The sequence below is a fragment of the Thermus sp. FJN-A genome (assembly GCF_054655095.1).
In genome coordinates, this window is sequence record NZ_BAAHSC010000212.1 from 1 (window position 1) to 103505 (window position 103505).

Below are 103505 nucleotides of genomic sequence, written 5' to 3' on the forward strand. Positions count from 1 at the left end.
GGGGGCCGGCACACGGGGTTTTTTTCTGGGTACCGGCCGCAGTTTTACTTTCGGACGACGGATGTGACGGGGGTGGTGGAGTTGCCCCAGGGGGTGGAGATGGTGATGCCTGGGGACAATGTGACGTTTACGGTGGAGCTGATCAAGCCGGTGGCGTTGGAGGAGGGCTTGCGGTTTGCCATTCGTGAGGGTGGGCGGACCGTGGGTGCCGGCGTGGTCACCAAGATCCTGGAGTGAGGTGAGGCATGCCCAAGATCCGCATCAAGCTTCGGGGCTTTGACCACAAGACCCTGGACGCCTCGGCCCAGAAGATCGTGGAGGCCGCCCGGCGCTCCGGGGCCCAGGTGTCGGGCCCCGTACCCCTGCCCACCCGGGTGCGGCGCTTCACCGTGATCCGGGGTCCTTTCAAGCACAAGGACTCCCGGGAGCACTTTGAGCTCCGCACCCACAACCGCCTGGTGGACATCCTGAACCCCAACCGCAAGACCATCGAGAGCCTCATGTCCCTGGATCTGCCCACCGGGGTGGAGATCGAGATCAAGACCGTGGGAGGTGGCAAGTGAAGGGCATCCTGGGCACGAAGGTGGGCATGACCCGGATCTACAAGGACGACCGGGCCATCCCCGTCACCGTGATCCTGGCCGGGCCCTGCCCCGTGGTCCAGCGCCGCACCCCGGAGAAGGACGGGTACACCGCGGTGCAGCTCGGCTTTCTGCCGCAAACCCCTAAGCGGGTGAACCGGCCCATGAAGGGGCACTTCGCCAAGGCGGGGGTGGAGCCGGTGCGCGTCCTGAAGGAACTCCGCGACTTCAACCCCCAGGAGGACGTGGTGACGGTGGGGATCTTCAAGCCGGGGGAGCGGGTGGACGTGACCGGGACCTCCAAGGGCCGGGGCACCGCGGGGGTGATGAAGCGCTGGAACTTCGCGGGCGGTCCCGACTCCCACGGCGCCCACAAGATCCACCGCCACCCGGGTTCCATCGGCAACCGCAAGACCCCGGGCCGGGTCTACAAGGGCAAGAAGATGGCGGGCCGCTACGGGGCCGAGCGGGTCACGGTGATGAACCTCGAGGTGGTGGACGTCATCCCCGAGGAGAACCTCCTTTTGGTGAAGGGCGCGGTACCGGGGCCGAACGGCGGCCTGGTGGTGGTGCGCGAAACCAAGAAGGTGGCGCAGGCCAGGCGGTAAAGGCGGTAAAGGAGGACGTGGTGTACCAGATCCCTGTACTCTCCTCTTCCGGCAGGCGCGAGCTTGCCGCAGAACTCCCCCAGGAGATCAACCCCCACCTGCTTTGGGAGGTGGTGCGCTGGCAGCTGGCCAAGAGGCGCCGGGGTACCGCCAGCACCAAGACCCGGGGCGAGGTGGCCTACTCCAGCCGCAAGATCTACCCCCAGAAGCACACGGGCCGGGCCCGCCACGGGGACATCGGGGCCCCCATCTTCGTGGGGGGCGGTACGGTCTTCGGCCCCAAGCCCCGCGACTACAGCTACACCCTGCCCAAGAAGGCGCGGAAGGCGGGCCTGGCCATGGCCGTGGCCGACCGGGCCCGCGAGGGCAAGCTCCTTCTGGTGGAGGACTTCGCCGGGGTGAACGGGAAGACCAAGGAGTTCCTGGCCTGGGCCAAGGCCGCGGGGCTGGATGGCTCGGAGAGCGTTCTCTTGGTGGCGGAGAGCGAACTCGTCCGCAGGGCCGCCCGCAACCTGCCCTGGGTGGTGACCCTGGCGCCCGAGGGGCTTAACGTCTACGACATCCTGCGCACGGAGCGCCTGGTCATGGACCTGAAGGCTTGGGAGGCCTTCCAGGCCCGCTTGGGAGGTGAGGCGTGAAGACGGCCTTTGACGTGATCCTGGCCCCGGTGCTTTCCGAGAAGGCCTATGCGGGCTTCGCCGAGGGCAAGTACACCTTCTGGGTGCACCCCAAGGCCACCAAGACGGAGATCAAGAACGCGGTGGAGGCCGCCTTCAAGGTGAAGGTGGTGGGGGTTAACACCCTGAGTGTGCGGGGCAAGAAGAAGCGCCTGGGCCGTTACCTGGGCAAGCGCCCCGACCGCAAGAAGGCCATCGTGCAGGTGGCCCCCGGGCAGAAGATCGAGGCCTTGGAGGGCCTCATCTAGACCTCGTCGGGTGGGGAGCCCGGCCCCGATCCGGCAAGGAGGAAAGAGCATGGCAGTCAAGAAGTTCAAACCCTACACCCCGAGCCGCCGCTTCATGACGGTGGCGGACTTCTCCGAGATCACCAAGACCGAGCCGGAGAAGTCCCTGGTCAAGCCCCTGAAGAAGACGGGGGGGCGCAACAACCAGGGCCGCGTCACCGTGCGCTTCCGGGGCGGCGGCCACAAGCGGCTTTACCGCATCGTGGACTTCAAGCGCTGGGACAAGGCGGGCATCCCCGCCAAGGTGGCCGCCATAGAGTACGACCCCAACCGCTCGGCCCGCATCGCCCTCCTGCACTACAAGGACGGGGAGAAGCGCTACATCATCGCCCCCGAGGGGCTTCAGGTGGGGCAGGAGGTGGTGGCGGGGCCCGATGCCCCCATCAACGTGGGTAACGCCCTCCCCTTGCGCTTCATCCCCGTGGGCACCGTGGTGCACGCGGTGGAGCTGGAGCCCAAGAAGGGGGCCAAGCTGGCCCGCTCCGCCGGCACCAGCACCCAGATCCAGGGCCGGGAAGGGGACTACGTGATCCTGCGCCTGCCCTCCGGGGAGCTCAGGAAGGTCCACGGGGAGTGCTACGCCACGGTGGGCGCCGTGGGCAACGCCGACCACAAGAACATCGTTTTGGGCAAGGCGGGCCGCACCCGGTGGCTCGGCCGCAAGCCCCACGTGCGCGGCGCGGCCATGAACCCGGTGGACCACCCCCACGGCGGTGGCGAGGGCCGGGCTCCCAGGGGGCGTCCTCCCGCCTCCCCTTGGGGCTGGCAGACCAAGGGGCTTAAGACCAGGAAGCGGCGCAAGCCCTCCAGCCGCTTCATCGTCGCCCGGCGCAAGAAGTGAGGTGAGCCATGCCGCGTAGCTTGAAGAAGGGCGTGTTTGTAGACGATCACCTCCTGGAGAAGGTGCTGGAGCTCAACGCCAGGGGGGAGAAGCGGCTCATCAAGACCTGGAGCCGCCGTTCCACCATCGTCCCCGAGATGGTGGGCCACACCATCGCGGTTTACAACGGCAAGCAGCACGTGCCCGTCTACATCACCGAGAACATGGTGGGGCACAAGCTGGGGGAGTTCGCGCCCACCCGCACCTACCGGGGGCACGGCAAAGAGGCTAAGGCCACCAAGAAGAAGTAGCCATGGAAGCGAAAGCCATTGCCCGATACGTGCGCATCGCCCCCAGGAAGGTCCGGTTGGTGGTGGACCTGATCCGGGGGAAGAGCCTCGAGGAGGCCCGGGCCATCCTCCGCTACACCCACAAGCGGGGGGCTTACCACGTGGCCAAGGTGCTGGAGTCCGCCGCCGCCAACGCGGTGAACAACCACGACATGCTGGAGGACCGGCTTTTCGTGAAGGCGGCCTTCGTGGACGAGGGGCCCGCCCTCAAGCGGGTGCTTCCTAGGGCCCGGGGCCGGGCGGACATCATCAAGAAGAGGACCAGCCACATCACGGTCGTCTTGGGGGAGAAGCATGGGAAATAAGATCCACCCCATTGGGTTTAGGCTCGGCATCACCCGGGACTGGGAGTCCCGCTGGTACGCGGGCAAGAAGCAGTACCGCCACCTCCTGCAAGAGGACGAGCGGATCCGCGAGACCCTCACCAAGGAGCTCTACCCCGCCGGGCTGGCCCGCATCGACATTGAGCGGGCCGCGGACAACGTGGCCGTCACCGTGCACGTGGCCAAGCCGGGCGTGGTCATCGGCCGGGGCGGGGAGAAGATCAAGGCCCTCCGGGACGCCTTGGCCAAGCTCACCGGGAAGAACGTGGCCCTGAACGTCCAGGAGATCCATAACCCCAACCTCTCCGCGCCCCTGGTGGCCCAGCGGGTGGCGGAGCAGATCGAGCGCCGCTTCGCCGTGCGCCGGGCCATCAAGCAGGCGGTGCAGCGGGTCATGGAGTCCGGGGCCAAGGGGGCCAAGGTGATCGTCTCTGGCCGGATCGGCGGGGCGGAGCAGGCCCGCACGGAGTGGGCCGCGGAAGGGCGGGTGCCCCTCCACACCTTGCGTGCTAACATAGACTACGGCTTTGCCTTGGCCCGCACCACCTACGGGGTGCTGGGGGTCAAGGCGTACGTCTTCCTGGGCGAGGTGATCGGCGGCCAGAAGGCCAAGGCCCGTCCCGAGGCCGCGAGGCCCGAGGAGAAGCCCCGCCGCCGCCGCCCCGCCGTGCGGGTGAAGAAGGAGGAGTAAGGCCATGCTGATGCCCAGGCGCATGAAATACCGGAAGCAGCACCGGGGCCGGATGAGGGGGGCGGCCAAGGGGGGGGACTACGTGGCCTTTGGGGACTTCGGCCTCGTGGCCCTCGAGCCCGCCTGGATCACCTCTCAGCAGATCGAGGCCGCCCGTGTGGCCATGGTGCGCCACTTCCGCCGCGGCGGCAAGATCTTTATCCGCATCTTCCCCGACAAGCCCTACACCAAGAAGCCCCTGGAGGTGCGGATGGGTAAGGGGAAGGGCAACGTGGAGGGGTACGTGGCCGTGGTGAAGCCGGGCCGGGTGATGTTTGAGGTGGCGGGGGTTACCGAGGCCCAGGCCCTCGAGGCCCTGCGCATCGCCGGCCACAAGCTCCCCATCCGGACCAAGATCGTGAGGAGGGACGCCTACGATGAAGCCCAGTGAGATCCGCAAGCTCCCCCCGGCGGAGATCGAGAAGCTCTTGCGGGAGAAGAAGCGGGAGCTCATGGAACTCCGCTTCCAGGCCTCCATCGGCCAGCTTTCCCAGAACCACAGGGTCCGGGAGACCCGGCGCCTCATCGCCCGGCTCCTCACGATCCTGAACGAGAAGAGGAGGGCCAATGCCTAAGAAGGTGCTGACCGGGGTGGTGGTGAGCGACCGGATGCAGAAGACGGTAACGGTCCTGGTGGAGCGCCAGTTCCCCCACCCCCTTTACGGCAAGGTGATCAAGCGCTCCAAGAAGTACCTGGCCCACGACCCCGACGAAAAGTACCAGGTGGGGGACGTGGTGGAGATCGTTGAGGCCCGCCCCATCTCCAAGCGCAAGCGCTGGCGGGTCTTGCGCCTGGTGGAAGGGGGGCGCATGGACCTGGTGGAGAAGTACCTGGTCCGGCGCCAGAACTACCAGAGCCTTTCCAAGCGGGGAGGTAAGGCATGATCCAGCCCCAGACCTACCTGGAGGTGGCCGACAACACCGGGGCCCGCAAGATCATGTGCATCCGGGTGCTCAAAGGCTCCAACGCCAAGTACGCCACCGTGGGGGACGTGATCGTGGCCAGCGTCAAGGAGGCCATCCCCCGGGGGGCGGTAAAGGAGGGGGACGTGGTCAAGGCGGTGGTGGTGCGCACCAAGAAGGAGGTCAAGCGCCCCGACGGCTCCGCCATCCGCTTTGACGACAACGCCGCGGTGATCATCAACAACCAGCTGGAGCCCCGCGGCACCCGCGTCTTCGGCCCCGTGGCAAGGGAGCTCCGCGAGAAGGGCTTCATGAAGATCGTTTCCCTGGCTCCGGAGGTGTTGTGATGCAGGCCAAGGTGCACGTGAAGAAAGGGGACACCGTTTTGGTGGCCTCCGGGAAGTACAAGGGCCGGGTGGGCAAGGTCAAGCAGGTGCTGCCCAAGCGCCAGGCCGTCATCGTGGAGGGGATCAACATCGTGAAGAAGGCGGTGCGGGTGAGCCCTAAGCACCCCCAGGGCGGCTTCGTGGAGCAGGAGGCTCCCCTGCACGCCTCCAAGGTGCGGCCCATCTGCCCCGCCTGCGGCAAGCCCACCCGGGTGCGCAAGAAGGTGCTGGAGGACGGCCGCAAGATCCGGGCCTGCGCCAAGTGCGGCGGCGCCCTGGACGTGGAGGGATGACATGCCTCTAGAGGTTGCCCTGAAGAGGAAATACTACGAGGAGGTCCGGCCCGAGCTCATCCGCCGCTTTGGCTACCAGAACGTCTGGGAGGTGCCCAGGCTCAGCAAGGTGGTGGTGAACCAGGGCCTGGGCGAGGCCAAGGAGGACGCCCGCATCCTGGAGAAGGCCTCCAAGGAACTGGCCCTCATCACGGGGCAAAAGCCCGCCGTAACCCGGGCCAAGAAGTCCATCTCCAACTTCAAGCTCCGCAAGGGGATGCCCATCGGCCTCCGGGTTACCCTGCGGGGCGACCGCATGTGGATCTTCCTGGAGAAGCTCCTCAACGTGGCCCTGCCCCGCATCCGCGACTTCCGGGGGGTGAACCCGAGTAGCTTTGACGGCCGGGGGAACTACAACCTGGGCCTGAGGGAGCAGCTCATCTTCCCCGAGATCACCTACGACATGGCGGACGCCCTGCGGGGCATGGACATCGCGGTGGTGACCACCGCCAGGACCGACGAGGAAGCCAAGGCCCTCTTGGAGCTTCTGGGCTTCCCCTTCCGCAAGTGAGGCGAGCATGGCGAGAAAAGCGCTGATCGAGAAGGCCAAGCGTACCCCCAAGTTTAAGGTGCGGGCCTACACCCGTTGCGTGCGTTGCGGGAGGGCCAGGAGCGTCTACCGCTACTTCGGGCTCTGCCGGCTCTGCCTCAGGGAGCTCGCCCACAAGGGCCAGCTTCCCGGGGTGAAGAAGGCCAGCTGGTAGGCCGTGGCCGGTCGGGGGGGTTCCCTCGAGACCGCATGGTCCAGGAGTGAGCTAAAAGGAGAGAGGAAATGCTGACGGACCCCATTGCCGACATGCTGACCCGGATTCGGAACGCCACCCGGGTCTACAAGGAGAGCACGGAGGTGCCCGCCTCCCGCTTCAAGGAGGAGATCCTCAAGATCCTGGCGCGGGAGGGCTTCATCAAGGGGTACGAGCGGGTGGAGGTGGAGGGCAAGCCCGTGCTGCGCATCCACCTGAAGTACGGGCCCCGGCGCCAGGGCTTGGACCCCCGGCCCGAGCAGGTCATCAACCACATCCGCCGCATCAGCCGCCCGGGGCGGCGGGTGTACGTGGGGGTCAAGGAGATTCCCCGGGTGCGCCGGGGGTTGGGAATCGCCATCCTTTCCACGCCCAAGGGGGTGCTCACCGACCGGGAGGCGAGGCGCCTGGGCGTGGGCGGCGAGCTCATCTGCGAGGTGTGGTGATGTCCAGGATCGGCAAGCTTCCCATTCCCTTGCCCAAGGGGGTCACGGTGGAAGTGGCCCCGGGGCTCGTCAAGGTTAAGGGGCCCAAGGGCGAGCTCTCCGTGCCCGTCTCCCCGGAGATGCGGGTGGTGGTGGAAGGCGGGGTGGTCCGGGTGGAACGGCCCTCGGACGAGCGCCGCCACAAGAGCCTCCACGGCCTCACCCGCACCCTCATCGCCAACGCTGTCAAGGGCGTGGCCGAGGGGTACGTGAAGGAGCTCCTCATCAAGGGCATCGGCTACCGGGCCAGGCTCGCGGGTAGGGCGGTGGAACTCAGCGTGGGCTTCAGCCACCCGGTGGTGGTGGAGCCCCCGGAGGGCATCACCTTCGAGGTGCCCGAGCCCACCAAGATCCGCGTCCTGGGCATTGACAAGCAAAAGGTGGGCCAGGTGGCGGCCAACCTTCGGGCCGTGAAGAAGCCCAGCGCCTACCATGAGAAGGGCATCTACTACGCGGGCGAGCCCGTCCGCCTCAAGCCCGGCAAGGCCGGGGCCAAGAAGTAGGGGGAAGCATGGCACGGCTTACCGCATACGAGCGCCGCAAGTTCCGGGTGCGCAACCGCGTCAAGCGGGCAGGGAGGCTTAGGCTCTCCGTTTTCCGGAGCCTCAACCACATCTACGCCCAGATCATCGACGACGAGAAGGGCGAGACCTTGGTGGCGGAGTCCAGCCTGGCCCTGAAGCTTAAGGGCAACAAGACCGAGGTGGCCCGGCAGGTGGGGCGGGCCTTGGCGGAGAAGGCTTTGGCCAAGGGCATCAAGAAGGTGGCCTTTGACCGCGGACCCTACAAGTACCACGGCCGGGTAAAAGCCCTGGCGGAGGGCGCCCGGGAGGGGGGGCTGGAGTTCTAGGCCCTGGCGGGGTTAGAAGGAGGGAGCATGCCCGAGACCGATTTTGAGGAGAAGATGATCCTGGTGCGGCGCACCGCCAAAACCTACCAGGGCGGCCGCCGCTTCCGCTTCGGCGCCTTGGTGGTGGTGGGGGACCGGCAGGGCCGGGTGGGCCTGGGCCTGGGCAAGGCCAAGGAGGTCCCCCTGGCGGTGCAGAAGGCGGGGTACTACGCCCGCCGCAACATGGTGGAGGTGCCCCTGCAGGGCGGCACCATCCCCCACGAGATTGAGGTGGAGTACGGGGCTTCCAAGATCCTCCTTAAGCCCGCGGCCCCGGGCACCGGGGTGATCGCGGGGGCGGTGCCCCGGGCCATTTTGGAGCTCGCCGGGGTTACCGACATCCTCACCAAGGAGCTGGGAAGCCGTAACCCCATCAACATCGCCTACGCCACCATGGAAGCCCTGCGGCAGCTTCAGACCAAGGAGGACGTGAAGCGCCTCCGGAAGGGCGGGGAGGAGTGATGGCGAGGCTGAAGGTCAAGCTGGTGAAGAGCCCCATCGGCTATCCCAAGGACCAGAAGGCGGCCCTGAAGGCCTTGGGTCTGACCAAGCTGCAGAAGGAGAGGGTCCTCGAGGACACCCCCGCCGTGCGCGGGAACGTGCGGAAGGTGGCCCACCTTCTCCAGGTGGAGGTGTTGGAATGAAGCTTACCGACCTTAAGCCCAACCCCGGGGCCAACAAGAAGCGCAAGCGGGTGGGGCGGGGCCCCGGCTCCGGCCACGGCAAGACCGCCACCCGGGGCCACAAGGGCCAGAAGTCCCGCTCCGGCGGCCTCAAGGACCCCCGCCGCTTTGAGGGGGGGCGTTCCACCACCCTGATGCGCCTGCCCAAGCGGGGCATGCAGGGCCAGGTGCCCGGGGAGATCAAGCGCCCCCGGTACCAGGGGGTGAACCTCAAGGACCTCGCCCGCTTTGAAGGGGAGGTGACCCCTGAGGTCCTGGTGCGGGCGGGGATCCTGAAGAAGGGCTACCGGCTCAAGGTGCTGGGCGAAGGGGAGGCCAAGGCCCTTAAGGTGGTGGCCCACGCCTTCTCCAAAAGCGCCCTGGAGAAGCTGAAGGCCGCAGGCGGCGAAGCCGTCTTGCTGGAGGCCTAAGATGCTGAAGGCCTTCCGGAGCGCCCTAGCCATCCCCGAGCTTCGCCAGCGCGTCCTCTTCACCCTGCTGGTGCTGGCCGCCTACCGCCTGGGGGCCTTCATCCCCACCCCCGGGGTGGACCTGGACAAGATCCAGGAGTTCTTGCGCACCACCCAGGGCGGGGTTTTCGGCATCATCAACCTCTTTTCCGGGGGCAACTTCGAGCGCTTTTCCATCTTCGCCCTGGGGATCATGCCTTACATCACCGCGGCCATCATCATGCAGCTCCTGGTGAACGTGGTCCCGGCCCTGGAGAAGCTCTCCAAGGAGGGGGAGGAGGGCCGCCGCATCATCAACCAGTACACCCGCATTGGCGGCATCGCTCTGGGGGCCTTCCAGGGCTTCTTCCTGGCCACGGCCTTTTTGGGGGCGGAAGGGGGGCGGTTCCTCCTGCCCGGGTGGGCCCCGGGCCCCTTCTTCTGGCTGGTGGTGGTGGTCACCCAGGTGGCGGGCATCGCCCTCCTCCTCTGGATGGCGGAGCGCATCACCGAGTACGGGATCGGCAACGGCACCAGCATGATCATCTTCGCGGGGATCGTGGTGGACTGGCTGCCCCAGCTCCTGCGCACCGCCGGCCTCATCCGTACGGGGGAGGTCAACCTGGTGGCCTTCCTCTTCTTCCTGGCCTTCATCGTCTTGGCCTTCGCCGGCATGGCCGCGGTGCAGCAGGCGGAACGCCGCATTCCCGTGCAGTACGCCCGCAAGGTGGTGGGCCGAAGGGTCTACGGGGGGCAGGCCACCTACATCCCCATCAAGCTGAACGCCGCCGGGGTGATCCCCATCGTCTTCGCCGCCGCCATTCTGCAGATCCCCATCTTCCTCACGGCCCCCTTCCAGGACAACCCGGTGCTCCAGGCCATCGCCAACTTCTTTAACCCCACGCGCCTTTCCGGCCTCCTCATTGAGGTGGTGCTCATCGTCCTCTTCACCTACGTCTACACCGCGGTGCAGTTCGACCCCAAGCGCATCGCCGAGTCCTTGCGGGAGTACGGGGGGTTCATCCCCGGCATCCGCCCCGGGGAGCCCACGGTGAAGTTCCTGGAGCACATCGTCTCCCGCCTCACCCTCTGGGGGGCCCTCTTCCTGGGCCTGGTGGCCGCCCTTCCCCAGATCATCCAGAACCTCACCGGGGTGAAGAGCATCGCCTTCTCGGGGATCGGCCTCCTGATCGTGGTGGGGGTGGCCCTGGACACCCTTAGGCAGATCGAGAGCCAGCTCATGCTGCGGAACTACGAGGGGTTCCTTTCCAAGGGCCGCATCCGCGGCCGCACGCGCTAGGAGGGGAGATGGGGGAAGCGGTGATCTTCTTGGGGCCGCCGGGGGCGGGGAAGGGCACCCAGGCGGCGAGGCTTGCGGGGGAGCTGGGCTTCAAGAAGCTTTCCACCGGGGACATCCTCCGGGACCACGTGGCCCGGGGCACGCCCTTGGGCCAAGAGGTGAAGCCCATCATGGACCGGGGGGACCTGGTGCCGGATGCCCTCATCCTGGCCCTCATCCGGGAGGAGCTTGCCGACCGGGTCATCTTTGACGGCTTTCCCCGCACCCTGCCCCAGGCGGAGGCCCTGGACCGCCTCCTGGAGGAGACGGGCACAAGGCTTCTCGGCGTGGTCCTGGTGGAGGTCCCCGAGGAGGAACTCCTCCGGCGGATGCTCCGGCGGGCCGAGGTGGAGGGCCGCTCCGACGACAACGAGGAGACCATAAGGCGGCGCCTGGAGGTCTACCGGGAGAAGACCGAGCCCTTGGTGCGGTATTATGAGAAAACGGGCGCCCTGAAGCGGGTGGACGGGCTGGGCACGCCCGATGAGGTCTACGCCCGCATCCGGGCCGCCTTGGGAATCTGATGGCCATCAAGCTGAAAAGCCCCTGGGAGATTGAGCGCATGCGGGAGGCGGGAGCCCTCCTCACCGAGGTGGTGGAGGAGGTGGGCCGCCACGTGGCCCCGGGCATCACCACCAAGGAGCTGGACCGGATCGCCCACGAGGCCATCCGGCGCCGCAAGGCCAGGCCGGCCTTCCTCGGGCTCTACGGCTTCCCCGCCACCTTGTGCACCTCGGTGAACGAGGTGGTGGTCCACGGCATCCCCTCGGAGGAACCCCTAAAGGAGGGGGATATCCTCTCCGTGGACGTGGGCCTTTTCTACGGGGGCTTCGCCGCGGACATGGCCCGCACCTTTCCCGTGGGCCGGGTCTCCCCCGAGGCGGAAAGGCTCATCCGGGACACGGAGGCGGCCTTCTGGGAGGGGATGAGGTACCTCCGCCCCGGTTTCCGCATCGGGGACGTGGCCCATGCGGTGCAGACCTTCTTGGAAAGCCGGGGCTACGGGGTGGTGCGGGAGTTTGTGGGGCACGGGGTGGGGCGCGAGATCCACGAGGACCCCCAGCTTCCCAACTTCGGCAAGCCGGGAACCGGGCCCAAGATCCGCCCGGGCATGACCCTGGCCCTCGAGCCCATGGTCACCTTGCGCCCGGCCCCTGTGGTAATATTGGAAGATGGCTGGACGGCGAGCGCCGGGCAAGGCAACCTCGCCGCCCACTACGAGAACACCGTCTTGGTGACGGAGGAGGGCCCGGAGCTTCTCACCGGGGTTCCCCTGGTGCGGGCGCGGTAGGAGGGGTATGGCGAAGGAGAAGGACACCATTCGGGCGGAAGGCGTGGTCACCGAGGCTTTGCCCAACACCACGTTTCGGGTGAAGCTGGACTCGGGGCCGGAGATCCTGGCCTATATCTCGGGCAAGATGCGCATGCACTACATCCGCATCCTTCCCGGGGACCGGGTGGTGGTGGAGATTACCCCCTACGACCCCACGCGGGGCCGCATCGTCTACAGGAAGTAGGAGGCGAGATGAAGGTACGGGCTTCGGTCAAGAAGATGTGCGAGAAGTGCAAGGTGGTGCGCCGGCACGGCCGGGTCTACGTGATCTGCGAGAACCCCAAGCACAAGCAGCGCCAGGGCTGAGCTAAGGAGGAACCGTGGCAAGGATTGCAGGCGTGGAGATTCCCAGGAACAAGCGGGTGGACGTGGCCCTCACCTACATCTACGGGGTGGGGCCGGCCCGGGCCAAGGAGGCCTTGGAGAAGACGGGGATCAACCCCGCCACCCGGGTGAAGGACCTCACCGAGGCCGAGGTGGTGCGCCTCCGCGAGTACGTGGAGAACGCCTGGAAGCTGGAGGGGGAGCTTAGGGCCGAGGTGGCCGCCAACATCAAGCGCCTCATGGACATCGGTTGCTACCGGGGCCTGAGGCACCGCCGGGGCCTGCCGGTGCGCGGCCAGCGCACCCGCACCAACGCCCGTACCCGCAAAGGCCCCCGCAAGACCGTGGCGGGCAAGAAGAAGGCCCCCAGGAAGTAAGGCCGGGCCAGCAGATACTCCGAGAGGGAGAGTATGGCCAGAAAAACCACGAAGAAGAAGGTCAAACGGCAGGTGGCAAGCGGGAAGGCGTACATCCACGCCTCCTACAACAACACCATCGTCACCATCACCGACCCGGACGGCAACCCCATCACCTGGTCCTCGGGCGGGGTCATCGGCTACAAGGGGAGCCGCAAGGGCACGCCCTACGCGGCCCAGCTTGCGGCCATGGACGCCGCCAAGAAGGCCATGGCCTACGGCATGCAGAGCGTGGACGTGGTGGTCCGGGGCACCGGGGCGGGCCGGGAGCAGGCCATAAGGGCGCTCCAGGCCTCGGGCCTCCAGGTGAAGTCCATCGTGGACGACACCCCCGTACCCCACAACGGCTGCCGGCCAAAGAAGAAGTTCCGCAAGGCTTCGTAAGGAGTAAGAGAAGATGGGTCGCTACATTGGTCCAGTCTGCCGCCTTTGCCGCCGGGAAGGAGTCAAGCTCTACCTGAAGGGGGAGCGGTGCTACAGCCCCAAGTGCGCCATGGAGCGCCGCCCCTACCCCCCGGGCCAGCACGGCCAGCGCCGGGCGCGCCGCCCTTCCGACTACGCGGTGCGCCTTCGCGAGAAGCAGAAGCTCCGCCGCATCTACGGCATCTCGGAAACGCAGTTCCGCAACCTCTTTGAGGAGGCCAGCCGCAAGAAGGGGGTCACGGGCACCGTTTTCCTGGGCCTCCTGGAGTCGCGGTTGGACAACGTGGTCTACCGCCTGGGCTTCGCCCAAAGCCGCCGCCAGGCCCGGCAGATGGTGCGCCACGGCCACATCACCGTGAACGGCCGCCGGGTGGACCTGCCCGCCTACCGGGTGAAGCCCGGGGACGAGATCGCCATCGCGGAGAGGAGCAAGAACCTGGCCTTTATAAGGGAGAACCTCGAGGCCATGAAGGGCCGCAAGGTGGGTCCCTGGCTCTCCCTGGACGTGGAGGGGATGAAGGGCAAATTCCTGCGCCTGCCTGACCGGGAGGACCTGGCCCTGCCCGTGAACGAGCAGCTGGTGATTGAGTTCTACTCCAGGTAGTTCCTGGCCGGTAAGGAGGCCTATGTTAGAGAGCAAGCTAAAAGCCCCGGTCTTTACGGTCCGCACCCAGGGGCGGGAGTACGGGGAGTTTGTCCTGGAGCCCCTGGAGCGGGGATTCGGCGTCACCTTGGGCAACCCCTTGCGGCGGATCCTCCTTTCCTCCATTCCCGGGACCGCGGTCACCAGCGTCTACATTGAGGACGTGCTCCACGAGTTCTCCACCATTCCCGGGGTCAAGGAGGACGTGGTGGAGATCGTCTTGAACCTCAAGGAGCTGGTGGTGCGCTTCCTGGACCCCAAGATGCAGACCACCACCCTGGTTCTCCGGGCGGAAGGCCCTAAGGTGGTGCGGGCGGCGGACTTCACCCCCTCCGCCGACGTGGAGATCCTGAACCCCGACCTCCCCATCGCCACCCTGGAGGAAGGGGGGAAGCTCTACATGGAGGTCCGGGTGGACCGGGGCGTGGGGTATGTGCCCGCGGAGCGCCACGGCATCAAGGACCGCATCAACTCCATCCCCGTGGACGCCATCTTCTCCCCCGTGCGCCGGGTGGCCTTCCAGGTGGAGGACACCCGCCTGGGCCAGCGCACCGACCTGGACAAGCTCACCCTCCGGGTCTGGACGGACGGGTCGGTGACGCCCCTGGAGGCCTTGAACCAGGCGGTGGAGATCCTCAAGGAGCACCTCTCCTACTTCGCCAACCCCCAGACCGCAGCCTTGCCCCCCACCGAGCCCGCCCCGGAGCGGGTGGAGAAGGAGGAGGACCTGGACCTGCCCCTGGAGGAGCTCGGGCTTTCCACCCGCGTGCTCCACAGCCTCAAGGAGGAGGGCATAGAGTCGGTGCGGGCTCTTCTGGCCCTCAACCTCAAGGACCTCAAGAACATCCCCGGCATCGGGGAGAGGAGCCTGGAGGAGATCCGCGAGGCCCTGGCCAAGCGGGGCTTCGCCCTAAAGGAGTGAGACCATGCGCCACCTGAAGTCTGGAAGGAAGCTGAACCGCCACTCTTCCCACCGCCTGGCCCTGTACCGCAACCAGGCCAAGAGCCTCCTGGCCCACGGGCGCATCACCACCACCTTGCCCAAGGCCAAGGCCATCACCGGCTTCGTGGACCACCTCATCCACCTGGCCAAGCGGGGGGATCTGCACGCCCGCCGCCTGGTGCTCCGGGACCTGCAGGACGTGAAGCTGGTGCGGAAGCTCTTTGACGAGATCGCCCCCAGGTACCAAAGCCGCCAGGGCGGCTACACCCGGGTGCTCAAGCTGGCGGAGCGCCGCCGGGGCGACGGGGCGCCCTTGGCCCTGGTGGAACTGGTGGAGTGAGGCCACCCCATGCCGGCCTAAGCCGGCGCGGGGTGGCGTCAAGCTCCCTCCTGGCCCCTTTCTTCCCCCTGGCGGCCTAGGAGCCTGAGGACCTGGTCCTCCAGCTCCCCGATGTAGGCGGCCAGGGTGTTGCCGTGCTTTTCCAGGGTTTCCCCGAGGCGGGCCTCGAGGGCCCGGATCTCCTCCTTCTCCGCCTCCGCCAGGCGGGCGAGCTCCGCCTCCAGGTAGCGCCTTAGCTCCGTGTAGCGGCTTTGCTCCGCATCCTCGGCCAGCTTCTTGTAGTGGAGGAGCTCCCGGGCGTAGCGCTTCACCTCCAGGAGGGCCGCGGTCTCCAGGCCGATGGTGAAGATCAGGTAGAGGAGGGAAACCACGCCCAGGGCCACCACCAGCACCAGGCCCAAGGGGGCTTCCACCCGGGTGAGGCCCAGGGAGAGGGGGGTGGGCTTGGTGATCTCCCCCCAGTTGAGCCAGGCGAAGAGGGAGAGGAGGAGGAGGACGAGGAGGGCAAAAAGGGTGCGTGCGCTCATAGGCTAGCCTCCATAGGACACCTTCGCGGATTATACTCTCTCCCCATGGGCTACCTGTACCTGCTCCTGGCGGCCTTCCTCTGGGGGCTCATCGGACCCGTGAGCCGGCTTGCCTTCCAAGAGGGGCTTCCCCCCCTCCAGGTGGCCTTCCTCCGCGCCCTCACCGCCTGGGCCTTCTTTGCCTTGCACGCCTTCCTCCTGCGCCAGGTGCGGGTGGAGGGGCGGGACCTCCCCGCCCTCTTCCTCTTCGGTTTGGTGGGGGTTTCCCTCTTCTACGGGGCCTACCAGCTCGCCGTGGGTTACGGGGGGGCGGCCCTGGCCTCGGTGCTCCTGTACACCGCCCCGGCCTGGGTGGCCCTCCTCTCCTTCCTGGTCCTCAAGGAGCCCCTGGACCGCCTGGGCCTCCTCTCCGTGGCCCTGACCCTTCTGGGGGTGGGGCTCATGGGGCTGGGCGGGGGGAGCGAGGTGCAGGCGGGGCCTTTGGCCCTTTTCTTCGGCCTTCTCTCCGGCTTTACCTACGCCCTCTACTACATCTTCGGCAAGCTCTACCTGCCCCGCTACGCCACCCCCACCCTCTTCCTCTACGCTTTGCCCGTGGGCGCTTTGGGGCTTTGGCCCTTCGTGGACTTCGCCCCCTTAAGCCCGGGGGCCCTTCCCGCCCTCCTCTTCCTGGGGAGCTTTTCCACGTATGGGGCGTACCTGGCCTACTATGCGGGGCTTAGGCGCCTGTCCGCCACCCGGGCCAGCGTCATCGCCACCCTGGAACCCGTGGTGGCCAACCTCTTCGCCTTTCTCCTTTTCCGGGAGGTCCTTTCCCCTTTGGGCTACCTGGGGGCCTCCCTCGTGCTCTTGGCGGTGCTCCTCCGCGTGCGGCGCTAAGTGCCAACCCTTTATCATCTCAACATGGCGGCTCCACTTCGGATCCAGCTGACCCCTGAGGAGGACCGGCTCCTGCTAGAGCTTTCCCTGGACCCAAAGACCCACAAGAAGACCCGCCTATGGGCCATGATGGTTCGCCTGGCGGCCGAGGGCTGGACCGCCCCAAGGATCGCCCAACACTTCCACAAGGACCGCACCACCGTCTATCTGGTCCTAAAGCGCTTCCTGAAGCACGGCCTCCAGGGCCTCGCCTACCGCAACCCCCCGGGAGCCCCCAGGAAGTTCACCCCCGAGATGGCCACCTTCGTGGAGGAAAGGCTGGCGGAGGACCGGGTCTGGACCGCCCCGCAGCTTGCGGAGGCCCTAGCCGAGCGCTTTGGGGTCCGCCTGGCCCCCAAGGTGGTCTCCCGGCACCTCAAGGCCATGGGGTATGTGTGGAAACGGACGCGGTACGTGCCCACGGGGAAGCCCGGGAAGGAAGAGGTCCAGGCCTTCGCGCGGGAGGAAGAGGAGGCCAAAAGGGGGCTCAGGAGGGGGTGATGGAGGTGGGATACCTTGATGAGAGCGGGTTCTCCCTGGCCCTTCCTCCCCTCTACGCCTGGTGCCGGAGGAGGGAGGCCAAGGCGGTGCCGCGGGGGTGGGGCTCCCTGGGCCGGGTGAACGTGGTGGGGCATCTGGTGCGGGGCCGGGAGGGGGAGCGGCTGTACTTTGCCCTTTTGGAGGGGCCGGTGCGGTCGGAGGTGGTGCGGGGGTATCTGGATCGGGTGGCCGAGGGTTTGGCCAAGCCTCTGAAGGTTTTCCTGGACAACGCGCCTTTTCACCGGTCCCGAGAGGTGGAGGGGAGGAAGGGAGGGTGGCGGGAGCGGGGGCTTATGGTGGCCCACCTGCCCCGGTACAGCCCCCACCTGAACCCTATGGAGAGCATCTGGCGGCGGGTGAAGGGTTTTCTGATGCCCCGGCGGCACTACGGAAGCCTTGAAGAGCTCAAAGAAGCGGTCATACAGGCCCTAAAAGCCCTCGGGGGTGTGGAGTTGAAAATCTTGGGGGAGGGCACTTAGCCGCCCCTTAGCGCAAGAGGGCCTCGAGGTAGGGCCGCCAGTCCTCGGGGATCTCCTTCAGATCGGAAAGAAAAAGGGGCGCCCTGGGCGCCCGGGGAGGCTTCAGGAGGCGCATCCCCGCCTCCTCGGGGGTGCGGTCCCCCTTCTTGAGGTTGCAGGGGCGGCAGGCGGCCACCAGGTTCTCCCAGGTGCTCTGGCCCCCGCGGCTTTTGGGGAGCACGTGGTCCACCGTGAGATCCCCTCCCTGCCTGCCGCAGTACTGGCAGGTATAGCGGTCGCGCCTGAGGACGTTGCGCCGGTTTAGGGGCACGCGGCTTGGCCCCCGCCGCACCAGGCGCTTCAGGCGGATCACGCTGGGCACGGGGATCTTGGTGGAAGGGGTGTGCAGGTAGCGGCCGCTTTCCGAGAGCATCTCGGCCCCCCCGGAGAGCACCAGGAGCACGCTCCGCTTGATGCTGGCCAGGCCCAGCACCTCGTAGGCGGCGTTCAGCACCAAGACCCTGGGGGCATCCAGGTCCAGGGCTTTTAAGGCGGCAGGGCCCACGCCTCCAGGATAACAAAGCCTTTCCCCTGGAGCTGTGCTATGCTTAGGGCAACGACGGGTTTGGAGGCCCCTATGATGAACCGCTTTCCCAAAGCCCTTTCCCTCCTCCTGGGGTTAGGCTTGGCCTTGGCCCAGCCCGCCCTGGAGCGGGCCGAGGCCCTGCTGAAGGCCGGGGAGTATGCGCAGGCGGCCCTGGCTTACGAGGAGGCCCTGGCCCAGGACTACGGCCGGTTTGAGGCCCACCTGGGCCTGGGGGTGGCCCTTTTCCGCCTGGGCCGCCTCGAGGAGGCCCGCTTCGCCTTTGACCAGATGACCCGGGTCTTCCCCGACCGCTACGAGGGCCACTTCAACCTAGGGCAGGTCTACCTCCGCCTGGGCCAGGCCAAGGAGGCGGCGGAGGCCTTCGCCAGGGCCGTGGAGCTCCGGCCCACCGAGGAGGCCTACCTGGGCTGGGCCAGCGCCTTAACCCAGGCGGGTCAGGCCAAGGAGGCGGCGGCGGCCCTGAAGCGGGGGTGGAGGCCCGAACGCAGCCCCGCCTACCACCTGGCCCAGGCCCAAGCCCTCTACGCTTCCGGGGCCCGGGCGGAGGCGGTGCCCATCCTCTACACCCTCCTCAACCGGGCCCCGCAGGTGGCCGAGGGCTGGGACCTCCTGGCCCGGATCCTGGCGGAAGAGGGGCTAAAGGAGCGGGCCTTGCGGGAGCTGGACCGGGGCCTTAAGAGCGTGGAGGGAAAGGCCAGGGCCCGGCTTCTCCTGCGCAAGGCCCTCCTTTCCTCCCGCCCGGAGCCCCTTCTCCAGGAGGCCTACGCCCAAGACCCCACCCTCTGGGAGGCCGCCTTCCTCCTGGGGCAGGCCCGGATGGCGGCGGGGGACGCCAAGGGAGCCCTCCCTTACCTGCTCGCCGCCTACCGCACAAGCCCCGAGCCCCAGGTGGCCCTGGGCCTGGCCGGGGCCTACCTCCAGCTCAAGGACTTCCCGAACGCCTACCGCTACGCCGACGAGGCGGGGCCGCCCGGGGGCTTCCTCAAAGCCCAGGCCGCCTACGCCCTGGGCCGGAAGGCGGAGGCCCTGGGGCTCTTGGAGGGCCTCGCCTCCTCCCAGGCCCAGGCCCTGCGGGGGGCGATCCTTCTGGAGCTCGGCCGGTACGAGGAGGCCCAGGGCGTCCTCCGCCCCCTCTACGAGGCGGAGCGCGATCCCCAGGTGGGGGTGAACCTGGCCGCGGCCCTGGTTTCCCTGAGGCGCTTCGGGGACGCGGAGCTGGTCTTGCGGGAGGTGTTGGGGCGCGCGCCCAAACAGGCCGCCGCCTGGTACAACCTGGCCCTGGCCCTTAAGGGTTTGGGCCGGGAGGCGGAGGCGGAGCGGGCCCTGGGCCAAGCCGCGGCCTTGGGCTCTCAGGAAGCCCGGGCCCTCCTTCGGAGGTAGGATGCGCTGGCTCAAGGAAAACTGGCTGGACTTCCTCATCTTCCTCCTCATCGCCCTGGTGGCCGCGGGCATCGTCCTCTACCTGACGGGCATTAACCCCTTCGCCCGCAGGCCGCAGGCCCTTTCCCTGCCCGAGGCTCCGCCCCCGGCGGCGGCCACCCCTGCCCCCCCTCGGCCCGCGCCCGAGCCGGCAAAAATCCCCGAGCCCGTGGTCACGGTCATGCCCTTGCCCCAGGCCCCGGAGGAGTCCAAGCCCGCCCCGCAGGTGGAAGCCCCCTCGGAGAAGCCCCCCGCGCCCAGGCCCCAAGCATCCATGCCCCAACCCCCCGCCTCCCCCGCCGGGGCCTTCCGGGTGGTGGTGGGCGCCTTCGCCAACCCCGAGAACGCCCTAAGGCTCCGGCAGGAACTGGAAGGTAAGGGCTACCCCGCCCGCCTGGAACCCGCGGGCAGCCTGACCCGGGTGGTGGTGGGCCCCTACGCCTCCGAGGCTCAGGCCCGCAGGGTGGCCCAAGCCCTTGCCCCCTACGGGGCCCGGGTCTACCAAGGCCAGGGGGCGCCGCCCCCGGCGGAGGGGGCCGTTTACCTGCAGGTGGGCGCCTTCCAGAAGGAGGAAAACGCTCTGGCCCTGGCGGGAAAGCTCCGGGAGATGGGGTTGCCCGTGGTCCTGGTGAAGGACGGGGTCTTCCGGGTCCGGGTGGGCCCGGTGGCGGAAGGGGAGAAGGAGGCGGTGAGGGCCAAGGTGGAAGCTTTGGGCCTTCAGGCCCTGGAGGTGCGATGAAGGTTCCCAGTGCCGCCATCAGTCGTTTGGTCACCTACCTGCGCATCCTGGAAGAGCTGGAGGCCAGAGGAGTTCACCGCACCAGCTCCGAGCAGCTGGCGGAGGAAGCCCAGGTAACCGCCTTCCAGGTGCGTAAGGACCTCTCCTACTTTGGCTCTTACGGCACCCGGGGGGTGGGGTACACCGTCCCCGTCCTGAAGCGGGAGCTCCGCCACATCCTGGGGCTCAACCGCAAGTGGGGGCTTTGCATCGTGGGCATGGGCCGTCTGGGAAGCGCCCTGGCCGACTACCCCGGGTTTGGGGAGAGCTTTGAACTCCGGGGTTTTTTTGACGTGGACCCGGAGAAGGTGGGCCGCCCGGTGCGGGGCGGGGTCATTGAGCCCGTGGACCTCCTGCCCCAACGGGTGCCGGGGCGCATAGAGATCGCCCTTCTCACCGTGCCCCGGGAGGCGGCCCAGGAGGCGGCGGACCTTTTGGTGGCCGCGGGGATCAAGGGCATCCTCAACTTCGCCCCCACGGTGCTGGAGGCGCCCAAGGAGGTGGCGGTGGAAAACGTGGACTTCCTGGCTGGACTGGCCCGGCTCTCCTTCGCTATACTGAATCCCAAGTGGAGAGAGGAGATGATGGGGTGATTATGATGAAAAGTTTGCGTTTGCTCGCAGGCTTAGCGTTAGCCCTGGCACTTTCTGCCTGCTCGGACGTCTTTTTACGGCAACCTTACCAGGTCCTTTTGGATCCTCCCCAACTGGGCTACGAGGCAGACGAACAGGGTAGAGTCGTGGTGGTGGGCAACAACGCCTATGTGCAGGTGGCCCCAGGGGCGCCGGGTGGCTACTTGGAGCGCTACGTGTACGTGGTGGTGGATAACTCAGGAAATGAGATCTTCACGGGAGCTTCCTTGGGGAGCGGCTTTGTCGCCGTGGAGATTCCTCCGGGGCGCGAGGAGAGGGAGGGACAGATCCTCTATGTGAGCAAGCAGTCCCAGCCCTTCCGCTTTAGCCTAGACGGTACGGTGGCGAGGGAACATTTGAACCAAGGGGCTCCCCTTAACTGGCGAGCCCGGGTGACCTGGTACGCCAAAACCCTTAACGGAAACGAGGTTTCCTGGGAGCAGGAATACCAGATCAAGTATCCGCTGAAATGAAGGTGCTGGGGGTGAGGTAATGAAGCGCAGTTTTTCTCGGCCCGTTCTCCTGCTAGGGGTGTTGGCCCTCCTTGCGGCCTGCACCGGGCAGTCACCTAGTGGCCCGAGTGGCGGAATGGTCACCGTGGGTATTGCCAAGCCCCAAGCTGGTGCGGTTACCAACGACCTTCGTGTGGAGGTGAGGGTTTCTGCGTCGGGGATAACGGTTTCTGAGGTGACCCTTTCCTATGACGGTCCGCGGAGCGGCTCTATTCCCTTAAGACCCTCCGGGGGGGTTTGGGTTGGGCAGCTTCCCGAAACGCTCCCTTCGGGTACCTATACGCTGAGGGCGAGGGTGAGGGAAGGCTCCAAGGAAACGGACCCGGTGCCCTTCGTTTTGGACCGGGAGCCCCCCCAGGTAACCCTTTTGTCCCCCACAGCTCTTGTAACCCTGGGGGAGAATGCGCTTCCCCTAAAGGTCAGAGCCCAGGACAACGTGGGTGTCAGAGAGGTACAGCTCTATGCGGGAACGGAGCTCCTGAACCTCCAACCTGTGAAAGAAGGGGACGACTACACCTTTACTCTGAATCCCGCCGATCTTCCCACCGGAATCTTTCTCCTTCGAGTAGTGGTCACCGACTTGGCGGGTAACCAAAAGGAGGTTTCCCTATCGGTCAACAAAGATCGGACGCCGCCCACGGTGGTGTGGCTGGATCCGAAGGAGGGGGCCCAGGTTTCTGGGACGGTGCCCTTGGAGGTGGAGGCCACGGACAACGTGGGCGTGGCCAAGGTGGAGTTCTTTGCGGGGTCCACGAAGGTTGGGGAGGCTACTGCGGCGCCCTTCACCTTCAACTGGAACACCCTGGGCTACCCGGATGGTTCGGTGACGCTTAAGGCCCGTGCGGTGGACGGGGCGGGGAACGCTGCGGAGGCCACCCTCACGGTGACGGTGGCGAACCAAGTTGCTTCTGCCTTTGTGATCACCACGCCTGCTGAGGGGGATGAGGTGGGGCCTAGAGCTGATCGGTCCATTGTGACGATCACCGTGGGGATTAACGGTACGCTTCCGCCAGGGGTCAGCGTGACGCGGGTGGAGATTTACATCAACGGCCAGTACCAAGGGGACGCGACTTCGAATACGGCGGGGGATGGGTCTCAGATCTACATCTACACCTGGGACACCACCCAATCCTCCCCGGGTCACGACCCCACTTTGTCGGGGGACCGGGTAATCACGGCTAGGGTTTACTACAGCGGTGGGGACACCTGGACGAATGGTGTTCGGGTCTCCTACCTGCCTTAGCGGCGGGTAGCGTGCGCTCTGGCCCCGGGGAAGCCCCGGGGCCTTTGCTTATACTGGGGGGCGTGACGGCGCTTCAGGCCCCCCTTGCCCGCTTTGAGGAGGCCCTCTCCCAGCTGGTCCAGTCCGACGTCCTCTTCATCCGCCTGATCCACCAGGACCTGGTGACGGCAGGGGGCAAGCGCATCCGCCCCCGGCTCGTCTTCCTGGCCTCGAGGGCCCTGGGGGGGGCACCCTTTGAGCTGGAGCTCGCCTTGGCGGTGGAGCTCCTCCACTCCGCCACCCTCCTCCACGACGACCTCATCGACGATGCCGAGACCAGGCGGGGCAAGGAGGCGGCCTTCCGCAAGTACGGGAACGCCGTCTCCGTGCTTTCCGGGGACTTTCTCCTCTCCCGGCTCCTCCACGTGATCGCCAAGACGGGGCGCATGGAGCTGGTGGAGCGCTTCGCCCAGGTGGCCAAGACCCTCTCGGAGGGGGAGGTGCTGCAGTTTCAGGTGGCGGCCCTGGAGGACTACTCCCTGGAGAACTACGAGCGCATCATCACCGCCAAGACCGCAGTCCTCATGGAGCTCGCCGCGGAGGGGCCCGCCCTCTTGAAGGGCGAACCCGAGGAGGTGCGCCAGGCCCTTTCCCGGTTTGGCCTCCTCTACGGCCAAGCCTTCCAGATGCGGGACGACTACCTGGACCTCATGGGAAGCCCGGAGGCCTTGGGCAAGCCCGTGGGGGGGGACGTGCGGGAGGGCAAGGCCACCCTCATCACCCTTCTCCTCATGGAGCGCTTTCCCGAGGTGCGGGAGATCCTCCGCCGCAAGGGGCGGGAGCCCGGGGACCTGGAGCACCTCCGCGCCCTGGCCCAGGAGAGCGGGGTGGCGGCCGAGGTGGAGGGGCGCATCCGGGAGCGGGCCCTGCGGGCGGCGGAGGCCCTAAAGCCCCTTCCCGCCTCGCCCTACAAGGAGGCCCTGGAGGCCTTGGCCCTGAAGGAGGCCGGGCGGCTTTCCTGAGGGCCCTTCGTCCCCACCGGGCGGGGTATAATCCCCCTCGGTGATGCTATGGCCATTCCCGCCTACCGGCCCCCGGAGGACCCCGGCCTCTGGGAGGCTTTCCTGGAGCGGTTGGAGAAGACCCTGAAGGTGGCCCAGGTCCACCCCACCACGGTGGAGTACCTGGCCCACCCCAAGCGCCTGGTGACGGTCTCCTTGCCCGTGGTGATGGACGACGGCAAGGTGCGGGTCTTCCAGGGCTACCGGGTGGTGCACGACATCGCCCGGGGGCCCGCCAAGGGGGGGGTTCGCCTCCACCCCAGGGTCACCCTGGGGCAGACGGCGGGCCTGGCGGCCTGGATGACCCTGAAGGCCGCGGTCTACGACCTCCCCTTCGGCGGGGCGGCGGGGGGGATCGCCGCCGATCCCAAGGGGCTCTCCCCCCGGGAGCTGGAGCGCCTGGTGCGGCGCTACACCGCGGAGCTGGTGAACCTCATCGGCCCGGACATAGACATCCTGGGCCCCGACCTGGGCACCGACCAGCAGGTGATGGCCTGGATCATGGACACCTATTCCATGACCGTGGGCTCCACCGTGCCCGGGGTGGTCACGGGCAAGCCCCATGCCCTGGGGGGGACGGAGGGCCGGGACGACGCCGCAGGCCTTGGGGTGGCCCTGGTCCTGAAGGAGCTGGCCCGGCGGCGGGGCCTGCCCCTGGAGGGGGCTAAGGTGGCGGTGCAGGGCTTCGGGCAGGTGGGGGGGAGCTTCGCCCTCCATGCGGCGAGGATGGGCCTGAAGGTGGTGGCGGTGTCCACGGGCCGGGGGGCCATCTTCCAGGAGGAGGGGCTTCCCGTGCCGGAGATCCTGGCCCGGTACGAGGCCACCGGGGAGCTCCCCCGCTACGACCTTCCCTCGGAGGAGCTTTTTACCCTCCCCGTGGACTACCTGGTCCTGGCGGCCCTCGAGGGCGCCTTGGACGGGGAGGGCGCCAAGGGGGTGCGGGCTAGGGCGGTCCTGGAGGCCGCCAACTTCGGCCTCACCCTCGAGGCGGAGGCCTACCTCCTGGGCCGGGGGGTTTTGGTGGTCCCCGACCTCCTCACGGGCGGGGGCGGGCTTCTCGCGAGCTATCTGGAGTGGGTCCAAGACCTTAACATGTTCTTCTGGAGCGAGGAGGAGGTACGGCAAAGCTTCACCAAAAGCGTGGCCAAGGCGGTGGCCGAGGTGTGGGAAAGGGCAGAAGCCCTTTCCACCGACCTCCGCACCGGGGCCTTGGCCCTGGCCCTGGAGCGGGTCAACGAGGCCACCCGGCTTCGCGGCGTCTACCCTTGATCAAGGAGTGCCTATGAAGAGCGAACCCCTTTCCTACCTGGGCAAGGACGGCGGCCCCTGGGAGATCTTCACCGAGCAGGTGGACCGGGTGGTCCCCTACCTGGGGCGGTACGCCCCCCTGGCGGAGAGCCTCAAGCGGCCCAAGCGCATCCTCATCGTGGACGTGCCCATCCACCTGGACGACGGCACCGTGGCCCACTTTGAGGGCTACCGGGTCCACCACAACACCGCCCGCGGCCCCGCCAAGGGCGGCGTGCGCTACCACCCCGAGGTGACCCTCTCCGAGGTCATGGCCCTGGCGGCCTGGATGACCATCAAGAACGCCGCCGTGGGCCTGCCCTACGGCGGGGGCAAGGGGGGCATCCGGGTGGACCCCAAAAAGCTCTCCGTGCGGGAGCTGGAGCGGCTCACCCGCCGCTACACCTCGGAGATCGGCATCCTCCTGGGTCCGGACCGGGACATCCCCGCCCCCGACGTGAACACCGGGGAGCGGGAGATGGCCTGGATGATGGACACCTTCTCCATGAACGTGGGCCGCACCGCGCCCGGGGTGGTCACGGGCAAACCCATCGCCTTGGGGGGGTCTTTGGGCCGGAGGGACGCCACGGGACGGGGGGTTTTCGTCACCGCGGCGGCGGCCGCGGAGAAGATCGGCCTCCCCATAGAGGGCAGCCGGGTGACCCTGCAGGGTTTCGGCAACGTGGGAAGCGCCGCCGCCCGGGCCTTCCACGACCACGGGGCCCGCATCATCGCGGTGCAGGACCACACCGGCACCATCTACCACGAGGCGGGCATTGACCCCTACGACCTGGGGCGGCACGTGGCGGAGTTCGGCGGGGTGCGGGGCTACCCCAAGGCGGAGCCCCTGCCGAACCCCGACTTCTGGGCGGTGCCCACGGACTTCCTCATCCCCGCGGCCTTGGAGAAGCAGATCACCGAGCAGAACGCCTGGCGCATCCGGGCCCGGATCATCGCCGAGGGGGCCAACGGCCCCACCACCCCCGCCGCCGACGACATCCTCCTGGAGAAGGGGGTCTTGGTGGTGCCCGACGTGGTGGCCAACGCCGGGGGCGTGACCGTGAGCTACTTTGAGTGGGTCCAGGACTTCAACTCCTACTTCTGGACGGAGGAGGAGATCAACGCCCGCCTGGAGCGGGTGCTCCGCAACGCCTTTGAGGCGGTGTGGCAGGTGAGCCAGGAGAAGAAGATCCCCTTGCGCACCGCCGCCTATGTGGTGGCGGCCACCCGGGTCCTCGAGGCCCGGGCCCTCCGGGGCCTCTACCCCTGATCTTCCGCCCCGCCTGGCCTCCCTGTTTCCCGGTAGGCTATCCTTGTGGACTGGCCCCGCTTCGGCCGCGTGACCCTAAAGCCTTTCACCGCGGGGCTTTCCGAGGCGGAGTGGAAAGGCCTCTACGAGACCTTCCGCGACCCCGAGGTGGCGGAGTGGAACGGCACGAGCCCCCTGCGCTCGCCCTTTTGGCTCTTCAAGCGCTTTGTCCTGGCGGAGATGCGCCGCCAGGACCGCCTGGCCTTCGCCATCCTGGACGAGAAGGGGGAGTATTTGGGCACGGTGGAGCTTTACGACCTCACCCCCGAGGAGGCCACCTTGGGCATCCTCATCGGGCGGAAGGACCGGTGGGGAATGGGCTACGGCACGGAGGCGGTGCGGGCCGCCTTGGGCTACGCCTTCCGGGAGCTCGGGCTGAAACGGGTGAAGCTCCGCACCTTCGCCCACAACCTTAGGGCGCGGCGGGCCTTTCAAAAGGCGGGTTTCCGCGAGGTGGGCCTGGGCCCTGGCCCACAGGGAAAGGAGGACGTGTACATGGAGGTGTCCCGTGAGGATTTTGGCCCCCAGGCTTAGGGACGAGGTTTGGGCCCTCCTCCCGGAGGGGGTGGAGGTGCGCTTCCTGGACGAGGCCTGGCCCAAAGCGGTGGACTTCTTCCTCCCCCCCTTTGGACAGGAGGACCTGGTGCGGCGCGTCTTCCAGGCGGTGGAGGTCCGGGTGGTCCAGACCCTCTCCGCGGGGGTGGACTGGATCCTGCCCCTCATCCCTGAGGGGGTGGTCCTTTGCGATGGCTCCGGCATCCACGATGCCCCCGTGGCCGAGTGGGTGGTGATGGCCCTGCTTGCCCTCTGGAAGGACCTTCCCGGCTTCCTGGAAGCCCAAAAGGAGGGGCGCTGGGCCCCGAAGAGGCTTTCCGACCTGGAGGGCAAGGTGGTCCTCCTCCTGGGCTACGGGTCCATCGGAAGGGCGGTGGAGGCCCGGCTTAAGGCCTTCGGGGTGGAGGTGCTCCCCGTGGCCAAGCACGCCCGCCCCGGGGTCTACACCCCCCAGGACCTGCCCCACCTCCTGCCCCGGGCGGACGCGGTGGTGGTCCTCCTCCCCCTCACCCCCGAGACCCGGGGCCTGGTGGACCGGGGCTTCCTCGCCCGCATGAAGGAGGGGGCCTTGCTCCTGAACGCGGGCCGGGGGCCGGTGGTGGACCTCGAGGCCCTGCGGGAGGCCTTGGGGATGGGGCGGGTCCGGGCCTTTTTGGACGTCACCGACCCCGAGCCCCTGCCGGAAGACCACCCCCTTTGGCGGGCCCCTGGGGTCCTCATCACCCCCCATGTGGCTGGCCTTTCCGAGGGCTTCCACCGCCGGGCGGCCCGCTTCTTGGGGGAACAGGTGGGGCGCTACCTCCGGGGAGAGCCCCTCTTGAACGTGGTACGGGAGGGGTATTAAGGCCACCCCCTGCTGGCCCAAGCCAGCATGGGGGCCCCAGCAAAAGGGTCTGGTGGGAATTTTTGGTGGCCCCGGGGCGGACGGAACAGGAAAAAGCATAGAAGTACCCCGCCAAGAGGGCCCCCCAAAGGGCATGTCCAGGGAGGTGGGGGGAAGAACACGTGCGGCGAAAGGGAGGCGCGGGCACTTGGCCACCCTCGCGGAAAAGATGCTACCCTGGAGGAGGATGCGGCGCGTTGGACTACCCGAGGACGTGGCCGAGGCTTTGGAGCGCTTTCGCCATGCCCGGGGCCGGGGCTGGCGCAAGGCGCTCTTCCACCTCTTGGTGCAGGAGGAGCGGAAAGCCCTGGTCCAGTTGGTAGAGGAGCTTAGGGCCACGGCCGCTTCCCAGGGGCTTACCGAAGAAGAGGTGGCCCGCCGCCTGGACCGGTGAGGGTGGTTCTGGACACCAACGTCTTGGTGGCAGCCCTCCTGACCCAAGGGACAGCCGCCCAGGTCGTGGACCTTTGGTTGACCGGTCGGTACACCCTCCTCACTGCCGAGATCCAATTGCGAGAGCTTCGGCGGGTGCTGCGGGATAAGTTTCCCGAGCTGCCCCGGGCCAAGGTGGGTAGGCTCGTCAACCTGTTGCGCCGCCAGGCGGAGGTGGTGGCCCGTCCCAGGCGTCCCGGTCTTTCTCCAGACCCCGATGACGACCTCCTCTTGGGCGTGGCTTTGGCGGGGAGGGCGGACTGCTTGGTGACCGGGGACAAGAGCCACCTCCTTTCCCTTAGGGTCAGGGGGCTACGGATTCTTCCGGTCCGGTCCTTCTTGCAGGAGGTGATCTGATGGAGGTCCTCCTCCACGGCGACCTGCGCCGTTTTGGGGAGCGTCTCCAGGTGGCGGCCAAGACCCCCAGGGAAGCCCTGGAAAAGCTTGGCATTCCCTTGGAGGAGGTCTGGCTTTTGGCGGTGGGGGAAAGGGTGGTGGGCCTGGACGAGGAGGTGGAGGGCCCCCTGGAGGTCTACCCGCCCATCGCCGGTGGTATACTGGAAGTCCTGCCCTAAAGGCAGGGGGCGCGAAAGGGGGGGAGCCGCCCGACGCCCACCCCGCGTAGAAAGGAGAAGGGATGCAGAAGAAGGAACTCCTCTCTACGCCCGTGGTCCCCATCGACATCAAGGCCTTTGACGCCGGGCCCATCCTCGAGGCCATGGGCAAGACCGCCTTCCAGGCCAGGAACCTCCACCGGGCGGCGGAGATCTACCTGAAGATGCTGGAGGACGAGGCCGCCGTCATCCTCACCCTGGCGGGGAGCCTGGTGTCCGCGGGGCAGGGCCTCATCATCCACGACCTCATCAGGAAGGGCCTGGTGGACGTCATCGTGGCCACGGGGGCCAACATCGTGGACCAGGACTTCTTTGAGGCCCTGGGCCACCGCCACTACCAGGGGGATCCCAAGGCGGACGACGAAACCTTAAGGCGCCTTTGGATTGACCGCATCTACGACACCTACATTGACGAGGAGGAACTCCGCCACACCGACTACACCATCGCCGAGATCGCCGAGGGCCTGGAGCCCCGCCCCTACTCCAGCCGGGAGTTCATCTGGCACATGGGCCGCTACCTGGCGGAGCGGGGCCTGGGGGAGAAGAGCATCGTGCGGGCCGCCTACGAGGAAGGGGTGCCCATCTTCGTCCCCGCCTTCTCCGACTCCTCCGCGGGGTTTGGCCTGGTCTACCACCAGGTGAAAAACCCGAAGGCCCACGTGACCATAGACTCCGTGGCCGACTTCCGCGAACTCACCGAGATCAAGCTGAAGGCGGGCACCACCGGGCTCGTGATGCTGGGGGGCGGGGTGCCCAAGAACTTCGCCCAGGACATCGTGGTGGCCGCCGAGGTCTTGGGCCACCAGGTGGAGATGCACAAGTACGCCATCCAGATCACCGTGGCGGACGAAAGGGACGGGGGGCTTTCCGGCTCCACCCTCTCCGAGGCCCAGAGCTGGGGCAAGGTGGACGCGGCCCTCTCCCAGATGGTCTTCGCCGAGGCCACCCTGGCCTTTCCCCTCCTCGCCTCCTACGTCTGGCACCGGGCCCCCATGCGGGCCAAGCGCCGCTACGCCGACCTCTTCCCCGCCAGGGTTCCCGCCTAGCGCCTGGACCAAGCCCCGGGTCTTTTGGTAAACTCCCGGCAAATGCCGGACGAGCTAAGGGCTTACCTGAAGGAGCGCTTTGGCGTCTCGGGGCCCCTTTCCCCTGGGCGCTTTGAGGCGGAGCTGGCCAAGAGGGTGGGGAGTCCCTCCAAGCGGGAGCCCCTCCTCAAGGCCTGGCGGGCCTACCTCTCGGGCGGCGGGAGGGAGGCGGTGCGAAGTTTTTACCGGGAGGTGCTCAAGGTGCCCAAGGGGGAGGCCCTGGTCTACGGGATGCACCTGCCCTTTTTGGAGTTCTACGCCAAGGAAGTGCCCGGCCGGGTGGAGGGGAGGGTCTTGGAGGTGGGGGCCTTCACCGGGGCCCTGGTGGGCTATTTGCAAAGGAAGCGGCCCGAGCTCGCCTGGCACGCCCTGGACGGGGTGGAGGAGGCGGTGGAGCTGGGGAAAAAGCGGGTGCCCGAGGTGGTCTGGCACCTGGCCTGGGCGGAGGAGGCCGCGCTTCCCCCCTTTGACACCCTGCTTCTCCTTTCCGTCTTTCCCGAGGGGTTCGTGGACCAGGGGCTGGAGAGCCGCTTGGGGCCGGAGGCTTTTTGGAAACGTTTTTCCTTTTTTGACCGCCTTCCCCTCTTCGCCCACCTCCTCAGGCCTGGGGGGCTCCTCGTCTACGGCCACGGCCCCTTCCTGGGCAAGAGCCCCGAGGGGGTGGAGGAGGGGCTTAGGCGGCTCGGGTTCCAGGAGGTGGAGCGGGTAGGGGAAGGGGAGTACTTCCTGGTCCTCGCCCGCAGGCCCGAGGTCCTGGCCCTGGAGGGGGCCTGGTGGGAGGAGGCGCTTCCGGAGGAAGAGGCGGCCCCCCCGGTCCCGGCCTTGGTCCAGGGGCCGGATCTGGCCGAGGTGCGGGAGCTTCTTGAGGGGGGAAGGTATGCGGAGGTGCTCTCCCGCCTGCCGGAAGGGGTGGAAGGGGAGGCGGCCTACCTGAGGGGGCGGGCCCTCTTCGCCCTCTCCCGCTACGCGGAGGCGGAGGAGTGCTTGCGGCGGGCCCTCCTGGAGGAGGCCGAGGACCTGCGCGCCCTGGTCCTGGTGGAGCTGGGCCAGTACGAGAAGGCCAAGGCCCGCCTCGAGGCCCTGGCGGGAAGGGGCGGGCGCTACCGCCTCTACCTGGGCCGGGTTTACCTGAGCCTGGGGCGCTACGCGGACGCCCTGAGGCAGTTCGTGGAGTCCGGGCTTCCCGAGGCCGAACTCCACGTGCGGGAGGCCTTGGAGCGCATCACCGAGCGCATGCGCCGCTTCGCCCGGGAGGGGGAGTGGGCGGAGGTGAGCCGCCGGGCGGAGTTCGTGGAGGACCTCTCCCCCGGCCTCCTCACCCGGGAGATGCTCCGGCTTGGCCTCCGGGCCGCCTTGCTCCAGGGGCTCTTCGCCCGGGCGGAGCGTTATGCCCGGCGGCTTGCCGACCTGGACGAGGCCGAGGGCTTCTTGGGCCTGGCCCTCACCGCCCTCAGGGTGCGCTCCCCCTCCGACCTGCGGGGCCTGGAGGACCTGAAGCCGGTGGAGCCTTACCTCACCGAGGCCCTGGCCCGGGCGGAGATCCCCGAGGCCCTCCTCCTTTTGGGGATGCTCCGGGAGCGGGAGGGGCGCCATTGGGAGGCTCTCAGGCTTCTGGAGGGGGCGGCCAGGCACGGGGAGGGGGAGGTGGCGGGCCTCGCCTTCCACCACCTGGCGGAGGTGAAGCGGGCCCTTAGGCGGCCCTTGAAGGAGGTCCTGGGCGACCACAAGCGGGCCCACGCCCTTAGGGCCTACCCCGCCCCCTACCTCTTCCGCCTGGCCCAGGAGGCCTTGGCAGGGGGCGAGGAGGTCCTGGCGCGGGAGCTCCTCTCCCGGGCCCGGGACGCGGGGCTTGCCGAGGTGGCGGCGGGGAACGAGGAGGACCTCTTGGGGCTCCTCTCCCTCCTGGAGAGGCTGGAGGGCCCCTGGGCCGCCTTCAACGTCCTTTACCAGGCCTTGAGCCGCACCGCGAGGCCACCCCTTGCCCTCCTCTCCCTGGCCTACCGCCTCTCCCGCTCCTTCCGGGAGAGCCCCGAGGCCGAGGCGGTGCGGGGGCAGTACCTGGCCGCCCTCTACGCTGGGGGGCAGGTGGAGGAGGCGGAGCGGCTTCTTCTGGAGGAGCTTAAGGCCCATCCCCAGGCCCTGGAGGTCCTCTTTGACCTGGCGGAGCACCACGAGGCCAGGGGCGACTGGCGCCAGGCGGCGGAGTACTGGCAGAAGGCCTTGGAGGTGGCCCTTTACCGGCAGAAGGACCTGGAGCTGGCCCGGGAGGTCCTCCGCAACCTCCTCTTCCTGCGCCCTCACGACGAGAGCCTCTCCCTCTACCTGGAGGAGCTCAAGGCGGTGGGGCGGGGCCTTGCCGCCCTGGGGGAGGAGCCCAAGGCCCTTCCCGAGGGGGGAGAGGAGCTTTTGGAGGAGGCCCTGCCCCGGTTCCACGGGGAGCACCTCCTGGTGGTGGGGGGGCACACCCAGCTCCGGAGCCGCCTGGTGCCCTTCCTGGAGGCCCGGGGGCTCAAGGTGGACTGGTTTGATGCGGACAGCGCCGGGGTGGGCAAGGAGGCCCTGAGGCGCATCCAGAACCGCCTGGAGAAGGCCCACGGCCTCATGATCGTCTCCAGCTACGTGGGCCATGACCTCTCCGAGCCCGTGCGCCTCGAGGCCGAGCGCCTGGGCGTGCCCGTCCACGTGATCCCCGGCCGCGCCCGGGGGGCCACGGGGTTTCTCCGGGCCCTCAAGGCCTTCGCCCCCGAGCTCTTCAAGAAGGCCCTCAAGGGGGTACAGTAAAGCCTATGGGTGCTTTGCCCGGTGAGCCCAAGAGCGAGGCGCTAAGGCTCGGGTACTCTCCTTGCCCCAACGACACCTTCATCTTCTACGCCCTCACCCACGGCCGGGTGCCAAGCCCCCTCCCCGTGGAGGCGGTCTTGGAGGACGTGGAGACTCTGAACCGCTGGGCTTTGGAGGGGAGGCTTCCCCTCACCAAGCTCTCCTACGCCGCTTACGGGCGGGTCCGGGAAGGTTACGTGGCCCTGCGAAGCGGGGGAGCCCTGGGGCGGGGGGTGGGGCCTTTGCTGGTGGCCAGGCGGTCCCTGAGGAGCCTGGAGGGGGCGCGGGTGGCCGTACCCGGGCGAAACACCACCGCCTTCCTGCTCCTCTCCCTCTACGGGCGGGGCTTCCAACCGGTGGAGGTGCGCTACGACCAGATCCTGCCCCTGGTGGCGCGGGGGGAGGTGGAGGCCGGGCTCATCATCCACGAAAGCCGCTTCACCTATCCCCAGTACGGCCTGGTGAAGGTGCTGGACCTGGGGGAGTGGTGGGAGGAGGCCACGGGCCTGCCCCTCCCCCTGGGGGCCATCCTGGCCCGGCGGGACCTGGGGGAGGCCCTCATCCGGGAACTGGACCGGGCGGTGCGGATGAGCCTGGAGTACGCCCTGGCCCACCCCGAGGAAACCTTCCCCTACCTGAAGGCCCACGCCCAGGAGCTCTCCGAGGAGGTGATCTGGGCCCACGTGCGCACCTACGTGAACGCTTTCAGCCTGGACGTGGGGGAGGAGGGGGAGGAGGCGGTGCGGAGGCTCTTCGCCCTGGCCGAGGCCGAGGGGCTTCTTCCCCCCTTCCAAGGGCCCCTCTTTTTGTAAACTCGGGGCATGTTCCAGGAGTTGCCCCTCGAGGCCCGGCGGGAGGTGGCCCGGGTCTTCCAGCCCTTGCGGGTGCGGCGGGGGGCCGTCCTCTACGCCCTCGAGGACCGGGTGGACGGGGTGTACCTGGTGCGGGAGGGCCTCCTTTGGCTGGAGGGGCCGGGGGGTGGGGAGGGGGATCCCGCCACCTTGGGCGTGGTGGGCCCGGGAGGGCTTCTGGGGGAGGAGGCCCTGGTGGGGGAGAGGCGGCGCACCTCGGGGGCCAGCGCCCTCACCTACGCCGAGCTCCTCTTCGCCCCCCAGGAGGCCCTGGGGGACCTCAGGGGGCGCTTCCCCGAGGTGGAGCGCTTCCTGCTCCGGGCCCTTTACGCCCGGCTCAAGGCCGCGGAGGAGCGGCTTTGGGAGACCCGCCACCTCTCCGTGGGCCAGCGCCTGGCCCGCCTAATCCTGAGGCTTTCCCCCCAGGGGGAGGTGGCCCTTTCCCACCTGGACCTGGCCCGGATGGTGGGGGCCACCCGGGAGACGGTGACCAAGCTCTTGGGGGAGTGGGCCCTTATGGGGGTGGTGGACCTGGGGTACCGCCGGCTGGAGGTGCGGGACCGGGAGGCCCTTGTGCGGCTGACGGAGGCCCTTTAGGCTTGAGGGCATGGAAGCCACGGTCCTGGCCCGCCTCCTGGGCCTGCCCCAGGGGGAGGAGGCCCTGAGGGAGCGCCTGGGCCGGAAGGGCCACCCCGGCCTCCTGCCCGCCTGGGCCGCCTACCTGAAGCGCCTGGGGGCCCCCGAGGGGGCCTTGGCCGCCCTGTCCCGCCTTTCCCGGGGGGCGGTGGTGACGGGCCAGCAGGCGGGGCTCTTGGGAGGGCCCGCCCTCACCTTCTACAAGGCCAAGACCGCCTTGGACCTGGCCTCGGGCGCGGAGGCCGCCGCGGTCTTCTGGGTGGCCTCCCAGGACCACGACGTGGAGGAGGTGCGCCACCTCCACCTCCTGGTGGAGGAAGAGGTGCGCACCCTGTCCCTCCCCTTGCCCCCCCTGCCCGCGGGGCGCATCCCCTTGGCCCCTTATCGGGGCGATCTTTTGGCCTTCCTGGGCCCTTGGGCCCAGGACCCGCGGGTGGCCCAGGCCCTGGAGGCCAAGACCCTCTCCGAGTTCTTCGCCCGGATCCTCCTGGCCTTCCTGGGGGCGTGGGGCCTCCTGCCCTTTGACCCCATGGCGGAGGAGCTTGCTCCCTTGTTCCTGGAGGCCCTGGAGCGGGAGCTGGAAGACCCCTTGGCCAGCGCCCAGGCCATCAACCAGGAGGCGGAGCGCATCCAGGCCCTGGGGGGGAAGCCCCCCCTCAGGCGCAAGCCCGGGGCCACCAACCTCTTCCTGGAGACCGACGCCAGGCGGCTTCTCTTCTACGAGAAGGGGGCTTTCACCGACGGGGTGCGCCGGTACAGCAAGAAGGAGCTGGAAGAGCTCCTCCGCATAGACCCTTCCCGCCTCACCCCCGCCGCGGGCCTCAGGCCCGTCTTCCAGGACCTGGTCTTGCCCACGGCGGGCTTCGTGGTGGGGCCCAACGAGTTCCGTTACGTGGCCGAGCTCTCCCGGGTCTACGCCCTCTACCGCCTTCCCATGCCCGCCCTCTTCCTGCGCCTGCGGGCGGTGGTCCTCGAGCCCCCCGTGGCCCGCATCCTGGGGAAGTACCGCCTGGACCCCTGGGCCTTCGTGGAGCGGGGGGAGGCGGCCTTCCTGGAGGGGGTCCGGGAGGTGTTGGAGGGGTTTAGGGAGGTGGAGGAGGCGCTAAAGCACCTCCTGGGCCAGGTGGAGGCCCTGGCGGCCAAGGCCCGGTCCCTGGAGCCCACCTTGGACAAGCCCTTCCGCCGGTACCGGGCCCGGCTTCAGGGAGAGGGGGAGCGGCTTTGGCACAAACTCCTCCGGGCCCGCCTGGGCCGGGATGCGGTCCTCCTGCACCACCTGGAGCGCCTCAAGCGCCATCTCCTGCCCCTGGGCCTACCCCAGGAGCGGGTCTACCCCTTCGCCATGTACGCCCTGCGCCACCCGGAGGCCCTAGCGCGGCTTCAGCAGGCCCCGGCCCAGGGAAAGGCCACCTTGGTCCTGGGCTAGGTGCTAGGATTGGGGCGAAGGGTATGGGGCGGGGGTTGAAGCTTATCTCCCTTTTGGCCTTAAGCTTGGCCTTTGGGCCGGGCCTGGGCCAGGAAAAGGACCTTCTCCTCAGGGTCCTCCTCAAGGAGGTGCCCGCGGGAGAGGAGGTGCGCCTCCTCCTCCCCACGGGGGAGGTGCGCGCCCGGGGTGCAGGGGAGGGGGTGCTGGTGGAGGGCCGCCCGTACCCCTTCCTGGACCTGCCCGGGCCCTACTTCGGCGTGGACGGGCGGCTTTACCGGGGAGGGGTACGCCTCCTGCCCCAGGGGGGCAGGCTTTTGCTGGTGAACCTGGTCCTCCTGGAGGACTACCTCCTCGGGGTCCTGCCCGCAGAGATGCCGGAGGGTTTCCCCCCGGAGGCCCTCAAGGCCCAGGCGGTGGTGGCCCGCACCTTCGCCGTGAACCGCCTGAACCCCAAGGCCCCTTACGACCTGTGCGCCAGCGAACTCTGCCAGGTCTACCTGGGCCTTTCCGTGGAGACGGGAAGGCACCGGGAGGCCGTGGCCGCCACCCGGGGCCAGGTGCTGAGCTACGGGGGGCGGGCCATCTCCGCCCTCTACCACGCGGACTCGGGCGGCATGACCGCGGGGAGCGAGGAGGTTTTCCAAAGGCCCTTGCCCTACCTGCGCCCCCGGCCCGACCCCTACGCCCGGGGGCCCAAGAGCCAGTGGCGCCTCCGCCTCACCCTCGAGGCCGCGGCCAAGGCCCTGCGGAGCCAGGGCTACACCCCCAGGGGGGAGGAGCCGCCGGAGGTCCTGGAGCGGAGCCCCTCGGGGCGGGTGTGGCGCCTGCGGGTCCTGGGGGTGGAGGTCTTTGGCCCCGAGGCCCAGCGCCTGGTGCGCCTCATGGGCCTGCCCTCGGCCTTGGTGGAGTTTTCCGGCTGGGAGGCGGTGGGCCGGGGGGCCGGGCACGGGGTGGGGCTATCCCAATGGGGGGCGAGGGGGATGGCCGAGGCGGGGTTCGGCTACCGGGAGGTCCTCGGCCACTACTTCCCCGGCACCTTCCTCTCCGAGTTGCTCCTGGGCGGCCTCCCCGGGGCCGGGGTGGCCTGGGCTCCTTCCCCTTCGGGCCTTGGCTTCTGAAGGGGATCCGGGCCGGGTAGGGGGCTTGCCGTGCTGATCCCCACCCCCATCGGACCCCTGTGGCTGGAGGTAACCCCTAAGGGCGTGCGGCTTCTGGAGCCCGCCCTCTTTCCCCGGGGGAGGGAGGCGGAGGGAGGGCTGGCCCAGAGGGTGCGGGAGCGGGTGCTGGCCTACTTCGCCGGGGAGCGGCCCGACTTCCTGGACATTCCCCTGGACTACACCGGGCTCACCCCCGCCCGCGTGGCCCTCTACCAGAGGGTGCGCCAGATCCCCTTCGGGCGTACGGAAAGCTACGGGGCCTTGGCCCGGGAGCTGGGCCTCTCCCCTCGGGCCGTGGGGGCGGGGATGCGCACCTGCCCCTTCTTCCTCTTGGTGCCCGCCCACCGGGTGATCCACGCCGATGGGCGGCTCGGGGGCTTCGCCGGGCAGGAAGGGCTCAAGCGCTGGCTGTTGGCCTTTGAAGGAGCCCTTTAGACCTCTACCCACACGGCCAGGGAAAAGGGCGGGAGAAGGGGCCCTTGGAGGCGCCCCCCGGTGGGCGTGCAGAGGGCTCCGGAGACGAGGTCCACCGCCTGGGCTCCCCGGGGCAGGGCCCCGTGCAGGGGGAAGTCTTGCAGGAAGGGCTCGGGGCTGGCGTTCACCACCACCAGGTAGGGGCCCCGGGTGAAGGCCAGGTGCCCGTCCACCGCGTAGATGCGCCGGTAGGGGGCGGTGCGGAGGAGGGGATGCTCCCGGCGCAGGCGGCTAAACTGGCGGACCGCTTCCAGGATCTCCCGCTTCCAGCGGGCCTCGTCCCACACCATCCCGGCCCGGTTTTCCGGGTCGTGGCCTCCCTCCATGCCGATCTCCTCCCCGTAGTAGACCGTGGGGTTTCCGGGGAGGAGGAAGAGGAGGGAAAGGGCAAGCCTCGCCCGCTCCGCGCTCCCCCGCATGAGGGTCAGGAGGCGAGGGGTGTCGTGGGAGGTGAGGAGGTTCATCTGGGCCCGCACCACCTCCTCTCGGTAGCGGCCAAAGAGGTTCTCCAACCGGTGGCTGAAGGCCAGGGCCTGGAGGGGCTCTATCCAGCCCAGGCCCGAGCGGGCGGCCAGCTCCCGGTCCAGGGACTCCCCGCCCACGAAGCCCAGGATGGCCCGGCTCAAGGGGTAGTTCATGGTGGCGTCAAACATGTCCCCCTGGAGCCAGGCGTCCCCCTCTTCCCAGATCTCGCCCACGAGGTAGGCCTCGGGGTTGGCCCCCTTCACCCGGCGGCGGAAGGCCCGCCAGAACTCCGGGTCTTGGATCTCGTTGGGCACGTCCAAGCGCCAGCCGTCGGCCCCAAAGCGGATCCAGTGCTCCGCCACCTCCAAGAGGTACTCCCGCACCGCCGGGGTTTCCACCTTGAGCTTGGGGAGCTCCGGGTTGCCCCACCAGGCCTCGTAGTTGGGATGGGGGGCGTAGGCGTTCAGGGGGAAGCCCTTCACGTGGTACCAGTCCCGGTAGGGGCTTCGCGCCCCGTTTTCCAGGAGGTGCTGGAAGGCGAAGAAGCCCCGGCCCGTGTGGTTGAAGACCCCGTCCAGGATGACCCTTATCCCGTGGGCGTGGGCCACCTCGAGGAGGTGGCGAAGGGCGGCGTTGCCCCCCAGGACCGGATCTGCCTGGAAATAGTCTACAGTGTGGTAGCGGTGGTTGGCGGTGGAGAGGAAGATGGGGTTCAGGTAAAGGGCCTCCACCCCCAGGGCCTTCAGGTAGGGGACCTTCTCCGCCACGCCCCACAGGGTCCCCCCCTTGAAGCCCCGGGGGGTCGGGGGGGCATCCCAGGGTTCAAAGGGGCCGCTGGGGGCGGGCTTACCCGGGGGGCCTGCCCGGAAGAAGCGGTCGGGGAAGATCTGGTAGAAGAAGGCGCCCTCGTACCAGGCCATGGGCCCAAGTGTACCACGGGCGCAATGTGCCTAGATCATAAAAATCCTTGCCCTCCAGGGGCCCCCTCGGGTATCCTTCCGGGGTGAGGGGTATGCGGGGCCGCCTCTTCGTCATGACCGGGGCCAGCGGGGTGGGGAAGGGCACGGTGCGGGCCAAGGTCTTGGAGCGCACCCGCCTCTTCTACTCCATCTCCATGACCACCCGCCCCCCCCGCCCCGGGGAGCGGGACGGGGTGGACTACTACTTCGTGGACCGCCCCACCTTCGAGGCCCTCCTGCACCAGGACGGCTTTCTGGAACACGCGGAGTACGTGGGCCACCTCTACGGCACCCCCCGGCTTCCCGTGGAGCGGGCCTTGGAGCGGGGGGAGGACGTCCTCTTGGAGATCGAGGTCCAGGGGGCCTTGCAGGTGAAGGCCAGGGAACCGGAGGCCATCCTCATCTTCCTCCTGCCCCCCTCCCTCTCCGAGCTCAAGCGCCGCCTGGTCTACCGGGGCAAGGACAGCCCGGAGAAGATAGAAAGGCGGCTTCAGCAGGCGGAGTGGGAGATCCAGAACGCCCACCGCTTTGACTACGTGGTGGTGAACGACGTCCTGGAGGAGGCGGTGGCGGACTTCCTGGCCATCCTCACCGCGGAAAGAAGGCGCGCCCCCAGGATGGCCCCCGCCCTGGAGCGGGCCCTCAAGCGGGACCCGGACTTGGAAGAGGAGCTGGAGGCGATTTTGCGGAGGAACTATGGCGGAACCGGGAATTGACAAGCTCTTTGGCATGGTGGACTCCAAGTACCGGCTCACGGTGGTGGTGGCCAAAAGGGCGCAGCAGCTTTTGCGCCACCGCTTCAAGAACACCGTGTTGGAGCCGGAGGAAAGGCCCAAGATGCGGACCCTGGAAGGGCTTTACGACGACCCCAACGCCGTCACTTGGGCCATGAAGGAGCTCCTTTCGGGGAGGCTCGTCTTCGGGGAGAACCTGGTGCCGGAGGACCGCCTCCAGAAGGAGATGGAGAAGCTCTACCCGGTGGCGGAAGAGGAGGCCTAGGTGGCCCGGGTTCTGGTGGGGGTGACGGGCGGGGTGGCGGCCGTCAAGGCCCCCCACCTCCTCCGCCTGCTCCGGGCCCAGGGCCACGAGGTTCGGGTGCTGGCCACCCCCAGGGCCCTGGCCTTCGTCACCCCCCTCGCCCTGGCGGTGGCCGCCGGGGGGGAGGTGGCCACGGAGGAGGCCTGGTTCCGCCCCGACGGCCGGGCCCTCCACATTGAGCTGGCCCGCTGGGCGGACGTGGTCCTGGTGGCCCCGGCCACCGCGGACGCCATGGCCAAGGCCGCCTTGGGCTTGGCCGAGGACCTCCTCTCCGCCACCCTTTTGGCCGGGGCGAAGCGGGTGGCCTGGGCCCCCGCCATGAACGAGGCCATGTGGCTTGCTCCCCAGACCCAGGAGCACGCAAGGCGGCTCAAGGCCCTGGGCCACGCCCTCCTCGGCCCCGCCCACGGTCCCCTGGCCGCGGTGGGGGAGGGGGAGGGGTGGGGGAGGATGCTGGAGCCCGAGGAGCTGGTGGAACGCCTCGAGGCCCTCCTCACCCCCAAGGACCTGGAGGGCCTGAGGCTCCTGGTGTCCGCCGGGCCCACCCGGGAGTACCTGGACCCGGTGCGCTTCCTCTCCAACCCCTCCTCGGGGCGGATGGGCTACGCGGTGGCCGAGGCCGCCAGGGACCGGGGGGCGGAGGTGGTCCTGGTCTCTGGCCCCACCGCCTTGCCCGCCCCTTGGGGGGTGGAGGTGGTGCGGGTGGAAAGCGCCCTGGAGATGCGCCAGGCCATCCTGGAGCGCTACCCCTGGGCGGAGGCGGTGGTCATGGCGGCGGCGGTGGCCGACTACCGCCCGGCGGAGGTCGCGGCGGAGAAGGAGCCCAAGGTGGCCGAGGAGAAGGTCCTCCGCCTGGTGCCCAACCCCGATATCCTCCAGGAGCTGGGAGAGCGGAAGGAGCAGAAGGTCCTGGTGGGCTTCGCCATGGAGACGGCGGAGGGGCTGGAGCGGGCCCGGGGGAAGCTCGTGCGCAAGAACCTGGACCTCATCGTCCTCAACTGGGTGAACCGGGAGGGGGTGGGCTTCGGCAGCCCGGAGAACGAGGTGGTCCTCCTCCTCCGGGATGGGCGGGTGGAGGAGCTCCCCCGCATGCCCAAGCGCCGGGTGGCGGACCGTATACTGGACTGGGTCAGGGAATTCTGGAAGGCTTGAGGGGGGTTTATGCGGAGCAAAGCGGAGCGGCACCGCGCCATTCAGGAGATCGTGAGCCGCGAGGAGATCGGCACCCAGAAGGAGCTGGTGGAGCGCCTGCGGCAACTGGGGTTTGACGTGACCCAGGCCACGGTGAGCCGGGACATCGCCGAGCTCAGGCTCGCCCGGGTGTCCCTGGGCAAGGGGCGGCACAAGTACGCCCTGCCCTCCATGGAACTCCCCGAGGACGTCTACGAGGAGCTCAAGCGGCAGTTTGGCCTCTTCGTGAAGGACGTGGACCGGGGGGGCAACGTCCTGGTGGTGAAGACCTCCGAGGGGCACGCCTCCGGCATCGCCCTCCTCATGGACCGCCTCAAGCGGGACGAGATCGTGGGCACCTTGGCGGGGGAGGACACCATCCTGGTGGTGGCCCGCAGCGAGGCGGGGGCGAGGGCCTTGGAGGAGGAGTTTGGCGAGCTCCTCGTCTTGGGCCGGATGCAGAAGCGGGGGCCCCAGGTGCCCTCCTAATCCCACCCCCTGCCGACTGGCATTGGCATGGGGGCCCCGGCGATACCACCCCGTGCTGACAGAGGCCAAGCACAGGAGCCCCGGTAGCAGGGTCCGGCGGGGATTTCCGGGCCCAGCAGGGCCGGGAAGGGCATGAGGCCGTGATTGAGCTATTTCTGAAGGCTTTCCTCACCCTCTTTGTGGTCATGGACCCGGTGGGGCTGGTGCCGGTGTTTTTGGCCCTGGCCGGGGACCGCCCGCCCCGCAAGCAGGACCAGATCGCCCGCAAGGCGGTGCTGGTGGCCGGGGGGGTTCTGGTCTCCTTCTTTTTCTTCGGCCGGGGGCTTTTGGGGTACCTGGGCATCAGCCTCGAGGCCCTGCGCATCGCGGGGGGCATCCTCCTCTTCCGCATCGCCACCGAGATGGTCTTCGCCCACCACGAGCGGGAAACGGAGGAGGAGAAGGACGAGGCCCTAAGGCGGGCCGACATCTCCGTCTTCCCCCTGGCCATCCCCCTCATCGCCGGCCCTGGGGCCTTGGCCAGCGTGCTCATCCTGGGAGGGGAGGCCCGGGGGGTACCCTTCGGGTGGGCGGTGGTCCTCCTCACCACCTTCCTGGTCCTCCTCCTGGCCTACCTCTTCCTGCGGGCGGCGCTTTCCGTGCGCCGGGCCCTGGGGCGCACGGGGGTGAACGTGGTCACCCGGGTCCTGGGCCTTTTGCTGGCGGCCTTGGCGGTGCAGTACGTGGCCGATGGGGTTAGGGGCCTCCTTTAGCCCGGTACATGCGCCGGTCGGCCTCCCGCAAAAGCGCTTCCAGGTCGGCAAGCTGTTCCCCTGACGGGAAAGCACCCCCCTCCACGGCAAGCCCTCCGGCCGCCACGCCGTAGGGGAGGCTTTGCTGAAGGCGGGCGATGAGGGCGGGGATTTCCTCCGGAAGGAGCCCGGGGTGCAGGCTCACGAACTCGTCCCCCCCCACGCGGAAGGCCAGGTCGCGGCGGCGGGAAAGGCTTCTGAGGGCCTGGGCCAGGCTCTTCAGGGCCCGGTCCCCGGCGGCGTGGCCCTCCCGGTCGTTCAAGGCTTTCAGGCCGTTGAGGTCCCAGTAGATGAGGGCCAGGGGTTCGCCCCGGCTACGGGCCTCCTGCAGGATGAGGGGGAAGGCCTCCTCCAGGGCCCGGCGGTTGAGGAGGCCGGTGAGAGGGTCGGTGCGGGCCGCCTCCTGCAGGGACTGCCGCTCCTTTAGGGCCTTGAGGAGGAGGGCGGCCTCGAGGGCGAAGGCCTGGGCCAGCTCCAGGGAGAGGGGGGTGAAGGCCTCGGGATTGGAGAAGTTGTCCAGGTTCATGGCCGCCAGCACCTCCCCTTCCAGCACGATGGGCAGGCCCAGGGTGGCCCGGATCTCCGTCAGCCGGCCGTGCTCGAAGAAGGCCGGCCGGGCCTCCACCGTGGTAAGGCTGGAAAGCTGCTGCACCTCCGCCCCCTTCAGCACGCGGGGGCGGCCCTTTAGCCAGTTGTCCACCCCCAGGCCGTACCAGGAGAGCTCCTCCTCCAAGGAGGTGCGGGCTCCCAGCAAGCGTGCGTTAAAGCCCTCCTGGGCCACCAGGTAGAAGAACCCCCCTTCCCGGAGGAGGATGCTCCCCGCCTCGGCCCCCGGGACCACGGCCACCGCCTCCCGGATGAGGTCCTGGAGGAGCCCCTCCGGCTCCTCGTGCTGCAAAAGTCCCTTGAGCACCGCCAGGAGACTGGCGTAGGCCTGGGCGCGCACCAGGAGGTCGCTCACCTCCAGGAGGAGCAGGTAGGTGCCCTCCGGGGAGGGGATGGGCACCACCCGGTAGGCCTTGCCGCCCGCTTGGAGAAGCTCCCCCTGGGGCAGGGGCAGGCCCTGGGCCAGGCGGTTTCGCACCACCTCCCCTTCGCGGTCGCTTTCCCGTAAGGGAAACGCTTTGCAGAGGAAGACGGGGTAAGGGGCTTCCAGGAGGTTCATCCTTGGCCCTCCGCCTGGCCCAGGAGGAGGCGGGCGTGGGCGAGGGCGGCCTCCGTGTACTGGCCGGAGAGGAGACGGGCGAGCTCCCGCACCCGCTCCTCCCCCTCCAGGGCCTCCACCCGGACCTCCTGGCCCTCCTTGCGCACCCGCAGGTGGCGCTGGGCCCGGGCGGCGATCTGGGGCAGGTGGGTGACCACCAGCACCTGGCGCCCTTCCGCCAGCCGGGAAAGGCGCTCCGCCACCTTCCAGGCCGTCTCCCCGCCTATTCCGGTGTCCATCTCGTCGAAGGCCACGGTGGGCGCCTCGGCCCCGGTGAGCAGGGCCAGGGCCAGGGCCACGCGGGAAAGCTCCCCCCCGCTGGCCGCGCTCAAAGGCGCGGGGGGAAGGTGGGGGTTGGCGGAGAAGCGGAAGGCCACCTCTTCCAGGCCGAAGGGCCCCGGTTCCGGGAGGGGCTTGAGGTCCACCCGGAAGCGGGCCTTGGGAAAGCCGAGCTCGGCGAGTTCCCGCTCCATGCCCGCCCTAAGCTCCCGGGCCGCCTTCTCCCGGGCCTCCCTCAGGGCCTCCCCGGCGAGGAGGAGGGCCTCCTTGGCCTCATCCAGCCCCCGCGCCACCTCCTCCAGCCGGGCCTCCCCTCCCTCCAGGGCGGAAAGCTCCCTCCGGGCCCTTTCCGCGTGGGCCAGCACGTCCTCCAGGGTGGGGCCGTACTTGCGCTTGAGGCGCTCCAGGAGGGAAAGGCGGGCCTCGAGGGCGGCCAGGCGCTCGGGATCCCCCTCCAGGCCCTCCAGGTAGTCCCCAAGCTCTCGGGCCACGGCCTGGGCCCCGTGGAGGGCGGCCTCCAGGTCCTGGGCCAGGGCTTCCAGGGTCCGGTCAAACCGTCCCCCGGCCCGAAGCTCCCTCAAGGCGGCCTCCAAGGGGGCCAAGGCCCCTTCCTCCAGGAGGCCGTAGGCCCGGCCCGCCCGCTCCCTTAGGGCCTCCAGGTGGCGGAGCTTCCGGGACGCTTCCAAAAGCTCCTCGTCCTCCCCGGGGCGGGGCCTGGCCTCGGCGATCTCCTTGAGCTGGAAGCGCAGGAGGTCTTCCCGCTCGGCCTTGGCCCTTAAGGCCTCCTCCAGGGCCTCCTTCTCCCGCCTCAGGGCCTGGTGGCGGGCGTAGGCTTCCTGGTAGCGGGCGAGGAGCCCGGGGGGGAGGAGGGCGTCCAAAAGCTCCCGCTGGCGCCTGGGGGAGAGGAGGGCGAGGGCGCCGTGCTGGGCGTGGAGGGAGAGCCATCTTTCCGCCTCCTCCTGGAGCTCCTTCAGGCTCACCACCTCCCCGTCTATGCGGGGGGTGGAGCGGCTCCCCACCCGGCGGGAGAGGACCCGCTCCCCCTCTCCTTCGAAGAAGGCGGTCACCAGGAGGCTATCCCCATAGGGGCCCAAAAACCCTTCCGCCTTTCCCCCCAGGAGGAGGGAGAGGGCGTCCACCAGAAGGCTCTTTCCCGCCCCCGTCTCCCCGGTGAGCACGTTGAGCCCGGGGGCAAGCTCCAAAGCGGCTTCCCGGATGACGGCAAGGTTTTGCACCTCGAGGCGGCGGAGCATCTAGGGCATGGGGTGGGCCAAGGCGAGCCTCCTCACCTCCTCCCTGAGGCCTTCCGAGGGGCCTTCCGTGAGGGCCCGGTCCATGAGCTCGGCGATGAGGGGCATCTCCTCGGGGGTGAAGCCCCGCGTGGTGATGGCCGGGGTGCCCACGCGGATGCCGGAGGTGACCCGGGGGGGCTTGGGGTCAAAGGGGATGGCGTTCTTGTTCACCGTGATCCCCACCGCGTCCAGCCTCTCCTCCGCCTCCTTGCCCGTGAGCCCCTTGGGGCGGAGGTCCACGAGGAAGAGGTGGTTGTCCGTCCCCCCGGTGACGATGCGGTAGCCCCGGCTTGCGAGTTCCGCCGCCAGGCGCTTGGCGTTTTCCACCACCAGGCGGCTATACTCCTTGAACTCGGGCTGCAGGGCCTCGAAGAAGGCCACCGCCTTCCCGGCGATCACGTGCTCCAAGGGCCCTCCCTGGATCCCGGGGAAGATGAGCTTGTCTATCTTCTTGCCGAGCTCGAGGTCGTTGGCGAGGATGAGCCCCCCCCTCGGGCCCCTTAGGGTCTTGTGGGTGGTGCTGGTGACCACGTGGGCGAAGGGCACGGGGTTCGGGTGGAGCCCCGCGGCCACGAGCCCGGCGAAGTGGGCCATGTCCACCACCAAAAAGGCCCCCACCTCGTCCGCGATCTCCCGGAGGGCCTTGAAGTCCCAGAAGCGGGGGTAGGCGCTGGCCCCGGCCACGATCACCTTGGGGCGGTGCTCGAGGGCGAGGCGGCGCACCTCCTCCAGGTCTATGAGCTCCGTGTCGGGGCGCACCCCGTAGGAGACCACCTTGTAGAGTTTCCCGGAGAAGTTCACCCGGGAGCCGTGGGTGAGGTGGCCCCCGGCCGCCAGGTCCATGCCCATCAGGGTGTCCCCCGGTTCCATGAGGGCCATGTAGACCGCCATGTTGGCCTGGGAGCCGGAGTGGGGCTGGACGTTGGCCCAGGCGGCCCCGAAGAGGGCCTTGGCCCGCTCTATGGCCAAGGACTCCACCTGGTCAATCACCTCGCACCCCCCGTAGTAGCGGGCCCCGGGGTACCCTTCCGCGTACTTGTTGGTGAGGACGCTCCCCACCGCCTCCCGCACCTGCTCCGAGACGAAGTTCTCGCTGGCGATGAGCTCCAGGCCCTCCCGCTGGCGCTTCTCTTCCAGGGCGATGAGCCTGAAGAGGGCCTCATCCCTTAGGCTAGTCCTGACCATGGGACGATTATAGGCCCTCGGCCGGGGTCCTGGGGGCGGGCCGCCTTCCCCTTGGTAAGCTAGGGCCATGAAAGGGAATGCCTTCACCATTCTGAAGTGGGGCGCCATCCTGACCCTGGCTATTCTCCTCCTGGCCACCCTCCTCATCAACTTCACCACCAGCCGCGACCTGCCGGAGCTGGTCCGGGTGCAGGTGGAGCGGTACGCGGTGTGCAGCTACTGGTTCTTTGGCTGGCACCTGGCCTCCACGGGGGCTTTTGCCCTGGTCTTTCTGGCGGTGGGGTTTGCCCTGGGCCTGGGGGTGGGGCTTTTCCTGCGGTGGGCGAAGGCCCAGAGGGGCTAGAGGATTTCCAGGGCGAGCTTTTCGCCTTCCTCGGGCACCCCGGCCGGGTAACGTCCGTTGAAGCAGGCGAGGCAAACGGGCCCCCCGATGGCCCGCCTCACCCCCTCCTCCGAGAGGAAGGCCAGGGTGTCGGCCCCGATGTAGGCCCGGATCTCCTCCACGCTCTTCTCCGCGGCGATGAGCTCCTTGCGGGCGGCGGTGTCTATGCCGTAGTAGCAGGGGAAGCGGATGGGGGGGCTACTGACGCGGAAGTGGACCTCTTTGGCCCCCGCCTCCTTCAGCATCCCCACGATGCGGCGGCTGGTGGTGCCCCGGACGATGGAGTCGTCCACCAGGACCACCCGCTTCCCCCGCACCGCCCCCGTGGGGGAGAGCTTGAGCCTTGTCTTCAGGTCGCGGAGCTCCTGGGTGGGCTGGATGAAGGTGCGCCCGGCGTAGGGGTTTTTGTAGAGCCCCAGCTCCAGGGGGAGGCCGCTGGCCCGGGCATAGCCCACCGCCGCCCCGAACCCCGAGTCCGGCACCGGCACCACCATGTCCGCCTCCGCCGGGGCCTCCCGGAAGAGCTCCATGCCCATGCGCACCCGGGCCTCGTAGGCCTCCGTGCCGTCCAGGAGGCTGTCGGGCCGGGCGAAGTAGATCCACTCAAAGGCGCAAGGGGTGGGGTCCGGGGGAAGGACCTGGAGGCTTTGGAGCTCCCCCTCTTCCACCCACACCACTTCCCCGGGGCGCACGTCCCGGAGGTACTCGGCCCCCAGGAGGGCCAAGGCCGGGGGCTCGGAGGCGAAGGCGTACCCCCAGGGGGCCTTCCCGATGGCGAGGGGCCTGACCCCGTGGGGGTCGCGGAGGGCCAGGAGGGTCTTGCGGTCCATGAGGAGGATGGAGTACCCCCCCTCTAGGGCCTTCATGGCCTCGGCGGCGGCCTGGGGGAGGGGGAGGTGGCCCAGGCGGGCCAGGAGGAGGAGCATGACCTCGGTGTCCGAGGTGCTCTGGAAGGTGGCTCCCTCCCGAAGAAGCCGGTCGCGCAGGGGTTTGGCGTTGGTGAAGTTGCCGTTGTGGGCGATGGCCAAGACCCCGTGGGCGGTGCGGGCGGTGAGGGGTTGGGCGTTTATGCGCAGGTTGGAGCCCGTGGTGGAGTAACGGGTGTGGGCGATCCCCAGGCGGGCTTCCGGGAGGCGGAGCTTCCCGAGGCGCTCCTCGGTGAAGACCTGGTTCACCAGGCCCAAATCCTTTTCCACCAGGAACTCCCTCCCGTCCGTGACGGCGATGCCCGCCGCCTCCTGGCCCCTATGCTGCAGGGCTAGGAGGCCCAGGTGCAAAAGCCCCGCCACATCCAGGGGAGCCTCGCTCCAGATCCCGAGGACGCCGCATTCCTCCTGGGGCTTATCCATCCAAGACCTCCCGCAAGGGGCGTTGCCAGGTGGCCTTGAGCCCGGCCACCCCCCACTCTAGCACCCCCTCCGGGGTCAGGACCGTGAGGGTATTCCCTCCCGTCTCCCCCAGGATGCGGTAGGGGAGGGCCTTTTCCTCCAGGCGGAGGGTGGCCTCCTGCAGGCGCTCCTTGGCCACGGTGAAGAGGATCCGGCTCGGGGCCTCGCCGAAGAGGGCCTCGAGGCCCCGCTCCCGCACCTCCACCGTGGCCCCCACCCCGTAGGGGAAGGTCATCTCGGCGAGGGCCACCAGTAGGCCCCCTTCCGCCACGTCGTGGGCGGTTTCCGTGAGCCCTAAGGCGATGAGCCCCCGGATGGCCTCCTGCACCGCCTTCTCCCGCCCGAGGTCCAGCCTTGGGGGGTGGCCGAACTCCTCCCCCGTGAGGAGGTAGAGCACCTCGCTCGCCCCCAGGCTTCCCCTTTCCTCCCCCAGGAGGACGATGACCTCCCCCGGGCGCCTAAAGCCCATCTCCGCCCGCCTCCTCACGTCCAAGACCCCCACCACCCCCACCATGGCCGTGGGGGGGATGCGCCTTCCCCCGCTTTCGTTGTAGAGGGAGACGTTCCCGGAGACCACGGGGATCCCTAAGGCCTCGCTCGCCTCCTTAAGCCCTGCGATGGTCTCCTGGAGTTCATGGTAGCCCTCGGGGGTCTCGGGGCTTCCCAGGTTGAGGCCGTCGGTGTAGGCGAGGGGCTTGGCCCCCACCACGCTTACGTTCCGGGAGGCCTCCGCCAGGGCGTGCATGGCCCCCAGGCGGGGGTGGAGGCGGCTATACCGGGGGTTTTGGTCCACCTTGGCGGCGATGCCTAAGTGGGTGCCCTTGACCCAGAGGATGGCGGCGTCCCCTTTGCCGGGGAGGAGGGCGGTGCGGGTCCCCACCTGGTGGTCGTAGCGCTCGTAGACGGCCTCCCGGCTCGCCAGGTTGGGGGAGGCGAGGAGCCTCTTCAGGACCTCCTGGGGGTCCGCCTCTAGGGGAGGGACGGGCCTTTCCCTAAGCCTCCGCACCTCGGGGTCCTCCCGCCCAAGGCGCACGTAGGTGGGGGCCTCGGCCAGGGCCCCCGTGGGCACCTCCGCCACCACCTCCTTCCGGTAAAGCACGCGGAACACGGGTTCGGGGATGGTCCGGGCCACGGGAACGCAGTCCAGGCCCCACCTGCGGAAGACCGCCTCCAGCTCCTCCTCCTTCCCCTCCCTGGGCACCAGGACCATGCGCTCCTGGCTTTCCGAGAGGAGGAGTTCCTCCGGGGTCATCCCCGCCTCCCGGGTGGGGACCCGGTCCAGGTCCAGCTCCACCCCGAGGCCCGACTTGTGGGCGAGCTCCGAGAGGCTGGAGGTGAGCCCCGCCGCCCCCATGTCCTGGACCCCTTCCACCAGGTCCTTCTCTATGGCCTCGAGGGTGGCCTCCAGGAGGAGCTTCCCCAAAAAGGGGTCCCCCACCTGCACCGCCGGGCGGTCCTCCTCCTTCTCCTCCTTAAGCTCCCGGCTGGCGAAGGCCGCACCGCCCACCCCGTCCCGGCCCGTCTTGGCCCCGGCGTAGTAGATGGGGCGGCCCAGGGAGGCCCGGCTCCGCCGCAGGTGCTCCTCCCTTAGGAGGCCGAGGCACATGGCGTTCACCAGGGGGTTTTCCCGGTAGCCCTCGTGGAAGTAGAGGTCGCCCCCCACCGTGGGCACCCCGATGGCGTTGCCGTAGAAGGCGATGCCCGCCACCACCCCCTTGAAGAGGTAGCGGCTCCGCCCCTCGGGGGGCCCGAAGCGCAGGGAGTCCAGGAGGGCGATGGGCCTCGCCCCCATGCTCAGGATGTCCCGGAGGATCCCCCCCACCCCGGTGGCCGCCCCCTGGAAGGGCTCCACCGCCGAGGGGTGGTTGTGGCTCTCTATCTTGAAAGCCACGGCCCATCCCTCGCCGATGCGCACCACGCCCGCGTTTTCCCCAGGGCCCTGGAGGACGGCCTCTCCCTCCTTGGGGAGCTCCTTGAGGAGGGGGCGGGAGTTCTTGTAGGCGCAGTGCTCGCTCCACATCACCTTGAAGAGGAGGAGCTCTACCCGGTTGGGCTCCCGCCCGAGCCGCCGCACCATCTCCCGGTACTCCTCCTCGGGGATGCCGATTTCCTTGGCGAGGGCTTCCATCACGTGAGGAGGGAGAGGAGCTCGCGGTGGTCCTTCACCTTGGCCGTGGGCTTCACCTCCCCGTTCACCTCCCGGTGGCCCACGTACTGCACGGCAAAGGGGTAGCCCGTGGCGAAGGCCCCCTTGATGTCCGTCTGGGGCAGGTCGCCCACGTGCAGGGCCTCCTCGGGGGCCACTCCCAAGGCCTCGAGGGCCACCCGGAAGGCCTCGGGCCTGGGCTTCACGTACCCCGTCTCATCGGAAAAGCTGTAGGCCTGGAAGACGTCCAGGCCCTGCCGCTTGAGGTGCTCCCGGAGGAGGCGGCCCGGGGTCATGCCCGTGTCGGAAACGATGGCCAAGGGATATTTCCTGGCGAGGGCCTTCAGGGCCTCCACCCCGGGGAGGGGCTCCAGGTCCACCAGGAGGGAGGTCTCCTCCAGGCGCCTCGCGGTGAGGGCGATGAGCCCCGGGTCGTGGGGGGCGCCCAGGAGGGCGAAGATCCGGACCACCCGGTCGTAGACGGGCAGGTGCTCCCCCGCCTTCCACGCTTCCTCAAAGGCCAGGGTCGCCTGGCGGTAGGCCTCCCGCACCTCCTCCTCCGAGGCCGGGTGCCCGGCCTCGGAGAGGGCATCCAGGAGGATCTCGTACCGCGCGGGCATGACCCTTTCCAAAAACGCTTGGCCCTCGGTGAAGAGGGTGCCCCAAAAGTCAAAGGTAATGGCCTTGGGTTTCACCGCGCCACCTCCTCCACGAGCCCCAGAAAGAGGGGCAGTCCATCCGTGCTCCCTAACACCTCGTCCACGGCCCTTTCGGGGTGGGGCATCATCCCCAGGACGTTCCCCTTCTCGTTCACGATCCCGGCGATGTCGTTCAGGCTCCCGTTGGGGTTGTAGTCCGCCTCTTCCCCTAGGGGCGCGTAGCGGAAGACCACAAGCCCCTCCCCCTCCAGCCTGGCCAGGGTTTCGGCATCCGCGTAGTACCGCCCCTCCGCGTGGGCGATGGGCAGGCGCAGGACCTGGCCTTTCCGGTAAAGCCGGGTGAAGGGGAGGTCGGTCCTTTCCACCCGCACCCCCACCTCCTTGCAGGTGAAGTGGAGGTTGAGGTTGGCGAGAAGCGCCCCCGGAAGGAGCCCCGCCTCGGTGAGGATCTGGAAACCGTTGCAGACCCCAAGGACCGGCCTCCCCTCCCTGGCGAAGCGGGCCACCTCCGCCATCACCGGGCTCTTGGCGGCGAGGGCCCCCGCCCTCAGGTAGTCTCCGTAGCTGAACCCCCCGGGCAGAAAGACCCCATCAAAGCCCCGGAGGTCCCTTTCCGTGTGCCAGACGTACTCCGCCCGGATCCCCGCCTTCTCCAAGGCGAAGCGGGCATCCTCATCGCAGTTGGAGCCGGGGAAGCGGACGATGGCCCACCTCATGGGAGCTCCTTCAGGGCCTCCAGGGCGTAAACCTCCATCACCGGGTTGGCCAGGAGGGCGCCCATGGCCTTGGCCTTTTCCTCCGCCTCCAGGAGGTTTTCCGCCTGGAACACCACCTCCAGGACCTTCCCCACCCGCACCGCCTCCACCGGGTGGCCCAGGTCCTTGAGCACCCCCTCCACCGCCCGGCCCTGGGGGTCCAGGATGCCCTCCTTCAGCTCAATGAGCAGCGTGGCCTGGTATCTCGGCATAAGCTAAGCCTTTTCCGGTTCCGCCAAAACCCGCCGGAGCACCTCCTGGTAGGCCTCCTCCACGCCCCCCAGGTCCTTGCGGAAGCGGTCCTTGTCCATGGGTTCGCCCGTCTTTTGGTCCCAAAGGCGCATGGTGTCGGGGCTGATCTCGTCGGCGAGGAGGATCTCCCCGTCCCTTTGGCCGAACTCCAGCTTGAAGTCCACGAGGTCCAGGCCCCGGGGAGCGAAGAAGGCCCGGAGGAGTTCGCCCACCTTGAGGGTGGTGGCCTTCACCGCTCCAAGCTCCGCCTCCTCCGCAAGCCCCAAGGCCAGGATGGCGTTCTCGCAGATGAGGGGGTCCCCCAGGGCATCGCTTTTGAGGGAGAACTCCAAGAGGGGCATCTTCAGCGGTGTCCCCTCCTCCAGGCCGTAGCGCTTGGCGAAGCTCCCCGCGGCCCTAAAGCGGAGGATGACCTCCAAGGGAAGGATCTCCACCCGCCGCACCAGCATCTCCCGGTCGGAGATCTCCTCCAGGAAGTGGGTCCTCACCCCGTGGCCCTCCAGGTAGCGGAAGAGGGCCGCCGAGACCTTGTTGTTGACCACCCCCTTGCCGGGGATCACCCCCCGTTTTTGCGCGTTGAAGGCGGTGGCCTCGTCCTTGAAGTAGACCCTAAGGGTATCCGGTCCTGCCGGGTAAAGCACCTTGGCCTTGCCTTCGTAGAGCTTCTCCATGCCTCTCCCTGTGGGCCTGAGGGCCCGTTACCTTCATTGTAGCGGCAGGAGGCGAAGCCGCGTTTTCTCGGGTCCGATCACCGCTAGGGCTCCCCGTTCCAGAGCCTCGGAGAAACGCCTTAAGACCTCCAGCACTGGGGGTAGGGCCTCGGGGGGTTCCGTGTAGGGGAGGCGGGGGAGGATCACGCTGGGCCCGTCCTCTCCTGTGAGGGAGAGGAGGTGGCCGAAGTCTAGGTCGGCGGTGAGGATGGTGTAGCCCTGCTCCCTGGCCCAGGCGAAGAGTACCTCGTCGGGGGCGTTAGCCGGGCCCACGTCGCGCCACCATATGGCTTCGTACCCCGAGGCCTCGAGCGCTTCCCGCCAGCGCGGCGAGAGGTTCATGTCCACCAGGATCTTCACAGGCTTAGGGCGTGCTCTTCCTCCTCTAGCCTCCAAGCGGCGTAGGCGAGGGCTTCCCGAATGTCCTCGAGGGTAAGCTCGGGGTAGTCCCGGAGGAGGTCCTCGGGGCGTTCTCCGTGGGCCAGCCGCCGGAGCAGGGCCGCCACCGTGAGGCGAAGCCCCCGGATGGTGGCTTTACCGCCGAAGAGGCGAGGATCGTGGGTGATCCGGCTAAACCGGGGCATGCCCTCATTCTAAGTACCCCGCTCCGGCTTGCGCCAGAGCGTGGGCCCCAAAAGGCTTCTGGCCAGGAGACCCCATGTTGCAAGGTCAAGGTGCGGGCGCTTAAAGCCCGAAGCGGGCGTAGATGGCGTCCACGTGCCTAAGGAAGGGCTTGGGGTCAAAGAGGGCCTTTAGGGCCTCCCCCTTGATGGGGTTCTCGGGGTCCTCCTCCAGGAGCTCCAGGAAGCTCCGCTCCTCTTCCCAGCTCCTCATGGCGTTTCGCTGGACGATGGCGTAGGCCCGGTCCCGGGAGAGGCCCCTTTGGATGAGGGCGTTCAGGACCTGCTGGGAGTAGACGAGGCCCCGGGTGAGGTCCAGGTTCTTCTGAAGGTTTTTCTCGTAGACCTCGAGGCCCTCCAGGATGCCCCGGAGGCGCCTTAGGGCGTAGTGGGCCAGAGTGGTGGCGTCGGGGAGGACGACCCTTTCCACGGAGGAGTGGGAGATGTCCCGCTCGTGCCAGAGGGCGATGTTCTCCAGGGCGGGCTGGAGGTAACCCCGGAGGAGCCGCGCCACCCCCGTGAGGTTCTCCAGGCCCACGGGGTTTTTCTTGTGGGGCATGGAGGAGCTTCCCGTCTGCCCCTCGCGGAAGGGCTCTTGGGCCTCGAGGACCTCCGTGCGCTGCAGGTGCCTTAGCTCCACCGCCACCCGCTCCATATTCCCCCCCAGGATGGCGAGGGCCGCCATGACCTCCGCATGCCGGTCCCGGGGGACCACCTGGGTGGAGACGGGTTCGGGCCTGAGGCCAAGCCTTTGGGCCACGTGGGCCTCCACCCCGGGGGGCACGTGGGCGTAGTTGCCCACCGAGCCCGAGAGCATGGCGACCCCGATGGTTTCCCGGGCCCGCCTAAGCCGTTCTTCGTCCCGCTGGAAGGCGGCGTAGAAGGAGAGGAAGCGGAGGCCGAAGCCCGTGGGCTCCGCGTGGACCCCGTGGGTGCGGGCGATGGCGGGGGTGTGCTTGTACCGGAGGGCGAGGGCCCGTAGGGCCTCCTCCACCCCTTTGAGCTCCTCCAGGATCAGGCCCAAGGCCTCCACCAGGAGGGCGTTTTGCGCGGTGTCCACCACGTCGGAACTGGTGAGGCCCAGGTGCAGGTAGCGCCCCACCTCCTCGTCCTCCGTCCACTCCACCAGGGCCCGGGTGAAGGCCACCAGGTCGTGGCGGGTGGTTTCCTCCAGCTCGGCGACCCTCCGGGCGAAGGCCTCGTCCAGGGGCTTGGCCTCCAGCTTGGCGAGAAGCCTCGCGGCAAGGCCCTCCGGCACTTCCCCTAAGGCCTCCCAGGCCTCGAGGGCGTAGGCCTCCACCCGGGCCCACATGCGGTAGCGGCTTTCCTCCGACCAGAGGGCTGCCATCTCGGGGGTTTGGTAGCGGGCGATCACGCCCTTTAGGGTACCAGGGAAGGGGCAGGGGCGCGAAGGAAGGGGGTTATACTGAGGGGTGGTTTTGCCCCTTCCGGGGGCGGCAGACCATGAAGACCCTGGGCGAGATCTGGAGCATCCTGGCCTGGCACAAGCTGGAGCTCCAGGCGCGCTTCGGCGTGCGGGAGCTGGCCATCTTCGGTTCCTACGCCCGAGGGGAGGCCACCCCCGTAAGCGACGTGGACCTTTTGGTAGCGCTGGAACGCCCCCTAGGGTGGGAGATCGTGGATCTGCGCGATTACCTGGAGGCCTTGCTGGGGCTTCCGGTGGACCTGCTGACCGCAGGAGCCTTGCGGCGCAAGCCGCACCTGTGGCAGGTGGTCCAAGAAGACCTGGTCCATGTCTAGGCGTGATGCTCGCCTCCTCCTCCAGGATATGCTGGAAAGCCTTGCAAAGATTGAGCGGTACACCGCCGGGCTAACCTTTGAGCTCTTCGCCCGGGAGGAACATAGCCTCACCCGGGCAGGGTGAGGACGAAGGCTCCCCGGTACCCCTCCCCCTCCCGTTCCAGGCGGAGGAGGAGGTCGGCCCGGAAGAGGCCGTCCTGCCGGTTCCCGATCCGGGGCATCCCCCGCTCCCGGTAGGGGGGGAGGGCGTAGGCCTGGCGCTGCACCTCCTCGGGGAAGAAGAGCTGGGTGGCGAAGACCCGCCCCGCCGCCTCCACCCGGAGGTGCAGGTGGGGGGTGCGGCTTGGGTACCATCCGGGGAAGAGGGTGAGGAAGGCCACCCTCCCCTCCCGGTCCGTGAGCTCCCATCCCCGGCAGAAGGTCCCGGGGGCGTTCACCCCGGAGTAGCGGCCCAGGGCGTCCGTGTGCCAGAGGTCCACCCGCGCTCCCACCACCTCCCGGCAGGCCCGGTCCTGGACCTTGAGGGCGAGGCGGAGGTCCACCCCCGGAAGGCCCTCCCGCAGGTCCGCGCGCCGGGGTACCTCCCTGAGGTAGTAGGGGCCTTGGGTGAGGGGAGGGGTAGGAGAACAGGCCTGGGCGCGGGCCAGGGGTAAGGCCAGGAAAAGCCCAAGGATTTCCCTGCGTTTCATCGCCGCCTCAAGAGGAGCTCCACTTCCAGCCGGATGCGGTTCTCCACGCTGAGGACGATGGGCACCCGGGGCTGGACCAGATGGAACTTCTCGAAGGGGAACTCGGTCCTCAGGGCCACCTGCACCTCCTGGCCCTTGAACTCCGCCTCCCCCTCCCACACCACCTCCTCCGTGACGTCCCGGATGGTGAGGTCGCCCACCACCTGGATGGCCGCCTTGCCGCTTTGGGGGAGGGGGTTGGGCAGGCCCCGCACCTCCTTGGGGCGGAAGGTGGCGGTGGGGAAGCGGCCGGTTTCTAGGGTGTTCTGGCGCAGGTAGTTGTCCCGCCGGGCCTGGTCGCTCCTTAGCTCCCTCAGGTCCACCACGAACTCCCCGCTCACCCGGCCTCCCTGAAAGGCCACCCGCCCCCGCACCGCCTTGGTGATGCCCACCGCGTCCCCTAGGCCCACGTTCAAGAGCTGTTCCCGCACCCGGTAGCGGGCCTCTCCCGCCACCACCTCCAGGGTTTGGGCCCAAGCGGGGGCGAGAACCAAGAGGAGCCAGGCAAACCGCCTCACGCCGTCACCTCCTTTAGCGCTACGGAAAGCGTAGCAGGGCCAGGTTAGAGGCAGGTTAAAAGGCGGGGGCTTAGACTTGAGCTATGGTCCGGGCCGTGTTCTTTGATGTGGGCAACACCCTGATCCTGGCGAGCCCCCGCTTCTGGCTCCTCCCCTTTTTGGAAGCGCGGGGGTTGAAGCCCTTGAAGGACCCGAGGAGCGCAGCCCTTGCCGCCTTCCGCTTTTACGAGGAAAACCACCTCCAGGCCCGGGACCTGGAGACGGCCCTGGGGCTCTGGCGGGAGTTCCACCGGAGGCTCTTCGTGGGGATGGGCCTCGAGGCCCACGCGGAGGCCCTTTCCCGGGAGCTGGTGGCGGGCTGGAAGGACCCCCGCTTCTGGCCCGTGACCCCCGGGGCCCAGGCCACCCTGGAGGCCTTAAGAGCCCGGGGCTACCTCTTGGCGGTGGTCTCCAACTGGGACGCCACCCTGCCGGAGATCCTGGAAGCGGTGGGCCTAAGGCGCTATTTCCACCACCTCTCCGTGAGCGCCCTCGCCGGCTACGCCAAGCCCGACCCCAGGCTCTTCCAGGAGGCCCTTAGGGCCCTAAGCCTGGCCCCGGAGGAGGCGGTGCACGTGGGGGATGCGGAGGCGGACATCCTGGGCGCCCAGGCCGCGGGGATCAGGCCCCTCCTCTTTGACCCCCTGGGGGAGAGCCCTGAGGCCCTCCACCGCCTGGAGGGGGTGCTAGACTACCTGCCATGAGCGTGCGGGAGGCCATCTGGGGGGAGAAAAGGGAGGCCATAGAGCAAAGCCTAAGGGAGGTGGACGAGGACCTCTTCCGCTACATCCGCGACTTCGCCTACGAGGAGGTCCTGGCCCGCCCCGGGCTGGACCTGAAGACCAGGGAGCTTCTCGCCATCACCGCCCTAATCGCCCTGGGAAGCCCCAAGGAGCTCGCCACCCACCTGGAGGGCGCCTTGAGGGTGGGGGCCACGGAACGGGAGGTGCGGGAGGCCATCCTGCAGTCCGCCCTCTTCCTGGGCTTCCCCCGGGCCCTGGCGGCCATGAAGCTCTTCCACAAGGTGCTAAAAGGCCGTGGTGCTCCTCACGCGGGGGAAGGATAGGGAGCTTTTAGGGCGGCTTGCCGCCTTGGGGGTGGAGGCGGCGGAGGTGGCCCTCTTGGAGCAGGTGGACCTTCCGGGGCTAGGGGAGCTCCCCCGGAGGCTTCTGGAGCCTTGGGACTACGTGGCCGTGACCTCCAAGGAGGGGGCAAAGCGCCTCCTTTGGGCCTGGGAGCGGGCGGGCAAGCCTCCCCTAAAGGTGGCGGCGGTGGGGGAGGGGACGGCGGAGGTCCTAAGGGCGGGGGGGCTTGCCCCGGCCTTCGTGCCCCCAAGGGCCACGGCCCAGGACCTGGCCCGGGGCTTCCCCCGGGCGGAACGGGTCCTCTTCGTGGCCGGGGACCTGGCGGGGCGGGACCTGGAGGAGGGCCTCCGGGCCCGTGGGGTAAGGGTGGAGCGCCAAGAGGTCTACGCCACCCGGGAGCGGGCCCTTTCCCCGGAGGAGCGGGGCCTTTTGGAGCGGGCCCAGGTGGTGGCCTTCTTCAGCCCGAGCGGGGTGCGGGCCTTCGCCCGCCACACGGAAAGGCGCCCCAGGGCCGCCGCCATCGGCCCGAGCACCGCCCAGGAGGCGAGGCGGCTTGGCTTCCCCGTGGTGGAGGCGGAAAACCCGGGCCTCGAGGGGCTGTGGCAGGCCCTGCGCAAGGCCCTGGGCTATAATGCCTCCTAAGGTTGGCCCTGGCCTGGCAAAGCCCGGTCTATCTGGAGCGGAGGAGGCTCTTGGACCTCCTGCCCGAGGCGGTGGGCTTTGCCGTCTGGCTCCAGGCCCCCGCGGGCTTCGGCAAGAGCGTTCTGGCGGGGCAGCTGGCCGCACGGCTTTCCTGGCGCACCCTCTGGGCGAGCGCCCTTTTGGGGGAGCCCAGGGCCCTTCTGGCCCGCGCCCTGGGCCTTCCCGAGCAGGCCCCCTGGGGGGTGGTGCTGGAGGCCCTGGGGGCCGAGCCCACCCTGGTGGTCCTGGAGGACCTCAAGGGGGACGAGGCCTTGAGCCCCCTGCTTAGGACGCTTCCCTGCCTTTTGGTGCTGGCGAGCCGCGGGCCCCTCCCGTACCCCGAGCTGGCGGGCCTTCTCGCCAGGGGCCAGCTCGTGCACCTGCAGGCCCAGGACCTGGTCTTTACCCGGGAGGAGGCCCGGGCCCTCTTCGGGGACCGGGGGGACTGGGAGGCGGCGTACGCGGCCACGGGGGGGTGGCCCCTCCCCCTCTTCCTCTCCGCCTTCACCGGGGAGCCCCCGGAGGCCATGGCCCTCCTCCAGGGGCTCCGGGAAAGCCTGAGCCCGGAGGAGTTCCGGGAGGGCCTCCTCCTCGCCGCCCTTCCCCTCCTCCCCAAGGCCCACGCCCTCCCCGCCACCGAGGCCCTCTTCCAAAAGGGCCTCCTCCGCCGCCTTCCCGAGGGCTACGCCCTCCACGCCCTCCTCCGGGAGATGGCCCTGAAGATCCTCCTTCCCGAGGTGCAGGAGGCGGTGCGGGGGGCGGAGGAGCGGCTTCCCCCGGAGGCGCTGGCCGAGGCCTACTGGGGGGCGGGGCTTTATGGGGAGCTCCTTGCCCTTTTGGAAAGGCCCCTCCAGCTCAAGCTCCCCGCGGAAAGGCTGGTGGCGTGGGAGGGCCTCCTGCGCCGAGGGGGCCCCAGGGCCCGGCTCCGCCTGGGGGAGGCCCTCCTGCAGTGCGGAAGACGGGAGGGCTTCGCCCTGCTGGAGCCCTTGGCCCAAGGGGAAGACCCTACCTTGGCCCTCCTGGCCTCGGGGCACCTGGCCTACTACCTGGCGGAACCCCTCCTGGGCAAGGACCTCTCCCGGGCCCAGGCCTTCTTGGAGCGGGGGCTTGCCCTCCTGGACCGGGTGGGGCCGGAGCTCGCCGGGCGCTTCCTCAACGATGCCGCCCGGGTGCCCTACGAGGAGGGGCGGGTGGAGGAGAGCCTTGGGCTTTTGGAGGAGGCCTTGCGGCGCCTTCCCCCGGGGAGCCCCTACCGCATCGCCCCCCTCACCAACCTGGCCTTCCTGCGCTTTGAGCTTCACGGGGAGCTCCTGGCGCGCATCGCCTCCTTGGAGGAGGCGGTGCGGAACCTGGACTACACCTACGATAACCTCCCCGGCCACCTCCGCGACCTGGGGCGGCTTTACCTTCTCTTGGGGGAGGAAGAGCGCGCCCGGGACGCCTTCCAAAAGGCGGCCGCGGCCCCGGGGAGCCCCTTGGCCGCCCTCGAGGCCCGCCTCTTCCTGGCCTACCTGGACGGGGACCAGGAGGCCCTCGCCCGCCTTCTGGCCCAGGCGGAGCTCTGGGAGAGCCCCCCCCTGGTGGAGCGGGGGAGGAGCTTCCTGGCCCAGCTTTCCCAGGACCCCGGGGTCCTGGCGGGGCTCGGGGGGTTCTTCCCCAGCCTCACCCGGGCCCTCCTCCTCCAGGACCCCGCCCTCCTTCCCCCCCCGCCTAAGGAGCGGGAGGAGAGGCTTTACTGGCATGCGGCCCGCTTCCGCCTCCTGGGGAAGGAGGAGGACTTGCGGGCCATCCTCACCCTCACCGACGCCAAGGAGCGGGTCCTTCCGGGGCTTCTCCCCTTAGGGCTCCTCCCGAGAGGGCGCCCCGAGCTCGCCCGGGCCTATCCCCTGGCGGAGGTGCTGCGGAGTGGCTGGAAGGAGGCCGTGGCCCTGCGCCTTCCCGAGATCCCACCCCTTAAGGTCCAGGTCCTGGGCCGCTTCCGGGTGGAGACCCCCCTGGGGGAGGCGGCCCTAAAGGGGAAGGCCCGGGAGGTCTTCGCCCTCCTCCTCCTCAGGGTGGGCCGGGAGGAGGCGGCCTTCGCCCTCTGGCCCGACCTCCCCGAGGGGGCCGCCCTCAACAACTTTTACGTCTGGATTGCCCGGCTCAGGAGGCTCCTGGAGCCCTGGGGGGTGCCCACCTACCTCTTGGAGGAGGGGCTTGGCCGGGTGGAGGCCGACCTCTTCGCCCTGGAGAGGGCCCTGGCCGAAGGGGAGGCGGATCAGGCCCTTGCCCTCTACCAAGAGCCCCTCTTTCCCGGCCTGGACCACCCCCTCGTGGACCGCAAGCGGGAGGAGGTCTTCCACCGGGTGCGGGCCCTCTTCCTGAGGCGGGGTGAGCCCCGCTTCTTGGAGCGCCTCTTGGAGCTTGACCCCCTGGACGAGGAGGCCCTCGTCCTCCTGGTGGAAAGGTGCCTGGAGAAGGGGCAGAAGGCCAGGGCGAGGAGGCTCCTCGAGGCCTACCGCCAGCGGCTCTGGGAGGAGCTTAAGGAGAAGCCGGGCCCAGAGCTTCAGGCCCTCTTCCGCCGGGTTTGACACCACCCCATGCGGGCTTGCGCCCGCATGGGGGCCCCGGAGGGTATGAGCCGCTTGGCCCGGCGTAGGGGGCAAGGGTATTGGGGGGATGGCCAGAGGGGCCGGGAGACCGCCATCCGCCACCGGGGGGTGGCTCCGGAGCCCGAGGGCGGGCCCTGGCCCAAGGCCAGGTTCCCCAGGCCCTGGGAGCGGGCCTAAGGGTAGCCGAGGCGGGGCGGGAAGGGTGGGTTATACTGGGACCTAGCCTATGGCCCTGCCCCTTTATCTGGTGGGCCTCTCCCACAAGACCGCCCCCCTCGAGGTGCGGGAGCGGGTGGCCTTGGACCCGGTGGTGGCCCTACCCGCCGCCCTTTCCGCCCTGGGCAAGGGGGTGGTCCTCTCCACCTGCAACCGCACGGAGATCTACGGGGTGGGGAACCCCGAGAAGGCCAAGGCGCTTCTCCTCGCCCGGGGGGTGGAGCCCCGGCACCTCTACGTGAGGGAGGGGCCGGAGGCCCTGCGCCACCTCTTCCGGGTGGCGGCCGGGCTGGACTCCCTGGTGGTGGGGGAGGCCCAGATCCTAGGCCAGGTGCGGGAGGCCCTCTTCTTGGCCCGGGAGCGGGGAGCCACGGAAAGCCTCCTGGAGAAGGCCTTCCAGTCGGCCATCGCCCTGGGCAAAAGGGCGCGGAGCGAGACGGCCATCGGCATGGGGGCGGTGAGCGTGGCCTACGCCGCCTTGGACCTGGCCCTGGCGGTCTATGGGGACCTCACGGGGCTCGCTGTGGCCGTGCTGGGGGCGGGGGAGATGGCGGAGCTTTTCCTCACCCACCTGAAGGGCCACGGGGTGGGGCGGGTCCTGGTGGTGAACCGCACGGAGGAGAGGGCCAGGGCCCTGGCGGAGCGCTTCGGCGGCGAGGCCTTTGGCCTTCACGCGCTTCCCCAGGTTCTCCGCCAGGCGGATTTGGTGGTGGCCTCGGCGGCCGCCCCCCACTACCTGGTGGGCCCCGAGGACCTGCCCCGGCGGGCCAAGCCCCTTTTCCTCATAGACATCGCCCTTCCCCGGAACATCCATCCCCGGGTGGCCAAGCTCCCCCACGCCTACCTCTACAACCTGGACGACCTGGAAAAGGTGGTGGAGAAGAACCTCCAAGCCCGCCAGGGGGAGGTGCCCAAGGTGGAGGCCCTGATTGAGAGGGCCCTGGGGGACTACCTGGAGTGGTACGCGGGCCACCGGGTGCGGGAGGCCATAAGGGCCCTGGAGGAGCGGTTCTTCCGGGAGGTGGCCCAGGAACTCCCCCAGGCCGACCCCCTCACCTGGCACAAGGAGGCGGGCCGCCGGGCCCATCCCTGGATCCTGGCCCTGAAGGCCCGAAGCCAGCGTCTTTTCCTGGGGCCTCCCTGCCCGGAGGAGTGCCCGCTTCTCCTCTTCCGCCCGCCCCGGCCATGACCTTTCCTTCCCTCCTGGCCCTGGCAGGGGTGCTCCTCCTGGCCCTGGGGCTCTTTTGGCCTCGAGGCCTGGCCTTGGGCGCCCTCTTCTACCTGGGGGCCGCCTTAAGCGATGCCCTGGGCAAGGGGTTCTTCGCCGGTCCCGCCCAGCCCGCCCTGGTGCTTGGGGGGCTTCTCGCCCTGCGGGGGGAGGCCCTCTTCCTGCGGCCGAGGCTTTCCCCCTTGCGCCGCTACTTGGTCCTCCTGGCCCTCCTCTTGGGCCTCTTCGCCCTTAAGGCCCTGCCCCACGAGGTGGGTAACCTGCCCTTCCTCCTCACCCTGGTGCACGCGGGGGCCTTCCTGGTGGCCTACCTGGCCCTGGCGGTGGGGGTGGGGGCGGGCACCATGTGCGCCCTCCAGGACCTGCGCCTTCGGGCCGCCCCGGAGAAGGCGCTTGCCTTCGCGCCCCTTTGGAGCCTCAGGCGGTTGGAACAGGGTTACCTCCGGGTGGGGTATCTGGCCACCACCTTGGGCCTGGGAAGCGGCATGGCCTGGGCCTGGGGCTACTTCGGAAGCCCCCTCGCCTTGGACCCCAAGGAGGTTTCCGTCCTCCTGGCCTGGCTCCTCCTCACCCTCTACTTCCTCCTGGAGGAGCGGCTTCGCGGCTACCCCCGCATGGGGCTTCTCCTCCTGGCCTACGCCCTGCTCCTCTTCGCCTTCCTGGGGGCGCCCTTCCTGGGCTCGCGGCACCCATCGAGGCTGGGGTTTTAGATATGTAAGGCTAGACTTGACAGATTATAAAGCAGCAGTTACAATCCTTCACGAGGTGGGGGATGTGGAGCCCGTGGTGGGACCCCGAGGCGGGGAAGAGGCGGCATGAGGCCCTCCTTCAGGAGGCGGAGCGGGAGCGGCTCCTCAGGTCCCTTCGCGCCCCTTGGCGCCTGAGGCTGGCCCGGGCGCTTCTACGGTGGGCCCTGAGGCTTGCCCCGGAGGCCAAGGGGGAGCTTAAGGAGGTCTTCCATGGAGGATAGGCGGCGCATCCTGGAGATGGTCCGGGAAGGGGTCCTGACCCCGGAGGAGGCCCTGGAGCTTTTGGCGGTGCTGGAGGAGCGGGACTCCCCCCGTGGGGAGGGGTCTTTCCCCGAGGCCTCCGAGGCTTCCCGGGGCTTTCGGGTTCAGGTGGAGGCCTTGGGGGCGAGCCTCGAGGTGGTGGGGGTGGCGGGGCTAGGGGGGCTAGAGGCGGAGGGCGGCGCGCTGGTCCAGGAAGGGGAGGTCCCGGTCTACCGGGTTGCCCGGGGCGAGGGGCGGCTTCGGGTGCCCGAGGGGGCCGAGGTGGTGCTTTCGGCCAAGGGGAGCCACGTGGCCCTCGCGGGGGTGGCCCTCAAGGGAAGGGCCCTGGGGGCCAACCTGGAGGGGGAAGGGCTTTTGGGTCTGGACCTGGCCCTCGCGGGGGGCAACCTGAGGGCGAGCCTCCTCCTCAAGGAGGGGACGCACCGCTTGGAGGTGCAGGCGGGAAACGCCACCCTCCGCTTTCTGCCGGGTTCCGACCTGGAGGTGGAGGCCCAGGCCCTCCTGGGGAGCCTGGAGGTGACGGGCCCCTGGCACCAGGCCGCCCCGCGCTGGTCCTTAGGGGAGGGAAAGGCCAAGCTAAGGGCCAAGGTGGCCATGGGCCACCTGGAGCTGGAGGCGGGAGACCACCCCATGCTGGCCCCCGGTAAGAGGCGGGGCCAGTAGAGCGAAGAGGAGGTACGATATGGAGGAAAAACGGCGCATACTGGAGATGGTGCGTTCGGGGGAGGTGGGGGTGGAGGAGGCCTTGGCCCTCCTCGAGGCGGTGGAAGGGCCCAGGCCCCCCGCCAAGGCCAGGCTCCTCCGGGTGCAGATCCACGCCCAGGACGAGGGCAAGCCCGTGCGGGTGAACGTGAACCTGCCCCTGGCCCTGGCGGAGCTTCTGGAGGCCTTCTTGCCGCAAGAGGCCAAGCTGGCCCTGGCGGGCCGGGGGGTGGCCCTGGGGGACCTCCTGCGCCTGGTGCGGGAGGGGGTGCCCGAGGGGAAGCTCGTGGAGATTGAGGCGGAGGAGGAAGGCCACCCGGTGCAGATCCTAGTGGAGGTGGTGTGATCCCCTTGCGCCCCCGGCTCCTCTACCTCCGGTTGCGGGGGCCTTTTCCCCTGCCCCTCTTCCTTGCCCTTCCCCTCTTGGCGTGGGAGTGGGCCCTTCTCCTTTTCCTCTTCCTCCTCAAGACCCGGGCCCTCCTGCGGGGAGGCCCCCCCTGGCGGGTGCCCCTTGGGGCGGTCTTCGCCTTAAGGGGGCTTCCACCCCTGGTCCTCGTGCGGGTGGAAAGGGAAGGGGTGGGGGTCACGGTGGGACTATGGTGATGAGGCCCGTTCCCGTGCGTTGCCCGGCCTGCGAAGGCCCCTTGGCGGTGAAGGCCCTCTTCTGCCCCGCCTGCGGCACCGAGGTGCACGGGCGCTTCGCCCTGAACGAGTTCGCCCTCCTTCCCCGGGAGCACCTGGACTTCCTGAGGCTCTTCGTGAAGGCCCGGGGGAACCTGAAGGAGGTGGAGAGGGTCCTGGGGGTTTCCTACCCCACGGTGCGGGCCCGGCTGGACGCCCTCCTGAAGGCCCTGGGCTACGAGGGGGAAGAGGCGGGGGAGGAGCGGCTCCAGGTGCTGGAGGCCTTGAGGCGGGGGGAGATCAGCGTGGAGGAGGCGGTGGCCCGCTTGCGGGAAGGGAGAAGCTGAAGGCGGTGCCCTGGCCCACCTCGCTCTCCACCCAGACCTCCCCCCCGTGGGCCTCCAGGATGGCCTTGACGATGGCGAGGCCGAGGCCCGACCCCCCCTTCTCCCGGTCCCGGGCCTTGTCCACCCGGTAGAAGCGCTCAAAGAGGTGGGGAAGGTGCTCCTTGGGGATGCCCTCCCCGTCGTCCTCCACCCGCACCACCGCCTTCTCCCCCAGGTCAAAGGCCCTAAGCCACACGTGCCGGGCCCCGGCCTTGATGGCGTTGGAGACCAGGTTGGCCATGACCTGGTGTAGCCGGTCCGGGTCCCCCCGCAGGTACAGCCCCTCGGGGGCCTCCACCCGGATCTCCCCCTCGAAGCTCTTGGCGAACTCCTCCCGGACCTCCTCCAGAAGGTCTAGGACCCGCACCGGCACGGGCTCAATGCGCCAGGTGCCGCTTTGGGAAAGCTCCATGAGGTCGGAGACCAGCTTGCCCATCCGCTCCGCCTCCCGCTTCACGATGGCCAGGCTTTCCCTCTGGGCCTCCGTGAGGGGGGTGCGCCGGAGGAGGTAGCCCACGTGGCCCAGGATGGCGGTGACGGGGGTCCTGAGCTCGTGGGAGGCGTCCTGGAGGAAGCGGGTCTGGGCCTCAAAGGCCTTTTGCATGCGGGAGAGCATCCCGTTAAGGGCCCGCACCAAGGCGGCCACCTCGTCCCTCCCCTCGGGTTCGGGGAGGGGCTCGGGACGCTCGGGCATGGCCTCGGCCCGCTGGGCCAGCCACTCCAAGGGTTCCAAGGCCCGGGCCACGAGGCTTCTGGCCAGGAGGATGGAGAGGAGGAGGACCAGGAGGGCCGTGCCCGTGTAGATGCGGGCGAACTGGTTCAAGGTGGCCTCGAGGCCCTCCACCGGACGGCCCACCAGGAGGAGCCCCCTCCACACCGTGCCCGCCAGGTTCACCTCCACCCGGCGGGCGTAGACCAGAAGGCGCAAGGGAGGGCCTTCCCGGGGGAGCTCCGCATAGGCCCAGACCTCGCCCCGCGTGAGGAGATCGCGGTAGTCCGCCTCCTTGAGGAGGAGACGCTGGCTTCCTAGGGCCGGGCTCTTCTGCAGGCTGATGCCCCCCTCCTTGGCCAGGAGGGCCGGGTCCTCCTCGGGGACCAGTTGGAGCTCGGCGTAGAGGCTGGCGGGAAGCCCGGCCTCCAGGAGGGCCTGCCCCCCCAGGTTGAGGAGGCGCACCACCTGGTTGCTGGCCTCCTGCAGCTCCAGGCGCAGGTTGCGGTAGAGGAAGTTCCTCAGGAGGCCCTCGAGGGCCAGCCCCAGGACCAGCAGGGTCACCAGGAGGAGGCCCGCGGTGAGGAGGGTGATGCGGGAGCGCAGGGTCACGGGCTAAGGGGGTCAGTCCTCGCGGAGGACGTAGCCCACCCCCCGCACCGTGTGGATCAGGCGCCTTTCCCCCGCGGCCTCCAGCTTCTTGCGCAGGTAGCCGATGTACACGTCCACCACGTTGCTCCCGCCCTGGTAGCCGGGCCAGACCTTCTCCTCTATCTCGTAGCGGCTGAAGACCTTGCCGGGGTTCTTGGCCAGGAGCTCCAAAAGCTCAAACTCCTTGTTGGAAAGCTCTATGCGCCGGCCGCTCCGGAAGACCTCCCGCCCCTCCAGGTTGATGATGAGGTCCGCCACCCGGATCTCCCCGGTGATGGCGGGGCTCACCCGCCTGAGGTGGGCCCGCACCCGGGCCAGGAGCTCCTCGATGGAGAAGGGCTTCACCAGGTAATCGTCCGCCCCCGCGTCCAGGCCCTCCACCTTGTCCTCCACGCGGTCCTTGGCGGTGAGGATCAGGATGGGCACGTTGGAGGTCTTGCGGATGCGCTTCGCCACCTCAATCCCGTCCATGACGGGAAGCATCAGGTCCAGGATGACCAGGTTGGGGTTCACCTCCCGGAAGCGGGAAAGCCCCGTGATGCCGTCGTGGGCCACCTCGGTGCGGTAACCTTCCGCCTGGAGCTCCAGCTCGATAAAGCGGGCGATGTCCTTCTCGTCCTCCACGATCAGGATTAGGGGGGGTTCCATGCTTCCCAGGATACCCACTTTCTCATGAGAAAGCTAGGTGTAGAGGCTGAGGACCGCCAGGTACATAAAGGCGCTCCCCAAGAGCACCAAAAGGTGCCATAGCCCGTGGAAGCCCACCCGCTTTGGCCAGGGGTTGGGGCGCTGGCGCCAGTACACCAAGGCCCCCAGGGTGTAGAAGGCCCCCGAGGTGGCCAGGAGGAGGGAGGTGGAAAGGGGGAGGGAGAGCCGGGGCAAAAAGAGCACGGAGAGCCAACCCAGGCCCAGATAGGCCAGGGTGTAGAGCCAGCGCGGGGCTCGGAGGAAGAAGAGGCGGAAGGCCACCCCCAGGAGGGCCAGGCCCCAGACCAGGGCCAAGGCGAAGGGCTGGAACCCCCCGCGGAGCCCTTCCGCCAGGAAAGGGGTGTAGCTCCCGGCGATGAAGAGGAAGATGGCGGCGTGGTCCAGGCGCCTAAGCCAGGCCAGGGCGCGCCCTTCCACCTTAAGGGCGTGGTAGAGGGCGCTCGCCCCGAACATCAGGGCCATGGTGAGGCCGAAGAGCATAAGCGCTCCCCAGGCCTCCCTCGGGGCCAGGGAGAGCAAGAGGAGGCTTCCCCAAAAGGCTAAGGGGACGCCGATGGCGTGGCTCAGGGCGTTGAAGGGCTCGCGGACCATGCCCAAGCCTACCCGATGCCCAAGCGCTTTTCAATCTCCGCCACCTTCCGCACGGTGCGCAGGAGGGCATCGGGGTTGAGGCTTAAGGAGTCTATCCCCTTTTCCACCAGGAAGGCGGCGAACTCCGGGTAGTCCGAGGGGGCCTGGCCGCAGATGCCCACCTTCCGCCCCTTGGCGTGGGCCTTTTGGATGAGGAGGGCGCAGAGGGCCTTCACGGTTTCGCGCCGTTCGTCAAAGAGGTGGGCCACCCGCTCCGAGTCCCGGTCCAGGCCCAAGGCCAGCTGGGTGAGGTCGTTGGAGCCGATGGAGAAGCCGTCAAAGAGCTCGGCGAAGGCCTCCGCTTCCAGGACGTTGGAGGGGATTTCCGCCATCACGTAGACCTGGAGCCCGTCCTCGCCCCGCCTGAGGCCGCCCTCGGCCATGGCCTCTAGGACCCTTTGCCCCTCCTCCGGGGTGCGGCAGAAGGGGACCATGACCATCAGGTTCTTGAGGCCCATCTCCTCCCGCACCCGCTTCACCGCGGCCACCTCCAGGAGAAAGCCCTCCTTGTAATCCGGGTGGTAATAGCGGCTTGCCCCCCGCCACCCCAGCATGGGGTTCTCCTCCTTCGGCTCAAAGAGGTGCCCCCCGAGGAGGCGGGCGTACTCGTTGGTCTTGAAGTCGGAGAAGCGGAGGAGGACGGGCCTGGGGTAAAAGGCGGCGGCGATGAGGCCGATGCCCTGGGAAAGGCGCTCCACGAAGTAGGCCCTTTTGTCCGGGTAAGCCTCGGTGAGCTCCGCCACCTGGCGCTGGACCTCCTTGGGCAGGCTTTCAAAGCGCGTGAGGGCCAGGGGGTGGATCCGCACGTGGCTGGCGAAGACGAACTCCATGCGCAAAAGCCCCACCCCGTCCGTGGGCAGGAGGCTGGCCCTTAAGGCCTCGTCCGGGGTGCCCACGTTCACCAGGATCTGGGTGCGCGTCTTCGGCAGGGCCTCGGGGCGGATCTCCTCCACCTCGTAGGCCAAGGCTCCCCGGTAGACCCGGCCCACCTCCCCCTCGGCGCAGGAAACCGTGACCGCCTCTCCATCGGGGATGAGCCGGGTGGCCCCCACCGCCCCCACCACCGCGGGCACCCCCAGCTCCCGGGCCACGATGGCCGCGTGGGAGGTGCGTCCCCCCCGTTCCGTGACGATGGCCGCCGCCTTCTTCATGATGGGCTCCCAGTCGGGGTTGGTGGTCTCCGTGACCAGCACCTCTCCCTCCTGGAAGCGGTCCATCTCCTTGGGGTCCCGGAGGACGCGGGCCTTGCCTGTGGCGATGGCCTCCCCCACCGCCAGGCCCTCGGCCAGGACCTCCCCCCTTTGGAGGAGGCGGTAGACCCGGAGAAGGGGGGTCTTTTGCGCGTGGACGGTCTCGGGCCGGGCCTGGAGGACGAAGAGCTCCCCCGTGGGGCCGTCCTTGGCCCACTCGATGTCCATGGGGGTGGGGGTTCCCCGCTTTCCGGTGTAGTGCGCCTCTATCTTGAGGGACCAGTCCGCGAGGAGGAGCGCCTCCTCGTCCGCCAGGGCGAACTGGTTCCGGAGGTAAGGGGGTGTGGGGCGGTTCTTCAGGCGGCCCTCCCTGGGGTCATAGGCCAGGGTGAGCTCCTTGCTCCCCAGGCGCTTGTGGACCAGGGCCTTGTACCCCTGCTTCAGGGTCTCCTTGTGCACGTAGTAGCCGTCCGGCCCCACCCGGCCCTGGACGATGTTCTCGCCGAGCCCCCAGATGGCGGTGATGTACACGAAGCCCCGGTGGCCGGTATCGGGGTCCAGGGTGAAGATGACCCCGCTGGAGGCGGTGTCCGCCCGGACCATGCGTTGCACGCCCACGCTGAGGGCCACCCTCAGGTGGTCAAAGCCCATGTGGGCCCGGTAGCTGATGGCCCGTGCCGTGAAGAGGCTCGCCATGGCCCGCTTCACGTGGTGGAGGAGGTCCTCCTCCCCCTGCACGTAGAGGTAGCTTTCCTGCTGCCCGGCGAAGCTGGCGGTGGGGAGGTCCTCGGCGGTGGCGCTACTCCGCACGGCCACGGGGATGGCCTCCTCTCCCGCTTCCTGGGAAAGCCTGCGGTAGGCCTCTAGGATTTCCTCCCGCAGGTCTTGGGGGTATTCGCCTTTCAGGATCAGGTTGCGCAGGCGGCGGCTTGCCCCCTGGAGGGCCTTGGGGTCGTCCGGGTCTAGCCCCTTTAGCTCCTGGGCGATGGCCTCCTTCAGGCCGTTGGACGCCAGGAAGTACCAGTAGGCCTCGCTGGTCACGGCGAACCCCCCGGGCACCTTGACCCCCAAGGGGGAAAGCTCCCGGATCATCTCCCCCAGGGAGGCGTTCTTTCCCCCCACCAGGGGCACGTCCTCCAGGCCAACCTCGTGGAAAAAGCGCACCCACTTCACGGCACCCCTCCTTTCCTCAAGACCTCCCGGAGCACGCCTTCCGCCGTCTCCCCCTCGTAGACGGCCTCCTCCGTGAGGAAGAGGCGGTGGGGGAGGGCGAGGAAGGCGGCGTCTCTAAGCTCCTTCCAGTCCACCAAGGGCTTGCCCCGGAGGTAGGCCAGGGCCCGGGCGAGGGCGAGCCAGGCCTTGGCCCCCCGGGGGGAGAGGCCCATCCTCAGGCGCTTGTCCTCCCCCGTGAGGAAGGCCACGTGGGTGATCACCTCCAGGGCCTCCTTGGCCACCCGCACCTCCCGCACCTCCCCTTGGGCCGCCAGGAAGTCCACCTCTCCTGGCTCCGGCACCCGGGGCTCTTCCGTGAGGATCCTGAGCCACACCTCCCGCCTTGGGGAACGGAAGGGGATCCGGGCGGTGAAGCGGTCCAGCTGGGCCTCCGGGAGGGGGTAGGTGCCCTCCAGCTCCAGGGGGTTCTGCGTGGCCACCACGAAGAAGGGTTCGGGGAGGGGATAGCGCACCCCCCCGGCGGTCACCGCCCGCTCCTGCATGGCCTCCAGAAGGGCCGACTGCACCTTGGGGGGAGCCCGGTTGATCTCGTCTGCCAGCACCACCTGGGCGAAAATGGGGCCCTTGACGAACTCAAAGCGGCCCTCCCTGTAGACTTCGCTCCCCGTGAGGTCCTGGGGCAGGAGGTCCGGGGTGAACTGGATGCGCTTGTAGCTGAGGCCGCTTCCCTTGGCGAAGCTTTCCGCCAGCAGGGTCTTGCCCAGGCCCGGCACCCCCTCCAAGAGGGCGTGCCCCCGGGCTAGGGCGGTGGCCAGGAGGGCCTCGATGACCTCCTCCTGGCCAAAGAGGGCTTGGCCCAGGGCCTCCTTTAAGCGGGAAAGGGCCTCCGCCATGGTCCTGGCCTAGGCTTCCTCGGCCCTCCCTTGCACGATCTTCTGGGCCAGGTGGGGGGGGACCTCCTGGTAGTGGCTGAACTCCAGGGTGTAGGCCCCGGCCCCTCCGGTGAGACCGGGGAGGGCCTTGTAGTACTCCAGCACCTCCGCCAGGGGGACCTCGGCCCGCACCGCGGCCAGGGCGCCTTCCTGCTCCATGCCCAGGATGCGCCCCCGCCGGGCCTGCAGGTCCGAGAGGATATCCCCCACCCGCTCCTGGGGCGCCACCACCTTGATTTGGTAGATGGGCTCCAGGAGGACAGGGCTCGCCTCGGCCATCACCTTCTTGAAGGCGAGGCTCGCGGCGATCTGGAAGGCGAGGTCGGAGGAGTCCACCTCGTGGTAGGAGCCGTTATAGACGATGGCCTTGAAGCCCATCACCGGGTAGCCCGCCAGGACCCCCTTCTTGGCCGCCTCCAGGATGCCCTCCTCGATGGCCTCCTGGTACTTGCTGGGGATGACCCCGCCGGTGATGCGCCACTCAAAGCTGTACTCGGGGGCGGGCTCGAGGCGGAGCCACACGTCCCCGTACTGGCCGTGGCCCCCGGTCTGCTTCTTGTACTTGCCCTGCCCCTCGGCCACCCTGCGGATGGTCTCCCGGTAGGGCACCTTGGGCACGCTGAAGTCCACCTCCACCCCGTAGCCGGAGAGGCGCTCTTTGGCGGTGGTGAGGTGAAGCTCCCCGTGGCCCCAGAGGAGGAACTCCCCGGTTTCCTCCTGGCGCTCCAGCCTGAGGCTTGGGTCCTCCTCCAAAAGCTTACGCAGGGCCTCGCCCAGCTTGGCCTCGTCCGTCTTCCCCTTGGGGCGGATGGCCACGGGCACGTTGGGTTCGGGGAGGCGGGCGAAGGGAACCTCCTCGCTCTCGGGCCTTTCCCCCTGCCAGAGGACCATGCCCCGGTGCAGGTTCTCCGCCTTGGGGAGGCCCAGGATGAAGCCTCCCTCCGCCTCCTCCACCTCCAGGAGGTCCTTCCCCATGGGCACGTAGAGGTGGGGGAGGCGCACCTGGCCCCCCTCGCTCTGGAGGGCATCCCCCGGCCGCAGCCGCCCCCGGTAGAGGCGCACGTAGGCCACCTGGCCCATGAAGGGGTCCACCTGGACCTTGAAGACCTTGGCCAGGGCGGGGCCCTCCCCGAAGCGCTCCCCGGGGGAGGGGAGGGCTTCCAGGACGAGGTCCAAGAGGGGTAGGACGCCGATCCCCTCCGTGCCCGAGGCCAGGGCCACGGGGTAGAGGAGGCCCCTCCGCACCGCCTCGTGGAAGGCCCTCTCCAGGGCCTCCCCCGTGACCTCCTCCCCCTCCAGGTACTTCTCCAGGAGGCTCTCGTCCGTCTCCACGATGGCCTCGAGGACCTCCTGGCGGAAGCGGTCCGCCCGTTCCCTCTCCCCGGGAGGCAGGGGCACCTCCACCTCGCTCCCGTTCTGGTAGCGGTAGGCCTTGCCGTGGAAGACGTCCACGAGCCCCACCCACTTCCCCCCCTCGTAGAGGGGAAGGTCTATGGGCAGGATGGGGCCCAGGGTGCTCCGCAGGTCCTCCAGAAGGGCGTAGTAGTCCCCGCCCTTGTCCAGCTTGGTGACCACCACCATGCGGGCAAGCCCCAGGCGTTCGGCCACGGTCCAGGCCCTTTCCGTCCCCACCTGGACCCCGCTTTCCGCGGAGACCGCCACCAAGGCGGCGTCCGCGGCCTCCAAGGCGCCCCGGATCTCCCCCACGAAGTCCCCGTACCCGGGGGCATCCAGGAGGAAGATGCGGTGCTCCCGGTAGCGCAGGGGGGCCACCCCGGTGCGCACCGTGGTTCGGTGGAGCTTGGCCTCGGGGGTGTAGTCCGTGGTGGTGGTGCCGTCCTCCACCCGGCCCATCCGCTCCTTGGCCCCCGTTTTGTAGAGAAGCGCTTCCGTCAGGGTGGTCTTGCCGCTGCCCGCGTGCCCTACCAGGGCGATGGTTCGGATCATGGTCCCTCCTTCTTGGTGCCCATAGTATAGGGCCAAGGAGGGGGCGATTGTCCCAAATGCTCTACGTGCCGAGAGGGATTCTGGAAGAAACCCGCGCCCACCTCTTGCGGGAGGCTCCCCGGGAGGGGGTGGGCCTTTGGGCGGGGAGGCGGGAGGTGGAGCGGGTCTTTCCCCTGCCCAACGTCCACCCCAACCCCCTCACGGGCTACCTGGCCGAGCCCGTGGCCTTGCTCCGGGCCTTGAAGGAGATGGAGCGGGAGGGGGTCCAGCTCCTGGCCATCTACCACTCCCATCCCCAAGGCCCCGCCTACCCGAGCCCCACGGACATCCTGGAGGCCCGCTGGCGGGTGCCCTACGTCATCTTCGGCACGGACGGCTTCCGCGCCTTTCTCCTCCCGGAGGGGCAAGAGGTGGGGGTGGCGGTGCTTTAGCCCCCGTAGAACCAGCCCGTGTCCCACATGACCAGGGGCTTGGCCTCCTGGCGCACCCCGGCCTCCACCACCTCGGCCACCACCAGGCTGTGATCCCCCCCCTGGTACACGTGGCGCACCTCGGCCTCCAGCCAGTAGGGAAGCTCCGTGAGGAGGGGCAGGCCGAAGGTGGGGGAGGGCTCAAAGGGGTGGCCGTTTAGGGTGTTCCCCTCCCGCTGGGTGGGCTTGAAGAAGTCCTGGGCGATGGCCTTCTGGTCCTGGGCCAGGGTCATGAGGGCGAGTTTGCCCGTGCGCCCGATGAGCTCGTGGAGGCGGCTGTCCCGCTTCACCCCCAGGGCGATGAGGGGCGGGGTGAAGGAGGCCTGGGTAACCCAGTTCACGGTGCCCGCGGCGTAGTCCTCGCCGTCCTTGGCGGTGAGGAGGTAAAGGCCGTAGGTGAAGCTCCGCAGGACTTTCTTCTTGGCCTCGAGGTCCATGCCCCCATTTTACTTGGGCACCCGCCGTACTGGGGGCGTGCGGGCCCTGCCGGACGGGTAGCGCGGCCAGCGGGGGCCTAGTCGTTTAAGAGGGCCTCCAGGAGGGCCTGGTGGATCCTCCCGTTGCTGGCCACGATGTAGCGGTGGCCCAGGCGGTAGGGCCTCCCTTCCAGGTCGGTGACCCGCCCCCCCGCCTCCTCCACCAGGAGCCAGCCCGCGGCCACGTCCCAGGGGTTGAGCTTCACCTCCCAAAACCCCTCCAGCCTTCCCGCGGCCACGTAGGCCAGATCCAAGGCGGCGGCCCCGGGGCGGCGCACCAAAAGGCCCCGCCGCAGGGCCCGCCCGAAGTAGGTGAGGTTTTCCGGGTCCTGGGCCACGTCGTAGGGGAAGCCCGTGGCCAGGAGGCTTCCCAAAAGCTCCCTTCGCTCCGTCACCCGGATGGGCCTTCCGTTCCGGTAGGCTCCCTCCCCCCGCACCGCGTAGAAGGCCTCGCCGCGGCTCGTGTCCATCACCACCCCCACCCGGACCTCCCCCTCCACCTCCAGGGCCAGGGAAACCCCGTAAAAGGGGAAGCCGTGGGCGTAGTTCACCGTGCCGTCCAGGGGGTCCACGATGAAGCGTACCTCCTTGCCGCCCTCGCTCCCGCCCTCCTCCCCCAGGAAGCCCGCCTCGGGGAAACGGGCGAGGAGGAACTCCTTAAGGGCTTCCTCGGACTCCTTGTCCGCCTGGGTGACCAGGTCGGTGGGGCCGGACTTGGTCCCCTGGGTGAAGCCCTTCTCCAGGTAGTAGGTGTGGATGCCCTGGGCCAGGTGGGCGGCTTCCAGCATGGCCTCGAGGTAGGGGAAAAAGGGATGGCGCTTGCCGATCACGCCCCCATCATACGTCCTGGTTCCACGCTTCCAGGCGGGCGAAGAGGGCCTTGAGCCTGGCCTCGCTCTTCACCCCAGGGGCCTCCTCCACCCCGCTCGCCAGGTCTATGGCGTAGGGCTTTAAGGCCAGGACCTCCTCCACGTTTTCCGGGGTGATGCCCCCGGAGAGGATCACCCTCCGGCCCGTGGCCAGGAGGGGCTTGGCCCAGGCCCTGGGGTAGCCCTCCCCGCTTCCCGGGCGCCTGCTGTCCAGGAGGAGGGCCTGGGCGGGGTAGTCGGCCCACTCGGGCCGGGCGGGGCCTTCCAAGGCAAAGGCCTTGACCACGGGAAAGAAGCGCCCCACGGCCTCGGCCCACTCGGGGGGCTCCCCGCCGTGGAGCTGGGCCACCTGGAGCCGGGCCCGCTCCATGAGGCGGAGGACCTCCTCCGGCCCGTGGTCACGGAAGACCCCCACCCGCACCACCATGGGGCCTAGGGCCTGGGAGATGGCCCGGGCGGCCTCCGGGTCCACCCGCCTCCGGGAGCCCGGGGCGAGGACGAAGCCCAGGGCATGGGCCCCCAGGGCCTCGGCCAGGAGGGCGTCCTGGAGGCGGGTGATGCCGCAGATTTTGACCCGTACCCGGCCCATGGACTCCCTAGCCGCACTTGGAGTAGCCGCAGGCTTGGCACTTCCAGCACCCTTCCTCCCGCACCAGGGTCTTTTCCCCGCACACCGGGCAGGGGCTCGCCCCCGCCAGGGCCAGGCCGCCCCCGGAGAGGGCGGGGAGGGGGGCCTCTTCCGGGGCATCGCCCTTGACCCCCTTCAGCCCCTGGGGGATGGTCTCCAGGGCCACGGCGATGAGGTCCGCCTTGCTGGAGACGAGCCTGCCCTGGTAGGTGCCGTAGAGCCCCCCGTTGATGCCCCGGAGCGTGCGCACGATGGCCTCCGGGGGCACCCCGTACTGCAGGGCGATGGACACCACGCGGCCCAGGGCCTCGGAGTCGGCGTTGGCCTCGTCCCCCGCCTTGCCCGAGGTGAGGATGACCTCCACCGGTTGGCCCTCCAGGACGTTCACCGTGACCAGGAAGCTCCGTTTTTGCCCCTCCGGGGTGAGGAGCTTCACCATGTCGGTGAAGCCCAGAAGGCGGCCCGGGCGCTCGTAGACGGGGCCTTGGGGTGGCCCCTTGGGCTCCTCTTTTGCCGCGGCCACGGGCGGGGCCTCCTCCGTTTCTACCTGCGGAAGGGGGGCCTCCGCCTTCTCCTCCTTCTTCACCGTGAGCACCTGGAACTCCCGGCTGCCGTCCCGGTAGACGGTGATCCCCTTGCACCCGGTGCGGTAGGCCTCGAGGTAGGCGGCCTCCACGTCCGCCACCGTGGCCTCGTGGGGCAGGTTGATGGTGTTATGGGAGATGAGGCCGTTGACCACGTAGCGGTGGACTTCCTCCACCTCAATGTCGTACATCTCCACCTCTCCCACCTCTTCCACCTCCACGACCCGGTGGGCCAGGAGGTCTGTGGGCCAGCCCAGACGGTCGGCGGTGGTGTTGTAGACCACCTGTACACCCCTGTGGCGCACGGACTTGAGGTTTGAGTATCCGGGGTGGGCGGTGCCCACGCGGGTGGCGGCGAGGGCTTCCTCAGGGATGAAAACCTTGTAGCGGACAGCCACCTCGGCCCGCTTGTGGGCTTCTATGGGCTCGAGGAGCTCCCGGAGAGGTCCGGAAACGGCCACGGAATAGGCGTGGTAGGTTTCCCTGGAGGCGACGACCTTTTTTCGCCCTTGGTAGACCTTGGGCAGGCCGAAGCTGCGGGCAAGCTCGGCCGCCTCGTAGGCCAGGCGCTGGCTCCTCCCCTCGTAGACCACAAGGCCCATGTTAGGGTGCACGTAGCCGTCCAGGGTGAGGCCACGGAGGAAGGCCAGCTTTTCCCCCGGGCTTCCCCGAAGGATCTGGGGAGGCACCCGCTTGTGCGCCGCCCCCTTGCTGATGAGGGCTTCCACCAAGCGAACCAGGCGGCGGGAGGTGAGGTAGAGGTTCCTCACCCCCGTGCGCTTATCCACCGTGCACTTGGGTTCCACCCCGAAAAGCCTTCCCACCACTTCCCGGAAGATCCGCTCCACCTCGGGGTCCTTGGTGGCGATGCCCACGAAGCCTGTGGCCTCCACCGTGGACCCGTCGGCGGCGAGCATCCCCAAAAAGAGGGCGAGGTCCTCGGACATCCTTTCGGGCAAGGGGAGGTCGCGGGCGTTTGTCCTCAAAGGAAGGTTCGCGGTCTCGGGGATAGGGAGCCCGCCCTCCCCGTGGGAGGGGACGAGCTTTCCTAGGACCACATCCCCGGGCTTGAGCTCCCGCATGAGCCGCCAGCCCTCCGGGGTGAGAAGGCGGTGGCTTTCCCAAGCACCCAAAAGCTCGGCCCCATTGTCCAGCCGGACCCTGACTCCCCGCTTCCTCCCCGCGTAGTAGTGGGCGGTGATCCGGTAACCCTCGGCGGTGTAGAGCCCTTCTACCGGGACGAATGTGTTCTCAGGGTGCGGCGGGGCAATCTCCTCAATAGGGATAAGGCCCTTAGAAGTGGGGATCAGGGTGCCCTTGGCGATGCACTTGGACAGGGAGTTCCCCGCGTACCCCTCCGCGTCAAAAGCCCGCTGCACCACCCCCTGCATGCGCACGTGGTCCAGGGGGTGGATGTCGTGGGCGCAGAGGAAGACCTTCCGGATCGCTTCGGGGATGAAGGAGAGGTTCTGCACGGAGCCGTGGCCGTCCTTCTGGATCTCGGCGATGACCTTCTCCCAGTCCCACTTGCCCTCCTTCTCGTAGCCCTTGGCGGGCGGGTAGGCCTCCATGAGCTCCACGAAGAGGGGGTGGAGGAGGGGCTTGTACTCCCCGCCGATCCTGCGCCAGACGAAGGGGCTAAAGACGGGCTCAATCCCCGAGGACACCCCCATGAGCATGCTGGTGGTCCCCGTGGGGGCCACGGTGAGGAGGGCCACGTTGCGCCGGGGGCGGATCCCGAGGCTCTGGAAGTACTCCTCGTGCTCCTGGTAGAGGGGGAAGACGCCCCGCTCCTTTGCCAGGGCTTCCGAGGCCTTCAGGGCCTCCTCCCGCATGGCGGAGATGACCTCGTAGACCTTGGCCCTCGCCTCCTCGGAGTCGTAGGGGAGGCCCAGCTTGATGAGCATGTCGGCGAGGCCCATGACCCCGAGACCAAGCCTCCTGAGCTTCTTCGCCGCCATCTCGTTGTCGGGCAGGGCGAACTGGTTCACGTCCAGGACGTTGTCCAGGAAGCGGATGGCGGTGTGGACGTCCCGGCGGAACTCATCCATCCGGAACTTCCCCTCCTCCACGTAGGCGGCCAGGTTCAGGGCCCCGAGGTCGCAGGGCTCGCCCACGGTGAGGGGTATTTCCCCACAGTTGTGGGCCACCAAGCCGTTAGCGATGAGGCTGTGGGTCAGGGGCTCGGTGAGGTCGTAGACCGGGCTCTCGCCCGCAGGCTCCACGCTCGTCACGGTTGCTACGAAGGCCTTGGCATAGCTTCCCCGGGGCCGGTCCTTGAGGAAGGTTAGGAGCTTGGTCTGCTTCTCCTCCTGGAGGAACCCAATCTGCTCGGCAAAGTGGTCCCGATTTTGCCCTCCTAGGATGAGCTCGTACTGGGGGGCCGTGGCGTAGGCCTTAAGCCCACCTTGGCCATCGGGCAGGGCCTTGCTTCCCGCCTCGCGGCGCTTGTAGATCTTCCCGTAGATGCCCAAGTTGAGGAGGAGGAGCTGGACGTCTTGGAGAAGCCTCAGGCTCGACGAGGCTAAACGGACGGTGGCGTCCTTCTTCTGGGGATTGACTTGCACCGAGCCATCGGCGCTGAAGAGCCCCTGGAGGAAGCCCACTACCGCCTCTCGGGGGGCACGAAAGAGGCTTTCCGGCACCCGCTTTTCCGTAGCCTTCGCAGCCCGCACCCCGAGGGCCTGGAAGAACTCCACGGGGATGCGGTTGAAGTGGAGGTGGTAGGTGTTAGAGGGGGTTACCTGGAGGGTGCCGGGACCGAACCAGTCTCGGAGGAGGTCGGGAAGCCAACCGATGGTGGCGAAGTCCTGCCGGGAGAAGTAGAAGCCTACGCCGTCCTCCCTTAAGTAGCCGTCGCCCACCAGCCATCCCAAGGCTACCCCGAGTTCCCGGCTCCAACGGGTGGGGAGGTTGCTGTACCGGGCCCGCACGTCGGCCCGGCCATGGGGCCCGCGACTCCCCGCGGTAGCTACCCGCTCATGGACTACGGCGAGGGCTTGGGCGGGTAGGCGCTCCTCCTTGGGGAAGAGCCCTTCGCCGCTTTGCACCAGGATTTTGTCACCCGGCCTTAAGCTCCCAGCTTCCCGGTAACCCTCGGGGGTGAGGAGGAGGTGGTCGGGGGTGAGGGTCACCTCGAGGCCCTCCTGGGTGTGTAAGCGGACCACAGGCTTGACGCCAGTGAAGAAAGCTCGGGCTGCCCTCCGTACCCCAGTACCCTGGGTAGGTAGGGGAACTCCCACGCCCCCAAGGGGTGCCCGGGTATCTGTGACTAGGTAAAAGCTTTCTCCCATGCGGGCCAATTCTTCAATGGGCACAAGCCCGTGCTCGGTGGGGATCCTCGTGGACCCTACGAAGCAGGGGTTGGTGGACCGGATCTGGTAGTGCTCTCCAAGCCCCTTAAGGGCCGAAAGCGCGTTGATCCGGTCCACGAAGATGAGCCCCGGCTCCCCCGTGGCCCAGGCGTGCCAGGCGATCTCGTGCCAGAGCCAGCGGGCGGGCACCTTCCCCCCGTAGAGGGGGATGGCCTTGGCCCCGTCCTCCCTTTCGGGGAGGTGGGGCACCTTTCCCGTGTAGGGGCCTTCCAGGGGGTGGGGGTAGTACTTCCCCGGCACCTCAATGGGGGTCACGGGCCAGAGCTCGTCCTTCTCCACGGCCTCCAGGAAGCGGTCCGTGGCCAGGACGGAGATGTTGAAGGTGGAGATGTCCCCTTCCGCCTTCTCCCGGTCCAGGTCCTTGGCGGTGAGGAAGTCCAAGAGGTCGGGGTGTTCTATGGAGAGGGTGGCCATCCCAGCCCCACGGCGCGTACCGCCTTGGCGCACCACCCTAAGGACGCTGGCGTAGACGTAGCGCAAGATGGCCACAGGACCCGCCTCCTCGGCGCCCCAGGCCACCCATTCCAGGAAGTTGTCAAAGATTTCAAAGAGAAAACTCACGGGCCCCGAGCTCGTGCCGCCGCTTCCCCGGATGGGGGCGCCCTCGGGCCTTAGGAGGGAGAAGTCCACGTGGGGCTTAAGGCCCTTCCGGGCCAGGTCCGCCGCCTCCTTGGCGGCCTCTATGATCCCCCCCATGTCGTCGGGGACCAGGATGCGGTCCGCAGGGGGCTCCTTGGCCGTCTGGACTCCGTGGGCCTCGGCCAGGGCCTCCATCTCCGGGGACACCTCCCCGTAGACCACCCGGGCGAAGTTCTTGAGGGCGATCTCCTCCTTGGGGCCTTCGGGGTTGATGGGGGGGCGCATGAGGCCCCGGATGAAGTCCCCCGCATCGGGGTGGTCCGCGGAGAGGTAGGCCACGCCCCGCACGGGCCTCCGCGTGCGGGTGCCCTTGGAGCGGTAGGGGTCCAGGTTCACCCCGTTGCCGCCCCCCACCTTGGTGACCAGGGCGAGCTTCTTGGCCACCTCCATGATGCCGGCGAAGCTTTCCGGGGGGTTCTCCGTGGCCCCCTGGACGAAGCAGTTGAGGAGGTTGCCGTGGGCCGTGCCCGCCCCCGCTAGGATCCGCCCCCCGGGGGAGAAGCGCTTCTCGCTCATGAGCTCAAAAAACTTCTCCTCCCAAAGGGCCCTTTCCTCAGGGCGCTCGGGCTTGGCCACCTCCCGGGCCACGCGGCGGAACATCCCCAGGATGTCCCCGTCCCCGGGCTGGAGGTACTGGCGCTTGGCGATGGCCTGGGCGTGCTCGTCAAAGGCGGGTGAGGCTATCCGGGAATGGTGCTCCATAAATCCTCCTATACTTCCGGGCAGAAACCCTAGCCCCGCGAGGCGTTTCCCCCACATCTTGGGGCAGGCACCCGTGATGCTACTACCTATAGGGCTTTCACCGCAAGTGGGGAAAAGCACACTCTGCCCGGCCGCGTTGACGAAGCCCCCTTAGGCTACCAGAATGAAAAGGATGCGCGTGGCCTTTCGCACCCTGGGGTGCAAGGTGAACCAGGTGGAGACCGAGGCCCTCTTGGGCTTCCTGAAGGCCCTGGAGCCCGAGGTGGCGCCGGTGGAGGCGGGGGAGGCGGACCTGGTGGTGATCAACTCCTGCGCGGTCACCACCACCGCGGAGGCCGATACCCGCAAGGAGGTGCGCCGGGCCAGGCGCCATAACCCCCACGCCTTCATCGTGGTCACGGGGTGCTACGCGGAGCTCGCCCCCGAGGCCCTGAGGGAGCTGGGGGCGGATGCCGTGGTGCCCAACTCCAGGAAGGCCGAGCTGCCCCGGGTGATCCTGGAGCGCTTCGGCCTCCCCGCAGACCCCATCACCACCCCGCCCAACGAGTTCTGGGGGGCCGGGGAAAGAGGGCTTCTGAACAGCCGGGTTCGGGCCTTCCTGAAGGTGCAGGACGGTTGCCAGGCGGGGTGCGCCTACTGCATCATCCCGAGGCTTAGGGGAAAGGAGCGCCACCGGGACTACCGCGATGCCTTGGCCGAGGCCGAGGCCCTGCTCCGCATGGGCATCCGGGAGATCGTCCTCACCGGGGTGCGGCTTGGGAGCTACCGGGGGCATCCCCGGGGGCTTGCGGGGCTCGTGGAGGACCTCCACCACCTGGGGGCCAAGGTGCGGCTTTCCTCCATGGAGCCCGAGGACACGGGGGAGGACCTCCTTAGGGTGATCGGCCGCTACGCCCCCGAGGTCAGGCCCCACCTCCACCTTTCCTTGCAGACGGGCTCGGACCGGCTCCTCAAGCTCATGGGCCGCCGCTACGATAAGGCCTACTACCGCGACCTGGTGCAGAGGGCCCACGACCTCATCCCCGGCTTTGCCCTCACCACCGACGTCATCGCCGGCCTGCCCACGGAGACCGAGGAGGAGCACCAGGAGACCCTGGCCTTCCTGGAGGAGCTCAGGCCCACCCGGGTCCACGCCTTCACCTACACCCCGAGGCCCAAGACCCGGGCGGCCTCCATGCCCCAGGTTCCCGTGGAGGTGCGCAAGCGCCGCACCAAGGAGCTCATCGCCTTGGCCCAGTCCCTGGCGGAAGCCCGCATCCGGCCCAAGCTGGGGGGGCAGGTGGAGGTTTTGGTGGAGCGGGTACAAGGAGGTCTGGCCATGGGCCATACCCCGGACTACTACGAGGCCAGGCTTTGGGGCCAGGCCCGGCCGGGGGAGACGGTCCTGGCCCGGGTGGAGGGGGTGGAGGGGTACACCCTCTTGGGCCAGGTGCTGGGGGTTAAGGAGGCGGCTACCCCGCTTCTGGAGCTTCCCCTAGGGTAGACTTTTCCCATGGACTGCGTCTTCTGCCGCATCGTCCGAGGGGAGCTCCCCTCCCGGAAGGTGTACGAGGACGAGGCCTTCGTGGCCTTTCACGACATAAGGCCCAAGGCGCCCGTGCACGTCCTGGTGGTGCCCAAGGAGCACGTGGAGAAGCTCTCCGACTACCCCGACACCGAGGAAGGGGAGAGGAAGCTCGGGGCCCTCTTCCGCACCGCCAACCGGGTGGCGCGGCTTTTGCGGCTTCCGGGGTACAAGCTCCAAGTCCACGTGGGGGAGGAGGGCGGGCAGGAGGTCTTCCACGTGCACGTGCACGTCATGGGGCGCCCCTCTTAAGGGCGAAGCGGTCCAGGACCCGGCCCTCTGGGCTCAGGGCATAGCCCACAAGCCCATCCTCCCCCACTTCCAGGAAAAGGGCGTGGTGGGCCACGGCCAGGGCCTGGCTTGCGGCGAGGGGGGGCTTGGTGGGGTAGAGGCCCGCCCCTCCCCCGCCCAGGACCAGGTGGGTGGTGGTCCCCACCTGGAGGCGCTCGTAGTGGTGGTCGTGCCCGGCTAGGACCAAGGGTACCCGGAAGCGCCGAAGGAGGGGCTCCAGGAGGCTTCGCAAGCCCGGGCTCCCCCCGTGGAGCCCCGAGGAGTAAAGGGGGCGGTGGAGGAGGAGGGCCTTAAGGGGGGCGGTGGAGCTTTGCAGGGCCTCCTCCAGCCAGGCCCTCTGGGCCCTGAGGTCGCCTTCCGTGTAGAGGACGAAGACCTCGAGGCTCCCCAGGCGGACCCGGTAATAGGGCCTCTCCAGGCCGAAGCGCCGAAGCTGCTCGGGGAGGTTCGGGGCGTCGTGGTTGCCGAAGGCGGGGTAGACGGGAACCCGGGGGAGGTCTTGCAGAAACCGCTCCACCACCTGGCCCCGGGGGTAGAAGTTGTCCCCCACGGTCAGCAAGGCGGTGAGGGGATCCTGGGCGTGCTCCTTCCGGAGCAAGGCCGCTACCTGGGCCCGGGCCGGGGTGTCCTGCCCCCAGTCCCCCAGGACGGCCAGCCGCGCCGCCTGGGCCAAGCCGAGGAAGAGCAGGAGGAAAAGGAGGGCGCGCATGGCGGGCCCTACCGGGGGGTGAGGAGGGGCGGGGCCATGGGCGGGAGGGAAACAGCCCCTCAGGCCTCCGCGGCCCCGTGGGGTTTGAGGCTGGCCTCCTCCACCCCTGCCTTCTCCACCACCTCCTCCGCCACCAGGATGGGGGCCCCTGCCCTTAGGGCCAGGGCCATGGCGTCGGAGGGGCGGGCGTCCACCTCCAGCTCAATCCCCCGGTGCTCCAGGATGAGGCGGGCGTAAAAGGTGCCGTCCTTTAGGTCGGTGATCTCCACCCGCTTCAGCTTTCCCTGGAGCATGTCCATTACCGAAAGCAGGAGGTCCGGGGTGAGGGGGCGGGGGGGCTTCTCCCCTTGCAGGGCCACCACGATGTGGTGGGCCTCGAGGGGGCCGATCACGATGGGGAGAAGCTTGTCGTTCTCCGTCCTGAGCAGGACCACCACGCTCCCGTTCTGGGGGTCCACGCCCAGGGTCTCAATCTTGGCGCTCAGCATACTTTGAGTATAGACTGGGCGGCGTGAGGACCTACCCTGTGGAAATCGCCGGGGTGCGCCGCGAGCTCCCCATCGTCCAGGTGGGGCCGGACGTGGCCGTGGCCCTGCTGAACCTCCTGGGGGACACCGAGCTCACCGAGGCCGCCGCGGAGGAGCTGGCCAAGCGCCTCCCCCCCGAGGTGGAGACCCTGGTCACCCCCGAGGTCAAGGCCGTGCCCCTGGCCCACGCCCTCTCCCGCATCACCGGGAGGCCCTACGTGGTGGCCCGGAAGACGGAGAAGCCCTACATGATCAACCCGGTGAGCCGCCAGGTGCTCTCCATCACCACGGGCAAGCCCCAGCTCCTGGTGCTGGACGGGGCGGACATCCCCCTCATCCGGGGCAAGCGGGTGGCCATCGTGGACGACGTGGTGTCCACGGGTTCCACGCTTTCCGGCCTCAGGGAGCTTATTGAGAGCGTGGGAGGGCAGGTGGTGGCGGTCCTGGCGGTTTTCACCGAGGGCACACCCCGCCAGGACGTGGTGGCCTTGGGCCACCTGCCCCTCTTCAAGCCGGAGTAGGAGGTCGTATGGAGACCTATCCCATCACCATCGGCGGCGTCACCCGCCACGTGCCCCTCATCGAGCCCCTCCCGGGGCGGCGGATTCCCCTGGTGGAGTTCCTGGGGGACCCAGAGCTGGTGCGGGCGGCGGCCAAGGCCTTGCGGCCCCTGGTGCCCGAGGGTACGGAGGTGCTCTTCACCACGGAGACGAGCCCCATTCCCCTCACCCACGTGCTGGCGGAGGAGATGGGCCTGCCTTACGTGGTGGCCAGGAGGCGGCGCCGCCCCTACATGGAGGACCCCATCATCCAGGAGGTCCAGACCCTGACCCTGGGGGTGGGGGAGGTGCTCTGGTTGGACCGGCGCTTCGCCGAGAAGCTTCTGAACCAGAAGGTGGCCTTGGTTTCCGATGTGGTCTCCAGCGGGGAGACCATGAAGGCCATGGAGAAGATGGTCCTTAGGGCCGGGGGCAAGGTGGTGGGACGGCTGGCGGCCTTCCGGCAGGGCACCCCTTCCCTGGACGTGCGCACCGTGGCCGAGTTGCCCGTGCTCTAGGGGTGGGGTAGTCCCGTTCCCGGCACGTACGTTTCCGCCCGGAGGCCGAGCCTCCGGGCGGCTTCCACGTTTTCCGGGTCGTCGTCCAGGTAGAGGGTTTCCCCGGGGGTGAGCCCTAAGCCTTCCAGGGCCAGGAGGAAAGCCCTGGGGTCGGGTTTGGCCACCCCCAGGGCGCAGGAGGCGAAGAAGCCGTCCACGTAAAGGTCCAGGCCGTGGTGGGCCAGGCTTTCCCGGAGGCTTGGCAGGGTGTTGGAGAGGACGCCTATCTTAAGCCCCCGGGCCTTCAGGTTCCGAAGGAGGGCTTCCGCCCCGGGGGCCCGGCGCAGGAAGTGGTAATAGCGCAAGGGGCGAAGCCGGTTTTCGGGCACGCGGAGTTCCCGGGACACCTTTTGCACCAGCCCCTGCCAGAAAACGGCCTCCTCCTCCAGGCTTCGCACCCGCAAGGTGCGGACGGCTTCGTGGATCTCGTGCACCACCTGGGTCAGGACGGCCAAGGCTTTGTCCAGGCCGGCCCCGTGGACGGCCAACTCCAGGGCCTTCTTGTAAAGGGCCTCCTCGTCCAGGAGGAGAAGAACCCCGTCCCGATCCAGGAGCGCTCCCCGCATGCCCCCAAGTGTAGCACCCCGGGGCTCTGACCCAGGGGTCACCTGACCCGGCGAACCCCCTTCTCCGTGGCCAGGTGGCCCACGGGCACGTCCCAGGGGTCGTGGGGGAGGCGGGGGAGAAGCAGGACCTCCGGCACCACCCCCACGCTTTCCGCCCGCACCGAGGCCAGGAAGCGGTCGTAGAACCCCTTGCCGTGGCCCAGGCGGTAGCCCTCGAGGTCAAAGGCCAGGCCCGGCACCACCACCAGGTCCAAGACCGCGGGGTCCACGGGCCCTGTGGTGGGCTCCAGGAGGCCAAAGGGCCCGGGGGCCAGGGGGCCTAGGGGGTGCACGGAGAGCCCCGTCCCCGCCACCTTCGGCAGGTAGTAACGGGCCGGGTGGCGTTCTGGGAGGGCCATGAGGTCCAGCTCGTGGGGCAGGGGGTGGTAGAGGAGGATGTCCCGGAAGCCGCCCGCCCCAAGCCAAGGCACCAGGGCCTCCAGCACCTGGCGGGAGAGGGCCATCCGGTCCAGGGTCCGCCAGAGGCTTAAGGCATGGCGGCGCAGGGTGGGCTTGTCCACGGGGGGAGGGTACCACCCCGGCCTCTTGACACTCAAGGGAAGTGAGTGTCAAAATGCCCTACCAGGAGGGTTAGGGTATGCCGGTCTACGTCTACAAGGGCCTGGAAACGGGGAACTACTACGAGTTCGAGCAGGGCTTCCACGACGAGCCCCTGAAGACCCACCCCGAGACCGGGGAGCCCCTGAAGCGGGTGATCACCCCGCCGGCCATCATCTTCAAGGGGTCGGGGTGGCACGTGAAGGACTACGCCAAGAAGGACTCCGGTTCCAAATCCGAAGGCGGGGAGTCCAAGGAGTAGCCTAAGTGCCCCGCTCTGGCGAAGGCTAGAGGGGGGCCCCATGGTTGCCCTTCCGGCCCGAAGCCCAGGTTTCGGGCCCTTATACTTTTTTCATGCTGAACCTGGCCGCGTTGGCGCTGGTCTTGGTGGGGGTGGGGCTCCTCTTCACCCCCAAGAGGCGGTACGGGCCTTCCCTCCTCGGGCTTGGGGCCCTGCTCCTGGTGCTGGCCAACAGCTTTCTGGTGGTGCCCGCCGGGCACGTGGGGGTGGTCTTCAACGTCCTGCGGGGGGTGCAGGAGCGCCCCCTCCCCGAGGGGGTGCACTTCGTGGTGCCGGGGCTCCAGCAGGTGGTCCTCTACGATGCCCGGGTCAAGGAGGTGACCCTCTCCGCCCCCCACGAGGGGGAGCGCAAGGCGGACACCTCCATCCGCGCCCGCTCCAAGGAGGGGTTGGAGATCGGGGTGGACGTGACCGTCCAGTACCGCATCCTCAAGGACCGGGCTCCGAAGCTCCATCAGGAGGTGGGGCCGGCCTTCCTGGAGACCCTGATCGTCCCCCAAGTGCGCTCCAAGGTGCGGGACGCCGTGGGGCAGTACAACGCCGCGGAGCTCATCAGTACCCAGCGCACCGCCTTGGAGACCTCGGTGAGCCAGGGCCTCGAGGAGGTCCTGCGCCAGTACCACATCGAGCTGGTCTCCGTCCTCCTGCGGGAGATCCGCATCCCGGAGGCCGTGGCCAAGGTCATCGAGGAGAAGCAGACCGCGGAGCAGCAGGTGCAGATTGAGATCAACCGCCGGAAGCAGGCGGAGATCGCCGCCCAAAGGCGGGTCATCGAGGCCCAGGGGGAGCGGGACGCCGCCATCCTCCGGGCCGAGGGGGAGGCCAAGGCCATAGAGCTCAGGGGCCGGGCCCTGAAGAACGCCCCCGAGGTGGTCCAGCTCACCTTTGCCGAGAAGCTGGCCCCCGGGGTGCAGACGGTCTTCGTGCCCAGCACCGGGAACTTCCTCCTGGACCTGAGGGGCCTGCAGCAGGGGCGCTAGGGCAGAACCCGGTCCCCGGGGGAGACCTCCAGGAGGCCTTCCCGCACCTCCAACACTCCCCGGTAGGCGGTGCCGGGGGCGTAGGTCTCCCCCGGCTTGAGGTGGGCCACCTTGAGCACCCGGCCCTCCCCGTCCAGGAAGGCCACCAGCACGGGAAAACGGTAGCCTAGGGTGCTGAAGGGGTTATCGGTGGCCTCGGGGAACAGGTAGAGGAGGGCCTCCACCTCCTCCTTCCGCACCCCCAGGCCCCGGCTCCAGGCCTCAGGGGTGCGGGCCAGGCGGGCCTGGAGGGGGCGGGGACCCTCCCGGGTCTCCACCACCACCCGCTGTGGGGGCGGGGGGGCCTGGAACCTTCTCGCGGCCAGGAGGTAGCCCATGAAGGAGAAGACGGAAAGCACCACCAGAAGGGCGAAGGCCGCTAGGGGGAAGAGGGGGTTGCGCTCCACGGTCTGGGCCAGAACTTCAAGGCCTCCCCCCCCACCCGGGCCCCGGGGGCGAGGCCGCGCCGCCGGAACCAGCCTTGGTTGACCTCCAGGGCCCCCTGGTAGACCACCCCCGGGTAGTAGACGGGGCAGGGGTCGGCCTTGCAGGGGTCCATGTCCAGGATGCGCAGGATGACCCCCTGGCGGTCAAAGAAGGCGATGGAAAGGGGGATGAGGGTGTTCTTCATCCAGAAGCCCCCCGCGGTGGGGGCGGGGAAGAGGAAGACCATGCCCTCGCCCTCCGCCAGGCGGCCCCGGAACATGAGCCCCTGGGCCTGGCGCTCCGGGGTGTCCGCCACCTCCACCCGGAGGAGGTGGCGCTTGCCGCCCCCCTCCACGTAGAGGGTGCTCTTGGGGAAGGTGAGGCCCTGGGCCAGGGCGAGGGAAAACGCCACCAGGAGGGCCAGGGCCACGGGCGCGCGGGGCATAGGGCCATTATGGCAGAAGGGGCAGGAGGTGGGCCCGGATGGCCGCCTGCACCTCGGCCACCCCCTGTGTGGCGTCCACCACCCGGAAGCGTTCGGGCTCGGCCTCGGCGAGCCTCAGGTACCCCTCCCGCACCCGCCGGAAGAAGGGAAGGCCAAGCCTTTCCAGGCGGTCTTTTTCCCTCACCCGCAAAAGGGCCTCCTCCGGGGGCAGGTCCAGGAGAAAGGTGAGGTGGGGCCTGAGGCCCAAGGTGACGGGGGAGGCCACCTCCAAAAGCCAGGGAAGGGGGAGGCCCCGGCCGTACCCCTGGTAGGCGAGGCTGGAGTCCAGGTAGCGGTCGGAGACCACCCACTTTCCCCCTTCCAGGGCGGGGAGGATGACCCGCCGCACGTGCTCCGCCCGGTCGGCGCTGAAGAGGAGGTACTCCGCCTCCGGGGAGAGGTCTTCCGCCAGGAGGAGCCCCCGGACGAAGGCGATTCCCCCGCCGGGCTCCCGGGTGAGGCGCACGGGAACCCCCCTTTCCTCCAGGAAGCGGGCGAGGAGGCGGGCCTGGGTGGACTTGCCGGAGCCGTCCAGGCCCTCGAGGGTCAGGAAGAGTCCGCCCATGTCCTCAAAGCCCCGTGGGATGGTCCAGGAAGACCCAGGGCAGGCCGAAGCGGGCCTCCAGGTGCCGGGCCAGGGCCTTCACCCCGAAGACCTCGGTGTCGTAGTGGCCGGCGTAAATCACGTTCAAGCCCCGTTCGAAGGCCTCGTGGAAGGCGCTGTGCTTGGGCTCCCCGGTGATGAAGAGGTCGGCCTCCACCACGCTCACCATCCCCGCCGCCCCCCCGGAGACGATCACCACGGTCTCCACCTGGTCGGCCCCGCCCTGGTGCACCAAGGGGGTCATCCCCGTGAGCTGGCCCAGCATGTCCGCCACCCGGACCAGGGGGGTGGGAAGGGGAAAGCGCCCCTTGACCCCCACATCGTAGGGCTCCAGGTGGGTGAGCCCCAGGGCCCGGGCCAGCTCGTGGTTGTTGCCCACCTCCTCGTGGGCGTCCAGGGGCAGGTGGGCGGCATAGAGGCTGATGTCCCCTTGGAAGAGGAGCTCCAGGCGCCTCTTGTGATGGCCCACGATGGGGAAGGGTTTCCCCCAGAAGAGGCCGTGGTGGACCAGGAGGAAGTCCACCCCCTCCTCCAGGGCCCGCCGGAAGATGGCCTCCCCCGCGTCCACCGCCGCCCCCACCTTGCTTACCCTTTGCTTTCCCTCCACCTGGAGGCCGTTCAGGGAGGGGTCCTGGGGGAAGTCCTTTAGGCGCAGGTAGGCGTCCAGGTAGCGCACCAACTCGTCCCGGTCCATGGGGCCTAGCTTACCCAACCCGCTTCGGCAGGGCCAGGGCCGGTGGCGGATGACCGGTCAGTATTATGGGGGCATGGAACCCGAAGTCCTGGGAAAGCTCCGCTTCCTGTCCGACCTTACCCCGGGCCCTGGGGGCCTCCCCCTTTTCCTCCTCACCGAGATCGTGGCGGAAGACCCTCCCCGGTACCGCTCCCGGCTCGCCCTCTACGACGGGGCCCTGCGCTTCCTCACCCAGGAGGAGGCCAAGAAGCCCCGCTACGCCCACCCCTACGTCTACTTCCTGCGCAAGGTGGGGGAGGTCCAGGAGCTCTTCCGGCTGGACCTCAGGGGGGGCGAGGCGGAGAGGCTCACGGAGACGGCGGGGGTCCTGGACTACGCCCTGGGCCCCAGGGGGGAGGTGGCCTTCCTGGCCCTCAAGGAGGCGCCCAAGCCGGGAAGCCCCCGTACCTTTGCGGGCTGGCCCTTCAAGTACGACGGGCGGGGCCTCCTTCCCGAGGGCAACCTGGCCCTGTACCTCTGGGCCGAGGGGGAGAAGCGCCTCCTCCTGGAGCGCTACCCCGCCCCCAGGGAGATGGTCTACGCCCCCGAAGGGCTTTACCTGGTGATGGCGGAGGACCTCCGGGCCCAGGCGGAGTGGCGGGACACCCTCTACCTTCTCCAGGGGGGTTCCCTGGAAAGGGTCTACGGGGGGGTGGGCCCCATCCTGGCCCTGGAGTGGAGCCCGGAGGGCCTCTTCTTCCTGGGCCACGCCTTTGAGCGGGGCGGGGGCACCGAGGCCCGGCTCTACCATCTGAGGGCGGGGGAGGCCCGGGTGCTCCTGGAGGGGAGCCTGCACAACTCGGTGAACGCCGACTTGCGTTACGGGGCCCACACCCAGGGGCCCAAGTGGGGTGGGGACGGGGTCTATGTGGTGCGCACGGAGGCGGGGGTGGCGCGGCTTTACCGGGTGGGGCTAGACGGGGAGGCCGAGGCCCTCCCCGCCGGGGGGAGCGTCCTCTCCTTCGCCCTCACGGAGAAGGGGCTTTTCCTCCTCACCGAGGGGTTCACCCATCCGGCCCGCCTCGAGGGGCCCCTGGGCACCTATGACCCCAACGCGGGCCTCCTCTCCTTCTCCGAGCCCATCCCCACCGCCTGGGCGAGCCCCGAGGGGCACCAGGTGCCGGGCTGGGTCCTCCTCCCGGAAGGGGAAGGCCCCCACCCCGTGATCCTCTACATCCACGGGGGGCCCCACACCGCCTTCGGCCAGGCCCCCCTCCTGGAACTGCAGCTCTTCCGCCAGGCGGGCTACGCGGTGGCCTTCGCCAACCCGCGGGGTTCCACGGGCTACGGCCAGGACTTCGCCCTCTTGGAGGGAACGTGGGGGGAGCGGGACGAGCGGGACCTCCTGGGCTTTTTGGACCACGTCCTGGCCAACTTCCCCCTGGACCCTGGCCGGGTGGGGGTGGCGGGGGGCAGCTACGGGGGGTACATGGTGAACTGGCTCACCGCCCGCCACCCCGAGCGCTTCCGGGCCGCGGTCACGGACCGCAGCATCTGCAACTGGTTCAGCTTCTTTGGGGCCAGCGACATCGGCCCCCGCTTCGCCTTCCTGGAGCTCTTTGCCCGGCCTTGGGAAAGGCCCGAGGTCCTGTGGGAGAAAAGCCCCCTGCGCCACGTGCACCGGGTGCGGACCCCCACCCTGGTGGTCCACGCGGAGCAGGACCACCGTTGCCCCATAGACCAGGGGGAGACCTGGTACACCGCCCTCCTCCACCTGGGGGTGAAGACCCGCTTTTTCCGGGTCCCGGAGGAGGGGCACGAGCTTTCCCGCTCCGGCCGGCCCGACCGCCGCATGGCTCGGCTGAGGGCGTACCTGGACTGGTGGCGGGAAAACCTCTAAGGGCCCGCCCCTTGGTGCCGGCGCATCAGGCCCCCGGGGATTCCTCCGCGCGGGGGCCCATGCCGGCGCAAGCTGGCATGGGGTGGCTTCAGGCCTGGTTCTCCGCCACCGGCTCGGGGATGGGGCCGAAGGTCTCCTCGTAGCGGGCCACGTTCTCCGCCAGGCTCCGCAGGAGGGCCTTGGCGTGGTGGGGGCTGGTGATGATCCGGCTCACCACCATAGCCCCTCCCTGGGGCTGGAGGAGGGCGAAGTCCAGGATGAACTCGTTCTTGGTGTGGGCGATGAGGGCCAGGTTGGTGTAGCGCCCCAGGGCCACGTCCTTATCGATCTGGATGTCCAGCTTCAGCTCGTTCATGAAAGGGCCTCCTCTAGTTTGGGCAGGGCCTTCTTCAGGGCCAGGCGGACCCGGCCCAGGCTCCTCACCCCGTCCAGGAGGAGGAGCAGGTGGTGGCCGGGCAAGGGCACCAGGAGAAAGGCCCCCTCGGGGTACTCTACCATGACCTCCTCCACCCGCTCCTGGGCCAGGGTCTGGGCCAGGGCCTTGGCCGTGCCCAGAACCGTGGCCGCCCGGGCGGAGAGGAGGCTGGCCTCGGGCGCCTCCGCTTCCCGCACCTCCTCCACCACGAAGCCGTCCTCGCTGAGCAGGGCGGCCACCCGTACCCCTTTGGTGGCCTTGAGTTCCTTGAGGGCTTCCTCCACCATGCCTCCTTATACCAGGGCTAGAGGTTTTGCACCCGAAGGGCGATGCGGGAGAGTTCCTGGCCGATGGCCTTGCGGTCCATCCCCCGCTCGATGACCGCCCCCAGGATGTAGCCCCCCACGCACAGGGCCAGGACTTCCTGGTTCTCCGTGGCCAGGGTGAAGCGGCGCACCTCCCCGGAAAGGGCCGCCGCCAGGGGGGCCATGTGGCGCGCCAGGGAGGCCAGCTCCGCCGCCAGGACCTCCGCCGGGGGGGTACCCCGGCCCAGGGCCTCTATGACCAGACCATCCAGCCCCGTGAGCACGGCCCGCCTGACCCCCAGGGGGGCCAGGCTTTCTAGGTAAGCCATCCCGCCACCTCCGCAAGCCCTTCCATGGTCTTGGCCGACTGCAGGCGCGCTTGGCCCAGGTTGCCCTCTGGGGCCATGAGGAGGAGGAGGAAGAGGTCTTCCCGGGGTTTGGGCCTTGGGGTGGCGCGCACCATGCACGCATAGCCTACCACGGGGTGGCCCGCCACCAGGAGTTCCTGCACCCTGGGGGTGCCCAGGCTTCCCGCGTAGGCCGCCTTGGCCTGGCGCAGGAGGGCGGCGTGCTCCGCCACCGCGGCCTCGAGGTCCACCCGCCTGCGCCGTACCCCCTCCACCAGAAGCCCGTCCAGGGTGCCGATGGCGGCGGCGAAGGCCCCTTCCACCCGGTCCAGAAGCCCCTCTAGGAGATCCTCCATGCTGCGCCTTCCTGCCATGGTTTCCTTGCCCGGGAGGTCATACCCTTTTGCGCTGCCTCCGGAAGTCCCCACCGGGCCCCCCATGCTGGCATGGGGTGGCCTTAGACGGGCTTTCTCCCCTCCAGCGCCCGGCCCAGGGTCACCTCGTCCACGTACTCCAGGCTACCCCCCACGGGCAGGCCGTAGGCCAGGCGGGTGGCCGGGACGCCCCGGCGCTTGAGCTCTTCCGCCAGGTACAAGGCGGTGGCCTCCCCCTCCACGGTCATGGAGGTGGCCAGGACCACCTCCCTCACCTGGGAAAGCCTGGGCCAAAGGGTCTCCAGGTTGAGCTCCTTTGGCCCCACCCCCTCCAGGGGGTTCAGGGCCCCGCCCAGCACGTGGTAAAGCCCGTGGAACTCCCCGCTCCGCTCCAGGGCGAAGAGGTCGGAGACGCTCTCCACCACCGCCAAAACCGAGCGGTCGCGGCCCTCGTCCTGGCAGATGGCGCAGGCTTCCCCCTCCGCCAGGTTGCCGCAGGTGCGGCAGACCCCGAGGCCCTTCAGGCCCTCGAGGGCCTCGGCCAGGTCCCTGGCCTCCTCCCGGTGGAAGGCCAGGTGCAGGGCCAGCTTCTGGGCGGTCTTGGGGCCGATTCCCGGCAGGCGGGAGAGGGCCCGGGTGAGCTTCAGGAGGCTTTCGGGGTACTTCATGCCCTCCCCGGGTCAGAAAAGCTTCCCCAGCATCTGCCCCACGCCCCCCAGCTCCCGGCTCATCTCCTTTTCCGAGAGCTCGTGGGCCTTCCTTTGGGCGTCCTGGATGGCCACCAGGAGGAGGTCTTCCAGGCCTTCTGGATCCTCGGCGAAGGCCTTCAGGGCCTCGGGCTTGAGGCGCACCCCCAGGATCTTGCCGTGGCCGTTGGCCTCCACCTCCACCAGGCCCTGGGCGGTGCCCACCACGGTCATGGCCTCCAGCCTCTCCTGGACCTCGGCGGCCTTCTTCTGGGCCTTCTGCGCTTCCTTCAAGAGCCTTTGCAGGTTCATGCTCCCTCCCCTACCATCCTACCCGCAGGGCCCGGGGCGGGCCTAGGGTCCGTGGGAAAGGGGCGGGGCCTTGGGCCCCGCCCCTCCTGCAAGGCCCCTCAATAGGGCTCGCCCTCCAGCACCTTCCGCTCCTGGTCCACGGGGACCAGGACCAGCTCAATGTGGTAGTGGGGCTCGTTCACCCCGGGGTGGGCTCCCGAGGGGATGAGGTTCACGTGGTCAATGCGGGTGACCCCCAGGGCCCTCAGGGTCTGGGTGCCGATGTCCACGTACTTCTGGCTCTCGTTGAGCTTCTTGAGGGGGACCATGAAGACCACCTTCACCAGGTTCCCCGCCTTGTCGTAGGCCAGGAAGGGCCCCTCGGGGAGCTTGGAGGGGTCCACGTAGAGGGTGCCGAGGCCGGGGATGAAGTTCGGGAGCGCCCCCTTCAGGGCCTCGCTCACGTTCACGTAGGGGGCCGGGGGCGGGGCCTTGCGCACCTGGAGCATCTGGGCCAGGCCCAGGCCGAGGACCACCGCCAAAGAGACCATCACAAGCGTTTTCGCCTTCCTCATACGCCTACCTCCTTAGGAGCCCTCTTGGGGCTCCACCCTACCCTACGGCCTGGACCCCGGGGTTGGATGCGGCCCAGGCTACGCCCCGTCCCGGGACGTCCCCCTGCCCGGGCCCATCGCCCCCGAAACCGAAAGGGGAGGCGGTGCGTATGGTAGGGTAGGGGCGATGGGCCCCGAGCTGCCGACCGAGGCCTTGTCCGACGAAGCCCTCCTGGCTTTGGTGGCGCGAGGCGACGAGGAGGCCTTTCGCACCCTCTTCCGCCGCTATGCGGGGAGTTTCCTGGCCTTGGCCCGGCGGATGGGCTTGGACGGGGCAACAGGAGAGGATGTGGTGCAGGAGGCGATGATAAGGGTTTGGGAAAAGGCCAAGGAGTTTGACCCGCGGCGCGGGAGCGCCCGGGCCTTTCTCCTCACCCTGGGGCACCACGCGGCAGTGGACGAGGTGCGAAGGCGTGCCGCGAGGCCCGTTCCCCTGGAGCCCGACCCCGAAGAGGAGGAGGCCTTTGACCTCCCGGGGCCCGGGCTGGACGAGGAGGCCCACCTGGACCGCGCCCGGCTTCATAGGGCCCTGAAGGCCCTCTCCCCGGAGGAGCGCCGGGTGCTGGAGACGCTTTACTACCGGGGCTACACCCACCAGGAGGCGGCGAGGCTTCTCGGCCTTCCCCTGGGCACCCTGAAGACCTGGGCCAGGAAGGCCCTCTTGAAGCTCAAGGAGGTGCTCCGTGAGCCCTGAGGAGGTCCGGGAACTCCTCCCCCTTTACGCCCTAGGGGCCCTCACCCCCGAGGAGCGCCGGAGGGTGGAGGAGGCCCTCAAGCGTTACCCAGAGCTTTGGCCCGAGGCTAAGGCCCTCTTGGAGACCGCCTCGGAGCTTGCCGCCGGGCTTCCTCCCGAGCCCCTACCCGAGGGCCTCGAGGCCAGGGTCCTCCGCCGGATCCGGAGGGTTCGCCCCTCCTGGGGCCGCCCCCTCCTTGCAGCCGCGGCGGCCCTCCTCTTGGTGGTCCTGGGCTACGGGGCCTACTTCGGCCTCTCCTGGACCTTGAGCCTAGGGGCGCCCGCCACCCGGGTCTACGCCCTGGTGGGCCCCCAAGGGGGGGTGGTGGGGCATGCGGTGGTGCGCCAGGACGGGCGGGCCCTGGTGGTCCTGGGGGCCCTGCCCCCCCAAGGGCGGGTTTACCAAGCCTGGGGATTGGGGAAGGGCGATCCCGTGCCCTTGCCCACCTTCCGCCTCCCCCTTAAGGTGGTGCGCTTGCCCGAGGGGGCCCAGGCCCTGGCGGTCTCCCTCGAGCCCCCGGGGGGAAGCCAAAGGCCCACGGAGATCCTAGGCTTGCCCAAGCTCTAGGGCAGGTAGGGCTTCAGGGCTTCCTGGGCCTCTTGGGGGAGGAGCGCCCGCTCCAGGGCCCGGTCGTTGGCCACGAAGGGAGGGCGGAGAAGGGGGTCTTGGAACGCTAGGCGGGCCTGGCGCACCAGGACGCGGTGCCCCGCCTCCACCCCCAGGATGGCCCCCGCCAGACGCAAGGCTTCGCCTTCTAAAAAGGGCAAAGCCCCTAGGTAGGCGCCTACGAAGGCCTCCTCCAGGGTTTCCAGGAGGCGGAGAAGGGGGATGGGGCTTTGGAACACCTCGGGCAACCGGAACCTAAGGGTGGGCCTCCGGCCTAGGGCTTCCCGAAGGCGGCGCACGTGCTCTTCTTCCTGGGCTAAGGCGGCCTCGAGGTAGGCCCCCCAAGGCCCCTGGAGAGGGCGGGCGGCCACCGCCCGGCGGTAGACCTCCCGGGCCAGCTCCTCCGCGGCGAGGGCCAGGCCTAGGATCTCCTCCTGGGAAGGGGTCCCCTTAACCCTGGGGAGCGCGGCGACGCCCCCAAGGACCAGGAGGGACAGAAACCTCCTGCGCGCGGCGTCCATCCATCACCTCCTCTTGCCTTGCGAAGGCCCGCAAAAAGGCATCCACGATCCTCGGGTCAAACTGCCCCCCAGCCTCCCTGGCGATCACCTTCAGGGCTTCCTCGTGGGAGAGGGCCCTGCGGTAGGGGCGGTGGCTGGTTAGGGCATCGTAGGTGTCCACCACGGCGAAGATCCGGGCTAGGAGGGGGATTTCTGAGCCCTTGAGGCCTTCCGGGTATCCCAGGCCGTCGTAGCGCTCGTGGTGGTAGCGCACCACCGTCCGGGCGCCCTGAAGGGCGGGAAGCCCTTCCAGAATCCGGTCCCCGATGAGGGGGTGGGTACGCATGAGGGCCATCTCCTCCTCTGTGAGGGGTCCAGGTTTGCGGAGGATGGCTTCGGGAATGCCGATCTTCCCCAGGTCGTGGAGGAGGGCCCCGCGGCGGAGGTCCTCCAAGGCCTCGCCCCGAAGCCCTAGGGCCCGGCCCAGCCTAAGGGCGTAGAGGGTTACCCGCTCCGAGTGCCCTTCCGTTTCCTGGTCCTTGGCCTCGAGGGTTCGGGCCAAGGCCAGAAGAAGGTGCGCGTAGCTTGTTCGCAGGTCCTTTTCGGCCCGCAGGTAGGTGCCCCGGAGGAGGAGGAAAAGGACCCCGCCCAGGGCCAGGCCCAGGAGCATGACCCCAGCCTGGACCGGTCTTAGGAGGGCCCACTCCGGAGAGAGGTCGCGGACCAGATGGACGAACCCTCCGGGAACCGCCATCCACACCTCGAGGGCCATCCCCTCTTCCCGGGTCCAGGCCCCCTTCCGGGCCCGGGCCATGGCCGCCCGTTCCTCGGGGGTGGCTCCGCCCCCTTCCCGGTCCCGGGCATAGGAAAGGGCTACGGTGCCGTCTTCCCGGAAGAAGGTGGCCTCTTGGATGTGGTAAAGGTCCAGGTGGAGCCGTACGAAGGCGTAAAGCCGGTCGGGGTCCCAGCTTCCCCCGTAGGGGTTGGGGGCGTGCAGGGCGTGGGGGGAAAGGAACTGGGGAAAGACCTGGTTGAGGTGGAGGACCACCGCCTCCTCGGTGGTCCGGGCCGTGGAGAGGACCAGGTAGCGGTGGAGGAGGAGGTTAAGCCCCCCTGCCAGGGTCAACATCCCGGCCAGGGTGGTGAGGCCAAGGCCTAGGAGGAAACGCCGGTAGGGCCCGATTGCGCCCATGCCCTCACCTCCTCAAGGGGTAGCCGGTCGGCCCCGTTTTTCCCGTAATGGGCCCGGGCGATGCGCAGGTCTTCGCCGATGAGGAACTCGGCGGGCATCCGAAAGAGCTCCCCGTCCGTGGACCCGTGGGGAATACCTAGGCGGAGGCCCTCGAGGTAATAGGGAAGGGCCTTTGGGTCCAATAGCCCCCACAGGGAGTTGCGGGTGCGGTAGAGGGCGTGCACCCGATCGTCCGGGTCGGCCAGGATGGGGAAGGGGGGATGCTGCCGCCCCACCCGCGTTCTTAGGGTTTCTAGGGAGGAGCCGAAGATCCCCACCACTTCCACCCCCAGGGCCCGAAGCTCGGGGTAGAGGGCTTTAAGCTCGTGCACCCGGCGGTTGCAAAAAGGGCATCCCCCGTGGCGGAAGAAGGCCAAGAGGGTTTTTTGGCCCCGCCTCTCCCCCAGGCTAAAAATCCTGCCGTCCAGGGCCTCCAGGGTAAAGGGGGGGGCGGGGTCCCCCGGGCGGAGAGCGGGCCCAGGACGGAAGGCCTCCCCCAGAAGTCCCAGGGCCTCCAGGGCCCGCACCCGGGGCACGAAGGCGCCCCAGGGGTAAAGTCCCCGGACTGCGGCTAGGGCGAGGGGCGTGCCGGTGGCGAAAAGGCCTAGGAAGCGCAGCTCCTCCGGCTCCAGGGACAAAAGCCGGCCGCCCGCAGGGCCCAGGTCCTCCGGGACGGCGAAGCGGGCCAGGGGGTCCATGGGGGGGCCCGGGGGATGGGCGTGGGCTTCTATCTCCTCCAGGAGGCGGCCTAAGCGGGGACCCAAGGGGGGAAGGTCCAGGGGGCGGAAGCTGAAGGAGGTGGGGCGGTCCCAGAAGGGGCTTAAGGCCACGAGGAAGCGGAGCCGCTGCGCCTCCTCCCCCCCGGGCAGGGCAGAGAGGCGGGCGCCTTGGGCGAGCGCCCCGGCGAGGGCCTGAGGCCCAAGGGCCTCGAGGACCCGCCCCACCCGGGGTACCAGGGGCCCGCCCAAAGCGACAAGCCTTCCCTCGGCAAGCTCCAGGGTGAGGCCGAGCCCCGGGGCAAAGTGCAGGGTAAGCCGGCCGGCATGCCGGTGGCGGGCGAAAAAGGAGAGGAGCTCCCTCGGCGTGGTTTCCCGAGTCCGAGTCAAGGTCCGGACCATCCTGTCCTTCTGTACGCAGAGGGGGAAGGTTCCGGATGAGGAAATCCAACCCCACCCCTTCTGCCGTAAGGAAGGGTGAGGGGGAGACCCCTCACCCTTGAAGGAGGTGGTTATGGAGCGGATTCTGGCGCGCAGGCAGTTCATGCGGGTGCTCACGGCCACCGGACTCTCCGCGGCCTTCGCGGGAAGCCTCCTGGACCGGGCCTTGGCGGCCCACGGGGGGCCTTCGGACGCGGACATCCTCCAGCTTGCCCTCACGGCGGAGTACCTGGCGGCGGACGCCTATACCCGGAGCCTCTTCGGGGGCTTCCAGGGCCTGGTGAAGGACTACCTCGAGGCCGCCCTGGCCCAGGAGGAGGCCCACGTGAAGGCCCTGCGGGACACCTTGAGCGCCCTCGGGGTGAGGCCGGTGGAGAAGCCCAGCTTCGCCTACCCCGTGGAGTTCCTCCCCCGGAACCAGATCGCCATCCTGAGGCTTTTGAACGCCCTGGAGGACGCCTTCGTGGGGGCCTACCTCGGGGCCCTGCCCCTCATCCAGAGCAAGGACGTCCTCAAGGCCGCCGGGGCCATCCTGGGGAACGAGGCGGCCCACCGGGCCACGGTGCGGGCCTCGCGGATCCTCCTCGGGGACCAGGAGCTCCCCGGGCCCCGCTCCCCCGCGGACCGGGCCTTTGAGGTGGCCATCACCCCGGAGGAGGCGCAGAAGGCGGTCTCGGGCTTCATCCGGAAGTGAGCCTGCTTGGGAGAGGCCCCGGGGGAGGCCCCGGGGCCTTCGCCACATCCAAACCCGGGGGTTGGGCCGTAGGGAAGGACGAGGGGGAAGAACCCAAGCCCCTCGAGGGAGGTTAGGTATGCGCAAGACGGTTTTGGAGGCGCGCTTGAGCCGCAGGGAGGCCCTGAGGCGGGCCGGGGCCCTGGGGGCGGGGGCGGTTTTGGGCGGGGCGGTCACCGCCTGCACCACCACCGCCCAGACCCCCAACCTGGACGTGGCTGTCCTCAACTTCGCCCTGAACCTGGAGTACCTGGAGGGCCTCTTCTACCTGGCGGCCACCGGCCGGATCAATGAGCTCAACCAGGTGGGAGGAAGCGCCCAGATCGTCCTTCCCCCGGGCTTTGACGGCACGAGCCCGGTTCCGGGGCTTACGGGGGACCTCCTGGCCCTGGCCAACGAGATCGCCGACGACGAGAAGGCCCACGTCCTCTTCCTCCGCCAGGCCCTGGGCAGCCAGGCGGTGAACCGGCCCGTCATTGACCTCTACAACTCCTTCAACGCCATCAGGAGCGGCTTCAACCCCTTCAACGACCCCATCTCCTTCTTCGTGGGGGCCTTTGTCTTTGAGGACGTGGGGGTCACCGCCTACAACGGGGCCGCGCCCCTCATCACCGACAAGCAGAACGTCCTGGCCCCTGCGGCGGGGATCCTGGCCACGGAGGCCTACCACGCCGGGGCCATCCGCCGCTACCTCATTGAGGTCCGCAACCAGCCCGTCCCGGGCACGGGCCTCACGGTGGAGCAGCTGGCCAACGCCATCAGCAACGCCCGGAACACCCTGGCGGGCGGCGGCGACCAGGGCCTCACCGTGATGGGCACCCCCAACAACGTGGCTGCGGACCAAAACGGCGTGGCCTTCAGCCGCACCACGGACGGGGTCCTGAAGATCGTTTACCTCAACGCCCAGAAGCAGCCTGGCGGCTTCTTCCCTCAGGGCCTGAACGGGCAGATCAAGTAGCCCTTCCGGCCTTGGGCCCCCCGGCCGGGGGGCCCTTTATACTTGGGCCATGGGGGAGACCGAACGGGAGATCGTGGAGGAGCTGGGCTTCGGGATGGTGCCCAACGCCTTCGCCTGGGCCCGCGAGGTGCCGGAGGTCCAGACCGCCCTCTGGAAGGCCTTTCGCCACGTGGTCCTAAAGGGGATTCTCCCGAGGACGGTCAAGGAGATGATGGGGGTGGTGGCCTCGAGGCGGGCGGGCTCCGAGTACGCGGCCCGGGTCCACCTGCACGCCCTCATGGTCCAGGGGGTGGAGGCCCCCCTCCTCGAGGCCCTGGAGCGGGGAGAGGTCCCGGAGGGCCTCCCCCCCAAGGTGGCCGCCCTCCTCCGCTTCGCCCACGAGGCGGCCTTGGACCCCGGGAGGCCCGAGCTTCTCCGGCCCCTCCGGGAGGCCGGGCTCAGCGAGGCCGAGGTGAAGGAGGCCGTGGCCACCTTGGCCCTTTTCCGGATGGTGAACGCGTGGACCGACCTTCTGGCCATTCCGGTGGACGGGGTGTAGGCCCGGCCCCTCCGGGGGCCAGTAGGGGCGCCCTCTAGGGGAAAGGGTGGGGGTGTGCCGCAGGCTATGGGCCAGGAGTCCCTCCTCCTCCGCCTTCTCCTCCTGCACGAGGTTACGGCGGGCTTCTCCGAGCCCCCCTTTCTGGAGGTGCTGGCCCGGGCGGAGCGGGGGGTGGAGTGGGTCTTCCCCGGGGCCAGGCTGTTGGCCCTGCTTCCGGAGGAGGTGAGGGGCCTCCCCGGTCGGGGCCTGGGGCGCTTCCGGGGGCTTTTGGGGTACGGGGCCTACTTTCCCGGTCCCCCCCTGCCCCTCTACCTCTTCCTGGAGCACCCCGGGGTGGAAAGGCCCGAGGAGCTCCGCCTCGCGGCCCTCTTTATGGAGCACCTCCTGGCGGCCCTAAGGGGCGCGGGCTACCGGGAGGAGTTGGAGCGCCAGGCCCGCACCGACTGGCTCACGGGCCTGGGCAACCGCCGCGCCCTGGAGCGGGCCCTCCGGGAGGGGCTGGCCCCAGGGGAGGTCCTTCTGGTCTTAGACCTGGACGGCCTGAAGGCGTTGAACGACCGCGAGGGGCACCTGGCCGGGGACGCCCTCCTCAGGCGGCTCGGGGCTTGCCTCCAGGGCCTGGCCCGCTCCCACGGGGGGCGGGCCTTTCGCCTCGGGGGGGACGAGTTCGCCCTGATCCTGCCGGAGAGGGCCTTGGGAGAGGCCCGGCGGGCCTTGGAGGCCTTCCCCGTGAGCCTGGGGGTGGCGCGGGCCGAGGAAGGCCAGGGCCAGGACCTCCTGGACCTGGCCGACCGGAGGATGTACCAGGCCAAGCGCCGCAAACGCTAAGCCCCCCTGGCGCAGGCCAGGGAGGCCCAGGGCGGGCGCGGGGGTTTTCCTAGCCCGCCTTGCGCATGAAGCCCACTGCCCGGAGCAGCCAGATGAGGACCACGGCCCCCACCACCCCCCAAAGGATACCGCCCAGGCTGAAGCTGCCCGCGGAGGAGGCCCCGCCGATGCCCAGAAGGCCGGCAAACAGCCACTTCGCCAGCAGGGACTCTTTCCAAGCTACTCCCAAACCCCACCCGCACCAAGGCGAAGCCCCGCCCGGGGTATAGTGGAGGCATGGAGCGCCCGAGAAGGCTTCGTACCCCCCTTTTGCGCCCCCTGGTGGCCGAGGTGGAGCTTGCCCCCCGCCACCTGGTCCTGCCCCTCTTCGTGAAGGAGGCCGGGGAGGCCGAGGAGGTGGCCTCCATGCCGGGGGTCTTCCGCCACCCCCTCGCCTCCCTGCCCCGCCTGGGGGAGATGGCCTTGCAGGCGGGCCTGGGAGGGGTGATCCTCTTCGGCGTCCTGCCGGAGGAGGCCAAGGACCCCCTGGGCCACGGGGCCTACGCGGAGGAAGGCCTGGTGCAGCGGGCCATCCGCCTCCTCAAGCGGGAGTACCCCGAACTCCTCGTCATGGCCGACACCTGCCTTTGCGAGTACACCGACCACGGGCACTGCGGGGTGGTGAAGGAGGGCCCCCTGGGCTTTTACGTGGACAACGAGGCCACCCTGGAGCTTCTGGCCAAGACCGCCCTTTCCCAGGCCCAGGCGGGGGCGGACGTGGTGGCCCCGAGCGCCATGATGGACGGCCAGGTGCGGGCCATCCGGGAGGCCTTGGACGGGGGCGGCTTCGCCCACGTGCCCATCCTCTCCTACGCGGTGAAGTACGCCTCCGCCTTCTACGGCCCCTTCCGCGAGGCGGCCCAGAGCGCCCCCCAGTTCGGGGACCGCTCCGGGTACCAGATGGACCCCCGGGCGGGCCTCTGGGACGCCCTGAGGGAGGCGGACCTGGACGATCTGGAAGGGGCGGACATGCTCATGGTCAAGCCCGCCCTGCCCTACCTGGACGTGCTCTCGGCCCTGAAGGACCGCCTGGCCAAGCCCCTCTTCGCCTACCAGGTCTCCGGGGAGTACGCCATGCTGAAGGCCGCGGCCCTAAAAGGGTGGTTGGACGAGCGGCGGGCGGTTCTGGAGAGCCTCTACGCCCTCAGGCGGGCCGGGGCCCAGGGCATCCTCACCTACTACGCCCTGGACGTGGCCCGTTGGCTCCGGGAGATCTAGGCTTCCTGCGTCCTCACGGCCTCCCTGGGGGCGGGGATGCCCCCGGTGAGGAGGGTGTAGCCCGCGGCCAGGCTCACCATGGCCCCGGCCAGGAGGAAGACCAGGGGGGCCCCGATCAGCCCCTCCAGGGCCCCGCCCAGCATGGTGCCGAGGAGCACTGCCCCGTTCATCACGGCGCTGAAGGCGGCGAAGATGCGCCCCCGCATCTCCTGGGGGGTGTTGAGCTGCAGGATGGAGCGGGCGGGGACGATGAAGGCCATGTTGAGGAAGCCGCCCAGGAAGAAGGCCACCAGGACCCAGGCGAAGACGGGGAAAAGCCCCACGGAGGCCTCGAAGAGGCCGAAGAGGAAGAGGCTGTAGAGGAAAAGCCTTTCCCGGGGAAGCCGGGCCAGGAGCCTGGGCAGGGAAAGCCCCCCCAGGATGGCCCCCAGGGCCATGGCGGCCTCCATAAGGCCGAACCCCGCCGAGCCCACCCCGAGCCACTTGATGGCCAGGACCACCCCCAAGGCGGTCTCCACCGAGCCGAAGGCAGCGGCGGCGAAGAGGGTGCCCACGGCGCGGCGGATGGCGGGCTGGCGGAAGAGGTGCCCGAGGCCCTCCTTCACCCGCTCCAGATACCCCGCCTTGGGAAGCCTCTCCGGCCTTAAGGGAGGAAGGCCCGAGAGGATGAGCCCTGAGGCCAGGTAGGTGGCCGCGTCCAGGTAGAAGGCGAAGGCGGGGCCCACCGCCGCCACCAACACCCCCGCCGCCCCCACGAAGAGGACCTCGGAGAGGCGGTCGGCCAGGAGGATGAGGCTGTTGGCCTCGTCCACCTCCTCCTTGGGCACCAGGTCGGGGACCACCGCGTTCTGAATGGGGTCGTGGAGGTCCCGGAGGAGCTCTATCAGGAAGACCAAAAGGAGGAGAAAGGGCAGGCTCTTGGCCCCCAGGAGGGGGATGAGGAAGACCAGGGG

General features: G+C 69.0%; 134 protein-coding genes (1 of these 134 running past the window's edge). 88 read left to right on the plus strand and 46 right to left on the minus strand.

Annotation, left to right across the window (positions count from 1 at the left end; genetic code table 11):
- The 32 genes from ACYQ0J_RS10290 to rplQ all read left to right on the plus strand — a co-directional run.
- A partial coding sequence (locus ACYQ0J_RS10290) for an EF-Tu C-terminal domain-related protein (RefSeq protein WP_460172026.1) occupies positions 1 to 237 on the plus strand: 237 nt, incomplete at its 5' end.
- 8 nt (positions 238 to 245) lie between these two features.
- Positions 246 to 563 carry a 30S ribosomal protein S10 gene (gene rpsJ / locus ACYQ0J_RS10295; protein ID WP_014514873.1) on the plus strand — a complete coding sequence of 106 codons (318 nt, stop codon included), beginning with the start codon at positions 246 to 248 and terminating at the stop codon, positions 561 to 563.
- Positions 560 to 1189, plus strand: coding sequence for a 50S ribosomal protein L3 (rplC, locus tag ACYQ0J_RS10300; RefSeq protein WP_460172027.1), 630 nt, complete (start codon positions 560 to 562; stop codon positions 1187 to 1189). Before rpsJ ends, rplC begins: the two co-directional genes overlap by 4 nt.
- Before the next feature lie 20 nt (positions 1190 to 1209).
- Positions 1210 to 1827, plus strand: coding sequence for a 50S ribosomal protein L4 (rplD, locus tag ACYQ0J_RS10305; protein WP_460172028.1), 618 nt, complete (start codon positions 1210 to 1212; stop codon positions 1825 to 1827).
- A complete protein-coding gene (locus ACYQ0J_RS10310; protein ID WP_460172029.1) occupies positions 1824 to 2114 on the plus strand; it encodes a 50S ribosomal protein L23 in 291 nt (96 codons plus the stop codon). The genes rplD and ACYQ0J_RS10310 overlap by 4 nt, the downstream gene beginning before the upstream one ends.
- A 49-nt stretch (positions 2115 to 2163) precedes the next feature.
- Positions 2164 to 2994 (plus strand): 50S ribosomal protein L2, encoded by an 831-nt coding sequence (rplB, locus tag ACYQ0J_RS10315; RefSeq protein WP_460172030.1) that lies wholly within the window; start codon positions 2164 to 2166, stop codon positions 2992 to 2994.
- 8 nt (positions 2995 to 3002) lie between these two features.
- Positions 3003 to 3284: a 30S ribosomal protein S19 gene (rpsS, locus tag ACYQ0J_RS10320; RefSeq protein WP_018111295.1), complete on the plus strand. Its 282-nt coding sequence runs from the start codon at positions 3003 to 3005 to the stop codon at positions 3282 to 3284.
- 2 nt (positions 3285 to 3286) lie between these two features.
- Positions 3287 to 3628 (plus strand): 50S ribosomal protein L22, encoded by a 342-nt coding sequence (gene rplV, locus ACYQ0J_RS10325; RefSeq protein WP_460172031.1) that lies wholly within the window; start codon positions 3287 to 3289, stop codon positions 3626 to 3628.
- A complete protein-coding gene (gene rpsC, locus ACYQ0J_RS10330) occupies positions 3618 to 4337 on the plus strand; it encodes a 30S ribosomal protein S3 (RefSeq protein ID WP_460172032.1) in 720 nt (239 codons plus the stop codon). Before rplV ends, rpsC begins: the two co-directional genes overlap by 11 nt.
- A 4-nt stretch (positions 4338 to 4341) precedes the next feature.
- Positions 4342 to 4767: a 50S ribosomal protein L16 gene (rplP, locus tag ACYQ0J_RS10335; protein ID WP_460172033.1), complete on the plus strand. Its 426-nt coding sequence runs from the start codon at positions 4342 to 4344 to the stop codon at positions 4765 to 4767.
- The gene (gene rpmC, locus ACYQ0J_RS10340) at positions 4754 to 4951 is read left to right on the plus strand and encodes a 50S ribosomal protein L29 (RefSeq protein ID WP_460172034.1); all 198 of its coding nucleotides are present in this window, start codon (positions 4754 to 4756) and stop codon (positions 4949 to 4951) included. Before rplP ends, rpmC begins: the two co-directional genes overlap by 14 nt.
- Positions 4944 to 5261 carry a 30S ribosomal protein S17 gene (rpsQ, locus tag ACYQ0J_RS10345; protein WP_460172035.1) on the plus strand — a complete coding sequence of 106 codons (318 nt, stop codon included), beginning with the start codon at positions 4944 to 4946 and terminating at the stop codon, positions 5259 to 5261. Before rpmC ends, rpsQ begins: the two co-directional genes overlap by 8 nt.
- Positions 5258 to 5626: a 50S ribosomal protein L14 gene (gene rplN / locus ACYQ0J_RS10350; protein ID WP_003043914.1), complete on the plus strand. Its 369-nt coding sequence runs from the start codon at positions 5258 to 5260 to the stop codon at positions 5624 to 5626. Before rpsQ ends, rplN begins: the two co-directional genes overlap by 4 nt.
- Entirely contained in the window at positions 5626 to 5958 is a 333-nt protein-coding gene (gene rplX / locus ACYQ0J_RS10355; RefSeq protein WP_460172036.1) for a 50S ribosomal protein L24, read from the plus strand. Before rplN ends, rplX begins: the two co-directional genes overlap by 1 nt.
- A 1-nt stretch (position 5959) precedes the next feature.
- Complete coding sequence (gene rplE / locus ACYQ0J_RS10360; RefSeq protein WP_460172037.1) at positions 5960 to 6508, plus strand: 50S ribosomal protein L5; 549 nt, start codon at positions 5960 to 5962, stop codon at positions 6506 to 6508.
- A 7-nt stretch (positions 6509 to 6515) separates the two neighbouring features.
- The gene (locus tag ACYQ0J_RS10365) at positions 6516 to 6701 is read left to right on the plus strand and encodes a type Z 30S ribosomal protein S14 (RefSeq protein ID WP_018111303.1); all 186 of its coding nucleotides are present in this window, start codon (positions 6516 to 6518) and stop codon (positions 6699 to 6701) included.
- Positions 6702 to 6769: 68 nt separating this feature from the next.
- Positions 6770 to 7186 (plus strand): 30S ribosomal protein S8, encoded by a 417-nt coding sequence (rpsH, locus tag ACYQ0J_RS10370; RefSeq protein WP_460172038.1) that lies wholly within the window; start codon positions 6770 to 6772, stop codon positions 7184 to 7186.
- Positions 7186 to 7728, plus strand: a complete 543-nt coding sequence (gene rplF, locus ACYQ0J_RS10375) for a 50S ribosomal protein L6 (protein ID WP_460172039.1) — start codon at positions 7186 to 7188, stop codon at positions 7726 to 7728. Before rpsH ends, rplF begins: the two co-directional genes overlap by 1 nt.
- An 8-nt stretch (positions 7729 to 7736) precedes the next feature.
- Positions 7737 to 8075, plus strand: a complete 339-nt coding sequence (rplR, locus tag ACYQ0J_RS10380; RefSeq protein ID WP_460172040.1) for a 50S ribosomal protein L18 — start codon at positions 7737 to 7739, stop codon at positions 8073 to 8075.
- Between the two features lie 27 nt (positions 8076 to 8102).
- Entirely contained in the window at positions 8103 to 8576 is a 474-nt protein-coding gene (rpsE, locus tag ACYQ0J_RS10385; RefSeq protein ID WP_460172041.1) for a 30S ribosomal protein S5, read from the plus strand.
- The gene (rpmD, locus tag ACYQ0J_RS10390; RefSeq protein WP_460172042.1) at positions 8576 to 8758 is read left to right on the plus strand and encodes a 50S ribosomal protein L30; all 183 of its coding nucleotides are present in this window, start codon (positions 8576 to 8578) and stop codon (positions 8756 to 8758) included. The genes rpsE and rpmD overlap by 1 nt, the downstream gene beginning before the upstream one ends.
- A complete protein-coding gene (rplO, locus tag ACYQ0J_RS10395; protein WP_460172043.1) occupies positions 8755 to 9207 on the plus strand; it encodes a 50S ribosomal protein L15 in 453 nt (150 codons plus the stop codon). The genes rpmD and rplO overlap by 4 nt, the downstream gene beginning before the upstream one ends.
- 1 nt (position 9208) lies before the next feature.
- Entirely contained in the window at positions 9209 to 10525 is a 1317-nt protein-coding gene (secY, locus tag ACYQ0J_RS10400; RefSeq protein ID WP_460172044.1) for a preprotein translocase subunit SecY, read from the plus strand.
- 8 nt (positions 10526 to 10533) lie between these two features.
- Positions 10534 to 11088 (plus strand): adenylate kinase, encoded by a 555-nt coding sequence (locus ACYQ0J_RS10405; RefSeq protein ID WP_460172045.1) that lies wholly within the window; start codon positions 10534 to 10536, stop codon positions 11086 to 11088.
- Complete coding sequence (map, locus tag ACYQ0J_RS10410) at positions 11088 to 11855, plus strand: type I methionyl aminopeptidase (protein ID WP_460172046.1); 768 nt, start codon at positions 11088 to 11090, stop codon at positions 11853 to 11855. Before ACYQ0J_RS10405 ends, map begins: the two co-directional genes overlap by 1 nt.
- Positions 11856 to 11862: 7 nt before the next feature.
- Positions 11863 to 12081: a translation initiation factor IF-1 gene (gene infA, locus ACYQ0J_RS10415; protein ID WP_003043942.1), complete on the plus strand. Its 219-nt coding sequence runs from the start codon at positions 11863 to 11865 to the stop codon at positions 12079 to 12081.
- A gap of 8 nt (positions 12082 to 12089) precedes the next feature.
- The gene (rpmJ, locus tag ACYQ0J_RS10420) at positions 12090 to 12203 is read left to right on the plus strand and encodes a 50S ribosomal protein L36 (protein WP_014514895.1); all 114 of its coding nucleotides are present in this window, start codon (positions 12090 to 12092) and stop codon (positions 12201 to 12203) included.
- Between the two features lie 14 nt (positions 12204 to 12217).
- Positions 12218 to 12598 (plus strand): 30S ribosomal protein S13, encoded by a 381-nt coding sequence (rpsM, locus tag ACYQ0J_RS10425; RefSeq protein ID WP_014514896.1) that lies wholly within the window; start codon positions 12218 to 12220, stop codon positions 12596 to 12598.
- Between the two features lie 33 nt (positions 12599 to 12631).
- Positions 12632 to 13021 (plus strand): 30S ribosomal protein S11, encoded by a 390-nt coding sequence (gene rpsK / locus ACYQ0J_RS10430; protein ID WP_460172047.1) that lies wholly within the window; start codon positions 12632 to 12634, stop codon positions 13019 to 13021.
- A 13-nt stretch (positions 13022 to 13034) separates the two neighbouring features.
- Positions 13035 to 13664 (plus strand): 30S ribosomal protein S4, encoded by a 630-nt coding sequence (rpsD, locus tag ACYQ0J_RS10435; protein ID WP_460172048.1) that lies wholly within the window; start codon positions 13035 to 13037, stop codon positions 13662 to 13664.
- A 22-nt stretch (positions 13665 to 13686) separates the two neighbouring features.
- Positions 13687 to 14625 (plus strand): DNA-directed RNA polymerase subunit alpha, encoded by a 939-nt coding sequence (locus ACYQ0J_RS10440; protein ID WP_460172049.1) that lies wholly within the window; start codon positions 13687 to 13689, stop codon positions 14623 to 14625.
- A 4-nt stretch (positions 14626 to 14629) separates the two neighbouring features.
- Positions 14630 to 14986 carry a 50S ribosomal protein L17 gene (gene rplQ / locus ACYQ0J_RS10445; RefSeq protein ID WP_460172050.1) on the plus strand — a complete coding sequence of 119 codons (357 nt, stop codon included), beginning with the start codon at positions 14630 to 14632 and terminating at the stop codon, positions 14984 to 14986.
- A 38-nt stretch (positions 14987 to 15024) separates the two neighbouring features.
- On the opposite strand, the gene ACYQ0J_RS10450 is transcribed toward rplQ, so the two are convergent.
- A complete protein-coding gene (locus ACYQ0J_RS10450; protein ID WP_460172051.1) occupies positions 15025 to 15513 on the minus strand; it encodes a DNA cytosine methyltransferase in 489 nt (162 codons plus the stop codon).
- A 45-nt stretch (positions 15514 to 15558) separates the two neighbouring features.
- On the opposite strand from ACYQ0J_RS10450, the gene ACYQ0J_RS10455 reads away from it, so the two are divergent.
- Together ACYQ0J_RS10455 and ACYQ0J_RS10460 are read left to right on the plus strand one after the other, a co-directional pair.
- The gene (locus tag ACYQ0J_RS10455; RefSeq protein ID WP_460172052.1) at positions 15559 to 16392 is read left to right on the plus strand and encodes a DMT family transporter; all 834 of its coding nucleotides are present in this window, start codon (positions 15559 to 15561) and stop codon (positions 16390 to 16392) included.
- A 24-nt stretch (positions 16393 to 16416) separates the two neighbouring features.
- A protein-coding gene (locus ACYQ0J_RS10460; RefSeq protein ID WP_460172053.1) for an IS630 family transposase occupies positions 16417 to 17450 on the plus strand; the annotation gives its coding sequence in 2 pieces (ribosomal slippage) (positions 16417 to 16909 and positions 16909 to 17450; 1035 coding nt in all).
- Between the two features lie 7 nt (positions 17451 to 17457).
- Here the strand turns inward: ACYQ0J_RS10460 and ACYQ0J_RS10465 are convergent.
- Complete coding sequence (locus ACYQ0J_RS10465) at positions 17458 to 17970, minus strand: HNH endonuclease (RefSeq protein ID WP_460172279.1); 513 nt, start codon at positions 17968 to 17970, stop codon at positions 17458 to 17460.
- A gap of 96 nt (positions 17971 to 18066) precedes the next feature.
- Between ACYQ0J_RS10465 and ACYQ0J_RS10470 the strand changes: the two genes are divergently transcribed.
- From ACYQ0J_RS10470 to ACYQ0J_RS10565, 20 genes are all read left to right on the plus strand, one after another.
- Complete coding sequence (locus tag ACYQ0J_RS10470; protein ID WP_460172054.1) at positions 18067 to 19416, plus strand: tetratricopeptide repeat protein; 1350 nt, start codon at positions 18067 to 18069, stop codon at positions 19414 to 19416.
- Position 19417: 1 nt separating this feature from the next.
- On the plus strand, positions 19418 to 20194 hold the full coding sequence (locus tag ACYQ0J_RS10475) for an SPOR domain-containing protein (RefSeq protein WP_460172055.1): 777 nt from the start codon (positions 19418 to 19420) through the stop codon (positions 20192 to 20194).
- Positions 20191 to 20826, plus strand: coding sequence for a redox-sensing transcriptional repressor Rex (locus tag ACYQ0J_RS10480; protein WP_460172056.1), 636 nt, complete (start codon positions 20191 to 20193; stop codon positions 20824 to 20826). The genes ACYQ0J_RS10475 and ACYQ0J_RS10480 overlap by 4 nt, the downstream gene beginning before the upstream one ends.
- Before the next feature lie 152 nt (positions 20827 to 20978).
- The gene (locus ACYQ0J_RS10485) at positions 20979 to 21338 is read left to right on the plus strand and encodes a hypothetical protein (RefSeq protein WP_460172057.1); all 360 of its coding nucleotides are present in this window, start codon (positions 20979 to 20981) and stop codon (positions 21336 to 21338) included.
- A gap of 334 nt (positions 21339 to 21672) precedes the next feature.
- Entirely contained in the window at positions 21673 to 22620 is a 948-nt protein-coding gene (locus ACYQ0J_RS10490) for an Ig-like domain-containing protein (RefSeq protein WP_460172058.1), read from the plus strand.
- Between the two features lie 62 nt (positions 22621 to 22682).
- On the plus strand, positions 22683 to 23621 hold the full coding sequence (locus ACYQ0J_RS10495) for a polyprenyl synthetase family protein (protein ID WP_460172059.1): 939 nt from the start codon (positions 22683 to 22685) through the stop codon (positions 23619 to 23621).
- A 48-nt stretch (positions 23622 to 23669) separates the two neighbouring features.
- Positions 23670 to 24929 carry a Glu/Leu/Phe/Val family dehydrogenase gene (locus ACYQ0J_RS10500; RefSeq protein WP_460172060.1) on the plus strand — a complete coding sequence of 420 codons (1260 nt, stop codon included), beginning with the start codon at positions 23670 to 23672 and terminating at the stop codon, positions 24927 to 24929.
- A gap of 13 nt (positions 24930 to 24942) precedes the next feature.
- The gene (locus tag ACYQ0J_RS10505; RefSeq protein ID WP_460172061.1) at positions 24943 to 26217 is read left to right on the plus strand and encodes a Glu/Leu/Phe/Val family dehydrogenase; all 1275 of its coding nucleotides are present in this window, start codon (positions 24943 to 24945) and stop codon (positions 26215 to 26217) included.
- A 45-nt stretch (positions 26218 to 26262) separates the two neighbouring features.
- Positions 26263 to 26790: a GNAT family N-acetyltransferase gene (locus tag ACYQ0J_RS10510; RefSeq protein WP_460172062.1), complete on the plus strand. Its 528-nt coding sequence runs from the start codon at positions 26263 to 26265 to the stop codon at positions 26788 to 26790.
- On the plus strand, positions 26765 to 27655 hold the full coding sequence (locus ACYQ0J_RS10515; protein ID WP_460172063.1) for a 2-hydroxyacid dehydrogenase: 891 nt from the start codon (positions 26765 to 26767) through the stop codon (positions 27653 to 27655). Before ACYQ0J_RS10510 ends, ACYQ0J_RS10515 begins: the two co-directional genes overlap by 26 nt.
- A 226-nt stretch (positions 27656 to 27881) precedes the next feature.
- Positions 27882 to 28088, plus strand: coding sequence for a hypothetical protein (locus tag ACYQ0J_RS10520; RefSeq protein ID WP_460172064.1), 207 nt, complete (start codon positions 27882 to 27884; stop codon positions 28086 to 28088).
- On the plus strand, positions 28085 to 28483 hold the full coding sequence (locus ACYQ0J_RS10525; RefSeq protein WP_460172065.1) for a putative toxin-antitoxin system toxin component, PIN family: 399 nt from the start codon (positions 28085 to 28087) through the stop codon (positions 28481 to 28483). The genes ACYQ0J_RS10520 and ACYQ0J_RS10525 overlap by 4 nt, the downstream gene beginning before the upstream one ends.
- Positions 28483 to 28701, plus strand: coding sequence for a hypothetical protein (locus ACYQ0J_RS10530; protein ID WP_460172066.1), 219 nt, complete (start codon positions 28483 to 28485; stop codon positions 28699 to 28701). The genes ACYQ0J_RS10525 and ACYQ0J_RS10530 overlap by 1 nt, the downstream gene beginning before the upstream one ends.
- Positions 28702 to 28763: 62 nt before the next feature.
- On the plus strand, positions 28764 to 29786 hold the full coding sequence (locus ACYQ0J_RS10535; protein ID WP_460172067.1) for a 1,9-bis(guanidino)-5-aza-nonane synthase: 1023 nt from the start codon (positions 28764 to 28766) through the stop codon (positions 29784 to 29786).
- Between the two features lie 42 nt (positions 29787 to 29828).
- Entirely contained in the window at positions 29829 to 32606 is a 2778-nt protein-coding gene (locus ACYQ0J_RS10540; protein WP_460172068.1) for a tetratricopeptide repeat protein, read from the plus strand.
- 5 nt (positions 32607 to 32611) lie between these two features.
- On the plus strand, positions 32612 to 33457 hold the full coding sequence (locus tag ACYQ0J_RS10545; RefSeq protein ID WP_460172069.1) for a menaquinone biosynthesis family protein: 846 nt from the start codon (positions 32612 to 32614) through the stop codon (positions 33455 to 33457).
- A 9-nt stretch (positions 33458 to 33466) separates the two neighbouring features.
- A complete protein-coding gene (locus ACYQ0J_RS10550; protein ID WP_460172070.1) occupies positions 33467 to 34093 on the plus strand; it encodes a Crp/Fnr family transcriptional regulator in 627 nt (208 codons plus the stop codon).
- A 10-nt stretch (positions 34094 to 34103) separates the two neighbouring features.
- Positions 34104 to 35558, plus strand: a complete 1455-nt coding sequence (gene bshC, locus ACYQ0J_RS10555) for a bacillithiol biosynthesis cysteine-adding enzyme BshC (protein WP_460172071.1) — start codon at positions 34104 to 34106, stop codon at positions 35556 to 35558.
- Between the two features lie 23 nt (positions 35559 to 35581).
- Positions 35582 to 36676, plus strand: a complete 1095-nt coding sequence (locus ACYQ0J_RS10560) for a SpoIID/LytB domain-containing protein (protein WP_460172072.1) — start codon at positions 35582 to 35584, stop codon at positions 36674 to 36676.
- Positions 36677 to 36706: 30 nt separating this feature from the next.
- On the plus strand, positions 36707 to 37150 hold the full coding sequence (locus tag ACYQ0J_RS10565; protein ID WP_460172073.1) for a methylated-DNA--[protein]-cysteine S-methyltransferase: 444 nt from the start codon (positions 36707 to 36709) through the stop codon (positions 37148 to 37150).
- On the opposite strand, the gene ACYQ0J_RS10570 is transcribed toward ACYQ0J_RS10565, so the two are convergent.
- The gene (locus ACYQ0J_RS10570) at positions 37147 to 38574 is read right to left on the minus strand and encodes a glycoside hydrolase family 13 protein (protein ID WP_460172074.1); all 1428 of its coding nucleotides are present in this window, start codon (positions 38572 to 38574) and stop codon (positions 37147 to 37149) included. The two genes, ACYQ0J_RS10565 and ACYQ0J_RS10570, sit on opposite strands and share 4 nt — an antisense overlap.
- Positions 38575 to 38666: 92 nt before the next feature.
- Here ACYQ0J_RS10570 and gmk point away from each other — a divergent pair, with 92 nt between their 5' ends.
- The 5 genes from gmk (at position 38667) to ACYQ0J_RS10595 (ending at position 42062) form a co-directional block, all read left to right on the plus strand.
- Positions 38667 to 39329, plus strand: a complete 663-nt coding sequence (gene gmk, locus ACYQ0J_RS10575) for a guanylate kinase (RefSeq protein ID WP_460172280.1) — start codon at positions 38667 to 38669, stop codon at positions 39327 to 39329.
- Positions 39310 to 39612, plus strand: a complete 303-nt coding sequence (rpoZ, locus tag ACYQ0J_RS10580) for a DNA-directed RNA polymerase subunit omega (protein ID WP_460172075.1) — start codon at positions 39310 to 39312, stop codon at positions 39610 to 39612. Before gmk ends, rpoZ begins: the two co-directional genes overlap by 20 nt.
- Positions 39613 to 40803: a bifunctional phosphopantothenoylcysteine decarboxylase/phosphopantothenate--cysteine ligase CoaBC gene (gene coaBC / locus ACYQ0J_RS10585; RefSeq protein WP_460172076.1), complete on the plus strand. Its 1191-nt coding sequence runs from the start codon at positions 39613 to 39615 to the stop codon at positions 40801 to 40803.
- A gap of 9 nt (positions 40804 to 40812) precedes the next feature.
- Complete coding sequence (gene argR, locus ACYQ0J_RS10590) at positions 40813 to 41310, plus strand: arginine repressor (RefSeq protein ID WP_460172077.1); 498 nt, start codon at positions 40813 to 40815, stop codon at positions 41308 to 41310.
- Positions 41311 to 41450: 140 nt separating this feature from the next.
- Positions 41451 to 42062, plus strand: coding sequence for a MarC family protein (locus tag ACYQ0J_RS10595; RefSeq protein WP_460172078.1), 612 nt, complete (start codon positions 41451 to 41453; stop codon positions 42060 to 42062).
- Here the strand turns inward: ACYQ0J_RS10595 and ACYQ0J_RS10600 are convergent.
- Genes ACYQ0J_RS10600 through glyA form a run of 3 tightly spaced genes read right to left on the minus strand, consistent with a single transcriptional unit; the run spans position 42046 to position 46061 of the window.
- Complete coding sequence (locus tag ACYQ0J_RS10600; protein ID WP_460172079.1) at positions 42046 to 43266, minus strand: GGDEF domain-containing protein; 1221 nt, start codon at positions 43264 to 43266, stop codon at positions 42046 to 42048. The two genes, ACYQ0J_RS10595 and ACYQ0J_RS10600, sit on opposite strands and share 17 nt — an antisense overlap.
- Positions 43263 to 44837 (minus strand): DNA repair protein RecN, encoded by a 1575-nt coding sequence (locus ACYQ0J_RS10605; RefSeq protein WP_460172080.1) that lies wholly within the window; start codon positions 44835 to 44837, stop codon positions 43263 to 43265. The genes ACYQ0J_RS10600 and ACYQ0J_RS10605 overlap by 4 nt, the downstream gene beginning before the upstream one ends.
- Positions 44838 to 46061: a serine hydroxymethyltransferase gene (gene glyA, locus ACYQ0J_RS10610; RefSeq protein WP_460172081.1), complete on the minus strand. Its 1224-nt coding sequence runs from the start codon at positions 46059 to 46061 to the stop codon at positions 44838 to 44840. It abuts the gene before it with no gap.
- Between the two features lie 67 nt (positions 46062 to 46128).
- Here glyA and ACYQ0J_RS10615 point away from each other — a divergent pair, with 67 nt between their 5' ends.
- On the plus strand, positions 46129 to 46404 hold the full coding sequence (locus tag ACYQ0J_RS10615) for a hypothetical protein (protein ID WP_460172082.1): 276 nt from the start codon (positions 46129 to 46131) through the stop codon (positions 46402 to 46404).
- Here the strand turns inward: ACYQ0J_RS10615 and purF are convergent.
- The 9 genes from purF to purB form a co-directional block, all read right to left on the minus strand.
- Entirely contained in the window at positions 46401 to 47792 is a 1392-nt protein-coding gene (purF, locus tag ACYQ0J_RS10620) for an amidophosphoribosyltransferase (RefSeq protein WP_460172083.1), read from the minus strand. The genes ACYQ0J_RS10615 and purF overlap by 4 nt on opposite strands.
- Complete coding sequence (gene purL, locus ACYQ0J_RS10625; RefSeq protein ID WP_460172281.1) at positions 47785 to 49959, minus strand: phosphoribosylformylglycinamidine synthase subunit PurL; 2175 nt, start codon at positions 49957 to 49959, stop codon at positions 47785 to 47787. Before purL ends, purF begins: the two co-directional genes overlap by 8 nt.
- Positions 49959 to 50672, minus strand: coding sequence for an HAD family hydrolase (locus tag ACYQ0J_RS10630; RefSeq protein WP_460172084.1), 714 nt, complete (start codon positions 50670 to 50672; stop codon positions 49959 to 49961). Before ACYQ0J_RS10630 ends, purL begins: the two co-directional genes overlap by 1 nt.
- Positions 50669 to 51352 carry a phosphoribosylformylglycinamidine synthase subunit PurQ gene (gene purQ, locus ACYQ0J_RS10635; protein ID WP_460172085.1) on the minus strand — a complete coding sequence of 228 codons (684 nt, stop codon included), beginning with the start codon at positions 51350 to 51352 and terminating at the stop codon, positions 50669 to 50671. The genes ACYQ0J_RS10630 and purQ overlap by 4 nt, the downstream gene beginning before the upstream one ends.
- A complete protein-coding gene (purS, locus tag ACYQ0J_RS10640; RefSeq protein WP_460172086.1) occupies positions 51349 to 51603 on the minus strand; it encodes a phosphoribosylformylglycinamidine synthase subunit PurS in 255 nt (84 codons plus the stop codon). The genes purQ and purS overlap by 4 nt, the downstream gene beginning before the upstream one ends.
- Positions 51604 to 51606: 3 nt before the next feature.
- The gene (gene purC / locus ACYQ0J_RS10645) at positions 51607 to 52314 is read right to left on the minus strand and encodes a phosphoribosylaminoimidazolesuccinocarboxamide synthase (protein ID WP_460172087.1); all 708 of its coding nucleotides are present in this window, start codon (positions 52312 to 52314) and stop codon (positions 51607 to 51609) included.
- 33 nt (positions 52315 to 52347) lie between these two features.
- A complete protein-coding gene (locus ACYQ0J_RS10650; protein ID WP_460172088.1) occupies positions 52348 to 52713 on the minus strand; it encodes a DUF5615 family PIN-like protein in 366 nt (121 codons plus the stop codon).
- Positions 52710 to 52937 (minus strand): DUF433 domain-containing protein, encoded by a 228-nt coding sequence (locus ACYQ0J_RS10655; RefSeq protein WP_460172089.1) that lies wholly within the window; start codon positions 52935 to 52937, stop codon positions 52710 to 52712. The genes ACYQ0J_RS10650 and ACYQ0J_RS10655 overlap by 4 nt, the downstream gene beginning before the upstream one ends.
- A 100-nt stretch (positions 52938 to 53037) precedes the next feature.
- The gene (gene purB / locus ACYQ0J_RS10660; RefSeq protein WP_460172090.1) at positions 53038 to 54348 is read right to left on the minus strand and encodes an adenylosuccinate lyase; all 1311 of its coding nucleotides are present in this window, start codon (positions 54346 to 54348) and stop codon (positions 53038 to 53040) included.
- Positions 54349 to 54437: 89 nt separating this feature from the next.
- Here purB and ACYQ0J_RS10665 point away from each other — a divergent pair, with 89 nt between their 5' ends.
- Both ACYQ0J_RS10665 and ACYQ0J_RS10670 read left to right on the plus strand, forming a co-directional pair.
- Positions 54438 to 54734: a nucleotidyltransferase family protein gene (locus ACYQ0J_RS10665; protein WP_460172091.1), complete on the plus strand. Its 297-nt coding sequence runs from the start codon at positions 54438 to 54440 to the stop codon at positions 54732 to 54734.
- On the plus strand, positions 54727 to 54858 hold the full coding sequence (locus ACYQ0J_RS10670) for a hypothetical protein (RefSeq protein WP_460172092.1): 132 nt from the start codon (positions 54727 to 54729) through the stop codon (positions 54856 to 54858). The genes ACYQ0J_RS10665 and ACYQ0J_RS10670 overlap by 8 nt, the downstream gene beginning before the upstream one ends.
- Here ACYQ0J_RS10670 and ACYQ0J_RS10675 read toward each other — a convergent pair.
- Both ACYQ0J_RS10675 and ACYQ0J_RS10680 read right to left on the minus strand, forming a co-directional pair.
- On the minus strand, positions 54842 to 55423 hold the full coding sequence (locus tag ACYQ0J_RS10675; protein ID WP_460172093.1) for an intradiol ring-cleavage dioxygenase: 582 nt from the start codon (positions 55421 to 55423) through the stop codon (positions 54842 to 54844). The two genes, ACYQ0J_RS10670 and ACYQ0J_RS10675, sit on opposite strands and share 17 nt — an antisense overlap.
- Positions 55420 to 55980 (minus strand): YceI family protein, encoded by a 561-nt coding sequence (locus ACYQ0J_RS10680; protein ID WP_460172094.1) that lies wholly within the window; start codon positions 55978 to 55980, stop codon positions 55420 to 55422. Before ACYQ0J_RS10680 ends, ACYQ0J_RS10675 begins: the two co-directional genes overlap by 4 nt.
- 83 nt (positions 55981 to 56063) lie before the next feature.
- On the opposite strand from ACYQ0J_RS10680, the gene ACYQ0J_RS10685 reads away from it, so the two are divergent.
- The 11 genes from ACYQ0J_RS10685 (at position 56064) to ACYQ0J_RS10735 (ending at position 64500) form a co-directional block, all read left to right on the plus strand.
- Complete coding sequence (locus ACYQ0J_RS10685) at positions 56064 to 56723, plus strand: HAD family hydrolase (RefSeq protein ID WP_460172095.1); 660 nt, start codon at positions 56064 to 56066, stop codon at positions 56721 to 56723.
- Positions 56720 to 57085, plus strand: a complete 366-nt coding sequence (locus ACYQ0J_RS10690) for a carboxymuconolactone decarboxylase family protein (protein ID WP_460172096.1) — start codon at positions 56720 to 56722, stop codon at positions 57083 to 57085. The genes ACYQ0J_RS10685 and ACYQ0J_RS10690 overlap by 4 nt, the downstream gene beginning before the upstream one ends.
- Positions 57057 to 57746 carry a uroporphyrinogen-III synthase gene (locus ACYQ0J_RS10695; protein WP_460172097.1) on the plus strand — a complete coding sequence of 230 codons (690 nt, stop codon included), beginning with the start codon at positions 57057 to 57059 and terminating at the stop codon, positions 57744 to 57746. The genes ACYQ0J_RS10690 and ACYQ0J_RS10695 overlap by 29 nt, the downstream gene beginning before the upstream one ends.
- Positions 57747 to 57748: 2 nt before the next feature.
- A complete protein-coding gene (locus ACYQ0J_RS10700) occupies positions 57749 to 60355 on the plus strand; it encodes a transcriptional regulator (RefSeq protein ID WP_460172098.1) in 2607 nt (868 codons plus the stop codon).
- 247 nt (positions 60356 to 60602) lie between these two features.
- Entirely contained in the window at positions 60603 to 61781 is a 1179-nt protein-coding gene (gene hemA / locus ACYQ0J_RS10705) for a glutamyl-tRNA reductase (protein WP_460172099.1), read from the plus strand.
- Positions 61778 to 62530, plus strand: coding sequence for a cytochrome c biogenesis protein CcsA (ccsA, locus tag ACYQ0J_RS10710; RefSeq protein ID WP_460172100.1), 753 nt, complete (start codon positions 61778 to 61780; stop codon positions 62528 to 62530). The genes hemA and ccsA overlap by 4 nt, the downstream gene beginning before the upstream one ends.
- Positions 62531 to 62592: 62 nt before the next feature.
- Entirely contained in the window at positions 62593 to 62790 is a 198-nt protein-coding gene (locus tag ACYQ0J_RS10715) for a hypothetical protein (protein ID WP_460172101.1), read from the plus strand.
- Positions 62780 to 63493 (plus strand): SHOCT-like domain-containing protein, encoded by a 714-nt coding sequence (locus tag ACYQ0J_RS10720; protein WP_460172102.1) that lies wholly within the window; start codon positions 62780 to 62782, stop codon positions 63491 to 63493. The genes ACYQ0J_RS10715 and ACYQ0J_RS10720 overlap by 11 nt, the downstream gene beginning before the upstream one ends.
- Before the next feature lie 19 nt (positions 63494 to 63512).
- A complete protein-coding gene (locus ACYQ0J_RS10725) occupies positions 63513 to 63878 on the plus strand; it encodes an SHOCT-like domain-containing protein (protein WP_460172103.1) in 366 nt (121 codons plus the stop codon).
- On the plus strand, positions 63875 to 64135 hold the full coding sequence (locus tag ACYQ0J_RS10730) for a hypothetical protein (protein WP_460172104.1): 261 nt from the start codon (positions 63875 to 63877) through the stop codon (positions 64133 to 64135). Before ACYQ0J_RS10725 ends, ACYQ0J_RS10730 begins: the two co-directional genes overlap by 4 nt.
- Positions 64129 to 64500, plus strand: coding sequence for a DUF2089 family protein (locus ACYQ0J_RS10735; protein ID WP_460172105.1), 372 nt, complete (start codon positions 64129 to 64131; stop codon positions 64498 to 64500). Before ACYQ0J_RS10730 ends, ACYQ0J_RS10735 begins: the two co-directional genes overlap by 7 nt.
- Here ACYQ0J_RS10735 and ACYQ0J_RS10740 read toward each other — a convergent pair.
- Genes ACYQ0J_RS10740 through ACYQ0J_RS10765 form a run of 6 tightly spaced genes read right to left on the minus strand, consistent with a single transcriptional unit; the run spans position 64454 to position 72479 of the window.
- Positions 64454 to 65860, minus strand: a complete 1407-nt coding sequence (locus tag ACYQ0J_RS10740; protein WP_460172106.1) for a sensor histidine kinase — start codon at positions 65858 to 65860, stop codon at positions 64454 to 64456. The genes ACYQ0J_RS10735 and ACYQ0J_RS10740 overlap by 47 nt on opposite strands.
- Before the next feature lie 12 nt (positions 65861 to 65872).
- Positions 65873 to 66547: a response regulator transcription factor gene (locus ACYQ0J_RS10745; RefSeq protein WP_038041361.1), complete on the minus strand. Its 675-nt coding sequence runs from the start codon at positions 66545 to 66547 to the stop codon at positions 65873 to 65875.
- 33 nt (positions 66548 to 66580) lie between these two features.
- Positions 66581 to 67198, minus strand: a complete 618-nt coding sequence (trhA, locus tag ACYQ0J_RS10750) for a PAQR family membrane homeostasis protein TrhA (RefSeq protein ID WP_460172107.1) — start codon at positions 67196 to 67198, stop codon at positions 66581 to 66583.
- 8 nt (positions 67199 to 67206) lie between these two features.
- Complete coding sequence (gene ppsA / locus ACYQ0J_RS10755; RefSeq protein WP_460172108.1) at positions 67207 to 69600, minus strand: phosphoenolpyruvate synthase; 2394 nt, start codon at positions 69598 to 69600, stop codon at positions 67207 to 67209.
- A complete protein-coding gene (locus ACYQ0J_RS10760) occupies positions 69597 to 70493 on the minus strand; it encodes an AAA family ATPase (protein WP_460172109.1) in 897 nt (298 codons plus the stop codon). Before ACYQ0J_RS10760 ends, ppsA begins: the two co-directional genes overlap by 4 nt.
- A gap of 9 nt (positions 70494 to 70502) precedes the next feature.
- The gene (locus tag ACYQ0J_RS10765; RefSeq protein WP_460172110.1) at positions 70503 to 72479 is read right to left on the minus strand and encodes an elongation factor G; all 1977 of its coding nucleotides are present in this window, start codon (positions 72477 to 72479) and stop codon (positions 70503 to 70505) included.
- 56 nt (positions 72480 to 72535) lie between these two features.
- On the opposite strand from ACYQ0J_RS10765, the gene ACYQ0J_RS10770 reads away from it, so the two are divergent.
- The gene (locus ACYQ0J_RS10770; protein WP_460172111.1) at positions 72536 to 72910 is read left to right on the plus strand and encodes a M67 family metallopeptidase; all 375 of its coding nucleotides are present in this window, start codon (positions 72536 to 72538) and stop codon (positions 72908 to 72910) included.
- On the opposite strand, the gene ACYQ0J_RS10775 is transcribed toward ACYQ0J_RS10770, so the two are convergent.
- The 4 genes from ACYQ0J_RS10775 to ACYQ0J_RS10790 form a co-directional block, all read right to left on the minus strand.
- Positions 72907 to 73386, minus strand: coding sequence for a flavin reductase family protein (locus ACYQ0J_RS10775; RefSeq protein ID WP_460172112.1), 480 nt, complete (start codon positions 73384 to 73386; stop codon positions 72907 to 72909). The genes ACYQ0J_RS10770 and ACYQ0J_RS10775 overlap by 4 nt on opposite strands.
- 77 nt (positions 73387 to 73463) lie before the next feature.
- A complete protein-coding gene (locus ACYQ0J_RS10780) occupies positions 73464 to 74255 on the minus strand; it encodes an inositol monophosphatase family protein (RefSeq protein WP_460172113.1) in 792 nt (263 codons plus the stop codon).
- Positions 74256 to 74262: 7 nt separating this feature from the next.
- On the minus strand, positions 74263 to 74883 hold the full coding sequence (locus tag ACYQ0J_RS10785; RefSeq protein ID WP_460172114.1) for a phosphoribosylanthranilate isomerase: 621 nt from the start codon (positions 74881 to 74883) through the stop codon (positions 74263 to 74265).
- A 7-nt stretch (positions 74884 to 74890) separates the two neighbouring features.
- The gene (locus tag ACYQ0J_RS10790) at positions 74891 to 80221 is read right to left on the minus strand and encodes an LAGLIDADG family homing endonuclease (RefSeq protein ID WP_460172115.1); all 5331 of its coding nucleotides are present in this window, start codon (positions 80219 to 80221) and stop codon (positions 74891 to 74893) included.
- Between the two features lie 172 nt (positions 80222 to 80393).
- On the opposite strand from ACYQ0J_RS10790, the gene ACYQ0J_RS10795 reads away from it, so the two are divergent.
- Positions 80394 to 81704, plus strand: a complete 1311-nt coding sequence (locus tag ACYQ0J_RS10795) for a MiaB/RimO family radical SAM methylthiotransferase (protein ID WP_460172282.1) — start codon at positions 80394 to 80396, stop codon at positions 81702 to 81704.
- Between the two features lie 9 nt (positions 81705 to 81713).
- Positions 81714 to 82037 (plus strand): histidine triad nucleotide-binding protein, encoded by a 324-nt coding sequence (locus ACYQ0J_RS10800; RefSeq protein WP_460172116.1) that lies wholly within the window; start codon positions 81714 to 81716, stop codon positions 82035 to 82037.
- Here ACYQ0J_RS10800 and ACYQ0J_RS10805 read toward each other — a convergent pair.
- On the minus strand, positions 82018 to 82785 hold the full coding sequence (locus tag ACYQ0J_RS10805) for a metallophosphoesterase (RefSeq protein WP_460172117.1): 768 nt from the start codon (positions 82783 to 82785) through the stop codon (positions 82018 to 82020). The genes ACYQ0J_RS10800 and ACYQ0J_RS10805 overlap by 20 nt on opposite strands.
- A 59-nt stretch (positions 82786 to 82844) precedes the next feature.
- Complete coding sequence (locus ACYQ0J_RS10810; protein ID WP_460172118.1) at positions 82845 to 83273, minus strand: bifunctional nuclease family protein; 429 nt, start codon at positions 83271 to 83273, stop codon at positions 82845 to 82847.
- Between the two features lie 23 nt (positions 83274 to 83296).
- Between ACYQ0J_RS10810 and ACYQ0J_RS10815 the strand changes: the two genes are divergently transcribed.
- Together ACYQ0J_RS10815 and ACYQ0J_RS10820 are read left to right on the plus strand one after the other, a co-directional pair.
- Positions 83297 to 83833: a phosphoribosyltransferase family protein gene (locus ACYQ0J_RS10815; RefSeq protein ID WP_460172119.1), complete on the plus strand. Its 537-nt coding sequence runs from the start codon at positions 83297 to 83299 to the stop codon at positions 83831 to 83833.
- Positions 83834 to 83841: 8 nt separating this feature from the next.
- Positions 83842 to 84369, plus strand: coding sequence for an adenine phosphoribosyltransferase (locus ACYQ0J_RS10820; RefSeq protein ID WP_460172120.1), 528 nt, complete (start codon positions 83842 to 83844; stop codon positions 84367 to 84369).
- Here the strand turns inward: ACYQ0J_RS10820 and ACYQ0J_RS10825 are convergent.
- The gene (locus ACYQ0J_RS10825) at positions 84366 to 84974 is read right to left on the minus strand and encodes an HAD family hydrolase (protein WP_460172121.1); all 609 of its coding nucleotides are present in this window, start codon (positions 84972 to 84974) and stop codon (positions 84366 to 84368) included. The genes ACYQ0J_RS10820 and ACYQ0J_RS10825 overlap by 4 nt on opposite strands.
- 38 nt (positions 84975 to 85012) lie before the next feature.
- The gene (locus ACYQ0J_RS10830; protein ID WP_460172122.1) at positions 85013 to 85534 is read right to left on the minus strand and encodes a 5-formyltetrahydrofolate cyclo-ligase; all 522 of its coding nucleotides are present in this window, start codon (positions 85532 to 85534) and stop codon (positions 85013 to 85015) included.
- Positions 85535 to 85611: 77 nt separating this feature from the next.
- Between ACYQ0J_RS10830 and ACYQ0J_RS10835 the strand changes: the two genes are divergently transcribed.
- Together ACYQ0J_RS10835 and ACYQ0J_RS10840 are read left to right on the plus strand one after the other, a co-directional pair.
- Positions 85612 to 85833, plus strand: coding sequence for an FmdB family zinc ribbon protein (locus ACYQ0J_RS10835; RefSeq protein WP_460172123.1), 222 nt, complete (start codon positions 85612 to 85614; stop codon positions 85831 to 85833).
- A 92-nt stretch (positions 85834 to 85925) separates the two neighbouring features.
- Positions 85926 to 86852 carry a prohibitin family protein gene (locus tag ACYQ0J_RS10840; protein WP_460172124.1) on the plus strand — a complete coding sequence of 309 codons (927 nt, stop codon included), beginning with the start codon at positions 85926 to 85928 and terminating at the stop codon, positions 86850 to 86852.
- Here the strand turns inward: ACYQ0J_RS10840 and ACYQ0J_RS10845 are convergent.
- Genes ACYQ0J_RS10845 through ACYQ0J_RS10860 form a run of 4 tightly spaced genes read right to left on the minus strand, consistent with a single transcriptional unit; the run spans position 86849 to position 89099 of the window.
- A complete protein-coding gene (locus ACYQ0J_RS10845) occupies positions 86849 to 87298 on the minus strand; it encodes a DUF192 domain-containing protein (RefSeq protein WP_460172125.1) in 450 nt (149 codons plus the stop codon). The two genes, ACYQ0J_RS10840 and ACYQ0J_RS10845, sit on opposite strands and share 4 nt — an antisense overlap.
- Positions 87271 to 87762, minus strand: a complete 492-nt coding sequence (locus tag ACYQ0J_RS10850) for a DUF192 domain-containing protein (RefSeq protein ID WP_460172126.1) — start codon at positions 87760 to 87762, stop codon at positions 87271 to 87273. The genes ACYQ0J_RS10845 and ACYQ0J_RS10850 overlap by 28 nt, the downstream gene beginning before the upstream one ends.
- A gap of 7 nt (positions 87763 to 87769) precedes the next feature.
- Positions 87770 to 88366 carry a dTMP kinase gene (tmk, locus tag ACYQ0J_RS10855; RefSeq protein ID WP_460172127.1) on the minus strand — a complete coding sequence of 199 codons (597 nt, stop codon included), beginning with the start codon at positions 88364 to 88366 and terminating at the stop codon, positions 87770 to 87772.
- Between the two features lie 4 nt (positions 88367 to 88370).
- Complete coding sequence (locus tag ACYQ0J_RS10860; protein ID WP_460172128.1) at positions 88371 to 89099, minus strand: Nif3-like dinuclear metal center hexameric protein; 729 nt, start codon at positions 89097 to 89099, stop codon at positions 88371 to 88373.
- A 73-nt stretch (positions 89100 to 89172) separates the two neighbouring features.
- On the opposite strand from ACYQ0J_RS10860, the gene ACYQ0J_RS10865 reads away from it, so the two are divergent.
- Positions 89173 to 90978 carry a S9 family peptidase gene (locus ACYQ0J_RS10865; protein WP_460172129.1) on the plus strand — a complete coding sequence of 602 codons (1806 nt, stop codon included), beginning with the start codon at positions 89173 to 89175 and terminating at the stop codon, positions 90976 to 90978.
- Positions 90979 to 91066: 88 nt separating this feature from the next.
- Here the strand turns inward: ACYQ0J_RS10865 and ACYQ0J_RS10870 are convergent, their stop codons facing one another.
- The 7 genes from ACYQ0J_RS10870 to ACYQ0J_RS10900 form a co-directional block, all read right to left on the minus strand.
- Positions 91067 to 91333: a DUF3467 domain-containing protein gene (locus ACYQ0J_RS10870; RefSeq protein ID WP_460172130.1), complete on the minus strand. Its 267-nt coding sequence runs from the start codon at positions 91331 to 91333 to the stop codon at positions 91067 to 91069.
- Positions 91330 to 91677 (minus strand): roadblock/LC7 domain-containing protein, encoded by a 348-nt coding sequence (locus ACYQ0J_RS10875; protein WP_460172283.1) that lies wholly within the window; start codon positions 91675 to 91677, stop codon positions 91330 to 91332. Before ACYQ0J_RS10875 ends, ACYQ0J_RS10870 begins: the two co-directional genes overlap by 4 nt.
- 20 nt (positions 91678 to 91697) lie before the next feature.
- Complete coding sequence (locus tag ACYQ0J_RS10880) at positions 91698 to 92027, minus strand: roadblock/LC7 domain-containing protein (RefSeq protein ID WP_460172131.1); 330 nt, start codon at positions 92025 to 92027, stop codon at positions 91698 to 91700.
- Positions 92015 to 92401 carry a roadblock/LC7 domain-containing protein gene (locus tag ACYQ0J_RS10885; RefSeq protein WP_460172132.1) on the minus strand — a complete coding sequence of 129 codons (387 nt, stop codon included), beginning with the start codon at positions 92399 to 92401 and terminating at the stop codon, positions 92015 to 92017. Before ACYQ0J_RS10885 ends, ACYQ0J_RS10880 begins: the two co-directional genes overlap by 13 nt.
- Positions 92402 to 92502: 101 nt before the next feature.
- Complete coding sequence (gene recR, locus ACYQ0J_RS10890; RefSeq protein ID WP_460172133.1) at positions 92503 to 93087, minus strand: recombination mediator RecR; 585 nt, start codon at positions 93085 to 93087, stop codon at positions 92503 to 92505.
- A gap of 12 nt (positions 93088 to 93099) precedes the next feature.
- Positions 93100 to 93417: a YbaB/EbfC family nucleoid-associated protein gene (locus ACYQ0J_RS10895; RefSeq protein WP_460172134.1), complete on the minus strand. Its 318-nt coding sequence runs from the start codon at positions 93415 to 93417 to the stop codon at positions 93100 to 93102.
- Positions 93418 to 93515: 98 nt separating this feature from the next.
- Positions 93516 to 93947 (minus strand): DUF5602 domain-containing protein, encoded by a 432-nt coding sequence (locus tag ACYQ0J_RS10900; RefSeq protein WP_460172135.1) that lies wholly within the window; start codon positions 93945 to 93947, stop codon positions 93516 to 93518.
- A 190-nt stretch (positions 93948 to 94137) separates the two neighbouring features.
- On the opposite strand from ACYQ0J_RS10900, the gene ACYQ0J_RS10905 reads away from it, so the two are divergent.
- Both ACYQ0J_RS10905 and ACYQ0J_RS10910 read left to right on the plus strand, forming a co-directional pair.
- Positions 94138 to 94704 (plus strand): sigma-70 family RNA polymerase sigma factor, encoded by a 567-nt coding sequence (locus ACYQ0J_RS10905; protein WP_460172136.1) that lies wholly within the window; start codon positions 94138 to 94140, stop codon positions 94702 to 94704.
- Positions 94694 to 95311, plus strand: coding sequence for an anti-sigma factor (locus tag ACYQ0J_RS10910; RefSeq protein WP_460172137.1), 618 nt, complete (start codon positions 94694 to 94696; stop codon positions 95309 to 95311). Before ACYQ0J_RS10905 ends, ACYQ0J_RS10910 begins: the two co-directional genes overlap by 11 nt.
- On the opposite strand, the gene ACYQ0J_RS10915 is transcribed toward ACYQ0J_RS10910, so the two are convergent.
- The 3 genes from ACYQ0J_RS10915 to ACYQ0J_RS10925 are packed head-to-tail and all read right to left on the minus strand — an operon-like array spanning position 95308 to position 98199.
- The gene (locus ACYQ0J_RS10915; RefSeq protein ID WP_460172138.1) at positions 95308 to 95871 is read right to left on the minus strand and encodes a ferritin-like domain-containing protein; all 564 of its coding nucleotides are present in this window, start codon (positions 95869 to 95871) and stop codon (positions 95308 to 95310) included. The genes ACYQ0J_RS10910 and ACYQ0J_RS10915 overlap by 4 nt on opposite strands.
- The gene (locus tag ACYQ0J_RS10920; protein ID WP_460172139.1) at positions 95801 to 97042 is read right to left on the minus strand and encodes an HD-GYP domain-containing protein; all 1242 of its coding nucleotides are present in this window, start codon (positions 97040 to 97042) and stop codon (positions 95801 to 95803) included. Before ACYQ0J_RS10920 ends, ACYQ0J_RS10915 begins: the two co-directional genes overlap by 71 nt.
- Positions 97006 to 98199: a peroxiredoxin-like family protein gene (locus ACYQ0J_RS10925; protein WP_460172140.1), complete on the minus strand. Its 1194-nt coding sequence runs from the start codon at positions 98197 to 98199 to the stop codon at positions 97006 to 97008. The genes ACYQ0J_RS10920 and ACYQ0J_RS10925 overlap by 37 nt, the downstream gene beginning before the upstream one ends.
- Positions 98200 to 98311: 112 nt before the next feature.
- Here ACYQ0J_RS10925 and ACYQ0J_RS10930 point away from each other — a divergent pair, with 112 nt between their 5' ends.
- The 5 genes from ACYQ0J_RS10930 (at position 98312) to hemB (ending at position 102552) form a co-directional block, all read left to right on the plus strand.
- The gene (locus tag ACYQ0J_RS10930; RefSeq protein WP_460172141.1) at positions 98312 to 98932 is read left to right on the plus strand and encodes a ferritin-like domain-containing protein; all 621 of its coding nucleotides are present in this window, start codon (positions 98312 to 98314) and stop codon (positions 98930 to 98932) included.
- A gap of 118 nt (positions 98933 to 99050) precedes the next feature.
- Positions 99051 to 99929 carry a ferritin-like domain-containing protein gene (locus ACYQ0J_RS10935; protein WP_460172142.1) on the plus strand — a complete coding sequence of 293 codons (879 nt, stop codon included), beginning with the start codon at positions 99051 to 99053 and terminating at the stop codon, positions 99927 to 99929.
- 49 nt (positions 99930 to 99978) lie between these two features.
- Positions 99979 to 100467, plus strand: a complete 489-nt coding sequence (locus ACYQ0J_RS10940; RefSeq protein WP_223903388.1) for a carboxymuconolactone decarboxylase family protein — start codon at positions 99979 to 99981, stop codon at positions 100465 to 100467.
- 54 nt (positions 100468 to 100521) lie between these two features.
- Positions 100522 to 101295: a GGDEF domain-containing protein gene (locus ACYQ0J_RS10945; protein WP_460172143.1), complete on the plus strand. Its 774-nt coding sequence runs from the start codon at positions 100522 to 100524 to the stop codon at positions 101293 to 101295.
- 276 nt (positions 101296 to 101571) lie between these two features.
- Entirely contained in the window at positions 101572 to 102552 is a 981-nt protein-coding gene (gene hemB / locus ACYQ0J_RS10950; protein ID WP_460172144.1) for a porphobilinogen synthase, read from the plus strand.
- On the opposite strand, the gene ACYQ0J_RS10955 is transcribed toward hemB, so the two are convergent.
- A protein-coding gene (locus tag ACYQ0J_RS10955; RefSeq protein WP_460172145.1) for an MFS transporter crosses the window boundary here: on the minus strand, positions 102549 to 103505 show its 3' portion. It continues 249 nt past the right edge of the window; the window shows 957 of its 1206 coding nt (coding positions 250-1206); the start codon falls outside the window, past its right edge; the stop codon is at positions 102549 to 102551. The two genes, hemB and ACYQ0J_RS10955, sit on opposite strands and share 4 nt — an antisense overlap.

Coding starts and splice junctions, on each gene's coding strand:
- ACYQ0J_RS10560 (WP_460172072.1), top strand. CDS start 35,582: ATGGGGCGGGGGTTGAAGCTTATCTCCCTTTTGGCCTTAAGCTTGGCC.
- ACYQ0J_RS10535 (WP_460172067.1), top strand. CDS start 28,764: ATGCAGAAGAAGGAACTCCTCTCTACGCCCGTGGTCCCCATCGACATC.
- purL (WP_460172281.1), bottom strand. CDS start 49,959: ATGGAAGCCCTCGCCAAGGAAATCGGCATCCCCGAGGAGGAGTACCGG.
- ACYQ0J_RS10930 (WP_460172141.1), top strand. CDS start 98,312: ATGGAGCGGATTCTGGCGCGCAGGCAGTTCATGCGGGTGCTCACGGCC.
- ACYQ0J_RS10365 (WP_018111303.1), top strand. CDS start 6,516: ATGGCGAGAAAAGCGCTGATCGAGAAGGCCAAGCGTACCCCCAAGTTT.
- rpsK (WP_460172047.1), top strand. CDS start 12,632: ATGGCCAGAAAAACCACGAAGAAGAAGGTCAAACGGCAGGTGGCAAGC.
- tmk (WP_460172127.1), bottom strand. CDS start 88,366: ATGGGCGGACTCTTCCTGACCCTCGAGGGCCTGGACGGCTCCGGCAAG.
- rplP (WP_460172033.1), top strand. CDS start 4,342: ATGCTGATGCCCAGGCGCATGAAATACCGGAAGCAGCACCGGGGCCGG.
- ACYQ0J_RS10685 (WP_460172095.1), top strand. CDS start 56,064: ATGGTCCGGGCCGTGTTCTTTGATGTGGGCAACACCCTGATCCTGGCG.
- ACYQ0J_RS10840 (WP_460172124.1), top strand. CDS start 85,926: ATGCTGAACCTGGCCGCGTTGGCGCTGGTCTTGGTGGGGGTGGGGCTC.
- trhA (WP_460172107.1), bottom strand. CDS start 67,198: ATGGTCCGCGAGCCCTTCAACGCCCTGAGCCACGCCATCGGCGTCCCC.
- ACYQ0J_RS10825 (WP_460172121.1), bottom strand. CDS start 84,974: ATGCGGGGAGCGCTCCTGGATCGGGACGGGGTTCTTCTCCTCCTGGAC.
- ACYQ0J_RS10570 (WP_460172074.1), bottom strand. CDS start 38,574: ATGGCCTGGTACGAGGGCGCCTTCTTCTACCAGATCTTCCCCGACCGC.
- ACYQ0J_RS10885 (WP_460172132.1), bottom strand. CDS start 92,401: ATGGAGGATCTCCTAGAGGGGCTTCTGGACCGGGTGGAAGGGGCCTTC.
- ACYQ0J_RS10905 (WP_460172136.1), top strand. CDS start 94,138: ATGGGCCCCGAGCTGCCGACCGAGGCCTTGTCCGACGAAGCCCTCCTG.
- recR (WP_460172133.1), bottom strand. CDS start 93,087: ATGAAGTACCCCGAAAGCCTCCTGAAGCTCACCCGGGCCCTCTCCCGC.
- rpsJ (WP_014514873.1), top strand. CDS start 246: ATGCCCAAGATCCGCATCAAGCTTCGGGGCTTTGACCACAAGACCCTG.
- ACYQ0J_RS10690 (WP_460172096.1), top strand. CDS start 56,720: ATGAGCGTGCGGGAGGCCATCTGGGGGGAGAAAAGGGAGGCCATAGAG.
- ACYQ0J_RS10715 (WP_460172101.1), top strand. CDS start 62,593: ATGTGGAGCCCGTGGTGGGACCCCGAGGCGGGGAAGAGGCGGCATGAG.
- ACYQ0J_RS10760 (WP_460172109.1), bottom strand. CDS start 70,493: ATGGCGGAGGCCCTTTCCCGCTTAAAGGAGGCCCTGGGCCAAGCCCTC.
- rplF (WP_460172039.1), top strand. CDS start 7,186: ATGTCCAGGATCGGCAAGCTTCCCATTCCCTTGCCCAAGGGGGTCACG.
- ACYQ0J_RS10600 (WP_460172079.1), bottom strand. CDS start 43,266: ATGAACCTCCTGGAAGCCCCTTACCCCGTCTTCCTCTGCAAAGCGTTT.
- ACYQ0J_RS10440 (WP_460172049.1), top strand. CDS start 13,687: ATGTTAGAGAGCAAGCTAAAAGCCCCGGTCTTTACGGTCCGCACCCAG.
- ACYQ0J_RS10805 (WP_460172117.1), bottom strand. CDS start 82,785: ATGCGCGCCCTCCTTTTCCTCCTGCTCTTCCTCGGCTTGGCCCAGGCG.
- ACYQ0J_RS10915 (WP_460172138.1), bottom strand. CDS start 95,871: ATGGACGCCGCGCGCAGGAGGTTTCTGTCCCTCCTGGTCCTTGGGGGC.
- ACYQ0J_RS10940 (WP_223903388.1), top strand. CDS start 99,979: ATGGGGGAGACCGAACGGGAGATCGTGGAGGAGCTGGGCTTCGGGATG.
- ACYQ0J_RS10765 (WP_460172110.1), bottom strand. CDS start 72,479: ATGATCCGAACCATCGCCCTGGTAGGGCACGCGGGCAGCGGCAAGACC.
- ACYQ0J_RS10545 (WP_460172069.1), top strand. CDS start 32,612: ATGGGTGCTTTGCCCGGTGAGCCCAAGAGCGAGGCGCTAAGGCTCGGG.
- ACYQ0J_RS10605 (WP_460172080.1), bottom strand. CDS start 44,837: ATGCTCCGCCGCCTCGAGGTGCAAAACCTTGCCGTCATCCGGGAAGCC.
- secY (WP_460172044.1), top strand. CDS start 9,209: ATGCTGAAGGCCTTCCGGAGCGCCCTAGCCATCCCCGAGCTTCGCCAG.
- rpmJ (WP_014514895.1), top strand. CDS start 12,090: ATGAAGGTACGGGCTTCGGTCAAGAAGATGTGCGAGAAGTGCAAGGTG.
- rpsE (WP_460172041.1), top strand. CDS start 8,103: ATGCCCGAGACCGATTTTGAGGAGAAGATGATCCTGGTGCGGCGCACC.
- hemA (WP_460172099.1), top strand. CDS start 60,603: ATGGCCCTGCCCCTTTATCTGGTGGGCCTCTCCCACAAGACCGCCCCC.
- ACYQ0J_RS10670 (WP_460172092.1), top strand. CDS start 54,727: ATGTCTAGGCGTGATGCTCGCCTCCTCCTCCAGGATATGCTGGAAAGC.
- ACYQ0J_RS10675 (WP_460172093.1), bottom strand. CDS start 55,423: ATGAAACGCAGGGAAATCCTTGGGCTTTTCCTGGCCTTACCCCTGGCC.
- ACYQ0J_RS10655 (WP_460172089.1), bottom strand. CDS start 52,937: ATGCCCCGGTTTAGCCGGATCACCCACGATCCTCGCCTCTTCGGCGGT.
- ACYQ0J_RS10615 (WP_460172082.1), top strand. CDS start 46,129: ATGAAAGGGAATGCCTTCACCATTCTGAAGTGGGGCGCCATCCTGACC.
- ACYQ0J_RS10530 (WP_460172066.1), top strand. CDS start 28,483: ATGGAGGTCCTCCTCCACGGCGACCTGCGCCGTTTTGGGGAGCGTCTC.
- rplX (WP_460172036.1), top strand. CDS start 5,626: ATGCAGGCCAAGGTGCACGTGAAGAAAGGGGACACCGTTTTGGTGGCC.
- rplB (WP_460172030.1), top strand. CDS start 2,164: ATGGCAGTCAAGAAGTTCAAACCCTACACCCCGAGCCGCCGCTTCATG.
- ACYQ0J_RS10455 (WP_460172052.1), top strand. CDS start 15,559: ATGGGCTACCTGTACCTGCTCCTGGCGGCCTTCCTCTGGGGGCTCATC.
- infA (WP_003043942.1), top strand. CDS start 11,863: ATGGCGAAGGAGAAGGACACCATTCGGGCGGAAGGCGTGGTCACCGAG.
- rpsH (WP_460172038.1), top strand. CDS start 6,770: ATGCTGACGGACCCCATTGCCGACATGCTGACCCGGATTCGGAACGCC.
- ACYQ0J_RS10860 (WP_460172128.1), bottom strand. CDS start 89,099: ATGGACCGGGACGAGTTGGTGCGCTACCTGGACGCCTACCTGCGCCTA.
- rplN (WP_003043914.1), top strand. CDS start 5,258: ATGATCCAGCCCCAGACCTACCTGGAGGTGGCCGACAACACCGGGGCC.
- ACYQ0J_RS10820 (WP_460172120.1), top strand. CDS start 83,842: ATGGAGACCTATCCCATCACCATCGGCGGCGTCACCCGCCACGTGCCC.
- ACYQ0J_RS10790 (WP_460172115.1), bottom strand. CDS start 80,221: ATGGAGCACCATTCCCGGATAGCCTCACCCGCCTTTGACGAGCACGCC.
- ACYQ0J_RS10500 (WP_460172060.1), top strand. CDS start 23,670: ATGGCCATTCCCGCCTACCGGCCCCCGGAGGACCCCGGCCTCTGGGAG.
- ACYQ0J_RS10550 (WP_460172070.1), top strand. CDS start 33,467: ATGTTCCAGGAGTTGCCCCTCGAGGCCCGGCGGGAGGTGGCCCGGGTC.
- ACYQ0J_RS10735 (WP_460172105.1), top strand. CDS start 64,129: ATGGTGATGAGGCCCGTTCCCGTGCGTTGCCCGGCCTGCGAAGGCCCC.
- gmk (WP_460172280.1), top strand. CDS start 38,667: ATGCGGGGCCGCCTCTTCGTCATGACCGGGGCCAGCGGGGTGGGGAAG.
- ACYQ0J_RS10810 (WP_460172118.1), bottom strand. CDS start 83,273: ATGCTGAGCGCCAAGATTGAGACCCTGGGCGTGGACCCCCAGAACGGG.
- ACYQ0J_RS10925 (WP_460172140.1), bottom strand. CDS start 98,199: ATGGTCCGGACCTTGACTCGGACTCGGGAAACCACGCCGAGGGAGCTC.
- ACYQ0J_RS10405 (WP_460172045.1), top strand. CDS start 10,534: ATGGGGGAAGCGGTGATCTTCTTGGGGCCGCCGGGGGCGGGGAAGGGC.
- ACYQ0J_RS10450 (WP_460172051.1), bottom strand. CDS start 15,513: ATGAGCGCACGCACCCTTTTTGCCCTCCTCGTCCTCCTCCTCCTCTCC.
- bshC (WP_460172071.1), top strand. CDS start 34,104: ATGGAAGCCACGGTCCTGGCCCGCCTCCTGGGCCTGCCCCAGGGGGAG.
- ACYQ0J_RS10880 (WP_460172131.1), bottom strand. CDS start 92,027: ATGGCTTACCTAGAAAGCCTGGCCCCCCTGGGGGTCAGGCGGGCCGTG.
- rpmC (WP_460172034.1), top strand. CDS start 4,754: ATGAAGCCCAGTGAGATCCGCAAGCTCCCCCCGGCGGAGATCGAGAAG.
- purF (WP_460172083.1), bottom strand. CDS start 47,792: ATGGATAAGCCCCAGGAGGAATGCGGCGTCCTCGGGATCTGGAGCGAG.
- ACYQ0J_RS10540 (WP_460172068.1), top strand. CDS start 29,829: ATGCCGGACGAGCTAAGGGCTTACCTGAAGGAGCGCTTTGGCGTCTCG.
- ACYQ0J_RS10480 (WP_460172056.1), top strand. CDS start 20,191: ATGAAGGTTCCCAGTGCCGCCATCAGTCGTTTGGTCACCTACCTGCGC.
- rpsQ (WP_460172035.1), top strand. CDS start 4,944: ATGCCTAAGAAGGTGCTGACCGGGGTGGTGGTGAGCGACCGGATGCAG.
- argR (WP_460172077.1), top strand. CDS start 40,813: ATGCGGAGCAAAGCGGAGCGGCACCGCGCCATTCAGGAGATCGTGAGC.
- ACYQ0J_RS10870 (WP_460172130.1), bottom strand. CDS start 91,333: ATGAACGAGCTGAAGCTGGACATCCAGATCGATAAGGACGTGGCCCTG.
- ACYQ0J_RS10900 (WP_460172135.1), bottom strand. CDS start 93,947: ATGGTCTCTTTGGCGGTGGTCCTCGGCCTGGGCCTGGCCCAGATGCTC.
- rplR (WP_460172040.1), top strand. CDS start 7,737: ATGGCACGGCTTACCGCATACGAGCGCCGCAAGTTCCGGGTGCGCAAC.
- ACYQ0J_RS10785 (WP_460172114.1), bottom strand. CDS start 74,883: ATGGGCCGGGTACGGGTCAAAATCTGCGGCATCACCCGCCTCCAGGAC.
- rplV (WP_460172031.1), top strand. CDS start 3,287: ATGGAAGCGAAAGCCATTGCCCGATACGTGCGCATCGCCCCCAGGAAG.
- ccsA (WP_460172100.1), top strand. CDS start 61,778: ATGACCTTTCCTTCCCTCCTGGCCCTGGCAGGGGTGCTCCTCCTGGCC.
- rpsS (WP_018111295.1), top strand. CDS start 3,003: ATGCCGCGTAGCTTGAAGAAGGGCGTGTTTGTAGACGATCACCTCCTG.
- ACYQ0J_RS10520 (WP_460172064.1), top strand. CDS start 27,882: ATGCGGCGCGTTGGACTACCCGAGGACGTGGCCGAGGCTTTGGAGCGC.
- ACYQ0J_RS10770 (WP_460172111.1), top strand. CDS start 72,536: ATGCTCTACGTGCCGAGAGGGATTCTGGAAGAAACCCGCGCCCACCTC.
- map (WP_460172046.1), top strand. CDS start 11,088: ATGGCCATCAAGCTGAAAAGCCCCTGGGAGATTGAGCGCATGCGGGAG.
- rpoZ (WP_460172075.1), top strand. CDS start 39,310: ATGGCGGAACCGGGAATTGACAAGCTCTTTGGCATGGTGGACTCCAAG.
- purS (WP_460172086.1), bottom strand. CDS start 51,603: ATGCCGAGATACCAGGCCACGCTGCTCATTGAGCTGAAGGAGGGCATC.
- ACYQ0J_RS10795 (WP_460172282.1), top strand. CDS start 80,394: ATGCGCGTGGCCTTTCGCACCCTGGGGTGCAAGGTGAACCAGGTGGAG.
- ACYQ0J_RS10800 (WP_460172116.1), top strand. CDS start 81,714: ATGGACTGCGTCTTCTGCCGCATCGTCCGAGGGGAGCTCCCCTCCCGG.
- purQ (WP_460172085.1), bottom strand. CDS start 51,352: ATGAGGTGGGCCATCGTCCGCTTCCCCGGCTCCAACTGCGATGAGGAT.
- ACYQ0J_RS10505 (WP_460172061.1), top strand. CDS start 24,943: ATGAAGAGCGAACCCCTTTCCTACCTGGGCAAGGACGGCGGCCCCTGG.
- ACYQ0J_RS10775 (WP_460172112.1), bottom strand. CDS start 73,386: ATGGACCTCGAGGCCAAGAAGAAAGTCCTGCGGAGCTTCACCTACGGC.
- rpsD (WP_460172048.1), top strand. CDS start 13,035: ATGGGTCGCTACATTGGTCCAGTCTGCCGCCTTTGCCGCCGGGAAGGA.
- rplO (WP_460172043.1), top strand. CDS start 8,755: ATGAAGCTTACCGACCTTAAGCCCAACCCCGGGGCCAACAAGAAGCGC.
- ACYQ0J_RS10470 (WP_460172054.1), top strand. CDS start 18,067: ATGATGAACCGCTTTCCCAAAGCCCTTTCCCTCCTCCTGGGGTTAGGC.
- rplE (WP_460172037.1), top strand. CDS start 5,960: ATGCCTCTAGAGGTTGCCCTGAAGAGGAAATACTACGAGGAGGTCCGG.
- ACYQ0J_RS10665 (WP_460172091.1), top strand. CDS start 54,438: ATGAAGACCCTGGGCGAGATCTGGAGCATCCTGGCCTGGCACAAGCTG.
- glyA (WP_460172081.1), bottom strand. CDS start 46,061: ATGGTCAGGACTAGCCTAAGGGATGAGGCCCTCTTCAGGCTCATCGCC.
- ACYQ0J_RS10475 (WP_460172055.1), top strand. CDS start 19,418: ATGCGCTGGCTCAAGGAAAACTGGCTGGACTTCCTCATCTTCCTCCTC.
- ACYQ0J_RS10935 (WP_460172142.1), top strand. CDS start 99,051: ATGCGCAAGACGGTTTTGGAGGCGCGCTTGAGCCGCAGGGAGGCCCTG.
- ACYQ0J_RS10720 (WP_460172102.1), top strand. CDS start 62,780: ATGGAGGATAGGCGGCGCATCCTGGAGATGGTCCGGGAAGGGGTCCTG.
- rpsC (WP_460172032.1), top strand. CDS start 3,618: ATGGGAAATAAGATCCACCCCATTGGGTTTAGGCTCGGCATCACCCGG.
- ACYQ0J_RS10865 (WP_460172129.1), top strand. CDS start 89,173: ATGGAACCCGAAGTCCTGGGAAAGCTCCGCTTCCTGTCCGACCTTACC.
- ACYQ0J_RS10920 (WP_460172139.1), bottom strand. CDS start 97,042: ATGGGCGCAATCGGGCCCTACCGGCGTTTCCTCCTAGGCCTTGGCCTC.
- rplQ (WP_460172050.1), top strand. CDS start 14,630: ATGCGCCACCTGAAGTCTGGAAGGAAGCTGAACCGCCACTCTTCCCAC.
- rpmD (WP_460172042.1), top strand. CDS start 8,576: ATGGCGAGGCTGAAGGTCAAGCTGGTGAAGAGCCCCATCGGCTATCCC.
- hemB (WP_460172144.1), top strand. CDS start 101,572: ATGGAGCGCCCGAGAAGGCTTCGTACCCCCCTTTTGCGCCCCCTGGTG.
- ACYQ0J_RS10895 (WP_460172134.1), bottom strand. CDS start 93,417: ATGAACCTGCAAAGGCTCTTGAAGGAAGCGCAGAAGGCCCAGAAGAAG.
- ACYQ0J_RS10835 (WP_460172123.1), top strand. CDS start 85,612: ATGCCGGTCTACGTCTACAAGGGCCTGGAAACGGGGAACTACTACGAG.
- ACYQ0J_RS10850 (WP_460172126.1), bottom strand. CDS start 87,762: ATGCCCCGCGCGCCCGTGGCCCTGGCCCTCCTGGTGGCGTTTTCCCTC.
- ACYQ0J_RS10745 (WP_038041361.1), bottom strand. CDS start 66,547: ATGGAACCCCCCCTAATCCTGATCGTGGAGGACGAGAAGGACATCGCC.
- ACYQ0J_RS10725 (WP_460172103.1), top strand. CDS start 63,513: ATGGAGGAAAAACGGCGCATACTGGAGATGGTGCGTTCGGGGGAGGTG.
- purC (WP_460172087.1), bottom strand. CDS start 52,314: ATGGAGAAGCTCTACGAAGGCAAGGCCAAGGTGCTTTACCCGGCAGGA.